Below are 90808 nucleotides of genomic sequence, written 5' to 3'. Positions count from 1 at the left end.
GCAAGCTGGACGACGTTCTGGCGCAGCGCGCCGTGAACATCATCCGGGAGCGCTACGCCGACTTTGGCCCGACCCTGGCCCGCGAGAAGCTCGTCGAGTGTCACGGCATTCGGCTGGCGAAGGAAACGGTGCGCCAGTTGATGATCGACGCGGCACTGTGGGTGCCCAGACGCCAGCGTCCGCCCAAGGTCCATCAGCCCGCACGCGCCGCTCGTGCCTGGGCGAGTTGATCCAGATTGACGGCTGCGAGCATCGCTGGTTCGAGGACCGTGCGCCACAGTGCACGCTGCTGGTGTATGTGGATGACGCCACGAGCCGCCTGATGCTGCTGCATTTCACGCGCAGCGAGTCGACTTTCAGCTACTTCGAGGCAACGCGCGCGTACATCGAGCGCCATGGCAAGCCGAGTGCGTTCTACAGCGACAAGTTCACGGTGTTTCGCAACGCGACGGCGGGCAAGACCGGCCACAGCACGACGCAGTTTGGCCGGGCGATGTACGAACTGAACATCGATACCTTCTGCGCCAACTCGAGCTCGGCCAAGGGTCGCGTGGAGCGCGCGCATCTGACCTTGCAGGATCGGCTCGTCAAGGAGTTGCGCCTGCGCGGCATCAATACGGTGGAGCAAGCCAACGCCTATGCGCCGGCCTTCATGGCTGACTACAACGCGCGCTTTGCCAAGCCCCCGAGAAGCGGCTATGACATGCATCGGCCGCTGCGCGCCGACGAGCGTCTGGAACGGGTGCTGACCTGGCGTGAGGCGCGTCGGGTCACCAAGGCGCTCACGGTGCAGTACGACCGCGTGCTGTATTTGCTGGAGGACACCGACGCGAACCGCGCGCTGATTCATCGGGATATCGAGGTGTGGGAGTACCCGGACGGACGCACGGAGTTGCGGGCCGGCGATCGCGTGCTGGTGTGCCGGCAGTACGACCGGCTCACCGAGATCGATCAGGGCGCGATCGTCGAGTGCAAGCGTCTGGCGCACGTTCTCGAGTTGGCGCAGGAGGTGCAGGCCGAGCGCGACAACCGCAGTATCGGCACGGCGCCCTCGCGCGCGCATCGGGGCGCGGCGGTACGCACGCCACGACGCGCATCCGGCACGAAGAAACAGCGCGAGCTCACGCAACAGGATCTGGAGGCAACGATGCTGGCGCTGCATGAACGCAAACGCGGCGCAAGATCCGTAAAGAGCAGTCCGGCGGTCAGCAAGCGGTGACGTTCATGCACCCGCGCCCTGCCCGTTCACGCCTCATGCTGCAACGCTGCGTGAGCGTGAAACCCGAGAACAGAGACGACATCTGTATTTAGCCCGAGGTGCGACATTTCTATCTGGCCATGACATCGTTACCTGCTTACATCGGATATCGCGCTTGTAATCAGCAGGTGCCTTTAGCCTGACGCGGCAGCTCTCGTGCGTGGTTGCAGGTCTGGCGTGTCCGCATCAGCCACTACAGACAGGGACGATGAGCTGGCAAAGATCGGCCGCACGGCGGCCGTCCCGCTGGCGGTCAAGACGGATTCGTCGGCGTCCGCGTGTTGCCGTCGTCGGCTTCAGTTAGCGGCAAGTCCTTGTTGGTCTCGTCGGCCTGCGTGGCTGGCTGCTTCGCCTTGTCGTTATCGACGACATCGGTGCCGGGTTCGTTCTGCGGAATTGTCATGTCAACTCCAGTTCAGGTGTTTGTGGAAGCGCGCCCGAGCGCGCGATACCGTTTCAGCACGAAAAATGCCCACGCGAGCGGACCACCGCTTGCTGCATAACCGGAACTGGAACGTCACGGAAACGGAGCCACTATGTCGACCGCATCTCCTGAAAACACCAATCCGCCCGAAAACCCCATCGACTCGGACGGCCTGACCGACCTCGGGCCGGCGCAGCCAAAAGATCCGCCGCACGCCCCGGGACAAGACGCCGAGTTACGTGATCCCCCGAGTCCCGCAGGCGTGCCGCCTGACGGCGAAAACGCGGATCGCTAAGAAGCCCGGCGCTCCCTCGGACCGCGCCTTGTTGCCGATTTCATACAAGCTGTCTGTACGGCACTGCCAGGGCTTTTCGAGACGTGAGCGACCATCCTTGCTTCATGCGATCGCTCGCGCATTGTTGATACCTCCCATCACACTCTTCCCTGTATGGCGAAGTCGATGAGCTGATTCGCACATTCCCACGCATCCTGCGCCGCCGCGCCTTTCCTGCCCGTCTGCGCAAAAAAGATTGCCCCGTAGAGCAGAAACACCATTTGGCGGCTCAACTGGTCCAGGACGGACGGATGAATCATGTCGAGCAAAGCGCGCCGGATCAGTTCACGAAGCCGCTCCCTTTGCGCCTCCGCCATGCTGACTACCTGCGGATGGGCGTGATATTCGTAAAGCGCGGCGACAAAGACACATCCTTGAAAATCGGGCTGATTGAACCAGCTTTCGTACCATCGGAAGATCGCCCTGAGCCGCTCCCTGCCCGACGGGTTGCGGGCGATGGCGCATGTCAGCGCCTCTTCTATCGCCTGCATCCGTTCCTTCAACACTTCCAGCAACAACGCTTCCTTGGACTGGAAGTATCGGTACATCGTCACCTTCGAGACGTTCGACTCCCTCGCGATCAGGTCGACGCCGATCTGGTGGCAGCTATGCTGAGAAAACAAACGCGCGGCGGTTCCGAGGATGCGCTCTCGTACATCATTCATACAAGCCTCTCAACTGTACAGCGTATGTAAGCGCGGAACTCGCGCTTCACTGTACGCACTTCTATCGTGGTTCGGGAACGAGATTATAGGCAGTCGACCGAATGAAATAAGTCGAAACACCAAGGGCGGGTTAGCTCAACTTGAATTCGTTTCGAATATCGAACGGGGGCAGTCGCGCTTCATTAACCGATGTTACGGAGTTAATGAACACGGACATTCCCATTGAACAGCGACGAAAGGGGGTTTCCCGGAATTTGGCATTAATTTGCACATATCGCGGCGACAAAAACTGACGTGCAATAGTGATTGTCGGACGGCTTTACAGGTTGTATAAGAGAATCGGCGAACGACAACGATCTACGTGTACCGCCCGTAAATCGAACAACGCTCTCGAACGCGCCGCCCCAAAAAGGCGCATGACTCCACGTCCTCGGCCGAGGTGGCAGCACGCCGCGCAGATCAATTCAGATACATCGTATTGCGCTCTCACCTCCTTGGTCACACTCTCTCGGCTGTAAAGACGGGGCTCGCAGCAACGCCAGCAAGACGAACTCTATCTGTTCAGCTCGCGCCACACTTTTTGAAGATTTCGTGCGTGACCTGTTCACTTGAACCGCTTCGACGATTACAGGCATTGATCACGGATTTATAGACACTAACTGCCGCGAATCCGTTAATTCATCTCAAAGGCACTTAATTTAACTCGGATATCCATAAGAATCACTCTTACTATCGAATTTAGAATGGACAGTCGAAAAATTTTAATAGTACGTGACCACTTACTCAGTTATTCTCGGTTTCTGAAACCGATTCACCCTTCAACACCTTACAGGGCATGAAAATGAAACAGGAGTTTGCTCGTCGTCAGATTCTCATCGCTGAAACCGCACCGGTCATTGTTCACGCCTTGCGATCGCTGCTCAGCGAAGGTCCGTTGGAGAGTACGGTTGATTCGGTGATTTTGCGTTTCGATTTGATTGACCGCCTGCAGGCCAACAGCGTCGACCTTCTCATACTCGATCCCGCGTGCGTGCAGCGAGACGTGGATATAGGCAATCTGGATTGTCTTCTCGATTTAAGACGCCGCTTTCCCTGCGTTCCTATTTTGTTTTGCACGACATTAAGAGACGTGATTATTCTGGACGAGATTTTCTGCATGAATAGGATCGGGATCTGCAGCAAGTCGGACGAAATGATCGACATCTTCCGTCTTTGCGAGCAGTTGTTGTCCGGCAATTTCGGCGGCGTATCCCCGAAGATAGATGCAATGTTCCGTGGCGCCCGTCAACTGGTATAAAGCGCTGATTACCAGAACGAACTTGTTCAATCATGGCGTCCGCCATAATCCAGAATCCGTACCGCTTGTGCGCGACTTTTGACGAGCGCCTGACTTGCAACCTTGCCCGCGGCTTATCTGGAATAACCGCGGAATTCTATTTCGGTCGCAGGTCGGGATCGTACTACAAAGAGGTAAGCAAGCGGGATCACACGATCGAGCGCAGCCGAACCTACTTCACGGACTCCAGCATGATCGAGCAATACCACGCCTCCATAAGCAACTCTACGCGGGCAATATCGCCGAGTGTTTCCGTTTCCTCGACGAACGGCGTGCTTCGGACGGCCACACGCCCGATTACTGGCACTGGCGAGCCGTCACCCTTCTTCGCGCTGGCCAATTCAACAAGGCGCTCGACATTTGCGTCGGGCTGACACGCAAATCCGAGAATTTCGCTTTCCACGTTCACTGTCTGTGTAACATCTGTGTTTACCTCGGGATAAAGGAAGTGGCGCTCACGGCCATTGAACACTTCGCGCAAAAGGCGGACACCTCGCCGGTTGCCGCCCGTCTATGGCGCGTCTACCGCTGGCATTATCTCGGTGACGACGACCGTCATCGGCATCACTCCCATAGGTCTCGACGAGCATGCGGCTTTCGTCCTCGGCCATCATCAGGCGCGCAGCACGATGCGGCGCGACGGCATCGCGCAGGGCCTCACCTCGATCTGGCTGGCTACTGGACCGGCGAGCGCACCCCGCCCGCCCGCCTCGAGGTTCGTCTGGTTGCGTCCGGCTATGGGGATATGGTCAATTGGTCGCGTACCTTTGCGCGCTGGAAGCGATGGGTGTACAGGTGTTTTACGACGACGCCCTGCTTCGCCTCGCGATGCCCGAGCCGGAGCGAGCCGAACTGGCCCGCGCGATGATGTACTCCACCGGCTTCGAAAGGCCCTCCGGCGACGCCGCGATGTGGACAGACCCGTTCAGTCTTTTCACGTCGCTCTTCCCGGTGCTGGGTTACGCACCGTCGCACCGGTGCATCGAGCCGGCCCATCCGTCGAGTGTCGACGGCATCATCGATGAAATTCGGACGCGTGCGCGCGGACGGCGCTGCGTCGGCCTGTTCTGGTCTTCGTGCGAATCGGCGAACAACTTTGCAAACCGCAACCTGTGTCTGCCTGACCTCGAGCTGCTGTTCGAAGACTCCCGCGATGTGTACTGGGGCATCATGCAACGCGGCTTCGAACGTCGCCGCTGGCTGAACGACCCGCGCTCGGCCGATCTCGACCGTTTCACCACGCTCAGTCTGATCTGACACTGACTCACTCGGCGGCAATCATCGACCAGCTCGATACCTTCATCCGCAACGATGGCGGCCTGAGTCATTACGCCGGCGCCCTCGGCAAGCGCTGCTATATGTTCCTGAATCAGGTCGCCGAGTGGCGGTACGACCGCGAGCCGACGTCCACGCCCTGGTATCCGAGCATGCGCCTCGTGCGGGCAAGCGAACTCGGCGGCTGGGACGAAGTCGTCGGCACGTTGCAGCAACTCCTGCACGCCGACGCCTGATCGTCCGGCAGTTCGGCAGTTCGGCAGTCCGGCGGGATGACCCGCCGGACTGCCCGTCCCGCTTAACGCGCGACCGTCTTGAAGCCGTACTCTTCGCGTGCGCCGTAGCGTCCCGGCGCGAATCCGTTGAACACGTGACCGCCGACCTTCGCGCCCACGTTCTCCAGGCGGCGCAAGGTTTCCTCCAGTTGCCGCGCACCCGTCCGATCGGCCCGCGACACCAGCAGCACCAAGTCGCAGTTCTGCGTCGCGATGGAAAGCGCGTCGCTAACCGGCAGGACCGGCGGCGAATCGATCACGACGTAATCGTAGATGTCGCGCAGCATGGCGAGCGTTTCCTGGAACGCCGGCCGGCCGAGCAGTTCCGCCGGGTTCTCCGGATAGAACGCACCCGCATCCATGATCGAGAGGCCACCGTTGCCGAGCGGGACGATTGCTTCGTCCGGGCGCGCGGTGCCTTCCAGCACTTCGGCCAGCCCCGGCCCGGTGCGGCCATCGACGAGATGACGCAGCCGCCCTTGACGCATGTCGGCGTCGATCAGCAGCACGGACGCACGCGTCTCGGCCAGCAGATACGCGAAGTTCGACGACACGAAGCTCTTGCCCACACCTTGCGTCGGACCGGTGAACAGGATGACCTTGCCGCCCGGTTGATTCGCATCGACGACGTAGCCGGGATTCATCACGCTCGTGGTGCCGGCGAACGACATCGCGTTGGCCGAATTGAACGGATTCATGCCGCCCAGGCCGAACTGGTTCATCGGAACCGGCGCGCCGCTCAGCATCGCACGCACACTGCTGCGCAGCGAACGAAGCGCTTCGATGCTTGGATCGGTCGGACTCGTCATCGCGAGCAGCTTGGCGGGCGCGGCGTTGTGCGTCAGTGCGCGGACGTCCTGCTTCAGTTGCGCGGTCGAACGAGCGATCACGGCAAGACGCGGCAGTTGCGAGAAGTGATCGATTTCTTCCGGACTACGAAGCTCCTTGCGATTCATCGCGATCAGATAGATCGACACGGTGCTGAGGAACAAGCCGCCGAAGATGGAGCCGAGCAGCACGATCCACGCACGCGGCCACGATTGCTTTTCGGGTGCGACCGCCCAGTCGACCACGGCCATGCCCGGCGGCGTGCTGGCTGCCGCGACTTCGAGCTGCTGCGCATTGGTCAGCACGCTCGTGTAGAGCTGAGTCGTGACGGCGACATCGCGTGCAAGCTCGACGTATTGCCGCTGCACGGTGGGCAGGTTGGCCGCAATCTTCGACGTCTCGGCAATCTCATGCTTCACCTGATTGAGCTGCGTGAGCGCGCTTTGATAGTTCTCGTTCTCCGGCCGATAGCGATGCTGCGCGGCGTCGAGCGCCAGTTGCAACGTGGTCTGCTGCTCTTCGAGGCGGCTCATGCGCGTGATGAGCGCAGTGTTCTGCTGCGCCATATCGACCGTGCCGGTCTGCGTGCGGAACGCGTTCAGACGGCTCTCCGCGGCTTCCAGATCGTGCTTCAGCGCGGGCAGGCGCTTCTTCAGGAAGTCGAGGCTCGTCTGCGCCTGTGCAGCGCGGCGTTCGGCATCGCGCTCCTGATACGTCTTGATGATCGCGTTGACCATGGCCTGCGCCACCAGCGGCGATTCGGCCTGATAGCTGAGACGGATCAACGACGGATCGCGCAGCGTCGATTCACGCGGCGGAATCGACGTGCGCAGCCGCGCGAGCACGTTGTCGAACGTCGTCTGTTGCGAATACTTGCGCAACTTGAAGCTCACGCCGGGACGCGCACGCAACGTGTCGATGCGCAACTCGCCGGGAGCACGCCCGTCCGGCGTATCGACCTGAAAGGACACAGTCTCGCCGACCCGCCCTTGCGCGAGCGCCTTGTCGTCTTTGTCGAAGAGCGTCCAGCGTCCGCCTTGCCCCGCGATCACGTGGAACTTCATTTTCAACGCGGATTCGGGCACCGTGAAAACGCCGGGCTTCAGTCGCTCGCCGCCCCATGCATACTGATCCAGTCCGAACGGCGCAGGCGCGAGTTCGCTGTCGCTTGCGTGACGCGAAGCCAGATAACTGCCGATCAGCGGAAAATGACTTTGCGTCTCGACGACGGTATCGGCGCTCGTCTGTGCAATCGCGGCGCTCACGACCGAGCGCGAAGTCAGTACATCGCTTTCATCACTGGCGGAAGCATCGGCGGCCATGGAACCGGATACGTCCGACAGTGCGCTGATCGACGTGCCCGCCTTGCTTTGCACGCGCAACAGCGCCTCGGCGCGGTATTGCGGCGTTGCGAGCAGAACGTAAAGCACGCCCGCTGCGCAACACGTGCCGGTCACAGCGCCGAGCAAGGTCTTGTGACGCACGACGCTGCGCCACAGATCGACCAGACCGTCGCCGCGTTGCGGAACTGGCGTCATGGCGGGGCGCATGTTATATGAAAGCATGTTATATCCCTAACAAATTAGATGAAAACCAGAGACGTCAGTCGCAACCGACGACGGCGCGTTCCCTCGTACACGCCGCTTGATGCTATGAACCGACCGTGATGAACACCGGTCCTTCCGCTTCGGTCACTGCCAGCACGTTGCGCCTGTCGCGCCGCGTGCCGTACAGATCGGCGATGACCGCGCTGGCCGGCAGACGCGATACATCGAGATTCATGACGTTGCCCGCGCCGTAACACCAGACAACGTATTTCGTGGCGCGCGCATCGTCGAGCTTGAGCACGACGGTTTGCTCCTTCTCGTCGATGAAGTAGCGCGCATTTTTTGCGTTGGCCGTGAACGCGAACAGATGCTTTACTGCGTGATACGCGGGCAGCTTCCTGTTTCCCGCATCCAGTAGTCCGAAGTTATGTTCCATTTCCTTCGGGTTGGTGCCGTCGTTGCGCATGTCGTAGTACGACGTCAGCCCGACCTGCGCGATCCAGTTCATCATCAGCAGCCGCACCGCATAGTTGGCCTGTCTAGCACGCGCCTCGCTTGAATGACCATTCGCGATATCAGCTACATAGTGATATCCGAAGCTCGGGTATGACCATTCGGTTGCCCACACTTGCGGACGTTTAACGTAGCCCGACAGGTCGTGGCGCAACTCGCGATAGTCGTCGAGCACCGTCTCCGGCTCCTGCTGCCGGTATGGATGCACACTCACTGCATCGGGGCCCGTCTGCGTCGCGCTGATATCGCCGACTGCGCGAATGAAGCCGCGATCCACCTGCTGGACGCCGCCCGTTGCGATCACCACGTTCGGATTGGCCGTCCGCGCCGCTTGCACCGCGTTCTGAAGCAGCGCGCGATAAGCCGCAGGCGATGGTTCCGCGAGCCAGTAATCCTTGTGGTCCTGCTCGTTCCATACTTCGAAGCGCACGGGCGCATCGCGATAGCGGAAGGCGGCCTGATAGACATACGTGCGGAACGCGGCGAGCTGCGGCGCTGATGTCGGCGGCTGATTCGGGCTATAGGCGTAATGCTTGTAGCCGAGAATCAGCAGCGCGCCGAGGCCGCGTGCGCGCAGATTGTTCACGAGACCGTCGAAGCCGGCGAAGTGCCAGCCATCGGGCGCTTGCACCGCTTCCCAGAAGAGGTCCGTACGCACGAACGAGAAGCCGACGTCCTTCACGGCGTCGAGCAGCTTTGTATCGCCGATCTGGTGTATCGCCACGCCCGTGTTCGCCCTTGCAGATGCAAACGACGGCAACGCGACGTACGCGCGTTCGAGCGACGACGACGAGCCATCGATGATGAGACTCGGCGTCGCCGATGCGGGCAGCATGGACGCGCACATCGCCAGTACAGCGGCCACCGCGAGCCGTCGCCGAATATTGCCGCTCTTCTGCATGATGTCAGAGCCCCCGCAAGCCGTCGTGCGACGCATCGATCACCGTTGCGCGCCCCCGCCAGTTGGCCGGCGTAAAGCGGGCCGGCATGCGCCAGATGACCGGTTGCATGAACGCTGCGTTCTCGCGCAGATAGCTCAACGTGACGCCGAAGAACAGCAGGCAGCCGATCGATTCGAAGGTATCGGTCGTCGCACACGAGAAGAGCAGGTAGAGCAGCATCGCCCACGTCGGCCGGTCGTCGGTCGGAGCGCGCATCATCAGCCGCACGAAAAACGCCACGAGCAGGAGCGCGCCGACGAGCCCGAAGTTCGCCATCGCATACAGCAGCGAGTTGTCCGCGTAGGCGACATTGAAGCCGAACGCGCTCTCGTAATACGTCGTTGCCGAGCCGAAGCCGCCTGGCCCGAGGCCGAGCCAGATGCGGTTGTTCTTCAGCAATCCTTCCATGATGACCGGCCATGTGTTGAACATGCGGTCCTGGAACGAAGCGAGCGTGGTGAAACCGGTGCCCGAAAGATTGAACATCAGCGTGGCGATGTACGACACGAACGGAAACGCGATCGCGATTCCCGCGGCCCACAGGCAGGCGCGCTTGATCGTCATCGTCGAGAAGAAGCAGTGCGCAACGACGACAATGGCCAGCGAGACCGGCGCCGTCTTGTTGGTCGTGGCGTGTATCGCCGCGCCTGCACACACGAGCAACACGCACTGCAACCAGCGCTTGTCCGTACGCATCAGCAGCCACGCTGTGAGCAGACCGGCCATCAGGCCCGTGGATGCGCTGTCGCGCCCGAAGCCCGAAAGCCGCGATGCGATGCCGACATACGAAGCCACAGCGGCCCGTACGTTATGCCCGCCGACGGAGACGCTGACGCCGACCCACGGCATCGTCATGAAGGTGTTGGCGAGGATGCCGATGCCGCAAAGCGCCGCCAGCACCGCGAGCCCCGTTGTCGCGACTCGGCCGTTCAAATACGCGAGTGCTTGCGGTGTCGCGGTGAGCGCGAAGAGCATCGGCGTGACCGTCCATAGCCAGAAGCCGACAGCTTCGGGCGCGACGCCATGCGATAGCGACACGCACGATTCCGCGAGCATGTACAACGCGATGAGCGCGTGACTCGCTCTGGGACGCCTGATCATCGTGTACATCACCCAGGCAAGCATCAGCAGCTTGGGAAGATACGCGGCCTGAGGCACGCCTGCCATCGAGGTGTAGTAGCGAATGACGCCCGAAAGCACGTCGCTGCCGACGGCTGCGATGAAACTCGCCACCCACAGCTTGTCTTCGAGCGATGCCCTGTCCAATACCCTGTTCATTGTTCTACCGTCGCATGTCGTTGGGTGTCGTCGTGTCGAAAGCAACCGGCGACCGCCTCTTGTTGTGTGCACGCGCGGGTGACTGCCGACGAACCTGGCCAGGCTCATCCCCGTTGCCGGAAATTTACCCGTGGGGTATACGCGGCTCAGTGCGAAGACGCACGCTTCGCCCAGGCGGCGAGCCGCGTTCACGTTTGCTATGTCGGCTTTCGCGCATAAGGGCGCGCTCGCAATCGTTGCTAAGAGCGGCAGCGCACATAGACGCCGCATCGGCTCGCCGGCCGCTGCGTTGCCGTCGATACGTCACGTCGTGAACATGCGTTCGTCGTCGTACATTGCGGCATGATCGTCAAGCATAGGATTGCCTATCAAATGCGCCGCAGGACATGCGACGCCCAAGCGAATCGCCGTCCATCCACGTCATCCCGAGAGCGCTATATGAACGCACAAGACCGTGCCGCACTGACGCAGGCATCGCGAGGGGGTATCGCGATCTTCGAATCGATGGTGGCGCCGCCGACGCTCGCCGCGATCAAAAGCAAGCTCGATGCAGCTTACGAAGCGACACCGGATCACGAGCAGTTCTTCGGCTGCGCGAAAGACATCGTGCACACGCTGCGGGACGATGCCGCGTTCAGGGAACTGGAAAGCGAGGCGGTGCGGGCCGCGTCGAACTGGCTCGCCTCGACGATGCATGTCGACGGAAAGGTAGGACCGTGGTTCGGGCTTCGCGTGGGAAGCAGCGCATCGACGTCAGGCAGCCATTGCCGCCATTTCGATTCGCAAGTGCTGACGCTCGTGATCGTGCTGCAAACCGCAAGCGATGACGACCGCAGCGGCGATCTCATCGTCTATCGGAAAGCGCGCGGCATTCCGCGACGCCGCGACAACGTCTTGCGCAAGAGCATGCAGTGGGGCGAGCGCGCGCTACCCTTCCCGCTTCGCGCGGCGCGCACGCAACGCCATCTGGACAAGGGGCTGTGCACGCGCATCCGGGGCACGGCTGGCAGCATCTACGTGTTCAACGGCTTTCTGATGCAGCACTGCAATCTCGATGTGCTCGAGGGAGAGCGCCGCAGCCTCGTCATTCATTATCTGGACCCAGGTCTGTCGCTGGGGCTGGCGCAGGTCAATCGCCTGCGCCGCAACGAGAGAGCCGTTCCTACAGAGGCGGCGTATCCCGCCGAGATCGACGCGACTTGACGAGGTGTGCAGAACTCACGCAAGCCGCGTCGCGAGTGTTTGCGGCAGCGGACTGCGGCGCGTGAGTGCGCAGGTCGGCGTATCGTGGTGCGGGCCGCGCACGTAGGTTTCGAGTTGATCGATCGCGAACTGCTGCTCGTCGATCACATAGCGGATCATGTCGCCGATCGACACCATGCCGACGAGCCGCACCCCATCGATCACCGGCAGATGACGGATGCGATGCCGCGTCATCAGCGCCATGCAATCGTCCGTGCGCGTGGCGAGACTGACCGACATCACCGGCGCGGACATGATCTCGCCGACAGTCGTCGTGCGCGATGCCTTGTCCAGGAGGATCACCTTGCGTGCGTAGTCGCGCTCGGTCACGATGCCGCGCACCGCGCCGTTCTGATCCCCGCCCGCGGTCACGACGAGCGCACCGACGCCGGCATGCGACATCAATGCAATCGCTTCGTAGACGTTCGCCTCGGCGCTGAGCGTATGGACGGCCGTATCGGACTTCGCTTTCAGGACTTGCTTCACCGTTGCCATGCCTTTCTCCGTTGCCTAAGAAGTTACGCTGCACCTGCTGCCAGCTTCAGTCGAAGTCGAACATTTCGCCGAGAAAGGATTTCTTGCGGCGCGGGTAACCGTGCCGTCCTTTCGAATCGCCGTAGCGATGATCGTGATCGCGACGGTCCCAGTCGCCATCGCGGGCGTATTGATGCGGCGGCTGCTGCATGCTCTGCGACGACACCTGCTCGTCGCGCTGAATGAGGTGATCGAGTTCGCCGCGATCGAGCCACACGCCGCGGCACTTCGGGCAATAGTCGATTTCGATGCCTTCGCGAGCCGTCATCAGCAGGTCTGTCGCGGGGCAGAAAGGGCATTTCATGTCGATTCCTTTCGGTTTGCTTTCGATGAAGACAATCTAGCGGAAGCATCGACGCCATGAAATGCACGAAATCGAGCGCATCGGTTCGGAAAAACCGAAGTGTTCATGCGTTTGACGCAGGCTCGACGCGATGTATCGAACCTTTCGCCCGGTGCGCGCGCCACCAGTACGGTTCTCCACGATGCGAAGTCCATCGCCAACGACTTGCGCATCATCTCAAAACCCCGCAAGCTCTCGGTTGGCGGCGGGCAGCCGCTCGCCAATCCGCACTTAAAGGGCCCCCAATGTCCGATAAATCCACGATGAGCGAACAACGCGAAGGCTCCGATCAGCCCGACCTGCTGTACCTCCTGCAAGGCGCCGAAGACTTCAGCCGCTTCGTCTTTCCCGACAGCGAAGCGCTTTTCAAAAGCCTCGCGCACCAGCAGGCGCCGCATACGCTGTTCATCACCTGCGCGGACTCGCGGGTGTCGCCGGAAATGATTACGCAGACGCGTCCCGGGGAACTGTTCGTGTGCCGCAACATCGGCAATATCGTGCCGGCGTATGGCGAGATGCTCGGCGGCGTGTCAGCCGTGGTCGAATTTGCGGTACTGGCGCTGAACGTGCGGCAGATCGTGATCTGCGGCCATTCGGATTGCGGCGCGATGAAAGGCCTTGCGTCGGGCGCGACGATCGCCGATGAAATGCCCACGGTTCACGCGTGGCTGCGCAACGCGGAAGCCGCGCGCAGCGTCGTGACGGCGAGAAAGCTGGAAGAAGAACGCGTCGTGCAGGCGATGGTCGAAGAAAACATCCGGCTGCAACTCACGCATTTGCGCACGCATCCGGCAGTGGCCGGGCGGCTCGCGCTCAAACAACTGCAGGTGCAGGGCTGGGTCTACGACATCGGACAGGGAGAGGTATCGGTTTTCGACGAAGGCGGCGGTGTCTTCGAGTCGATTCCGCAAGCGCGGGAGCGCTTGCTGCGCCAGGGCGCGCATTGATGGGCGCACGCTGAGACGGCGCGGCTCGCGCCGCGCCTGTCATGGAACTGCTTACTGCACGCCCTTCTTGGCCGCGAGATCCTGCGCCATCTTCAGATGCTGCTGGATGGTCGGCAGCGCCTTCTGAGCCGCCTTCTTCAGATCCGCGTTCTGCCCTTCCTGCGCTTCCTTCTGGAAAGCCTCGACGGCCTGTTTGTGGCCCTCGACGCCGACCTTCTGGATATAGGCGGTGTCGAACTCCTTACCCTTCAGGCCCTTCAGCGAATCGAGCACGGCGGTATCGGAGTTGTCTTTCGGCACGGTGACGCCGTGCGGAGCAGCCATCTTCAGTTGCAGCGTGAGCTTGGTGTGATCGACCATCATGTGATGCGCGAAATTCTTCACGTCCTTGTCCTGCGACTGTTTCGATGCGAGCTTGCTTGCATCGATTTCGGTAGAACTCGACATCGACGCTGCCTGCACGAATTCCTTGTCTGGCGATCCCAGTTCATTGGCTTGCGTGGTGCTGGCCGCCTGCGTCTGCGCAAGTGCGACTGCCGGCGCGGCGGATAGAAGCGCCGATGCCAGCGCGGTGAGCAGAACTGCATTGCGTTTCATTGAAGCCTCCTTGGGCGGTTGTTTGCCGCTTGTGCAGCAATACCGATGCCACGCCGTTTCACGCATGACATGATTCGGAACATGGCTTGCTGCAAGCCATGAGTTGCTACACTGTTCTTGTTCCCTTTCCCGACAGAGCACCATGCCCGTTTATGACTACGAGTGCGCGCGATGCGGCGCGTTCGAAGCAGTACGCCGCATCGCCGAGCGCGACGACCCCGCTTCCTGTCCCGGCTGCGGCGAGACCGCACCGCGTGTGACAATCGGCGCGCCATCGGTAGGAAGCAGCGGCGGAGAATCGAAGGAAAGCGTGGGCGGCTACGGCATGCGGCACGTCGGCGGCTGTTCATGCTGTTAGCGCAGTGCGGTCGCGGCGGGCATGAGCGTTGCAGACCGTGCAGCGTTTCTCTGACGAAAACAGGAGGTGAAGGATGGCGATAGAGTTCAGCGGGCGGCGTCACGTCGTGGCGGCAGCGCGGGTCGCATTTGAAGCGACGGTCGATGGACGCGAAGTATGGTGCAGCGTCTCTCTCGATGCGCTCAACGATCACTTCGGTAATGCTGGCACTTCGTCGCACGCGATGCTGAGTGCCTTCGAAGGCGGACGTGTCGAGATCGAGGAGGCAGCCCGGCGAACGCTCGAGCGCAATGGCGGACAGTCGGTCGAACTGGAAACGAACGACTTCAATCGCCGCTGAAGAGTTGCTTAGTTGCGTTGGCTGATGAGCGCGTCCGTCGGGATGCGTGATTCAGCCAAACTCGGAGTGCGACTTTCGCTATGCGTTCGAGCAAGGCACGTAGAGCGACGTGCTTCGTTCTTCTCGATAAACGGGCAGCCTTGGTGCTGCTCTTTTCATTAAATGAAATGGAGTTGGCGCATCTATATCGAACGGCCTACGCGTTCCATACATCGAGTCATTGCCGCAGGCTTGCGGTCAATAAACGCACCGCGCTCCGTCATCGCGCATAAAAGCGCGTTAGCACATCCACCAGCCACCAGAACGGACAAGGCTTGCGGCACACGCCATCGTAACCGGCGGTCTGCAGCGTATCGCGCATTTCATCGGATGCGAAAGCGATCACCAGTTGTTGCGGCGTGTCGGGCGTATCGGCGTGTCCGCGCAACTCGCGCACGAACCAGTGGTCCGGCATTGCCGCCCTCGCCTGTCCGCCCGCCGACCTGCCGAAGCGCGTATCGACGAACACCGCCTGCGGATGCCACGTCGACGACAACTGAACGGCGCGTTCCGGCTCGCCGATCTGCACGGCTTCGAAGCCGCGCATCGCAAGCAGCAGCGCGAAAGAGTCCCCAACATTCGGCTCCGAATGCGCGATAAGCACGCGTCGCGGCGCGGTGACGACCGCGATGCGAGGCGTCCACACTTCGCGGCGGCCCGTACCCGCTTTGTTCAGTTCTCCGTCCATGTCCGTTCGGCGCGGCGATGAGCGCCGCGCCGTAACGGCATCAAGCAAGGACGAGGCCCGCCGCCCGGGCCGGCGCGTTCAGCGCGAAATCAGCAAGCCGACAATCAGCCCTCCTATCGCGCCCATCGTGATCGCTTTCCACGGATTGTCGTGCACGAAGTCATCGGTGCCCTCCGTCACGCGGCGATATCGCGCGACCGCCACGTCCTGCGCGCCGGCGATCACGCGTTTCGCGCGTCCGCTCGTCGAAGCCGGATCGGGATGAAAGCGGCTGCCCTGTCCCTCCGACGATGCCGATGCCGGCTGTGCAAGCACCGCAGGACTGTCGCCGCCTTCGAGCGGGCTGCCATGCACATGCTCCGGGGAACGCGTCGGCACGTGCCGGGGCGGTTTGTGCGCCGCGCCGGCCGCGAGCGGCGTCACGTTGTCATCGCCACCCTGCTCCATGCCCGGCCCTAGCGCCGCTTCCATCGCGCTCGTCACCGCGCTGCGCGACAGCGGCGGCGCGGGCGGTTGCCCGCCCGGCGTTCCCGCACCGTTGCCCGACGCGTTATCCGATGTGATGCCTGCTGTGCTCCCCGATGCGTTGCCGTTTACGTTAGCCATGACGTCCTCTCCTTGTGCGTACCAGATGCATTGGCCAATCAATGCGCGCATCGATGACGCAAGAGTCGCACCGGATCGCCAGGCCCGCCAGTCGTCCGTTCGGCATAGGCCGGTTCGCCGGACGACCGCGCGAAGCATCGCAATTTCTTTCACATACCGGTGAGAATTGCTCGTTTGCCGCTCGCGATCCGCACGCCTACGATGACTCTCCTGTCAGGCGATGCATCTTTCGTTTCACGCCGCGCCGAAGCATCCGTCGCGCGCCCGCCGATACGATGGCTTCGCTCCCGACTCCTTTGCGAAGCCCGCCATGAATCCCGTCAATCTCGCTCAACTGCTTCTACTCGCCGCGCTCTGGGGCGGCTCCTTCCTGTTTATCCGTGTCGGCGTGACCGATCTCGGCGTCGCGCCGCTGATGGCGCTGCGCGTCGGCATCGGCGCGCTGTTTCTGCTGATCGTGCTGGCGCTGCGCGGCTCGCCGCGCGAAGCCATCGCGACGATGCGGCGGCGCGCGTGGCCGCTCATCGTCGTCGGCGTGTTCAACTCCGCCGCGCCCTTCTGTCTCTTCGCGTATGCCGAGCTGACGCTGTCGGCGGGCGTGACCTCCGTCATCAACGCGACGACGCCGCTCTGGGGCGCGCTCGTGGCGTTCGTGTGGCTCGGTGATCGCCTGAGCCGCCTGCGCGTAGCGGGACTCGCGATCGGCTTCGCCGGCGTGCTCGCGCTGGTATGGGACCAGACCTTGGCTCATCCGGGCGCGACGGCCTCCGCAGTCACGCCGATGAGCACCGCGCTCGCTGCCCTGGCCGGCCTCGCGGCGACGCTCTGCTACGGCATCGCGGCAAGCTATACGAAGCGCCATCTGATGGGTGTGGATTCGCTGACCGTCGCCGCCGGCACGATGACGGCCGCGACGCTCGTGCTCCTGCCGTTCGCGCTGGTGTCGTGGCCTGCGGGCCCGGTGTCGATGCACGCGTGGGGCGCGGTGATCGCATTGGGTGTCGCATGCACGGGTGTCGCGTACATGCTGTTCTTTCACCTGATCGCGGTGGCCGGCCCGGCGCGCGCCATCACCGTGACGTTCGTGATCCCGATCTTCGGCATTCTTTGGGGCGCGCTGTTCTTGTCGGAACGCGTGTCGATCGGCATGGCGGCGGCGTGCGGAATCGTGCTCGCGGGCACGGCGCTGGCGACAGGCGTAGTCAAACGCGTGCCGTCGTGGCGCACCCGCCGCCCGGAATGCGCGAAGCAGTGACGGGACTACGGACCGTGGCGCTCAGCGCCACAGCCGCGTGAGGGCGCCGTCCTCTCCGCCGACGGGATCGGTGGCGGGGAACGGCAAGGCTTGCATCGCGCGCAGTTCGTCGGCGCTGAGGGCGTCGCGCCGGATGTCCCATTGCTGATTCGGCGGATACGCGCCGATTACCTGAAACCGGCCGCCGCTTTTCAGCAGGCAATGACCGGTGCCGGCGGGCAGCAGGAGCGCATCGCCGGCGCGCACGGAGATCACGCGCCCTCCCGGACCGCCGATGATCAGCTCCGCCTCGCCCGACGCGACTCCGAGCACCTCGTGCGCCGTCGAGTGGAAATGGTGATAGTCGAAGACGCTGTCGCGCCATTGCGGCGGCCAGCCGTTCTGCGCGAAGAGCGCCTCGAAGCGGCTGCCGCAGTCGCGGCCGCCGGGCTCGATCGCGCCGCGCCACAACAGCACCGGCAGGCGCGAGTTGTTCGGCACCCAGCCATTGGCGGCGAGCTTGAAGTGCTCGCAGCGGGCGTCGGCTGCATGAAGGGTTTCGGATTGCTCGGCCATATCAGGTTCTCCGCGAGAGTTTGCGAAGGCCGAGCAACGGGTGTTCCAAGGATGCCGGCAAATCAGCCGAACGCGGCTTGCGTTAAACGCCGTCGAGCCGTGAGACCGGCACGGCAGCTATCACCGCCCGTGCCAGTGCCCATAACCCCCGCCAAATCCGACCCCCACCGACACCGACGGCGCGTAATAAGCCGGCCCGTACGCGTATCCATAAGCCGGCGCGTAGCCGTATGCCGGCGCGGGCGCATAGCCATAAGGCGGCGCATAGACGCACCCGCCCAGCCCTGCCGCGAGCCCGAGCGCGACGGGCAGGACGAGCGAGCGCGCCAGTCTTCGCCCGCCCGGCTTCGTTGTAGTTGATGCTTTCATGACGACAGCCTCCCCGCCAATTCCGGCTTACCAGTGACGATAACCATAACCGCCGTGATGCGCGTACCAGTCGCGACGCTCCCAGTAGCGCGCGCCGTCCCAGTACCGGTCGCCATGCCAGCCGATGACGATCGCCGGCGCGGGCGCCACGACCACGGGCGCAGGCTGATACACAACAGGCGGCGCAGCCCGGTACGCGACGGGCGGCGGTCCCGGCTGCCGCTCGACGTACACCGGCTGCTGCTCGACGTAAGCCGGTTGTTGCTCGACGTAAGCCGGCTGCGGCTGAACATAGACGGGTTGCTGCACGTACACGGGCGGCGGCGCGTAAACGGGCGCGACTGGCAGCCCGAGATTGACGCCGATGCTCACGCCCGCCGTCGCCGCCTCGCAGGCGAGACCCGCGCAGGCAACGATCCCCAGCCCTACGACTCTCTTGATCTTCATTTTTTTCTTCTCCTGCCCAAGGCCGCAATGAGAGTGCGGCCATGAATCCATGGTATTCGCGGCGTCGCGCGCTTGCGTTACAACACCTGTAACAGATGTGAACGCTGAAACGAACGGTCGGTTGAGAATGCAACGCCGCCGCCCGCCGTTGCGCCGGCGCGCGTGCTCGTGGGATAGTGCGGGCTTCGTCAAAACGGGATGGGCGAATGGACCTGTTGCGAAGCATGCGGATTTTCACGCGCGTCGCGGAAGCAGCGAGCTTCACTGCCGCGGCGCAACAGCTGGACATCACCACGGCGCAGGCGTCGCGTGCAGTCACGGATCTGGAGGCGCATCTGCGCACGCGCCTGTTGAACCGCACGACGCGCCGTGTCGCGCTCACCGATGCGGGCAACCGGTATCTCGCCCGCTGCAAGGAAGTGATCGCGCTCGTCGATGTCTCCGAAGCCGAAGCCAGCAACGCACAAGTGTCGCCGAGCGGCGTGTTGCGCATGCATGCGCCGATCACCTTCGGGCAGCACTATGTCGTGCCCGCGCTCACGCGCTATCTCGACGCGCATCCGCAAGTGCGCGTGGAGCTGACGCTGTCGCAGAACGTCCCGGACATGCTTGACGAAGGCTACGACGTGTTCTTGCAGATCACGACATCGACACTGCCGGATTCCGCGCTCATCTCCCACCGCATCTGCACGATGCCGAGCGTGCTCTGCGCGTCGCCGCGCTATCTCGAGCGTGCGGGCGTTCCTCGCTCCATCGACGAGTTGTCCGAACACGCGTGCCTGCAACTCGTCACGGCGTTCTTTCCGGTGGATCGCTGGATCTTCGAAGGCCCGCAAGGCAGCGTCGAAGTGGACTTGCCGCCGGGACGCCTGCGCGTGAACGCCGCCGACGCGCTCACCGTCGCGGTCACGGACGGGCTCGGCATTGCGCCGTTGCCAGCGCTGTCGGTTCAGCCGTTGCTGAAAAGCGGCGCGCTCGTGCGCGTGCTGCCGGAATGGGAACTCCAGACCATGACAATCTATGCGATGTACGCGTCGCGCCAGTATCTCGATGCGAAGATCAAGACGTGGGTCGCGTTCTTGCGGGATTTCGTCGTTGGGACGTTGGAGAGCGAGCTGGCGTGAAGCGCAGTCTTCCCGGATGCGAGCATCGGGCGTGGAGCGTTCGCTGAGACGGACCTGCCGGTCTGCGGTTCGCGGATTCGGGGTGGCGCTTTCGTGGAATCAAGACGTGGGTGGCGTCCTTGCGGAATTTTGTGACTGAGACACTGGAGAGCGAGTCGGCGTGAAGCGCCCATGCGTCTTGAATGCGAGCATTGAGCGGCAAGTTTGTTGAGACGGACTCGCCGCCCTGCGGTTCGCGGATTCCCCCTGCACGCGGAGAATCCGCCGCGAAACCGTCAAGCCCCCTTCGCCGCGATCGCCGGCGCGGGCAACAAGCGGCCAGCGATCATCGCCCGGAGCGTTCCGGCAACGAGCATCGCGATGACGATGTTCGCCGCGACGAACGCCACCGGCGCAATCCACTCGACCGGCCCTTGCGCGCCGCGTTCGAGCATACGGATGGCCATCGTCGGCAGCGCGGCCGCGCCGAAGCTGAACGCCCAGTACGACGGCGTGAAATTGCGCTGACGAATCCACGGGACGAGACGCGCGAGCATCAGCGCCTGATACAGCCCATAGCCGAGCAGCATGTACGCGAAGGTATCCGGCACGCCATGCGTGATGGCGAGATACGACACGCCACCCACGACCGGCGGCGCGAGCTGAATGCCGAGGCTCGGGCGCAGCGCATCGGGAAGCGGCTCATGCACCGCCGCGCGATGCAGCACGAGCGATTCGATCGCGATCCACGAAAACACGCCCGCTCCGAAAAACAGCATGCCGGCCTGCGTCCAGCCCAAGCCCGTTGCCGCCGTACCCGCGACAAAGCTGGGCGCGACCGTCGGCAGATACATGGCGGGCGTCGTCCATTCCGGCTTGCGGCCGCCTTGCCAGAATCGTCCGTGCAGATACGCGCCGAGCGCAAGCTGGCTCGCGACGCCCGCCGCGAACAGCGCGATCGCCAAGGCGCGCGATTCGCTCTGCACGGCCTGCGCGGCGAGCATCGTCGATACGGGCGCGAGCGCGGCAAACGACGATTGCACCGGATGCTGCATCTCCGCGATCGCATCGGCGCGCTGCGTGAGCCACTTGTGCGCGTAGGCGGCCATCAGCACCAGCCACACGGCGAGCGCGACCATCGTCATCACCGCCGGCACGCTGTCGGGAATCGGCCACACCTTCGCCGCCGCGCGCCACGCACCGGCAAGCGCGAGCGCACCGACCGCGATGCCGAGGAACGCCACGGGCATCGGCGCACGCCCGGATGGAAGATTCGTATTCATTGCTGCCTCTCCTTATCGAAGGACGCGGCGAGCGCGAATGCGTTCGTCTGTCGTTGGAGAGAGCTTAGGGGCGAGCGGCGGCCGTGCGAATGTCGCAGCGTCTCGTTCGGATGCGCGATCGTCTCAACTTGCGACGCCGCGCATCGCGCAAGCAGAGCTATTTGCGCCGCGCGATGCGCATCAATACGACGTACAGCACCGCGCCGGCCACCGCGCCGATCAGCCAGCCGAGATTGTTGGCGGGCAGAATCTTCAACAGTTGCGTCGAGAGTTCCCATCCCACCGAGATGACGCCCGACACGAGCAACGCGGTCAGCCCGACCTTGTTCCATCCGCCGTCGTAGTAGAAGCGACCGCCAGGCTGCATCGTATACAGCTCAGCGGCGTTCACCTGCTGGCGCTTGACGAGGTAATAATCGGCCATCATCACGCCGTACATCGGCGCGAGCACTGCGCCAAAAACCGACACGAAGATAGTGATGGCCTTCGGGCTGTCGACGAAGATCCACGGGCACACGAGGACCGCGAGTATCGATGCGATCAGCCCGCCCTTCTTGAAGTCGACGTGCTTCGGAAAGAGATTTGCAATGTCATAGGCCGGCGAAACGAAGTTGGCAACGATGTTGATGCCCATCGTCGCGATGACGAACGTGATGCTGCCGATCGCCACCGCGAGCTTGTTGTCGATACGCGAAACGATCTCGACCGGGTCCATGATCATCGTGCCGAACACCTTCTCGCTGCCCGCCGTGACGATCACCGTGATGATCGCGAATGCAAGGAAGTTGAACGGCAGCCCCAGAAAATTGCCGATCTTCATTTGCCGCTCGCTCTTTGCAAAGCGCGAGAAATCGCCGAAGTTGAGCAGCAGCGCCGCGAAATAGCTCACGACGAGCAAGGTCGCGTTCACCATCGCGTGCAACTGCTCGTCGCCGGGCAGCACCTTGCCGGAGAGCGTAACGTCCAGACTGCCGAGGCCCGCGCGATACAGAATCCAGCCCATCAGAACGAACATCACCACATACACCGCCGGCCCGCAGAAGTCGATGAACTTGCGGATGATCTCCATGCCGCGCTGAAAGATGATGAGTTGCAGCAGCCACATGAAGAGGAAGCTGACCCAGCCGAGCATGTCGAGCCTGAGAAAGCTCGAATCGCGCAGCGCCACCGCCGATGGCACGAAGAGCAGCAAGAGCGTCGCGACCGCCTTCGATGCGAAGTACGTCTGCACGCCATACCACACGATGCCCACGACGCCGCGAATCAGCGCGGCGAGATTCGCGCCCATGACGCCCATCGACACGCGTGCCATCACCGGGAACGGAACGCCATGCACGAGGCTCGGCTTGCCGACCCAGTTCATCAGCACATAGACGATCAGGATGCCGATGGTCATCGCGAGCAGCACTTGCCAGCCTGAAAGTCCGAGCAGAAAAAGGCTCGCCGCGAAGGTATACCCGCCGACGCTGTGAACATCCGACATCCACATCGCGAAGATGCTGTAGCCAGTCCATGTGCGGCGTGCGCGCGGAACCGGCGCGAGATCGTGGTTGTAGAGGCGTTCGTCGGCGTTGACGATTTCGACATCGGCGCCGGGGCCGGGTGTGGACGAATCGGCTACGTGAGAAGCAGGCATGACCGTCTCCCTGGCCGAGGCGTGCTTCAACCCGTGGTTGAACGCTCACGTTCGGCAGACTAAAGAAGCCGCGATGAACATGCGAATGGCCGGCGCTATCGAGAGGCACCGCGCCGCGACGGCTCGCCCATGCATGCGCGGACTCGCAGCGTCGGCCGTTGATGCAAGATTAATGCATGATGCCGAAAAGGTGAACGATGCAGGGCTGCCCGCTCAAGTAAAGCCGCATTCATGCCGATATGTGGGCCATGAGAAAAAAACGCCTCCCGTCCCGCGATCCGGGAATCGCACAGCAGGAAAGTCCCGTGGCTTGGGGCGATGCCTTCGCGGCCGCCGCCGAAGCGCTCGCGCTCTTTTGCCGCCTGCGCCGCATCGAAGCGGCGGATCTGCCCGCACGCGATGTCGATGCGCTGCTCGACATCGCCTTCGAAGAGGCCGCGCAGCAAGCCGCTGCCCAGCAACGACAACGCTAAAGCCGGCTAAACTCCGCAGCCGGGCGTGCAACTTGCTCCCCGACCTTCACATCCTCTTTTAGATCAGGCGGGCAGGACATCGCGCCCATCGCCGCACATGCGCGCGTCGCGGAGGTCCCATGTCGAAGATTCTCGGCCCTGTACTGGGGCCTCAGCTTCACAACGTCGCGCGCCATCCGTTCGGCTTTCTCAAGCGCACGATCAAGGCGTTTCGCGCCAACCAGGGCATGCTGCTCGCGGGCGCGGTTGCGTATTACGCGCTGCTGTCGATCGTGCCGCTGCTGATCCTCATCGTCATCGTGCTGTCGAAGTTCGTCGGCCAGCGCGAGTTGCTCGAAACGCTCGCGCATCTGCTCGAATGGCTCGTGCCGGGACAGGCGCGGGCGGTCGTGCGGGAACTCGCCAATTTCCTGACGCATCGCGCGGTCATCGGCTGGCTGCTGCTCGTCACGATGATCTTCTTCAGTTCGCTCGCCTTCACCGTGCTCGAAAACGCGATGTCGGTGATCTTCGTTCATCGCGTCGCGATCCGTCGACGGCATTTCCTGCTGTCCGCGCTGCTGCCTTATTGCTACATCCTTTTTCTCGGCGTCGGCATGCTGATCGTGACGCTCGTGTCGAACGGCTTGCAGGCGATGGGCGACAACAGCGTCATGCTGCTCGGCATCGAAGTGTCGCTCAAGGGTGCATCGCGCGTGCTGCTGTATCTGCTCGGCGTGGCCGGTGAGATTTTCGTGCTGACGTCGATCTATCTCGTGATGCCGGTCGGAAGGCCATCGTTTCGTCTCGCGCTGCTCGGCAGCGTGACGGCCGCCGTGCTCTGGGAGATCACGCGGCACGTCCTCGTCTGGTACTTCGCGACGCTGTCGCAAGTGAGCGTCGTCTATGGTTCGCTGACAACGTCCATCGTCGTGCTGTTCAGCCTCGAAGCACTCGCGACGCTTTTGCTTTTCGGGGCACAGGTGATATCGGAGTTCGAGCGTTTCGGCTTGCCCGAACGCGATGTCACGAAGCCGTTCACGACCGAGGACGCGCAACATTGAACACGATGCGCGCTACCATTAAGTCATGCGCCGTCTGTACGCGATGCCACCAAACGCGGCACCGCTGATCTGAGGAATGTCGAACGTGCCGTGCTGGCCTGCTCAATGCTACGGTACTATTCAGCTTTTGCACGGGCGGGCGACGCCGCTATTCCCCGCGCCTCGCAACAGACGAGCACTTTTGCCTTACTCAACGCGCCGCATCGGGTAGTTTTTCCGCATTGCGGCGATAGTTACGTCGTGCGAAGAGAGAGCCGTCCTCTTCGTTGAAATCTGCGTATTGCATTCGTTTTTTTATGATCGAATGGCACGCGCCGCGCAATGCTCGCATTCGCGATCTTTGTGTCCGGCGCTTCACACGGCTTGCGCGTCAGGCTGCCAGCGCACTCGATGCGCCGTGCGCCTGCCGCCGTCGACGAACATGATTCTGGAGCGCTGCCATGCCCCGACACGCTGAGCTACCTGAAGAGCCGTTCGCGGGCGGCCCGAGTCCCGCTAACGATCCGTCCGTGCCCGATGCGCCGTCCGGGTCCTTCGCCGACTTCGACGACGAAGAAGATATCGAGGCGGAGCCCGATCCCGTGCGCCCGCCGCGCCGCTTCGGCCGGCTCGCGCTGTGGATGGCGTCGGCGACTGCGCTCGGGGTCGGAGTGCTCGGCACCGTCGCATACAGCATGTGGTTCAATCAAGACCAGCGCGTGTATGCAGAAGCGATGACCAGCGCGCGGCAGACGCTCGGCATCGATCAACCGGTCTTGGCGGCCACGCAGTCGTCGGGCGTGGTGGAAGCGCCCTCGACGGTGACGCATCCCGAGAACATCAAGCTCGCGGGCAGTCCGCCTGCGCTGGACCGGCCCGGTCTGAGTCCCGTCGCGGCGGCGCCGGCCGCCATCGCCGAGGACGACACCACCGAGCGCCGCGCGACGCCATCAAGTCAATCCGGCAATCGCGCGAACCGTGCAGCGGAGAAACCGGCGCGCACGGCGCAAGCGAACCAGAACGTCAAGCGTCATGCGCCGCCAGCGAAGGCCGAGCCGGGACTCTTTGCCCGCGTGGGCGCCTTCTTTCATCGAGTGAGCTATCGACGCAATGCCACATCCGGTCAGCGAGAGGAATATTCCCGTCCGTGACGACGACGCCTACACGACGCGCGCACTTCGCTGGATCGACGGCGCGCGCGCCCATGCACAGCGCTTGCGCGTCCCCGGTCCCGCGCCGTTGGCGGGCGTCGCGCTGCTCTGCCTGCTGATCGGGCTGCTCTTTCTCGCCTATCAGGTCCGCGCGATCTTCTCCGCGCAACTTCAGCAGGAATACATCGGGCTGGTACTCGAAGCGGTCGAGCGGGCCGATACGGCGCGCGCATCCGCGCTTTCGCTCGAGGATGCATCGACCAACGATACCGCCCGTCGCGCGGCCTATCGCGACGCGCGCATCGAATTCGCCGCGCGGCTCGCGAGCCTGCATGCACTCATCATATCCAGTCCGGCTCCCGCTCCCGCGCTGCCTTCGAGCGTGCTCTTGCCGGCATCCGATCTGAAAGCGGCGAGCGCCGCGCTCGATTCCGCCTATCTGTACTGGCGCGCCGAACGCGATCGCGCGAGCGCCGATGTGCGCGAACGGATCGTCAGCGTGTCGCATACGCTGATCGCGCTGTCGTCGATCGTATTCGGCGTGCTGATTACCGCGCTTGGAATGTATGCAAAACGCAATCGGCAACTGGTTGGACTTTCGAGCGAATTCGAACACGCGTCCCTGCACGATGCGATGACCGGCCTTCCCAACCGCCGCAAGCTTTTCGCCGCGCTCGAAGAAACGGCGGAGCATCTCGGCGACGGCACGAATGCAAAACGCATCGCCGTGCTGTATATCGATCTCGATGGTTTCAAGCGCGTCAACGATACGCACGGCCACCGCATCGGCGATGAGTTTCTGATTGCGGTATCGCGGCGTTTTCGTCAGACGGTGCGCAACAGCGATGTGGTCGCACGCATCGGCGGCGACGAGTTCGCCGTGCTCGTGCGGGAATTTTCTAGCGATCTGGAACTGGCGGCGATCGCGCAGCGCATCATCACGTGCGTGGCGGAAACCGATGGCCGCATGGACTTGTCGCTCGTGCGCGCCAGCATCGGCATTGCCAGTTATCCGGATCGCGTGACCGATTACTGGCGGCTCGTCGCCGCCGCCGACGACACGATGTACGCCGTCAAGCGCAACGGCAAGAACGGCTACGCGTTCGCATCGCCGGCGGCGTGACCCGGCTTCCGAGGCGGCTTATGCCGCCGCGCGCAAGTCTTCTTCGCCGCCGAGTGCTTCGGTCAGCGCCGCGAACAGGCGAGCGAGTTCACCCGTCATCAGCAGGAAGTCGGATTCGAAACGCTCGTCGTCGTTGGCCGCGGTGGGATCGGCGGCTTCCTTGATGACGTCGAGCGGCGTCACACGCTTGAGCGTCAGCGACGGCGTCAGCACGAAGGACACGCGGTCGTCCCACGTCATCGCAAGACGCATGCACTGCTTCCCCGCTTCGATGTGGCGGCGCATGTCTTCGGCCTCCAGCGCATGGCCGACGTAGCGCACCGTGGCATTGCCTTCGCCGGTCGAGCGCAGTTCGGTGTCGCGATCGAGCGTGAAGCCTGCGGGACCGTCGCCGCTCAGCAGCCACTCGGTCATCGCGGATACCGGCGAGCGCGCGGGACGGACGCTTGCGAGCGGCAGATCCGTGACCGATTTCACCAGCAACCCGATGATGTCATCGGCAACTGTCGCGGATGCCGCGTCGATCGCGAGCCATCCATGCACCGGATCGATCCACACGCGCGTATCGCGGCGAATACTGAATGCACGCGGCAAAAGGTCGTCGGTCACCTGCTCCTTCAGTTCGCGCATCTGCTTGCGGCCGGGCTTGAAGCCCTGCTGCTCTTCGAGTTCGAGCGCGCGTTCCTTCGTGAACTGCGTGACGACGGACGCGGGCAGCAGTTTCTTTTCCGCGCGATACGTGATCAGCATCTGGCGGTTGATCGTGCAGACGAGCGAATCGTCGTTGCGCGGCGAGACCCAGCCGCGCCGCTCATTCTCGACGCTCGATGCCGCGCTGAAGCCAAGCGGCGCGAGCCATTGCTCTATTTGACCCGGCGTAACGGTCCAGTGAGCGGGAAGACGGTGAAGCTGAAGATTCTTGAACCACATGGCGGCGCTTTCGATGTTGTTCGGAAAAGCGGGCCATTCTATACGACGCGCATCGCATTCTGCATGCATCATTCATTCGCATGGCGGCGTGGCGGCACGATGCGCCATTGCAGATTGACGCCCGCCGCTGCGAGCAGAATCAGCGCGGCCCCCGCGACTTGCAGCCAGGCGAGATGCTGGCCGAACGCAAGCCAGTCGACGACGATCGCCACCACCGGATAGATGAACGACAGCGCGCCCGTCATGGCGACGGGCAGTTTCTGGATCGCGCCGTAAAGAAGCACGTACATGAGCCCCGTGTTCACGACGCCGAGCACGATCAGGTCGGTCCATCCGCCGATGCCTGCGGGCGCGGCATCGAACTGCGCGAACGGGCCGAGCATCGCGATGCCGAGCAGCACATGCAACATGGCAATGAGATGCGGCGGCGTGTCTTTGAGCCGCTTGGTGATGATCGACGATATCGCGTACAGAAAGGCCGCGCCGAGCGCATAGGCGATGCCTTCGAGATAGCGCCCGGGCATCGCGAGCACCGCCGGTTCGACGCGCACGACCATCACGAGCCCTACGAACGCGATGCCGAGCCATGCGAGCGTCGAAGCGGAGATTCGCTCGCGCAGCACGAACGCCCCGAGCGCGACGAGCATGAACGGCTGCGTGTTGTAGACGGTCGTAGCCATCGAGATCGACGCGCGCGAATATGCGGCGAACAGCAACAGCCAGTTGCCGACGATCGCGACGCTCCCAAGCGCGACCCATCCCAGCATGCCCCACGAAAAATAGCGCTTGCGGAGGAAGCCGAGCATCGCGCATATCGCGACGAGCGTCGCCCCGCCGAAGACGCAGCGGAAGAAAACGACGTTCCATGCCGACTGCCCCGACGACACGACGAGCCAGCCGATCGTGCCCGACATCAGCATCGCGAGCGTCATTTCGATGGCGCCGCGCCGATGCCCGGCGGCGTTGCGGGTATTGCTGATCGCGTGACTGTTCATGGCGGTGATTCGGATGCGGTTTCGATAACCTGAAGTCTATCGATGCGCGTCACGTAAAACCATGCCTAAAATAAGGCACATTTCGTTCTTCATCTTGCTATCAAAGGCCATCATGCCGAAGAACCTTAGCGCATCGCAGACGACCATCGACGCCATCGATCGCGAACTGATCAGCGTGCTTGCAAGCGACGGACGCATCGCGGTGAGCGAAGTGGCCAAGCGCATCGGCTTGTCGGCGCCGAGCACGGCCGAGCGCATCCGCCGTCTCGAATCGCAAGGCGTCATTCGCGGCTTCACGGTACAGATCGATCCGGCCGCGCTCGGTTATACGCTGCAAGCCATTGTGCGCGTTCAGCCGTTACCCGGTCAGTTGCATCTGGTCGAGGAAGCCATCCGGCGCATTCCCGAGTTCGTCGAATGCGTGAAGGTGACGGGCGATGACTGCTTCGTCTGCCGCCTGTATCTGCGTTCCATCGAACATCTCGACGATATTCTCGCCAAGGTCACCGACCGCGCCGCGACGAGCACGGCCATCGTGAAGACGACGCCCATCGAGCGCAGGCTGCCTCCGCTCTGAAGAATCGCGTTGCACGCATCGAACGGCGCTACACTAGGGACGCTTGTTGCTGCAAGCGAGGGAGCATCCGATGACCGACACCGACGCCAAGCGCACGTTTCGCGGCCTGCCGCTCACGCCCGAGCAGGATGCCGAAGTCAGGCATTACATCAAGAAAAAAAAGCAGCGCGGCGAACCGTGGGACACGCCCGAACTGACCGCCATGCTGCGCGACATGCTTCATCCACCCGACAGCGACGAAGCGTCGGATGAAGAGGCCGACGGAGAAACGCGCGCGTTCGCCGAACGCGCATCCGCGTCCGTCGACGAAGGGATCGATCCAATCGAGAACAGCGAGGAATGGCACGCTGCGATGGAAGCCGAAGCGATGAAAGGGCCAAGACGGTAGAACGAAAAAACGCCGGTAAAGACCGGCGTCATATCCGCTTGGTCCGACGCATTCAGTGCCTGTGATGCAGCCAGTCACGCGGCGGATGAGTATCCAGCCAGCGCGCTTTTGGTGGATGAATATGCGGGTGCCTGTGATGCATGACCAGAATCACGATGGCGCATAGCACCACGACGACTCCGACCATCAGGGTAATCATCGGCTCGGTCATCGGAACCTCCTTCAGGGCAAGAGGACGACGCTTTCATTGTAGATGCTCTCGCGCCGTCAAAGCGCACTACGCCGTAAATCGCTTTGTATTGCGTAATCCCTTATAAGCAGCCCGACGCATTCGACCGATGGGTGTCCTATAGTGCAGAAGGACCGCTCATTGGGAGAATCGGCATGGCGACGTGGAAACCTGATCCGAGCTTCTACCCTTCCCCACGACTCGCGGCGAAGGCGCCGCGCGAAACGCTCGCCTATGTCGCGACCTTCGATCCGGAACGCAAGACGCCAGACAAGCTGGCCGTCGTCGATGTCGATCCCGACTCGCCGAACTACGCGCAAATCGTGAGCGAACTGGCGATGCCCGATGTTGGCGACGAGCTGCATCACTTCGGCTGGAACGCGTGCTCGTCGTGTCTGTGTCCGAACGCGCCGCATCCGCATATGGAGCGGCGCTACCTCGTCGTGCCGGGGCTGCGTTCGTCGCGCATTCATATCGTCGATACGAAGCCCGATCCGAAGAAGCCGGTCATCGTGAAGACGATCGAGGCCGCCGAACTCGCGGAAAAGACCGGCTATACGCGGCCGCACACCGTTCATTGCGGCCCCGGCGGCATCTATGTCAGCGCGCTCGGCAATGCGGAAGGCAAGGCGCCTGGCGGCGTGCTGATGCTCGATCAGCAGAGCTTCGATCCGCTCGGCCGCTGGGAATTGGATCGCGGGCCGCAGCAGCTTGCATACGACGCCTGGTGGCATCTCGGTTACGACACGATGGTCACGAGCGAATGGGGCACGCCCGATACATTCGAAGAAGGACTCGTGCCCGAACTGCTGCTCGGCGCGAAGTACGGGCGCAAGCTGCATTTCTGGGACCTGACGAAGCGCAAGCACGTGCAGGAGATCGATTTCGGCGATGAGTATCAGCTCGTCTTCGAGCTGCGTCCCGCACACGATCCGACGAAGGCTTATGGCTTCGTCAACTGCGTGATCAGCCTGAAGGATCTGTCGTCATCGATCTGGACGTGGTATCGCGACAATGACAAGTGGGCCGTCAAGAAAGTGATCGACATTCCCGCCGAACCCGCCGACGCCTCAGTGCTGCCGCCGCTATTGCAGGGCTTTGGCGCGGTGCCGCCGCTGGTGTCGGACATCGACCTGTCGATGGACGATCGCTTCCTCTACGTGTCGTGCTGGGGCACCGGCGACATGCTGCAATACGACGTCTCCGATCCTTTTGCACCGAAGCTCGCGGGCAAGGTTCGCATCGGCGGCGTGGTGGCGCGCGCGACGCACGCAGGCGCAAGCAACGGCCACCTGAACGGCGGCCCGCAGATGGTCGAAGTCAGCCGCGACGGACGTCGCGTGTACTTCACGAATTCGCTATACGGTGCGGTGGATTCGCAGTTTTATCCCGAAGGCATCAATGGCTGGATGGTGAAGCTCGACGCCGGCGCGGACGGAGGCCTGAGCGTCGACGAACGCTTCTTCATCGACTGGCCGAAGGGGCATCGCCCGCATCAAATACGGCTGCAAGGCGGCGATTGCTCGTCGGATTCATATTGCTATCCGTGATGCCTTCGACGAGCGTGGACACATGAATACCGGCACGCCCGCGCTCTGGATTACCGCCGCGGGCCTTGGCGCGTTTCATGGCGTCAATCCCGCCATGGGATGGCTCTTCGCGCTCGCCCTCGGACTCTATGCGCATAGCAAGCGCGTGGTGCTGCTATCGCTCGTGCCGATCGCGCTGGGGCATGCACTATCCGTTGCGCTCGTCCTGGCGGGCGTGCTCACGCTGGGATCGTTCGTCAGTCACGAGACGCTTGCGCGCGGCTCCGGCGTGCTGCTGATCGGCTGGGGCGCATGGCGCGCATGGCGCGCGTGGCGCGGGCATCGCGGCCGTCCGGCGGTCGGCATGCGCACCGGGCTGGCCGGCCTCGCGCTGTGGTCGTTCGTGATGTCGAGCGCACACGGCGCGGGCTTCATGCTCGTGCCTGCGCTATTGCCGTTCTGCGGCAGTGCGACGAATAAACCATCTGCGGGGGCGTTCGAAGCAGGCGCGGTTGCTCTGTCGCTGCATACGGTGGCGATGCTCGCCGTCATCGCCGGCATCTCTCTCTTTGCGATGTCAGTGCACGAGCGCACAGGCCTCGCCTTCTTGCGAAGCGGCTGGATCAACCTCGATTGGCTATGGAGTGTGGCCCTCATCGCGTGCGGCGTGTGGCTCTTGCTATAACGTCGATATCCCCCTGAGACGAACGCCGTGATGGCGGACACCGGCAGAAGTTAGGCGGGCAACGCCTACCGACGGCGATTGCGCGGCACCGTGCGTCGCTGCAATATCGTCGAAAACGGCCAGAAAAAAGATCATTCGATCACGAGTCAATAAAAAACAGGGGACTTCGAATGCGCGAGATTTCATACGCAGAACAGACCGTCAATTCCGGCAACCCGCTCGCGCGTTTTGCGCATCGCACGCGAATGACGATGGCGACCGATCTCGTCACCGGCCTCTGCCCGATGCGCGGCACGGTCGTCGATTTCGGCGCGGGTCCGGGGCTCTTTCTGCATACGCTCGGCGAAGCGCGGCCCGACATCACGCTCATCGGTCACGACAAGTTCATGGCGCCGACGTTTCCTGAAGTCCGTTACGCGGAATCGCTCGATGGCGTGGCACCGCACAGTGTCGATGTGCTGACGTCGTTCGAAGTCTGCGAGCATCTGTACGAAAGCGAACTCGACGCGCTGCTCGACGACGCCGCGCGCATTCTCAAGCCGCATGGCGCGCTGCTGATCTCCGTGCCGATCATGTACGGCCTCGCGATCGCGCCGAAAGTATCCAACTGGATGATTCGCAGCCGCTCGCTGAAGTCCGAGTACTCGCCCGCTGAAGTGCTGAAGTCGATGGTCGGCATTCGGGTGCAACGCCCTGAGAATCCGCGCACCACGCATAAAGGCTTCGATTTCCGCGAGCTGCGCGCGATCGTCGGCGAACGCTTCGCCATCGAAGCCGTACACGTGAGCCCCGTCCCGCATGCGCCGTGGTGGATTAGTTCGCAATACTTCATGATTTGCCGGCCACGCAAACACGCCTGAACGCACCAAATTGCTTTACTCTCGCGCCGATACTTCATCGGCGCGGGGCAGGCTGTCCGCGCTCCATCCTCCGCCCAACGCCCTCACCAGCGCAACGCTCGCAGCCATTCTGCGCTGCTGGATACGCACCGCCGCGCGCTGATCCGACAGCACGGTGGCCTGTGTCACGACGACATTCAGATACGTGATCGCCCCGTTTTCGTAGCGATTGCCGATTTTGTCGAGCGCGCGCTTCGCGGCATCGACGGCTTGCGATTGTGCTTCGCCTTCGCGACGCAACACGTCCAGCGCATTCAGGTTGTCTTCGACCTGACCGAACGCGGTCAGCACCGTCTGCCGATAATCCGCGACGCTCTCGTCATACGCGGCACGCGCCGCATCGCGGGCTGCCGCGCGGCCGCCAAAGTCAAGCGCCGTGAACGCGAGCTGCGGCCCGAGCGACCAAAAGCGGCTCGGCGCCATCAGCCACGAACTGAAGCGCGTCGCTTCGAGACCGCCGGTTGCGGCCAGCAACAGGTTCGGAAAGAATGCAGCCGTCGCGACGCCGACGCGCGCGTTCGCCTGAGCGATGCGCCGTTCGGCCGCTGCCACATCGGGGCGGCGCTCCAGCAACGCCGATGGCACCGACAGCGGCAACGCGGCAAGCGCCGCGCTGGGATGCGGCACATGATCCGCATCGAGCGGCGCGACATCGAGTGCGAAGGTCGAAGGCGGCTCGCCGATGAGAATCGCGATCGCATTGACGAGACTCGCGTGCGTGGTTTCAAGCTCGATCGATTGCGCCTGCGTTGCGCGCAACTGCTCCTCCGCCTGCGCCACATCGGACTCTGCCGCCACACCGCCCGCGAAGCGATCACGCGTCAATGCAAGCGCCTTTTCGTAGGCTTGCAGGGTTTCCTTGAGCAGGCGCTCGTCTTCGACCGTGCCGCGCAGATCGAAGTAGTTCGTCGCAAGTTCCGCCTGCATCGAAAGGATGGCGTTCTGCAGATCCGCCGCGCTCGCCTGCGCTTCTGCTCGACCGCCTTCGACCGCGCGTGAAATTCGGCCCCACAGGTCCGGCTCCCATGAGATTTGCGCCTCGACGAGATAGTCCGGCACGGTCACGCCCGCGCTCGATCGATACGACACATTCGACGATACCCGCGACTGATTGAACGACGCATTGGCCGTGATGGTCGGAAAGAACGCCGAGCGCGCCTGACGCACCGCTGCACGCGCGCCGCGATAACGCGCGGCTGCGGCGGCCACCGTCTGATTCGAAGCGGCCACGCGATCTTCCAGTGCGTTCAGTTGCGAATCGCCATAGACCTCCCACCACGGTGCGCGCGGCATCGCGTCCGCAGGTTGCGCAGGCTTCCAGTCTTGCGTCGATACGGGTACGTCCGCCGGCATGGATGACTTGAACGAAGCCGGCGTCGTCACATCGGGCCGCCTGTAATCGGGACCGACGGTGCAAGCGGCCATTGTCATGGATAACAGCGACAGCGTGAAACCCGCATGCATGCGCTTCATGATGCCTGACCGCTCTTCTTTGCATGCGCCTGCCCGATGCGCACCGTTGCACCATCGACGATGGAGTCCGGCGGATTCACGATCACGCGCTCATCTCCCTTCAATCCCGATACGATCGACACGCGCGTGCCGTAGTCGGTGCCAAGCGTAATGGGCAGCAACTTGACGCGATTGTTCGCATCGACGCTCGCCGCATGCACGCCATCCGGCCTGAACAACAGCGCATTGCCGGGCAAGGTGTAAGACGCCGTCGCGCTCGTCAAATGAAAACGCACTTGCGCATAAGCGCCCGCGAGCAGTTCGCCGGTCGGCTTCTTCACGTCGACCTCGACGCGCATGGTGCGTGCTACCGGATCGACCGCACCGGCCGTGCGCACCGTCACGCCTTCGAACTTGCGGTTGCGATCTTCGTTCAGCAGCAATTCCGCCGGCATGCCGACCGTCACCATGCGCGCATACGTCTGAGGCACATCGACGAATACACGCAGCGTCGCCGCGTCCTGAACATGGAACAACTCGCGGCCCGCCGCACCGCTGCCCGCATCGATCAACTGGCCGACATCCGTGTTGCGCGCGGTGACGACGCCATCGAACGGCGCATAGATCTTCTGAAACGAGACGAGCTGTTCGAGCCGCGACACGTTCGCCTGCGCCGCATTCAGCGACGCCTCTTTCGCGAGCATGTCGCCGTTCTTCTCATCGGTTTCCTGACGCGATACCGAATTGTTCTTCGCCATCTGCGCCCAGCGGTCCGCCGTGCTTTTAGCGAGCAGATAGTTCGCCCGAGCGGTCTGCGCATCGGCGCGCGCCTGACGCAACTGATCGTTGATCTCGGGTGCATCGATCTCCGCAAGCAACTGACCTTTCTTCACCTTGCTGCCGATGTCCACGGTCCAGCGCTTCAGATAGCCACTGGTGCGCGCGAAGATCGGCGCATCGGAAAATGCGCGGATATCGCCGGCGAGCAACAGGTCCTGCGTCGGCTTCATCTGCGTGGGCTTGATGACTTCGACCGTCAGCATGCCGTGCTCGGCTGCATCGCGTTGAAGTTCCGCGTGCTCGGCATGGCGGGACCAGATGCCCTGTGCGACGATGCCCGCCACGATCAACAGCGCGATCACGAGCAACAGGCGTCCTCGCCTGCCGGTCGCCGAACGTTGCGTCAACTGCTCTTCCATTCATGCTCCGTCTGTTCAGGAATGTGCTTTCTGCATGCGTGCGTCGCGTTCCTTGCGTGCCTCGATGCGCTTGTAGACCATCGAAAACACGACGGGCACGAAGAACAGCGTCGCCACGGTGCCCACCATCAGCCCGCCGATCACCGCGCGCCCGAGCGGCGCATTCTGCTCGCCGCCTTCGCCGAGACCGATCGCCATCGGCACCATGCCGATCATCATCGCGAGTGCGGTCATCAGCACGGGACGGAACCGCGTATAACCCGCTTCGAGCGCGGAACGCAGGGCATCGCCATGCTCGTCGAGCGCGGAACGCGCGAAGCTCACGACGAGAATGCTGTTGGCGGTCGCAATGCCGATACACATGATGGCGCCGGTGAGCGCGGGAATCGACAGCGTCGTATGCGTGAGAAACAGCATCCACACGATGCCCGCGAGCGCGCCCGGCAACGCGGTGATGATGATGAACGGATCGAGCCACGACTGGAAGTTCACGACGATCAGCAGATACACGAGCACGACAGCGAGAATCAGCCCGAGCGCGAGACCCGAAAACGACGTGTTCATCGTTTCGACCTGGCCGCGTATATCGATGGACGAGCCCTTCGGCAATTGTCCGCGCGATTCATCGATGATGCGTTGCACGTCGTCGGATACCGCACCCAGATCGCGGCGTTCCGTGGTCGCATAGAGATTGATGGTGGTCTGCGCGTTGTAGTGATAGACGACTGCATCGCGCGAGCTGCGCGAAAGCGATGCCAGCGCACCGAGAATGTTCGTCTTGCCGCTCGCCGACGTCACCGGAATATTGGCCACCGATTGCAGTGAATTCATGTCGTATTGCGGCGCGGTCGTGATCACGTTGTAGCTCACGCCATTGACCGGATTGAGCCAGAACGTCGGCGTCGTTTGCTGGCTCCCCGACAGCGTGATGAGCAGATTATTCGCAACGTCGCGCTGTGTGAATCCCGCTTGCAACGCTTTCGTGCGATCGACTTCGACATTGATCGAGGGAAGATCGGAGGGCTGCTGAATGCGTGCATCGACGAGACCGGGGACGCGACGTATCTTCTCCAGCAAATGATTCGCGAAGTCGCGGTTGCCGCGCACGTCGCGCCCGGTGATCGCGATATCGATCGGCGCGGGCAAGCCGAAGTTGAGGATCTGACTCGTGATATCGGCGGGCAAGAATGAGAACGTCACGCCGGGGAACTCTTGCGGCAAGCGCTTTCTCAGCATGCGGATATAGTCGTCGGTCGGCGCATGATCTTCGTTGAGGCTGATGAGCACATCCGCATCGGCGGTGCTCACGGTGCCCGTGTTGTTATATGAGAGATTGATGCCCGATACCGGCAAGCCCATGTTGTCGATGATCGAGCGGATCTCGTTGCGAGGGATCAGCTCGCGTATGCGATTGTCGACACGATCGGTCAGCACGGCCGTCTCTTCGATGCGCGTGCCTGTCTTGGTTCGCATGTGCATCGCGATGACGCCCGAATCGACCGATGGAAAGAAGTCGCGTCCCAGGAACGGCGCGAGTGCAAGCGAGAGGAGACAGCAGGCGAGAAAGAGCGATGCAAAGCGGCCCGGATGCACAAGCCGCGCTTCGAGAAAAGCGCGATATCGGCCGCGCACCGCTTCGAAACGCCGCTCGAAACCCAGATGAATCCGCACGAAGAGATTGCGCGAACCCTTCATCGATTCGACATCGCCGCCCATGTGTTGGTGATGACGCAGCAGATACTTAGCCAGCGTCGGAATGAGCGTGCGCGAGAAGAAGTACGACGCGAGCATCGCGAACACGACGGCCTCGGCCATCGGCACGAACAGATAATGCGCGACGCCGGTGAGCAGGAACATCGGAATGAATACGATGCAGATGGAGAGCGTCGAGACGAGCGTCGGCACGGCAATCTGCTGTGCGCCATCGAGAATGGCTTGTTCGAGTTCCTTGCCCTGTTCCAGATTCTGACTGATATTCTCGATCGCGACCGTCGCATCGTCGACGAGAATGCCGACGGCCAGCGCAAGACCGCCCAGCGTCATGATGTTGATGGTTTGGCCGATTGCGGAGAGCGCGACGATCGACGTCAGCATCGATAGCGGAATGGAGATCGCGATGATGAGCGTCGCGCGCCAGCTACCGAGAAAGAGCAGCACCATCAGCGCGGTCAGTCCGGCTGCGATGACCGCTTCGCGCAACACGCCGGACACCGATGCGCGCACGAACAACGACTGGTCCGCGACCGGCTCGATCTTCAGCGATTCAGGCACCATGCCGCGCAAGGCCGGCAGAAGATTCTTCACGCGCGCGACGATATCGAGCGTCGATGCGTTGCCGCTCTTGTTGATCGTCAGAAGCGATGCGCGCGTGCCGTCGACGCGCACGATGTTGGTCTGCGGCTGGAAGCCGTCGCGGACATGCGCGACGTCCTTAATGTAGATCGTGCCGCCGGGACCGGTGCGGATCGGGATATCGTTGAGTCCTTCCAGCGTGCTCGGGCTTGCGTTTAGGCCGACTGAATATTCCATCGAGCCGATCTTCGTCGTGCCGGTCGGCAGGATGAGGTTCTGCGCACTGATCGCATTGACGACATCGGTCGGCGCGAGGTTCTTGGCCTGCAGCTTTTGTGAATCGATATCGACCATGATCTGCCGCTGCTTGCCGCCATACGGCAACGGCACGGATGCGCCTTGCACGGTCGCGAGCTGCGTCTTCAGAAAGCTATTGCCGAAGTCATAAAGTTGCTGTTCCGTGAGTTCGGCCGACGACAACGCGAGGCGCAGTATCGGCACCGTCGACGCATTGAAGCGCAGAATGTTCGGGGGCGTAATGCCGGGCGGAAGTGAGCGCAACTGCGTCTGCGAGAGCGCGGTGATCTCGGCGATAGCTTCATCGACGTTCGCGTTCGGCTGGAAATAAATGCGAATGACCGCGATGCCCGGCAACGATTCCGATTCGATGTGTTCGATGTCGTTGACCGCAACTGACAGACCGCGTTCGTAGTTCAGCGTGATGCGGCGTTCCATCTGATCCGGCGGCAGGCCGTTGTAACTCCAGATGACGCTGACGACCGGTATGTCGATGTTCGGAAAGATATCGGTAGGCGTGCGCAGGATGACGAGCGGGCCGATAATTAGCAACAGCAGCGACAGGACGATAAACGTGTACGGACGCCTGAGCGCGAGTCTTACGATCCACATCGAAATTCCGCCTGCCCCGTTGGGTTTGTTCTGCGCGCTGTGTTGTTTCGCCCTGCTCGATGGTCTCGATACGATGACACAGATGAAGCTTACAAAACAAATCGCGCAAACGGTTGCGAGGGTTTATGCGGAAGGTTTTCTTTAGATCAATGCGTTGCTTCGCGTCGAATGGCGTCAGTCGTGCCGCGTAGCGCGGCTTGGCGCGGCTTCACCCTTCGTTCCTGCTGAGCACAACTTGTCACCCGTGACATGAAACGGTCAGCCGGCTGTCAGCGAGGCGTTTTGCATGCGGCGTGCTGCATGCCGCATGCAAAACGCAATTTCAGTTCGCCGGGATCGTCACCACCGGCGCCTTCGACGTATCGGTCACTTCCGCGAGTGCCATCAGGTTCTGCACGACGGTGAACGCGTACTTCGAGTCGAAGTCGCCCCGATCGATCCAGTACTGCGATTTGTCATAGAGCACGCCTACGTACGCATCCTGTGGCGCTTTCTCGCCGACCTTCACGACGATGGTCGGCCGCGTTTCGCCGCCGATCAGCCCGATCGTCGGCTTTGTCGCGCCGGTTCCGACTTGCGCGTCGGGCACGGGAATCTGCGCACCGAGATCCGTCAGGATGCCGAATACCGAGCGCGTCACCATCGGAATGCGATCCTTGTCCGACGACTGGCCGTACACGATTTCATACGTCTTCATCTTCGGCGACAGGTGAAGCAGCTTGCGGACGAGCGCGAGATCGTCGACGGTGGCCTTGTTCGAGCCGCTGCGCGTCGCGGCGAGCGTGATGTACACGCGCCCCGCGTGGTCCTCGTTGCGCGATTCCACGTTCAGTTCGCCCGCCAGTTGCAAACGCCTCAACGCCTGAATCAACAGGAAGAACTCCGGCGCGCCCGACGCGTTCGGCCCGCCGAGCGCGTTGCCGTTCTGCAGGCCTGCGATCGATTGCGCGGTGATTCGCAGCAGCAAGTCGATCGGCATGCCACTCTCCGCAAGCGGCAGCACGAGCGTCGGCGACAGCGGCCGGATGTACGCGCTGGCGTAAGCGTCGCCGGTCGTCGGGGTGAAGGTGAACGTCGGGTGATTCGAATACGACACGCTGCCCGTGGCCTGTGCATAGTTCGGTTGCGCGCCCGATCCTGCATTCAAAATTGCACCGCCGCTTGCATCGAAGTTATAGGCCGCGATGATGCTGCTCACGGTCAGAAACGACGGCGCATCGGCAAAACGCAGACCGACGATCGCAGCAAGAATTTCCCGCTTCTGGGCATCGCCCAGTGCGCGGGCGTAGTCGACCTGATCGGCCTTCAGGCGTGAAGGGCCAAGGCTGGAACAGCCTGCCGCAAGAAAGGAGGCGGACAGAACGGCAATGGACAAGGCTTTCGTGGGGATCGTGCTGGCTAAGGTCCTGATCATGGGCTCGGAGTGGATTGTGCGAGGAGCATCGTCGGCACGGAGTCGGCGGAACGTCGCGGCAGCGCAGCAATTTGCATACCGAATGCAGAACAGTCGAATAGGAAACGCTCAGCTTGTTATGCTGCATCGACTGTCTCGCGCTGAGACCATCAACAGGAAACCGTCATGCTGGAGTTGAGACCTGGTTGTGAGTGTTGCGACAAAGACCTGCCGCCAGATTCCGCCGAGGCTCGAATCTGCTCTTTCGAATGCACTTATTGCGCGGACTGTACGACGCGCGTGCTGAACGGAAAATGCCCTAACTGCGGCGGCGAACTCGTGGCCCGCCCACGTCGCCCGGTCGGGAAGCTCGCCAACAACCCGGCATCGACGAAGCGGGTTTTCAATCCGGCTTGCGCGCAGCAGAACTCAAATTGATGTCACGAAGCGCCGTCCGTGCGCTTCGCCGCCGCGCTGGCTGGCGGCGCCTTATGCTTTGCGGGCGCGATATGCCGCTTCGCTTCCGCATGCTGCGCAACGAGCGCGTCGAGCCGGTCCTGAGCGAACCGAGGTCCGTCGTCGCGTGCATGGGCAACGACTGCGGCCGATGCAGCGGCAACCAGAAGAATTCGGGCGAAGTGCTTTTGCATGATTCGCTCCACGAAAAGACTGCTCTGTAAATCTTCAGCATCGCACTTCCACACGGCTCGCGCTCTGTCGTTTCCGACAAAATCCAGCGCGGTCACGCCGTTCGTGAACGGGCGCACATGAAGCGCTTGCATGCCTGGCGCCGATTTCCTATCTGTTAGGACACAAGGCCACGCCCCGGAGACCAACATGACGAAACTCGCCCTTTTCTTCGATGGCACTTGGAACGAGCCGAACGACCGCACCAACGCGTATCTTCTCTACAAGCTTGCGCCCGAGTCCGATGAACAGGAAACGCTTTACGTACCCGGCGTCGGCACGCAGGGCAATGGACTCTTCTCTCTCGCGAACAAATTTCTCGGCGGAGCCTTCGGCGACGGCCTCTCCGACAACATTAAACACGGCTATGCATGGTTGTGCGAGCGGTACAGGCCTGGCGCATCGATTTATATCTTCGGGTTTTCGCGCGGGGCGTACTCGGCCCGTAGTCTCGCCGGCCTGATCCGCAAATGCGGACTGGCAAACGACTGGAGCAACGATTCGATTCGTCAGGCTTACGGCATTTATCGCGATCAGGGCGTCAGTCCGGAAGACGCATCGGTACAGGCGTATCGGCAGCAATTCTCGCGTGAAGTCGATGTCGCGTTCATCGGCGTGTGGGATACCGTCGGTGAACTCGGCATTCCGATCGGCGGTCTCTCCGTACCCGGCTTTTCCAGCTACTACCGGTTTCACGACACCACGCTCTCGAACCGCACAAAAGCCGCATATCACGCGGTCGCCGCCAACGAATACCGCTCGCTTTACAAGCCGACCTTGTGGACGCCCGGCGCGCAAGATCGCGGCACACTGCCACTCGAACAACGCTGGTTCGCGGGCGCGCATGCAAATGTGGGCGGCGGCTACGTCAGCCCGCCCCGCGATCCGGCCGACCTTCTGCCGCTGATTCCTGCCGAATGGCTGCGGCAAAAAGCGGAATCGCACGGCCTTACGTTCGACAAACCGATCGCCATCCCCGATGCCGCGTACGCGTCGGCGCCGATCGATTCCTACACCGAGTTCACCAGCAAGAATCCGCTGCTTCGCGATGTCTGCCAGAAAGAGCCGCGCGCAGCGGGCGCGGCGCTGAACGAAACGATCGATCCGAGCCTCTTCGATCGGCTCGATGCGCCCGGATTCCTCGATGCGTATCCCGCCTTGCGCGAGCAACTGCGCGGTTTGCCGCTCGGTCAGTAAGGCAGGTGCCCTCGCATCAGAAAATGTGAGGCGGCGTGCGATCCACCATATCGCGTGGCAGGGTTTCGTCGAGCTCGAACTCGACGTTCGGGAAGTCCTGAAGACGCCCGCTCACTTCCGCTTCGCCCTCGCTCGTGAAAAGACCATCGAGGTAATCGAACGTCAGCTTGTCGACCAGCGCCTTGAGCGCAAGCTCCGGGCTGCGCTTCGGCTCGACGGCGATTTCGTCGACATCGAGACGCGCGCAGAACTGGCCGTTACTCGAATCCATTGCGCCGATGTCGATCACCTTGCCGTCGACGTTCTGCGCGAGTACACGCTGCTCCACCGCGAAAAGCCGAAAAGGACGCGCGAAGCCGGGGGCGTCACTGCCTTGCACTGAACTGCCCTGTTTCGAGTTGTCTTCTGAAGTCATGGCGATTTCTCCTTCGATGCGTTCATCGAAGCCATGCAGCAAGGTACGCGCCCGCGCACCATGCAGTGCAGCATCGCGCGGAGTTCCCTTGAGCGGCTGGCCGTTCTACAGTTCGTGCAGTGTTCAACGCAACGCAACGCAAAAGGAGCAGCCAGTGGACGGATACATGAGCTCAAAGGTCGCAGTCATCACAGGCGCCGGCCGCGGACTCGGACGCAGCACCGCGCTGAAGCTCGCGCAACAGGGTGTCGGCATCATCGGCACATGGAACAGCGACGCCGCGTCAGCCGAAGCGGTAGCCGGCGAGATCGAGGAACTGGGCTGCAAGTGCGCGATGCTGAAGCTCGACGTCAGCCGATCCGAAACCTTCAGCGATTTCGGCGATGAAGTGTGCAAGGCGCTGGAGCAGACGTTCGAGCGCACGAACTTCGATTTTCTGGTGAACAACGCGGGAATCGGCGTCCATGCGTCCTTCGTCGATACGACGCCTGAGCAGTTCGACAGGCTCGTCGACATTCACCTCAAGGGACCGTTCTTCTTGACGCAGACGTTGCTGCCGTACCTGCACGAGGAAGGAAGCATTGTGAACGTGTCCAGCGGACTGACGCGTTTCGCGCTGCCGGGCTTCGCTGCGTACGCCGCGATGAAAGGCGGCATCGAAGTACTCACCCGCTATCTCGCGAAGGAACTCGGTCCGCACGGCATCACGGTAAACACCATTGCGCCGGGAGCGATCGAAACGGATTTTGGCGGTGGAACAGTGCGCGACGATCAGGATGTGAACGACTTCGTCGCACAGAACACGGCGCTCGGGCGCGCGGGCGTGCCGGACGACATCGGCGGTGCGATTGCGGCGATGCTGTCCGAGGGCAATCGATGGATGACCGCGCAGCGCCTGGAGGTGTCGGGCGGCATGTTCATCTGACGCGCGAGGCGTCGGGGCAAAAAAAACCGGACGCCGAGGCGTCCGGTTTTCTCGTGAAGCGAGTACGGCTTAGAAGCGGTGGATGATGCCCACGCCTGCTGCGAACATGCTGCGCGATGCGGACGGCGCACCCTGGAAGCCGTCGCCGATCGATGCGTTTGCTGATGCCTGACGAAGGACGCCGCTCGACGGGTAGTACAGCGTGTTCCCGTTGGCGCGCTGGAACGCTTCCAGTGCATACAGGCCAGTACGCTTCGACAGCGAGTAGTACTGGGACAGATTGAACTGGTGGTAAGACGCTGCGTCGGAGATGCCGTTCGCCTTGCTGGCCCACGTGTAGCTATAGCCTGCTGCGAAGTCCCATGCCGACGAAGCCTTCCAGTGCAGAACGCCGCCCGCCGTGTTGAAGACAGCCTCGTCGGTGAACTGCGAGTTGATGCCCGGAATGTACTGAACGTTCGTGTACGTCAGCGAGATATCCCACGCACTGTTGAACGCATAGCCGCCGGCGACAGCGAAGCGCTGTTGGGCCTGCGCACGCTGATAACCCGACGTGATCGCGGAGACGCCCGGCTGGCCGGCACCCGTGGTGTTCGTGGTGTCGTTAATCGTCGTCGAGCTGCCGCTATAAATGCCGCCGCCAGCAGCCGCGTTGTTGATGCGCGAGAACGCCACCGTACCGCCGACCGGGCCTTGCTGATATTGCACCGCTGCCGACCACGTCGAACCCTGGTACGCGCTGCCCGGAACGCCGGCGAACGAGTACGAGCCACTTGCTGTAAAGCCGTAGAGCTTCGGAGTCGTGTACACGATCGAGTTATTCGCGCGGTAGATCGTGTCGAGGCCGTCCACGTCGCCCGGATGCGCGCCGAAGTAGCCCGTCAGCCAGTTCGTCGGGCTATACGGAGCGAGCAGCGTGTAGTAGGACGTGTACTGACGACCGAGAGTCAACGTACCGTAAGCCGGGTTCGTCAGACCGATCCAAGCCTGGCGGCCGAACATCGCGTTCGAGAATTGCTGCGAACCGCTGTTGATGTCGAAGCCCGATTCCAACTGGAAGATGGCCTTATTGCCGCCACCGAGGTCTTCAGCACCCTTCAGGCCGAAACGGCTTCCGGCCCAGATGCCCGAAGCCATCTTGACGTTCGACCGACCTGCATTCGTGCGCGCCAAATTCGTCTGGCTGCTCTGATAAACGATCGAGTCGTCGACGATACCGTACAGCGTCACGCTGCTTTGCGCGAAAGCCGGTGCAGCGGCTGCGAATGCGGTCGCGGCGATGAGCGCGGCCTGGGTCTTTTTGAAGCCTTTCATTTCTTCTCCTCTTGCATCGTGCGGTATGGGCGAACTGTGCATGGCCGACATCGAAACCGGGACCGGGCAACGCTCTCCCGTTACATCGACCGTAACTTTTATCGCTGGCAAGTGTATGGCTTACCGATGGAATCCGAAAGAATCGCGCGCGCTGGTGTCGTTTTTTTTCACCGCATGGTTAACCAGTATTTGCGAGTAGGCAAATATTCGGCATTCAGTCACGAACATGACAAAAGCCTGACGGCAACGAGGCATCGGGAGAGTTTTGGCGCGTGCAGGAGCGCCGTCGCAGAAGGCTCTGCAGAGAGTCAGTCAGGCGTTCCGGAGGTGCATCCGGTGGGGGACACGGCATCCACGCAAGCACAAGAGAACGTGGAATGCAAAAGCCGTTAGCGTCGCTTGCGATAAGCGAAGCGGATTTTCTTCGTAAGCACTCGGAAAGCAGCGGCGATACGACGCGAGCGACGCGTGATCGAACGCGCGTCGCCCGAAAGGGAATGACTACTCGATTTTGGCGCGTAGCTCCCGCGCGGTTTCCAGCAGTCCCTCATAGCCGGAACGCGCATGCGATGGCAGATCGGGATCGCCGACGAGCGTGCCGAGCGTCTCGATCAGGCTGTAGAGAATGCCCTTCGCCGCGCCGGCGGCCATCCTCCCGGCCGCGACGGATTCGTCGACGTGGGTGATCGCCGCATCGAAATGCTCGACGTCCGGATGCGGCTCCTGTAGATCGGGCTCGGTCGAGCGTGTGTCGCGCGGCTCGGTCGGGTCGCTGTTCATGATGGTCTGCCTCCGTGGCTAGTGCGAGCTTCATGTATAGCGCCGCGGCGCGACCGCCGCAATCCGTGCATGCCGCGCCGCAGTGTCGCGCGGCATAACGGCCGGTCAGGATGCAGGCAACTCCTCCACCGGCACGATACGATGCACGCGCCGGCCGTCGACCTCATGCACGCCTGCGGCACGATGCGGGACACCGTGGTCCATCAGCAAGGCGCGCAGCTCGTTGATGACCGGAAAGACCTCGTGATTGTGGTCCGCGCCCTGCCGATCATGCGCTTCCTGTTCACGTTCGACGATCCACCGATCCTCCTTGAAGATACGCTCGGTAAACCACACGAGCAGCGGCCACGCGGCATCGAGCAGAACGGGTATCTTCGGGCGGCGAATCGACAACAGGCCGAAGGTACGATTGGTACGCTGTTTCGCATCGAGCGGGACGTAGGCGATCCACAGGTCCATCACCATCGTCTCGTCCTTCGTGCGGATCTTGAGCGTCTGATACGGATACTCGGTGCGGATCGTCATCACGTCCTTGTGCGCCGGATCCGTTTTCTCGCCGCGCTTCTGGCCGAAGACGAGCGCCTCGCCGATCGGCTGCTTGCCCGCCTCGCGCGCGAAGGTGTAATCGACCTCGATCCAGTCCTCGCCCCGCCGGCGCCCGACCGACCGCGCCCGCATGCTGCCCATCTGCCGCCGGTGCAGGAACTGATGGTTCATGTCCATCAGGTTCTCGTGCATGAACGTGTAATGGCAGTTCACTTCCTGCCCGAAGCGCCGGGTCTTGTACGCTTTGTCGGCTGCGGATGAGAGGGACGGAAACCGGGCGGTATCGGCGAGTTGCGGATCGCCCGTGAAGACGAACACGAGGCCCGCCTCTTCGCGGCACGGATACGCGCGCACGCCATTGGGCAGGCGCTCGCGGCCGAGGTACGGAATGTCGGTACAGCGGCCAGTGCAGTCGTATGTCCAGCCGTGATAACAGCAGCGGATCGATTCGCCATCGACGACGCCCGCCGACAGCGGCACCTGGCGATGCGCGCAACGGTCCTCGAGCGCGAACACCTTGCCCGAGTCCGTGCGAACGAGCACGATGGGATCGCCCGCAAAGCGCACCGAGTGCGCACGCCCGCGCTTCACTTCGCGCGACCACGCGAGCGGATACCAGTGATCGGGATGAATGTCGATGCGGCGCAGATCGCGCGGCGGGCTTGCGGGTGCATCGATGGAACCGGCTTCCTGCTCGCCTTGCGGCAACGCTGCGTGCATGTAAAACGCTCCGGTGAAAGGAGATCGGATTACGCGCCGGTTCACATGCCGGCGCAATGGAACGATCCTTCGCAGTCTACACGGCGCCGCTCCTTTCGGCGCGAGCGGCGGCTATGTTTGCGCTTGTTTGATGAAGACGAGACTGAAGTTGTTCGCCGGCATCGCCACTATTTCCCCGAGCGCGAAACCGGCCTGGCTCGCCAGCGACTCGACCGCTTCCATGTCCCGAACGCCCCAGTATGGATTCGTTGCGCGCAGTTGGGCGTCGAACGCTTCGTTGCTCGGCGCGGTATGCGCGCCGTTGCGTCGATACGGTCCGTACAGGTACAGTACGCCGCCCGCACTCAGCCGTTCGGACGCGCCGCGCACGAGCGCCTCGGCCGCTTCCCACGGCGCGATGTGGATCATGTTGATGCACACGATGGCCGCGACGGAGCCGATGCCCCAGTCGGCGCTCGTCACGTCGATGGCAAGCGGCGCGTTCAGATTCGCGAGACCCGCATGCGTGCGCCACGCCGCGATGGCGTCGCGGGCGGCGGCGTCGGGATCGCTCGGCTGCCAGACGATGCCCGGCAACGCGGCGGCGCAGTGAACTGCATGTTGTCCTGTGCCGCTGGCGATCTCCAGCACGACGCCGCCGGCCGGCAGCACGCGTGCGAGGACGGCTAGAATCGCATCGCGATTGCGTTCGGCGGCGGGTGCGCGGCGGCGTACGCCGTCGCCGGGAGTCGCGGGGGCTTGCGTCATGGGAAGCGGTTTCGAAGGCGGAGAGTGTCACCGAGCCTAAGGGCGCGCATGCCGCGTCGTCAAGCGAGACAACGCCGTGATGAACCGTGGCGCAGAACGTGCTGTCGCGCCGCAAGTACGGTGCGCGTTCAAACCTGTGTATGCTGCCGATGATTCCGCGAGCGCTCAGTGAACTGCGGCAGCATCGTCGAAGGCATGACGACCAGCCGGCCGCGCACCGCCGCGTATCCAAATCGGAGCGAAACATGCAGCAAGACCCTAACGCCGATTCGCATCAAGCACCACGCGAAGGCCCCGACGAAGAGACCATCGCGTTTGCAGCCGAAGTCTTCAACGCTGCGCGCCGGGGCGACGCCCCGATGCTCGACGCCCTGCTCCACAAAGGATTGCCGCCTAACCTGCTCAACGACAAGGGCGACAGCCTCGTGATGCTCGCGAGCTACCACGGCCATGCCGACGCCGTGCGCGTGCTGCTGGAACACAAAGCCGATCCGAATCTGCGCAACGACAACGGCCAGACGCCGATCGCGGGCGCGGCGTTCAAGGGCTTCAAGGACGTGATCGAAACATTGCTCGCGCATGGCGCGGACGTCGAAGGCGCATCGCCCGACGGACGCACCGCCCTGATGATCGCGGCAATGTTCAATCGCGTCGAGATCGTCGAGCTGCTGATTGCGCGCGGTGCGAACCCTGATGCGCGCGATCAGGGCGGCCTGTCCGCCAGCGACTTCGCGCAGAAAATGGGCGCGGGCGATACGGCGGCGCAACTCGCGAGTCGTCCCGCATCGCCCGGCGCCTGATCGGCGAAGGACACGGGGCCGCGCGCTCGCCGCGTTGGTCGACAAAATGCAAACCAGGAAGATGGCACGGATAGATGGAGCTCTTGTGATGACAGGCGGTATCTCGACCGGCCATGCGGCGTTCGCTGCGCCCTTTTGGATACAGCGTGCATGGCGCGCCGCATCGCGCCTGATCGCCGGCTTGTCGCGGCTCTCGACCGGCTTCGTCGTGCTCGCCGCGTGCGCGCTGTCGGCGTGCGGCATCTTTCCGCAGCAGACGCCCGCGCCCATCGTCGAGCACTCGTACATCCCGGCTCCGAACGAAACCGAAATCGCCGATGCCGAGGAGCCCGCGTCCGCTGTCTCGGTGCCGGAGCCCGCGTCGGCCGTGAAGCCTCCGCCTGCGCCGAAGCCCAAGCGCCGGATCGTGAAGCCGAAGCCGCAGGAGCCGGTCATCGCGACGCCCGTCGAGCCGCCGGAACCACCGCCGCCTCCGCCGCAGATCATTTCGACGCGCATCATGCAGCACGACCAGTTGCACGGCCTTCTCGACGCCGAGGTGCAGCGCCCGGACGGCAAGATCGTGGGCCGCGCGGTGGACTTGTACGTGGACACCTCGGCGAAGCCGAAGCTGCTGATGGTGAACCTCTCGGGTTTTCTGGGCGTTGGCGATCGCAAGGTGAACTTCCCATGGACCGCCTTCCGCTTCACGCCGAACGCGAAGACCGCGCCGATCACCTTTCTGCCTCCGCCGCCGCCCGCGAAGGGCAAGCCTGCGGACCCGGCGCCGAAGCCGCAGCCCGTCAACGAGACCCCGCCGGGTTTCATGCAGCTCGTCGATTCAACGGTCACGCAAAAAAGCGGCGCGCGCATCGGACGCGTGGTCGACGTGCTGGTCGACTCGCAGGCCCAGCCGCAGGCGCTCGTCGTGGACCTGTCGAGTTCACTTGCAGCGGATAAACGTCACGTTGCGGTGAACTGGGGCGATCTGCACGTCGTCTCGCGCAACAAGCAACTCGCGCTGCAGATGGACTTCAACGACGCACAGCTCAAGGCGTCGCCGACCTACGGGCCCGAGCAGCCGATCAAGATCGTGTCGCCGGCCGCACCGGTGGCGGCTTCATCGGCGACGGCTGCGGCTTCGGCCCCGGCGGGCTCGACGCCTTCCGGCACGTCCGCCTCGGGCTCGGTGGCGGCACAGGCTTCTTCGTCGGGCGCGCGGCCCGCCCGATAAACGGATCACGACATGGATAACAGAATCACGACATGGTAATTGCACGAAGTCTGCGTGCGCTCGACTGGCTGAACTTCTTCGTCGCCAACGTGCAGACTGGCTTCGGCCCTTTCATTGCGTCGTATCTCGCCGCCCACAAGTGGACGCAGGGCGAGATCGGCCTGATGCTGTCCGTCGGCACGATCACCGCGATGGCGAGCCAGCTTCCCGCGGGCGCGCTCGTCGATGCCATGCGCAACAAGAAGTTCGCGGCGCTCTCGGCGATCATCGCGATCATCCTGAGTGCGCTGCTGCTCGCCGCCAGCCCGACCTTCGTCCCGGTGTTCGCCGCCGAAGTGCTGCACGGCTTCGCGAGTTGCATGCTCGTCCCGGCGATGGCCGCCATCTCGCTCGCCCTCGTCTCGCGCGCCGATCTCGGCGACCGGCTCGGCCGCAATGCGCGTTGGGCATCGATCGGCAGCGCGCTGACCGCGGCGCTGATGGGCGCGTTCGGCGAATATCTGTCGCTGCGCTCGGTGTTCTTTCTGACGGCGGCGCTCGCGCTGCCGGCGATCGTCGCATTGCGCATGATTCACTACGAGCCGCCGCCCGTCGTGCCGCGCACTTCGCCCGGCAAGCCGAAGCTCACGCCCGAGGGCGAAGAGCGCGAATCGCTGCGCGAGTTGCTCAAGGACAGGCGTCTGCTCATTTTTGCGGCGTGCGTGGTGCTGTTCCATCTGTCGAACGCGGCGATGCTCAATCTCGCCGCCGGCGAGGTCACGGCGCACATGGGCGACAACGTTCAACTCGTGATCGCGGCGTGCATCATCGTGCCGCAGTTCATCGTCGCGGTATTGTCGCCGTGGGTCGGACGGCAAGCGCAGAAGTGGGGGCGGCGTCCGATCCTGATCCTCGGTTTCTGCGCGCTGCCGGTCCGCGCGCTGTTGTTCGCGGGCGTAAGCAGCCCGTACCTGCTGGTGCCGGTGCAGATGCTCGACGGCATCAGCGCGGCCGTGTTCGGCGTGATGCTGCCGCTCATCGCTGCCGACGTCGCCGGCGGGCGCGGGCATTACAACCTCACGATCGGCTTCTTCGGCCTCGCGGCGGGCGTCGGGGCGACGCTGTCGACGGCGGCGGCGGGCTTTGCCGCCGATCGCTTCGGGACGGCGATGAGTTTCTTCGGTCTCGCAGGAGCGGGCGCGCTGGCGGTGGCGCTGGTCTGGCTGGCGATGCCCGAGACACGCACTGAGCATGCCGCGCCGGAAGTGGAAAAGCCGCCTGTGGAGGCCTGAACCGCGCTGGTCCGGTTCAGCGCAGCGGCTTCAAATCGCCCAGCAAAGTCGGCACCAGTTCACTCACCGTCGGATGCACGTGCATCGCGCGTTGCAGCGTGGTGTACGGCGCATCGGCGTTCATGATGTCGACGAACGTGTGGATCACCTCGTCGCCTTCGATGCCGTAGATCGCGGCTCCGAGAATACGCTTCGTGTTCGCATCGACGAGCGCCTTCATGAAACCATCGGTTTCGCCGCGTTCGCGCGCACGGCCGACGCGCGTCATCGGCATCGTCGCGATCAGCGCGTCTCTGCCGTCCTTCCGCACCTCTTCTTCGCTCATGCCGACGCGGGCGAACGGCGGATCGACGAACACCGCGTAGGTCATGATGCGCGTATCGACGCTGCGCGACTCTCCGTCGATCACATTGGCCGCGACGATCTCGTAATCGTTCCAGGATGTATGCGTGAACGCGCCGCGCCCGTTGACGTCGCCGATCGCCCAGACGCCTTCGACGTTCGTGCGCAGCTGGCCGTCCACGTCGATCAGTCCGTGTCTGTTCACTACGATGCCCGCTCTATCGAGACCGAGGTCATCGGTATTCGGTGTGCGTCCGGTCGCGAAAAGCAGATGCGACGCAACGATCGGTTCATCGCCAAGCGAAATGCGCAGCCCTTCGCCCGAACGCTCCACGCGCTCGGCTTGCGCGCCGAAGCGAAACTCGATGCCCTCGCGCACGAGCACGTCCTGCATCGCCCGGGCGATGTCGGCGTCCTCGCGCGTCAGGATGCGATCGCCGCGCACGAGCAGCGTGACGCGGCTGCCGAAGCGCCTGAACATCTGCCCGAATTCGAGCGCGATGTAACTCGCCCCGACGATCACGAGATGCTCGGGCACCTTCGTCAGTTCGAGAATCGTCGAGTTCGTGAGATACGGGACACTGTCCAGCCCATCGATGTGCGGAACGGTCGCACGCGTGCCCGTATTGATGAAGATCATGTCGGCGTCGATGTCCTGCGTCGAGCCGTCGTCGCTCGTGATCTCAAGCGCGTGCGGCCCGGTGAACCGGCCATGCCCTTTGAAGACGGTCATGTTCGGCGTGCCGCGCAGCCATTTCTCGATGCCATCGCGCGACGCACCGATGACCTCGTCCTTGCGCGCCTTGACGCGCGCCATGTCGATTGTGATCTCGCCGCCGATATCGACGCCATATCGGGACGCGGTGCGTGCGACATGCGCCGCCCGCGCGCTCGCCACATAGGTCTTGGTCGGCGTGCAACCGACGTTCACACAGGTCCCGCCGAACAGGTGCCGCTCGATCACCGCCGTGCGCTTGCCGCTTTGCGCGAGCTGCACGGCAAGCGGTGAACCGCCCTGTCCCGTACCGATGACGACTGCATCGAAATGCTGTGACATGCGTGAGCCTCCGGTGGCGTGCATCGACGTGATTCTTCGGAACGATGCGTTCATGATGGGGAGCGAAACGCCCGGCCATCTTACGCCGAACGACGCCGACGGGCACGGTGCGTGCTGCCCGGTTCATCTAGCGTTCATTCACCCGCTGCCTCCAAGGCGTTCAATGACAGAGACGATCTGGTTTCTCGTCGTCGGCGGCGTGCTCATCTTCATGGGGCTCGCCGGCTCGACATTCAAGCGCCTGCCGATCAGCACCGCCATGTGCTACCTCGCGATAGGCTTCGTGCTCGGCCCCGCTGGCTTCGATCTGCTGCACATCCAGCTCGACGGCGACGCGACCGTGTTGCGCCTCGTCACCGAAGTGGGGATGCTGGTATCGCTGTTCGCCGTCGGGCTGCGGTTGCGCGTGCCGCCCACCGATCGCCGCTGGCTACTGCCTGTGCGGCTCGGCTTCGTCGCGATGGTACTGACCATCGTTCCACTGACGTTCCTGTGTGTGTACGCATTCGGCATGAGTTGGGGATCGTCGTTGCTGCTCGCGGCGATGCTCGCCCCTACCGATCCTGTACTCGCCCATGACGTGCAGATCGAAAAACCCGGCGACACCGATCTGCTGCGGTTCTCTCTAACGGCCGAAGGCGGCGTCAACGACGGCATCGCGATGCCCTTCGCGCTGCTCGGTATCGCCGTATGCCGCTACGAAGCCTCACCGGACGATGCGCTGCACTGGAACTTCGTACTCCAGGCTGCGTGGGGCACCTTCGCCGCGCTGGCGAGCGGCTGGCTGCTCGGCGGCCTGACCGTGCGACTCGTCGCTTATTTGCGCACGCAGCATGGCGAGGCGCTCGGCTCCGAAGGCTTCTACGCGCTGGGACTTATCGCGCTTTCGTATGGCGTGGCCGAGTTGCTACATGCGTATGCGTTTCTGGCGGTGTTCGCGGCGGGCCTCGCGATGCGTCGCGTCGAACAGAAGAAAAGCGGCGACAAGTCTGCCCGCGAGGCGGTGGGCACGATCGACGCCGACGATGTCAGCGCCACCGCCGCCGATCCCGAGCGCGCGCACGCATTCGTGGCCGAGCGCGTGCACGGCTTCACCATCGAACTGGAACGCATCGCGGAAGTGACGATCATGCTGATGGTCGGCTCCGTCCTCGGCGCGATGTGGCGCGAGCTATTCACCTGGCATGCGGCGATCCTCATTGCCGGGCTCTTTCTCGTGGTTCGGCCGCTTGCGGTGGAAGCGTCGCTCATCGGCGCGTGTGCATCACGTCCGCAGCGCCTGCTGATGGGGTGGTTCGGCATACGCGGTGTCGGCTCGTTCTACTATCTGCTTTACGCGATCGAGCAAGCGCCGAAAGCCGTGGCTGCGCCGCTCGTGCCGTTCATCATCGCGGCGATCACGGCGTCGGTCATCGTGCATGGCATGACGTCGACGCCGCTGATGAACCGTTATCAGCGCATACAGAAAGAGGGCTGACTCCGAACCCATGAAACATCTGCTTTTCTTTTGCGGTCACGCGGGAACCGGCAAGACCACGCTCGCCAAGCGCCTGTTCGCCCCGCTGATGCATGCGACCGGCAAGCCCTTCTGCCTGCTCGACAAGGACACCCTGTACGGCGAGTACAGCGCCGCGGCGATCGGCGCGCTGACCGGCGATCCGCATGACCGCGACAGCCCGCTCTTCATCGAACATTTGCGTGACCCGGAGTATCGCGGTCTCGTCGATACGGCCGCCGAAAACCTTGCGCTCGGTGTCAGCGCGGTTGTGATCGCGCCGCTTTCCCGCGAGGTGCGCGAGCGGCGGCTGTTCGATCGCGCGTGGCTGGGCGTCGGTGACGATGTAATGATTCGCGTGGTCTGGGTCCACGTCAGCGAAGACGTGGCGCACGAGCGCATCATGGCGCGCGGCGTCCCCAACGATGCGTACAAGCTCGCAAACTGGCAGGCGTATCGCCAGCGTTTGTTCTTCCCCGACGACGCCCTCGCCGCCGATCTGCTGATGTTCGACAACACGTCGGCGTCGGCGGAAGACGAGGCGCGTTTGCTCGCGCGCCTCGTGGCTTGATTACGCGGCTGCGAGTTGCCGCGCGGTCGCCAGCGCGTTCGCGCCTTCATAGAGCTTGCCAAAGCGATTGTTCAGGAAGGCTTCGAGCGGCACCTGCTCCTGGCGCACGAAGCCGCTCTGCGGCAGCACGCCTTCACGGAACAGATCGAGTTCGGCGCACACCGCGCCGGCCGTCGTGATCTGAATCGCACTCATCGGCGCGCCGCAAACTTCCTTCGCGAAAATTTTGCGCGTGAACACGTTCTGCACGAGTTGGCCGCCGGGACCGCCTCGCATGCCTGTCACCGTAACGAAGATCAGCACGACGTCCTGCGTGGTCGACGGCACCGCGCGTTTCAACATGGCCTTCAAACCGTCGCGGTCGGTGGACATGCGCAGATCATCGAGCAGGAATTTCATCAGGTCGCGGTGGCCCGGATAGCGCACCGATTTGTAATCGAGCGTCTCAACCTTGCCTGCGAGCGTTTCGCATAACGTGCCGAGCCCGCCCGATGTGTTGAACGCCTCGTACTCAATGCCGTCGAGCGAGAAATGTTCGACGCCTTCGAGCGGTTGCACCCATTGCGTGCGGCCTTCGCGTACGGCTTCACAGGGCTGGCAATACTCGTTGATGAGACCGTCGATGCTCCACGTCAGGTTGTATTTCAGCGCGTTAGTTGGAAATTCGGGCAACGCGCCGACGCGCATCTTCACGTCACGCAGGTTGTCGAGCCGCTTGGCCAGATCGTGCGCGACGATGCCGATGAAACCCGGCGCGAGCCCGCATTGCGGCATGAATGCGGTATGCGCATCGTCGGCGATGGCGCGAATGGCATGCGTCGCGCGCACGTCTTCGGTGAGATCGAAGTAATGCACGCCCGCCGCTTTCGCCGCCGACGCGACGCTGATCGCAAGGTAATACGGCAGCGCATTGACGAGCGCATCGAAGCCGGTGAGCGCATGACGCAGCGCGGGCGTATCGGCGGAATCGACGCGCCGCGTCGCGACGCCGAGCGCGTCGAGTTGGGCGAGCGCGGGTTCATCGCGATCGAATGCAACGATGTCGAAATCGCCGGTTTCACGCAGCAAGCGGGCGATGCTCTGGCCAATCAGACCGGCGCCTATGAGAGCCACTTTCATTTTTTCGTCTCCTCTCGTGGATGCGGATGTCACCAGTCTAGGAGGACGCGAATATTGATCCTAGGCGCAAAACGATGCGGATCGACGACGTTTATCGTCATTTTGACGAGTGCAACTTGAATTTTGTCGACCAACTACCCGGCGCGGTCGATTTTTCGCGCCAGGATGATCGAAGTCGTCGTCCGCTCGACGCCCTCCAGCGCGCCGATCTCATCGAGCAGATCGTTCAGGCGATCCGGCGAATCGGCGCGCAGCCATGCGACGTAATCGAACTCGCCGCTCACTGCGCATAGCAGTTGAATTTCAGGCATACGTGCGAAACGCTTCTGCACATCGCGGCCGTACTTAGGCGCGATCTTGATGCCCACATAAGCCTGGATGCTGGCATCGAGCACGTCCTGCCCGAGCCGCACGCCATAGCCCGCGATTACGTTGTTTTTCTCGAGACGTGCAATGCGTGCGATCACCGTGGTGCGCGCGATGCCGAGTTGCCGCGCGAGATTCGCGACGCTTTCACGCGCGTTCATCTGCAGCAGCGCAACGAGATTGCGGTCGATGTCGTCCAGTTGATCGAGGCGCGGCGGTCTCATTTCGTCCCTTTGTTTTGCGTTGTCGTTGTGCGTCGATTATCGCTTTCTGCATTTTGCGTGCGGCATGCAGCATGCGGCACGCAAAACGCCGCCGCAACCTTCGATTTTTCCAGAGACGTATCGAATGTAAGCAGTTGTGGCAATGCAGGCGCTTCGTTATCCAATCGTGATACTAATATCGGGCGACGGCGACACAGCTCGTCCGCGCTGTCGACAGCCTTTCAGCGCACTCATCGGCAGGACGTGGCTCGCCTCTCTTTTCCATCGATCGAAGGACATCCCGAATGAAAAAAACACTCGTCGCCATCGTGACGTCATGCGTCGTTACCGCAGCGTTTGCTCAGGCGTCCGCTCCTTCCGCACCCGCGCCTGTGTCGGCACCCGCCGTGCAAAAGGCTGCATCCGCGCCGGCCGGATCGAAGCGAGAAGCGCGCGTCGAAGAGCGCATTGCGAAACTGCATGCGGAGCTCAAGATCACGTCGGCACAGGAAGCGCAATGGGCGCCCTTCGCGGACGCCATGCGCGACAACGCCCGCGCGATGTCCGATCTGTACCGTCAGCGCATCGCGCAGCGCGACAGCATGTCCGCGCTGGACGACATGAAGCAGTACCAGCAGATCACGCAAGCAAACGCGGACGGCACGAAGCGTCTGGTCGATGCGTTCGAGCCGCTGTACACGAGCCTCTCGCCCGAGCAGAAGAAGCTGGCCGACACGAGTTTCCGTCAGGAAGGCCGCGATCACGCACGACGCGAACACGCACACCGGACGCCTCATACATCGGGCGCAGATGCGGCATCGGCGACGAAGCCGTAAGCGCGCCCATCGACGTTAAGCGAAGTCAAGCGACGTCAAGCGACGTCAAGCGAAGTCAGGCCCGCATCGTCCGCGATGCGGGTTTTTTGCAGTTTGCAGCGATTGCCGTTAGGATCGCGCACCTCAATCGCCTATCATCTTTTCATGCTCAAGCTCTCGCAACCCGACCTCGCATCCGATCCCGCAGCACGCCGTGTCGTCAAGGACGAAGCGGTGTCCGTCGAATTCGCTGCCGCCGCGGGCGAACTGATGAGTCTCGAAGGGCCGAACCGTTACGCGCCCGGCGATGCGATCGTGACCGGCGCATCGGGCGAGCGCTGGGTCGTGTCGCGCGACCGGTTCGACGCGAAGTACCTTCCCGAAGGCGGCATCGCGCATGGTGAGCCGGGCACGTACCGGAACCGGCCGAGCATCGTGCTCGCAAAACAGATGGACGCGCCCTTCACCATTGCGCGTTCAGCGCACGGCGATATGCTCACGGGCGATGCCGGCGACTGGGTCATGCAGTACGCGCCGGGCGACTATGGCGTCGTCAAGGCGGCGCGCTTCGCGAAGGTCTATCACGACGCGTGAGCGTTTCAGCGCCTCGACGTTTCAGCTTTTTCGATCAAGCGAAATCCTCGCCCATCTCGATCTCCACTTCGCGCGGCACCGTTTCGCCGTTCGCGTACGTCTCCTCTAAAGAGCCGAGCGTCGCTTCCACATAAGCGCGCAGCACCGCATAGCTGCGCGCGTGCATGCGTGGCGACATCGCGCGATAACGGGCGAGCGCGGCGGGAGCGAAGCGCACGTCGATGGTGATGCGCCGCGCCGTCGAGCCAAAGCGCATCGCCACGTAATTAATCATCAGCGAAGTGCGGCTCGTATCGTCGATACGCTCGGCAAACTGCGTCTGTTCGGGGAATAGATCACTGATGACGTGCGCGAGCATGTTAATGTCCGCGCTCGGACAGTCGTATTGATAGTCGTCCATGATGTCGGTCGTTCAGGGTTGGCGCGCGTCGATTCGAATGTCGTCGGCGGCGCGGCGATAGTACCGCACCAGAGCCGCTGCAACGATCACGCCCAGCACGAGATAAACCGCATCGGCGGCGATCAGCGGAATTAGGCGCGCCTGAAACAGCGCAGCCGGCAAGCCGACGAGCGCATGCGCCGCGATCAGCACGGCAAGCGCATGACGTGATCGCTCGCGCAGCATTTGCCACATCAGCGCCGAGAAGCCGAGCTGAAAGACGAACGCGGTCACACGCTCGACCAGAAAGATTCCCGCCGATACAGGCGACAGGCTCATCAGAATCACATGAATGCGGGCGATGGCATCGAGCGGCGCGCTTTCGAAGTGCGAATCGAGCGTGCCGTTGTTCGCGAGCACCGCATAGACGATCCATTGCGCCTGCACGAGCACGCCGACAATCCACGCTTCCGCCCCGCCATGCCCGATGCCATAGCCGAGTCCCGGCCCGCGCCGCTGCAACGCCGCCGGCTCGCGCCGGATCAGCCATTTCATGCCGAGAAAGCGCCCCACTTCCTCGCAGACGCCGGCGGCCAGCGCGCCATACACCACGAAGGCGACAGGATTCGCGAGCCACTTCGACGTGACCGCGTTGCCGAGCATGAAGCCGTGGAGCGCGCGCTCGATGACCATCGCGAACAGCGCGAAGACGGCGATGCCGAGTATCGCCTCGCGCGGCACGAGGCCGAAACGCGGGCGCATCCGCCGATACAACACGATCGGCATGGCGGCGACGGCGAGCGTCACGAGCACGAGACTCGCGAGCGTCGAGACACTGATCATTCGATGTCCTTCATAAACCTTGAGACGGGAGTTGCGCTTGTTCAGGCACCGCGCAGTGTGTCGATCCGCGCACGATGAGTTCGCCCGGTAATAGGCACTCGCGCGCCGGCATGGCCGCTCCGCCGAGCCGCTCGTGCAGGAATTCGACTGCACGCCGGCCGATTTCATAAGTAGGCTGCCGCACCGCCGTCATGCCGGCGAGTTGCGCCCATTCGGAATCGTCGATGGCAAGCAGCGCGACGCTCGCCTGCCAGTTTGTGCCGAACCGCTCCTTCAGATGCACGGCGACACGTAGCGCCACCGGTCCGTTCGCTGCAAAAAGCGCAACGCGTTTGCCGGCCGCACGCGCCGCACCGATACGCTCATCGAGCTCGGCGAGCGCAGACGCCGCGCTGGTCAGATCGATGACGAGCGTGGAGCCGCTTGCGCGAAGCGACGCGACGGTCTCACGAAACGCCGCTTCGCGCAAGCGCCGTGAACTGACGTGCGTCACCGGCTGCACGATGAAAAGCAGTTCGTCGAAGCCTTCGTCGACGAGATGACGCGTTGCGAGTGCGACGGCGGCGGGGTTATCGAGGCCGACCATGTCGGTCACGATGCCTTCGACCGTGCGATCCACGAGCACGACGGGGATGCCGCCATGCGTGAAGCCTTGCAGCAGTTCTTCCTTCACGCCCAGCGCATTGACGATGACCCCTTCGACGCGATACGTCGTCAGCAATTGCAGGTAGCGCCGCTCCATGTCGACTTCATTCGCGGCATGGCAAATGAGCGGCATGTAGCCGAGCGCATGGCATGCGGCCTCGACGCCTTGCAGCACTTCGACGGAGTAAGGATTGGTCAGGTCGGCGAGGAGCATGCCGATCAGGCGATTGCGACCGCGTTTGAGGCCGCGCGCCATTTGATTGGGACGATAGTCGAGCTTCGCGATGGCTGCTTCGATTCGTCCAAGCAGATCGCGTGAGAGCACGCCGGTTTCGCCGTTGAGATAGCGCGAGATGCTTGTTTTGCCGGTGCCGGCTTCGCGGGCGACATCGGTGATCGTGGCGGGCCGGCCGGCGAAGGATCGCGGACGATGCGCCTCGGTGCCTGGGTGATCGGGGTCGTTGGACTTGTTCGTCATTGCGGCCTGTCTCCTGCTGTTGGGGCGGCGAAGCCATCCCCTGCGGATGGCGTGCGCACGCCCTAAGCATGTTAGCGCATGCACCATGGCCATCCCATCGCTGTCAGCGCATGCGGACTTCGCGGTTGACGATGTTTTGCGTGAGCGTCCCGTCGAGCGCGCCGAGCAGGTTTTCCGCAGCGTTGCGATTCATTGCGTGTCGAGTTTCGTAGGTGGCCGAACCAATATGCGGCAGCGCGACGACGTTCTTCATGGCGAGCAGCGGCGAATCCGCGGGCAGCGGTTCGTGCTCGAAGACATCTAGTCCCGCGGCGCGGATCACGCCATCCCTGAGCGCTTCAATGAGCGCGGCTTCATCGACGGTCGGCCCGCGCGATGCGTTGATGAGGATCGCGCTTGGCTTCATCTTCTTCAGCTCGTCGGCGCCGATGAGACCGCGTGTTTCGGGCGTGAGCGGCACCTGCAGGCAGACGAAATCGGATTGCGCGAGCAGTTCGTCGAGCGTGACCCGTTTTGCGCCGTACTGCTTCTCTGCTTCCTCGTTAGCGTGGCGATTCGTGTAGAGCACGTTCATGCGAAAGCCTAGCGCCGCGCGTCTTGCCACTGCTCCGCCGATACGGCCGAGCCCGACGATGCCGAGCGTCTTTCCCTGCACGTCGACGCCGAAGCATGCTTCACCGATGCTTGCTTTCCAGTTGCCTTCCTTGACCCATTCGGCCAGTTCGACGACCCGTCTCGCGCTCGCGAGGATAAGGGCGAAGACGGTATCAGCGGTGGATTCAGTGAGCACATCGGGCGTGTGCGTGAGGATGATGCCGCGGCGCGTGAGGTCGTCGACATCGAATTGATCGTAGCCTACCGAGACGGTCGAGAACGCTTTCAGGCGCGTGGCGCCTTCGATCATGTCGGGCGATATCTTCACGCTTGCGCCGATGGCACCGTCGGCGTCGTTTAGCGCCGCTATGAACGCGGCTTTGTCCTTCGGGTCGACGTTGATTACGTCTGCGTGGTCTCGCAGGTAGGCTTCCACGTCGGACGGTAAGGGTTTGTAGGCTACGATTTTTTTGCGATTCATAGGGGTTGGGGTGCCCTTGACTCGGGCGAAGAGTTTTTGGTTGGTGGTTTGCTTCTGGCTTCTGGTTGCCTGTCGATGATATGCCTGTTTTCGAATTGCTTGCTCTTGATGTTTTTTATTTCGCGTCGGTCTATTAGCTCGCCCCTCCCCGGGGCGGGGAATAGCAGCTTTTTTCGAACCGCCCGCAGCATGAACTCGTGTGCTCACTTCGTGGGACATCGGTGGCACTCAAATTAATTAGCATCCTTGAATAACCTTCCACGCCCGCTGAGCGCCACGTCCTCTTGGCTCGTCAACACCGAACATACGCCAGTCATCACGCTTGCAACGCGGCACTCATCATTCAACGCAAACAGGCCTCGCTCTGTGGAGCGAGCGATGCTTGAATTTTCAATCGCTTCGCGCTACTTCTCCGCTTGGCAATTGTTGTTGGATCGGATGCTCGCCGTTCAAGATGTGCGTTACGCATCGTGCTCCACTGGTGTTGCCGAGCCAAGGGGCTCGGAGGACGTTGGTTGTCAGCGGGCGTGGAAGGTGATTCAAGGCTCTTTCAAGCTGAGTGCCACCGCTGTTCTACGAAGTGGACAACAGGTCAGTGCTTCGGGCCAGAAAAGCCGCTTGCTTTGCTTACTTTCTTTGCAGCGGCAAAGAAAGTGACCCCCGCCCCAGGAAGGGGCGAGCCAATAGACCGACACGAACACAAGTTCAACGCACAAAGAATGCCCTAGATAGAGCGCACATCAAGACCGAACCACCGCCGCCCCGCGAACACCACCTTGAGGCTTAACAGCCAACGTAAGCCACACAGCCCCGAGCAGCGCAGCGCTCATGAAGACGTACGAAGCGGCCGGCGACCCGGTCGCCCCATTGAGATAACCCACCACATAGGACCCAACGAACGACCCAAGCGCACCCATGCTATTGATAAGCGCCATCGCCCCACCCGCGACGTTCTTCGGCAGAAGCTCCGGCACGATCGCAAAGAACGGCCCATAAGGCGCATACATCGCCGCTCCAGCAATCACGAGCAACGCATACGAACCCCAAAAGTTAGTCGAACCGAGCAAATACGAACCCGCGAACGCGATAGCACCGACGAGCAAGAACGGCCATACGAAAGCCTTGCGCGCCTGCAACTTGTCGGAGGCCCACGAGGCCAGCAACATCGCAATGGTCGCAGCGAGATACGGCACCGCAGACAGCCAGCCCGTCTCGACCATGCCGAGCGTCGAACCGTTCTTTAAAATCGACGGCAACCACAGCACAAAGCCATAAACACCGATGCTCCAGCAGAAATACTGCGCACACAGCTTGATGACCGCCGGCGACTTGAACGCCTCACCATAATTCTTTACCGGCTTGATAGCAGCCTGCTCGGCACGCAGCGTCGCATCGAGGTCACGCTTTTCCTGCTCCGACAGCCAGCTCACCTGCGCAGGCTTGTCCTTCACGATGAACCACCAGATCACCGCCCATACGACAGCCGGCAAGCCTTCCGCAATGAACATGTGACGCCATCCGAACGAGTTCACGAGATAGCCCGATACGACCGACATCCACAGCACCGTCACCGGGTTGCCCAGAATGAGGAAGGTGTTCGCACGCGAGCGCTCGGACTTGGTGAACCAGTTCGCGATGAACACGAGCATCGCGGGCATCACCGCCGCCTCGACCACGCCCAGCACGAAACGAATTGCCATCAGCGATGGAATGTTGCTAACCATGCCCGTCGCCGCAGCACAACCGCCCCACAGCACGAGGCTCCAGAACACGAGCTTCTTCACACTGCGCCGCTCGGCATAGATCGCGCCCGGAATCTGGAAGAAGAAGTAGCCCAGGAAGAACAGCGCGCCAATCAGCGACGACAAACCCTTGCTAATGCCGAGATCCTGATTAATGCCCGCAGCCGCCGCGAAACCATAATTCGCGCGGTCCAGATAAGCGAGGCTGTAGGTAATGAAGACGATCGGCATGATCGTCCACCAGCGGCGGACCGCCAGCTTGGGTGTCGAGGAAGAATGCATGGTTGTCTCCGAACGTAAGTCGGTTGAGTCTCTCTGGTAGTCCGCGTCGGTCTTGCCGACGCGTTACTCGCGGTTCACTGATCAGGCGATGACTGCGGCTCGGGCCGTCTTGTCGTTGAAATCCTGCGCTTCGAGTGCATCGAGCGCGGCGCGCGTCGGCAGGCCTTCGCTATCGCCAATAACCTGAATCGCCAGTGCACCGATGCGGTTGCCGCGAACGATTGCATCGCGCATGTCGCGTCCTTCGAGGAGCGCGCTGACGACGCCGACCGCGAAGCCATCGCCCGCGCCGACCGTATCGACGACATTCGCGACCGGCGCCGCCGGCACTATGCCCTCGTCGTCCGCAGTGCGAAAATACGCGCCATGCGCGCCCAGTTTCACGATTACGCCCTTTGCGCCACGATCCAGATAGAACGCCGCGATGTCTTCGGGCTTCGCGTAGCCGGTAAGCGTCAAGCCCTCGTTCACGCCCGGGAGCACCCAATCGGCCAGTTCAGCCAGCGCGTTTAAAGCATCGGCCATTGCTTCACGCGACGGCCACAGCGTCGGGCGCAAGTTCGGATCGAAGGAGATCGACTTGCCGGCAGCACGCATTTCGCGCGCCATGTGGAAAGCGAGTTCGCGCGAAGTCGCCGATATCGCCGGGGCCACCCCAGTCAGATGCAAGTGACGCGCGCCGAGCACGTAGTCGGCGGCATAGTCGTCGAGAGACAGATGGCTCGCGGCGGAATTCTTGCGGAAATATTCGACGGCCGGATCGCTGCCGTCGTCACACTTGCCCTTGAGCTGAAAGCCGGTCGGATAGCGCTCGTCGACCGTCACGCGGCGCGCGTCGATACCCTCGGCGGCGAGCACGTCGAGCACATAGCGGCCGAACGAATCGTTGCCGACACGGCTCATCCAGCCCACCTTGAAACCGAGCCGCGACAGGCCGATCGCCACGTTCAGGTCCGCACCGGCCACGCGCTTGGTGAACTGGCCGACCGTCGCGAGATCGCCCGTGGCGGCCGCGACGAACATCGCCATCGCTTCGCCGTAGGTGACCACATCGAGGGCTTCGTGTTGTACTTGCATGTCGGGTCCTTGTGTTCTGTGCTGGGTGCTACGCGTTTGCATGCTTAATGCGGCATGCAACGCGCTGAATTCAAAATGCCGCGATGCGCGCAACCTGGACGGCGGCGTCGGCTTCGCTCTGGAGCGGATATTCGATCGCACGCGGCACGGTCGGCGGCAAGCGTTCGAGAATCGCGGCGAAGCGGGCGTCGTCATGCGCCGGCGCCACGGCGAAGCGCCGTGCGCCCTCGCCCTGCGTCGTCTTGCAATGCACGTACGCGACATGCGGCGCGAGCCGTTGCGCCGCATCGAGCGGATCGGCGCCCGTCCAGTGCCAGTTGCCCGTGTCGAACGTCATACCGAGAGCGCTCTCTGCGGGGAGCGCGGCGAACAGCATCTCGAATGCACCAGGCAGGCCGCCTTCTACCGACTGCCCGTTTTCGACGACAACCCGCGCCCGCGAGCCAGCGATTGCATGCGTAATGCAATCGATCGTCGCGGCATCGGTAGCGACGCTGCCCTCTTTGCCGCCCAACTGCAGCTTCACGATGCGCGCGCCTAGCGCGTGGGCTTCATCGATGGCGAGAGTCAGCGCGTCGGCATCCAGCGAACCATCGCCACGAAACAGCGTCGCGGGCGTCGAGTGCACGGACCACAAACCCGCGCCTCGAATACGTTCGCCGAGACGAGCCAGCGCATCGAGTTGCGTGCCGGCATCGTCGGCGATCAACTCGCGCCGCACTTCGAAACCGTCGGCGCCCGCAAGCGCCGCCTTCTCCGCGCAAACGGCGTGTCCATCGCGACGCGCTGCTTCGGCGCCAAATGCGCTCGCGACGATGACGACTTCAATGCTGTTCGAGTTTTCCACCACGCTCTCGCTCGCTTGGAACCGGTTCCAATCACCGACCAGAAAAAAGACGCCCGGGCGTCTTGCTGAGAACAGATAGTGCGCCGGGCGAGCCAAGTCGCGCCATAGTGGAATTCCCTAGCCGAAGCAATCAGATTGTTCGCAAAGTTCAAGGAACCGCAATGCGACGCGCGACGGCGCCGCTGCATGCGGCATCACGATGGAAAAGCGGCGCGTGAGCGGCGTCGGCAATACATGCATGCAGCGCAGCAGCGTCGACTCGTGACGGATCGACATCGCCGATACGAACCCGATGCCCATCCCCGCCCGCACTGCTTCCTTCACGCCCTCGACGCCCGCAATCTCCAGCGCGACGCGCATCTGGGCGCCGCAATCCGCAAAGGCACGCTCGACGATCTGCCGCACGCCCGAGCCGCGTTCGCGCAACACCAGCGGATGCTCGCTCAACGCAGCAAGCGTGGCAGCATCGCGACCATCGGCGAGTGGATGGCCACTCGGCACGATGGCGACGATCTCGTCCTCGCGCCACGGCGTGACGCTCGCGGTGACAGGCAGTTCGAGCCCCGCTGGCCCTTCGATGATGGCGATATCGAGCGAACCGAGCGCCGCAAGAATCTCGGTGGTATTGCCATCGATGGTCGTCACAGCGACGTCCGGATATCGCTTATGGAAAGCGGCGATCAGGTAGGGCAACAGGTAGCTGGCGGGTGTCGTGCTCGCGCCGACGCGCAGCGTGCCGCGCTCGAAACCGCGCATCGCGTCGCGCAGGCCGTGTGCGTCCCGGAAAGTTTCGCGTAGCCGTGCGGCATGCACGAGCACTTGTTCGCCCGCGGGCGTGAGGCGAACGCCGCGTCCATCGCGCTGATACAGCGGTTCGCCAAATTCTTCCTGCAATAGCCGGAGTTGCCCCGACACGGCAGGCTGCGATAAATGCAATGCGATTGCTGCCCGGCTGATGTTGCCGTGGTCTGCCACCGTGGCGAAAGTTATCAGTTGGTCCGGGGTCATTTCGTCAAAATATCATCTCAGCCGATATATTGCATTCTAAATCACGATTTTTCATATGCATATATCAAGAATAGGATAACGACATCGCCCTAACGCTCGCAGGAAGGACGCCATGTCCACGCTCCAATCGCACGCTCCCGGTACTTCGCATTCCACCGCACGCGGACAACTGAACGGTATCTTGTTCGTCGCGCTGTTCGCGGCGGCGGTCACGCGGCTCGCGGCGCTGCCCGCCATCGCCGGGCTTGGAATCAGCCCGCTAATCGTCGGCATCATCGCGGGGGCGATCTACGGCAACGCACTCAAGGATGGCATGCCGCAAAGCTGGGCGGCCGGCGTGAACTTCTCGGCGCGCAAACTCCTGCGGATCGCGGTCGCGTTCTTCGGGCTACGCGTGAGTCTGCAGGAAATCGCGCAGGTCGGTCTCGCTGGCATCACCGTGTCGGTGCTTGTCGTGGTCAGCACGCTCGTCATCGGCACATGGGCCGGCATGAAGCTAATGAAGCTCGATCGCGATACCGCCCTCCTCACCGCTGCCGGCAGCGCGATTTGCGGCGCGGCGGCCGTGCTCGCGTTCGAATCCACGCTGCAGTCGAAGCCGCACAAGAGCGCAATGGCCGTCGGCAGCGTCGTGTTGTTCGGCACGCTTTCGATGTTCCTCTATCCGCTCGCGATGCACGCCGGCTGGCTCCATCTCGATACGCTCGGCGCGGGCCTTTTCTTCGGCGGCACGATCCACGAAGTGGCGCAGGTCGTGGGCGCAGCGAGCAACGTCAGCCCGGAAGCGACGCACATTGCGACCATCGTGAAAATGACGCGCGTAATGCTGCTCGTGCCCGTGCTTCTCGTCGTGGGATTCTGGGTCAGCCGCTCACGCGGCGCCAGTCACGCGTCGGACGGTACGCCTCAAGCGGGCAAAGGCAAGCTCGCGGTGCCCTGGTTCGCGCTCGGTTTTCTGGCGCTCGTCGTCGTGAACTCGCTGCATGTGCTGCCCGATGCCGCGACCAGCACGCTCAACACGCTCGACACTTTCGCGCTCACCATGGCAATGACCGCGCTCGGCATGGAAACGCGCATCTCGCAGATCCGCGAAGCGGGCCCGCGTGCGCTTGCCACCGGCGCGATCCTTTATGCATGGCTGATCGGCGGCGGACTGGCGATCACCCTCGGCGTCGAGCGCCTGTTCAGTTGATCGACCGCATTCAAAATGCAAAGGCCGCCTTCATGCGAAGGCGGCCTTTTTGTTTGCATTCAGAAAACCACTTACGCGAGCTTCAAGGCTTGCTCAAAATCGCTGATCAGGTCGTCGATTTCCTCGATGCCTGCCGACAGCCGGACCATCCCGTCCGATATGCCCATCGCCTTGCGCGTTTGCTCGCCGGCCTCGAAGAAGATCGTCGGCGCAACGGGAATAATGAGCGTGCGCGTGTCGCCGAGGCCGGTGGCTTTGACGGGTAGTTGCAAAGCGTTGATGACATCGACCATTCGATCCGGATTACGCAACTCGAATGACAGCAGCCACGAGCCGCTCTTGAACAGCGCCTTCGCGATGCCATGCTGCTGATGACTTTCGAGCCCCGGATAAAACACGTTGCCAATCGCGTCGTGTCGCTCCAGATAATTCGCGAGCGCGAGCGCATTGTCGCTGCACTTCGCGACGCGTAACGCAAGCGTCTCAGCGCCCAACGCAATCTGATGCGCCTGTTCCGATGACAAGGCCGCGCCCATATCGCGCAGACCTTTCTTGCGAATCTGCAGAAGGCCTTGTTCTTTCGATGCGGAACGGCGGTAATCCTCCGCGATGTTCGGATATTGACTCCAGTCGAACAGCCCGGTATCGGTGACTGCCCCGCCGAGCGCCGCGCCATGACCCGCAATGGTCTTCGTCAGCGAATTGATGACGAGGCTCGCGCCGACGTGCTTCGGCCGAAACAGCGCAGGCGACGTGATCGTGTTGTCGACGACATACGCAAGCCCACGTTCGCCGCACAGTTCGCCGATACCCCGAAGGTCCGGAATCTGCGTGCCCGGATTAGCGATCGTTTCGACGAACACCATGCGCGTGTTCGACTTGATGGCATCGGCCACGTTATCGCGCACGCCGGCATCGACGGTCGTCACTTCGACGCCGAGGGTGCGCAACGTATTGAACAGGCTGTTCGTATTGCCGAAGACGTAGCGGCTCGCGACGAGATGATCGCCCGCACGCAAAAGCGTGAGGAACACCGCCGTGATCGCCGCCATGCCCGTGCTGAAACATATCGAGCCGACGCCTTCCTCGAGGTTCGTAATCTTGCGTTCCAGCGCGGCGGTAGTCGGCGTGCCTTGCCGCGCGTAATTGAATCCGCCTTTCTTCGTGCCCTGGAATACGCCGATCAGATCTTCCACGCGCTCGAATCCAAACTGGACCGATGTGTGAATCGGTTGGCGCAGGCCGCCGTGTTCGACACCCGTGTTTCTGTCGCCGTGAACGATGCCCGTGGTGAAGCCTTGCTTGTCCATCCCTTCTCCGCTTCGATGTCGATGTCTTTCGCTGCCGCTATGCGTCCGGTACTTCGTGCATGCCGAATGCAAAAAACCATTCTACACCGGGGCTTTTTGATCGCTGGCCGCTCACCAGCACAGGAATAGCCGTTGCTCGCAGCCGTGCTTCAATGGACGATGACAGACAACGCCGCGCTTGCGGCACGACTGACGAGGAGCTCACGCATGGCTTACGAACTCTACTACTGGGACGGTCTGCAGGGCCGCGGTGAATTCGTGCGGCTCGCGCTGGAGGATGCGGGCGCTGAGTACATCGACGTGGCGCGCGAATCGAAGAAAGACGGCTATGGCACGGACGCCATGATGAAGCTGATGAACAGCAGGACCGAGCCGCACATTCCCTTCGCACCGCCGTTTCTGAAAGACGGTGAACTCATCGTGCCGCATGTGGCGAACATTCTGTTGTATCTCGGTCCGAAGCTGAATCTTGCGCCGAAGGATGAAGGCTCGCGTTACGTCGCGCATGGACTGCAACTGACGATCACCGATTTCGTCGCGGAAGTGCATGACACGCATCATCCGCTCGCCACGGACTTGTATTTTGAAGACCAAAAAGACGCCGCCAAGATTCGCGCGCAGAATTTTCTCGACAAGCGCGTGCCGAAGTTCTTCGGATACTTCGAACGCGTGCTCAAGCAGAACCCGCACGGCGATACGCAGATGATCGGCGACACGATCACTTACGTCGATCTGTCGATGTTTCAGCTCGTCGAAGGTTTGCATTACGCATTCCCTCGCGCGATGAAGACATTCGCGGAGCACTATCCGCGCGTGTCTGCGCTGCACGACGCGGTGCTCGCGCGGCCCAACATCGCTGCGTACGTGGATTCGGAGCGACGCATCCCGTTCAACGAATCCGGCATTTTCCGTCACTATCCCGAACTCGATCAGGACGCGAAGTGACTCACGCGCCCGGTCGATGCAAACTCACTCGTCACAAGGAGCCAGAATGGTCGCAACGATTCCATCCTTCGGTCTCGGCACGTTTCGCGTCGATGCCGACAAAACGGTGAACGCAGTCAAGAGCGCCTTGCAGATTGGCTATCGTCACATCGATACCGCTCAGTTCTACAACAACGAAGCCGCCGTTGGTCAGGGCGTCCGGGATTCAGGCATTCCTCGGGACGACGTCTGGGTGACGACGAAGGTCTGGTGGGAGCGGCTCGCGCGCGACAAGCTGATCGCGAGTCTGAAGGAGAGTCACGCGCTGCTCGACATCGGGACGATCGATCTTGCGCTCGTGCACTGGCCATCGCCGAACGGCGCGGTGCCGATTGCCGAGACGCTCGCCGCGATGCAGGAAGCAAGGCAACTCGGCCTGATTGGCCACTACGGCGTGTCGAACTTTACGGCGCCGCTACTCGAAGAGGCGCTGAACGCGCCGGGCGGCCGCGAGATCGTGACGAATCAGATCGAAGTAAGCCCGTTCCTCGCGAACCGGGCGCTCGTCGAAGCCACGCAGCGGCTCGGCGTCAAGGTCACGGCCTACATGCCACTCGGCGAAGGCCGCGCGCATAACGATCCGACGATCAAAGCGATCGCCGCCAAACACGGCGCAACACCCGCGCAAGTGACCTTTGCGTGGCTGCTGTCGCGGGACATCGTGGTGCTGTCGGCATCGACGAATGCGGAGCATCAGAAGATCAACTGGGACGCGCAAAAGCTCAAGCTCGAAGCCGACGACATCGCCAAAATCGACGCGCTCGACGAAGGGAAGCGCAATGCGAATCCGCCGTTCGCGCCGAAGTGGTAGCGCGCTGAGAGCGCGGCATCGGCCTGCGCAATGAAGCCCGGCTGGCATCACGAGCCGGGCTTTTTTGTGCGCGCGCCCAGGCTCCACGCGCGCTCCGCAATGCTATCCTTGCGGGCGCTCCATATTCCATTTCCTTCTAAGCTTTTCACGAAAACAGCAAACGTGCTTTCGTTCCTGCTCAAGCTGCGCACGCGCGCCCAACGGCTTTTTCGCCTGTCCGATTCGCACACGATGCTCATCTGGGCCGTCGTGGTCGGGGTGGCCGGCGCGCTTGCAACGACCGTCTTTCGCGAAGGCATCGCGTTCACGCAACGGCTGCTCGGCAATCACTCGGAAGGACTCGTTGCGCTCGCGAACATCCTGCCGTGGCCTGTCCGGGTCGCGCTTCCCGCTGCGGGCGGGCTCGTCGCGGGCTTCTGTCTGATCGCTGCGCGACGCCACACGAAGAAGAACGCGAACACCGACTACATGGAAGCGGTCACCATCGGCGATGGAGCGGTGCCCGTGAGGCAAAGCATCTGGCGCAGCCTGTCGTCCCTGTTCACGATCACGAGCGGCGGCTCGATCGGCCGCGAAGGATCGATGGTGCAGCTTGCCGCGCTGGCGTCGTCGCTGATCGGGCGATGGGTTCATTTCGATCCGCCGCGGTTGCGCCTGCTCGTGGCGTGCGGCGCGGCAGCGGGCATCACGTCGGCCTATAACGCGCCAATCGCGGGAGCGTTCTTCGTCACGGAGATCGTCCTCGGTTCGATGGCGATGGAGAGCTTCGGGCCGGTCGTCGTATCGTCGGTCGTCGCGAATATCACGATGCGCGAGTTCGCCGGGTATCGCCCGCCCTACGAGATGCCGGTGTTTCCGACGATCGCCGGTGTCGAAGTGCTGCTGTTCGTCGTGCTGGGCGTGTTGTGCGGCACGCTCGCGCCGCACTTCTTGCGGCTGCTGGCGGCGTCGAAGAAGCGCTTCTCGCTGCTGCCGCTGGCTTTACCGCTGCGTCTTGCGCTGGGCGGTCTGATCGTCGGCGTCATCTCGATCTGGTGGCCCGAAGTCTGGGGCAACGGCTATGAAGTGGTGAACTCGCTGTTGCATCAGCCGTGGACGTGGACGGCGCTTCTGACCGTGCTGGTGTTCAAGATCATCGCGACAGCCGCGACGACGGGCTCGGGCGCGGTCGGCGGCATCTTCACGCCGACGCTATTCGTCGGCGCGGTGCTGGGCTGCCTGTACGGCATCGCGGTTCATGCGATCTGGCCGAATGCGACCTCCGCGCCCTTCGCCTATGCGATGGTCGGCATGGGCGCGTTTCTCGCCGCCGCAACGCACGCGCCGCTCATGGCGATCCTGATGATCTTCGAGATGACGCTCTCGTATCAGGTCGTGCTGCCGCTGATGCTCTCTTGCGTGGTCGCGTATTTCATTGCGCGTACGTCTGAACAGACGTCGATGTACGAAGTCACGCTGCGCCGCACACGCGATGAAAAAGAGCGCCTGCGCCTCGCCGCGACGCAGATGCGCGAGCTCGTCAAGCCGCCCGATACCGTCGTGCCGCTCACCGCGAACGTGAAGGACATGACGCGCGTGTTCCTCGAGTATCCGGTGAAGTATCTGTACGTGATCGACGAAGCCGGGCACTTTCGCGGCGTCGTCGCGCTGAAGGACATTACGTCCGATCTGCTCGACGAGCACGATACTGCGAAGAAAACCGCCGCCGATTATCTCCAGCCGCATTTCGATGTGCTGACGCCCGACATGTCGCTCGGCGAGGCGTTGCAGCACTTTCTGGCGTTTCAGGGCGAGCGGCTGCCGGTCGTCGAACGGCAGAGTGAACCGCTCTTGCTCGGCGTCGTGTACAAGACTTCGCTTCTCGACGCATACTTCCGTCTGAACCCGACGACGCGCTGAAACTGCGCAGCCGTGCAATTTCGTGCCGCCTTACCGGTGCGTACGGCAAGTCGCATCGCGCGAATGTCGTTGTGCGCGAGTTCACACGTTACTCGAAGAATGGTCGCGCGACGCCCGCTCGTCGCGCCCGTGCGCCAGGGGTTGCTGAGCCTGCACACGCGAAACGCAAGCGAGCGTGGCATCGGCATAGGCTTTGCTTCGTGCTACTCGCTGCTTACGTGAGGAGGGGTTGCCCGATGAAGACCTCAACGTTGTTGTCGATGGCTCTCGTTTCGGCGTCGTGCTACGCCGCGCCGCTGCATACGAGTTCGTCGGACGGAGCGGTGGCCGTCGCATCGGCGACGCGCGCCGCGTTGCGCCTCAATGCCGCGCCGGTCGCACCGCCTGCGCCCGACATTTCGGCGCAAAATCTCGACCACGCTCGTTGGCGTCATGTGCCTCTGCCGAAGTCGCGCGCACCGACCCGTGGCATGGCGAGCCAGACGATCCAGGTGCAGACCTGAGCGCCTCGCGTGCAGCTCCGTATCTTAATAACATCAACAGGACGCCACGATGACGGATCAGCCATCCCAGGAGCACGGTTTGAACGATGAACCGATCGACGACGAAATCGCGCAGGTATTGCGCCGGGTGACGTACCCCGCCAACAAGGATGCGCTCGTCGATGCGGCGCGCGAAGCAGGCGTCAGCAACGATGTCATTACCGTATTCGACGGTCTGCCCGAACAGGATTATAAGGACGCCGATGCAGTCGAGCAGTTGCTTGGCAGCAATGGCGGACCGGGAATCTCGATTTGAGCGGCTGGACTGGCCTTTAGACGCTTCTTGCTAGACACCCCGCTGAACGGACGGTCCTGGCACAGATCGTCAAAAGCGCAGGCAGGACCGCCTCAGCCCTTCTCAGCATCCGACAGCCTCAACTCCCCCGATACTGCGCCGCACTCGCCCCCACTGGCGCCGCGGGCTTCTTCGTTGACTTTCCCGCTCCCTGCGCGGCGGCGCCGCTCGCCGCCGCATCCGATGACATATACGCCGGCGCTGCCTTCGCCTTCTGCTTCTGGCCCGCCGGCGGCGCGGTCGGCGCCTTGCGGATGTCCGCAAGCATCTGGTTGCAGGGCAGCGGCTTGTTGTTGCTCGGCGCGATAAGCGGAATCAGCGCGGCGAACGGATTGATGAGCCCGAGCCCGACCGCCGCACCGCCTCGGACCGCCAGCGCCCCGACGTTCACGCCGACCTTCGGATCCTTGAACGTGCCCTTGACGTAGAGCGGCGAACGCAGCGAAAACACGCGGAAGCCCTTCGTATGAGGATGGATGTTCAAATCCATGTCCTCGCTCTTCAGGTTGATGTGGCCGTCGACATTGATGACCGCATCGTCGGTATCGAGTGCGAACACGCGGGAATCCAGTACGCCATCCGTCACGACGAAGTCCGCCGCCGCGCAATTGATGTTCACGTCGCGCTTGCCGAAAAGCTTCTCATAGACGACGTTCGCCACGTTCAGGCCCGCCGCTTCCATATACAGCCGGCTCACCGTGCCCTGCGTGACGAGCGCCTTCACTTCGCCATTCGATGTAGCCGCAAGTGTTGCGGGCGAATTGCCGGTCGCGGAAAGCGCCGCATCGCCGTTGATCTCGCCGAGCGCGGACTGCATCGTCTTGTTCGTCGGGAAAAGCTGCTTCAGCTTCAGATGCCGCGCTTCAGCCGAGAACTTGCCCTTCAGCGGCGCAGTGCTGCCGTCCAGATGAATATTGGATGCAAACGTCCCGCCCGCGACGCCGAACTTCAGCGGTTCCAGCGACAGCACGCCGTTCTTCATGATGACGTGGGTGTGGAGATCGGTGATCGGCAGCTTCGGATCCTTGATGAGGCGCTGGCCGGTGAACTTCACATCGGCGTCGATGGCCTTCCAGCGATCGGTCTTGAACTCCTCGGTCGGCAACGCCTTCGCGGACGGCTGCTTCTCGGTCTCTCCGCGCTTCGCCTTGCTCGCGTTCGAATCCGCGCCGATGATCGGTGCGAGATCGGAGAACTGCAGCAGATGCGAAACCAGTTCGCCCTGCAGCAGCGGGCGCGGCTTCCTCGCCGCATAGACGAGCGAGCCGTTGATATCGCTGCCGCCTACGCGTCCGGTGAAGTTCTCATAATGGAAGACATTGCCCTCTTCGCGGAACTGCCCGGTCAGGCGGCCCTCCGTCGCGAATGGCGGCGTTTCGGGCAGCGTGACGCCCGTGAACGGATAGAGATGCGCCATGCTGACGGCCTGCACCCAAAGACGCAGATCGAGCGCGGCGAGATGCGCGGGATCGGTGACGGTGCCGACGAATGCAATATGCGTATCGCCCAGACGCACGTCGGCCTGCACGGGGAACGGGCGCTTCGCATCCTGCACGGCGAGCACGCCACCGAGCTTGCCCTCGCCCGACACCTTGCCGCCGTTGTACGTGCCCTTCGCGGTCCAGCCGAACGCGTATGGCGGAACGGGCGGCTTCTCCGCGTTCTTCGTCGTGATGCTTTGCTGCGCCGACGTGCTCGCCGGATTCGGCGCCGAGGCATTCGCCGCCGCGGCCGCCGACGCAGCCGATGCCGCCGACGCTTCGGACGCCGCGGCCGCATCGGCCTGCTTCTCGAGCTTCGCGGCTCCGCCCTTGCCGACCATTTCCGCCGACGACTTCGCCGATGCCGCTTCCTGTTGCTTCATCACTTCGCCGATCGGCACGGCTTGCCCGAGCGTATCGACGACGATGTTCATATCCGCCTTCGTCACCTCGTCGCGCACGGCGATCATGCCTTTGGAAAGCGAGATGTCGCCGAGCTTCAAATTCCACGTCGACGGCTCCGTCGACTGCTTGAACTTGAACGTCCAGTTGTTCCGATTGTCCTTGAGCCGCTCGATATCGACCGACGGGTTCACCAGGTTGATCGCAGGAATGACGATATCGTGCGCAAGCAAGGGCAGCACTGCCACCTGGAAGTCGATTTCATCGAGCGTCGCGAAATGCTGTTGGCGCGCCCAGTCGGGATTGGCGATGGTGATCTTCTCGGCCGAGAAGCGCGGCCACGGCACCCAGCGTTTCCAGCCCGTTTCGTTCGGCGGCCGCCGCCAGCCGACCTTCAGATCGCCGGTGATATGGAACTGCCGGCCGATGGCCTGCGTGACCTTGTCATCGACCCAGGGACGCAGACGGTTCCAGTCGAACGTCAGAAAAATGACCACGAGGATCGCAATCAGAATCGCGAGGATGGCGAAGATCCATGCAACGATCTTGCCGACCTTCTTGCCATTTCTCCCGGCGGTTGGGGCTTGCGCCATATCGGCTCCATCCTTTTTTGCTGATTGACGTTGCGCGAGCACAAGCCATGCCCGCTTTATGCGCAACCATCGCGCGTAAGATGACGCCACACTAAAAATTCCCCCATCGAACGAATGCCAAATTCCTCCGTGGCGCTCGTCGCGGCGAACGGGATCGTGCGCCGTGACGCGGCGCGCGGAACGTTGCTGTTGCATCCCACCGACTTCACGCTCGACGCGGGACAGCGCGTGTCGATCACCGGGCCGTCGGGTTCCGGCAAGAGCGTCTTCCTGCGCGCGCTCGCGCTGCTCGATCCATGCGACGAGGGCTTCATCACATGGCGAGGCGAACGCATCGCGCGGACGGGCATTCCGGCGTATCGGCGGCATGTCGCGTATATCGCGCAGCGGCCCGCGATGCTCGATGGCAGCGTCGAGGACAACCTGCGTTACCCGTTCACGCTTAAGGCCTACCGCGATGTTCGCTTCGATCGCGACGCCGCCGCGCGGCTCGCTCATGCGGCCGGGCGCGACGCTGATTTTCTCGACAAGCCCGCGAGCGAGCTATCGGGCGGCGAGGCGCAGATCGCCGCGTTCGTGCGCGTGCTGCAACTTGCACCCGACGTGCTCTTGCTCGATGAACCGACCGCCTCGCTCGATCCGGCTTCGGCGCGCGCAATCGAGGCGCTCGTCCGCGACTGGTTCGATGGCGGCGCGCGGGCGTGCGTCTGGGTATCGCACGATATGGAGCAGGCCCGCCGCGTGGCGACGCGGCACCTCACGATGACCGCGGGCCTGCTGACCGATCCGGAGCGCGCGCAATGACGGGCTATCAAAACCTGAGTCTCTTTGATATCGGCCTCGCGGCGGCATTGATCGTCGTGAACGGCGCGCTCTCGGTGGCGCTCAGGCTAGGACTGGAGCGGCGGCTCCTTATTGCAGCGATCCGCACTGTCGTGCAGTTGCTTCTGATCGGCTATGTGCTCGGCTGGGTGTTCGCGTTCAGCCGCTGGACCGTGGTGCTGCCGCTGATGGCCCTCATGACGGTGATCGCCGGCCTCGCGGCGTCGAATCGCGGGCGGCGCACGTATGCGGGCCAGCGCGTGGACAGCCTTGTCTCGATTTGGGGTAGTTCATGGCTGATCGGCGCGTTCGGGCTGTTCGCGGTGATTCGCATCCATCCGTGGTACGAGCCGCAATACGCGATTCCGATACTCGGCATGATCCTCGGCAATACGCTGACGGGCGTATCGCTCGGCATCGAACGCATGACAGAGGAGCTGACGGCGGGACGCGCAGCCGTCGAGATGTCGCTTGCGCTCGGCGCGACGCGCTGGGAAGCGGCGCAAGGGCCCGCGCGCCAGGCGGTGCGCGCGGGCATGATTCCGACGCTCAACCAGATGGCCGTCGTCGGCCTCGTGAGCCTGCCGGGGATGATGACCGGCCAGGTGCTCGCCGGGCAATCGCCGTTGCAGGCGGTGCGGTATCAGATCGTCATCATGTTTCTGATCGCGGCGGCATCGGGGCTGGGCGTGGTCGCGGCCATCGTGCTGACTTACCGGCGGCTGTTCTCGCCGGACCACCGGTTCATGTCCAGCAAGCTGATCGAGCGGCAGCGCAAGAACCGGCGCAACTGATCACTCTCCGCGATACGCCCGCTCCAGCGCCGCGATATCCAGCTTGATCATCTCCCGCATCTTCGCCATCGTGCGATTGGCCTTTGCCAGGTCCGGATCCCGAAGCATGCCGATCAACCGGCGAGGCGCGATCTGCCACGTCACGCCGAAGCGATCCGTCAGCCAGCCGCACGCCATCGCCTGACCGCCGTCGAGCAGTTTGTCCCAGTAGTGGTCGATCTCCGCCTGATCATCGCACTGGATGAACATCGAAATGGCCGGCGTGAACTGGAACTCCGGCCCGCCGTTGAGCGCGAGGAAGGCTTCGCCGTCGAGTTCGAACTCTACGGCAAGCAGGGAGCCGACCGGCCCCGGACTCGCTTCGTTGTGCAGCAAGGTGTTGGTGATGCGCGCGTTCTTGAACACGCTGACATAGAAGTCCACGGCCTCCTGCGCATTGCCGTCGAACCAGAGACAGGGCGATATCTTGTTCATGCGCTCCTCCTTCGTGATGTTCATCGACAAGCTGTGCGCGTCATTCGCGATGACCGCACGTCGCCTTCTGCATCTCGGCGGGACTGACATCGCGCACATGCGTCGCGACCGACCATTGATGCCCGAACGGATCTTCGAGACGCCCGTAACGATCGCCCCAGAACATTTCGGCAACCGGCATGATCACGCGCGCCCCGGCCGCTTCGGCCTGCTTCACGGTGGCGTCGGCGTCCTCGACATACAGATGGATGATGACCGGCGAGCCCTTGAGCGCTGTCGCGCCGAGCAGGCCAAAGTCGGGATTCTCGTCGACGAGCATCAGCACCGAATCGCCGATCCGGATCATCGCGTGCATCAGCTTGCCGTCGGGACCGGGCAGACGTCCCAGTTCGATCGCGTCGAACGCGCGCTTGTAGAACTCGATGGCCTCGGCCGCGCCCGCGCACACGATGTGCGGGGTCAGCGAGTGCATGTCTTCGGGAATGGCTTTGACGGGGGATTGCGGCATATCGGCTCCGTGACGGGTTGAAGAAACGGTCAAACTACGACGAGCAAGCATGCCGCCAATCGACATCGTTCCGTGCACGGAGCGCAATTTTTCACATAGGTCTATCGCGTGAGTTCATCCGCGAGCGATTGAATCAGTGCCTCGAGCCGCGCAAAGTTGACGGGCTTCGTCAGATGATCGCGAAATCCTGCTTCGCGGCAGCGACGAATGTCCTCGTCCATGCCGTATCCGGTGATCGCCACTGACGGCCGCCCCGGCTGGAGCGTCGTCCATGCCCGCGCGATATCGAGGCCGCTGCCGTCCGGCAAGCCGATATCGCTCACGAGCAGGTCAAAGGTACCGCGCTTCGCGCACGCGAGCGCATCGGCGACCGTCGTCGCGACGGTGATGTCGTGGCCCAGCATGTCGAGCACCTCGGCCATCGCCGACGACGTTTGCTCGTTGTCCTCCACGAGCAGCACTCTGAGCGCGCTGCCCGGCTCCTGCTGCGCGGCCTGCGGCAGCGGCGCGGCCTCGTGCGCCGGCTGCACGCGGGCAAGCGGCAGTGTGAGCGTGAAGCGCGCGCCCTGATCGCGGCCATCGCTGTAGGCGGACAACGTGCCGCCGTGCTTCTGTGCGAGCGTGCTCGCGATGGCGAGTCCGAGGCCCAGGCCGCCGAACGAGCGGGTGATCGAATCGTCGGCTTGTTCGAATGCCGAAAAGATGCGCGGCAACGCTTCGGCGCTGATGCCGATACCGCTGTCCGTCACCGACACCGCAATGGTCGCATCGTCCGGATTCCACGCCCGCACCTGGATGCGCCCGCCCGCAGGCGTGAACTTCACCGCGTTCTTCATCAGATTCCACGCGATCTGCTGCAGCCGCGCGGCATCGCCCGAGACGACGAAGCGCGTCGCGTCGAATTTCGTTTCGAGCGTTAGATTCTTTGCGCGCAGGTCGGCTTCGGACATGTCGAGCGCGCTCGTCAGCAGCGTGTCCAGCGCGACGCTCGCGAAATTCAGACTGAGCTTGCCCCGCGCGATGCTCGTGAGGTCGAGCAGATCGTCGATCAGGCGCGCTTCCAGTTCGACGTTGCGGCGGATCAGGTCGAGCGTCGGATGCGCCTCGCGCGGCAGCGGGTGTTTCATCTCCAGCAGACGCACGGCGGCGAGAATCGGCGTGAGCGGCGTGCGCAATTCGTGCGACAACACCGCAAGGAAGTGATCCTTCGCGCGATTCGCGGATTCCGCCTGATCCTTCGCGAGCCGCAGCGCGTCGGCGGCCATGTGGGCGTCGGTCGCGTCCCGCACGATCTTCGAGAAGCCGATGAGTTCGTTCTGCTCGGTGCGGATGGCGGTCGTCACGCCCGACGCGAAGAACGAATGGCCGTCCTTGCGCCATAGCCAGCGATCATCGGAAGCGCTGCCTTCGCGCCGCGCCGTTTCCAGTTCGTTGTCGAACACGCCGGCTTCGCGGTCGTCGTGGCTATAGAAGATGCTCGCCGATTGCCCAAGCACGTCCTGCGGCGGAAAACCGAGAATGCGCTCGGACGCCGCGTTCCAGGTGCGGATACGCCCTTCCGGGTCGAGCGTGATGACGGCGTAGTCCTTGAGCGCGTCGATCAGCAAACGGAAATGCGTTTCCGTTTCGCGCAGCGCCCGTTCCACCGCGATGCGCTGCGCACGCTCGGCGGATTCGCGCATCGCGCGGCGCACGACGGCGGGCAGCCGCTGCAGGCGCTGCTTGAGCACGTAGTCGGTCGCGCCGCGTTTCAGCATGTCGACCGCGTGCTCTTCGCCGAGCAGACCCGACACGAAGATGAACGGCGTATCCGGCGCGCGCTCGCTCGCAATGGAAAGCGCCTCGATGCCGGAGAACGTCGGCATCACGAAATCGGCGAGGATCACGTCGAAGCGCCGGGCTTCGAGTTCGGCGATGAAACTGGCGGAGTCGTAGACGATCGACGCCTCGACGACGTAATCGGCGCGTTCGAGCTGGGCAATGGTCAGCTCCGCATCGAGCGCGTTGTCTTCGACGAGAAGCAGTTGCAGGGGCTGCATGATTAGGCGGCCTCGCGATTGAGCGGGCGCACGGATGGCACGGATGGCGTCGGGATGGCGGGCATGAGCACAGCGTTCATTGTCCTGCCAGCGGGCGGCGAAAGCGCGTGGAGCCCGGCGGCGGCTCGTTGAGCACGGCCCAGAACACGCCGAGATCGCTGATGGCCTCGACGAATTCCCCGAATTCCACGGGCTTCACCACGTAAGCGTTCACGCCGAGTTCATAGCTGCGGATCAGGTCCTGTTCTTCACGCGACGAAGTCAGCATCACGACCGGGACGCTTTTCAACGCCGCGTTTGTGCGAATCATGTCGAGCACTTCGAGACCGTCGATCTTCGGCAGCTTCAGATCGAGCAGAATCACTGCCGGATTGCCGGGCGTGCGGTCCTTCCAGTCGCCGGCGCTCGTCAGGTAGTCGATGGCTTCCTGACCGTCGCGCGCGACGATCACTTCATTGGCGAGCTGGCTCTTGCCGAGCGCAACGAGGGTCAGCTCGAGGTCGTTCGGATTGTCTTCAACGAGCAGTATGGGTTTGAGCATGGTCTGGTGTTGACTTCGTTACTGACGCTGCGGCGGCGCGGCGGAATACGGACGGGCGGCCTCGCGGCCGGTCAGGCTGCGGAACTCGACCGGGAGGGAGAAGTAGAACACCGCTCCCTCGCCCAGCCGTCCCTCGGCCCACGTGCGCCCTTCGTGCCGCTCGATGATCCGCCGCACGTTGGCGAGTCCGATCCCCGTTCCCTCGAATTCCTCCGCGCGATGCAGCCGCTGGAACACGCCGAACAGCTTGGCCCCGTATTTCATGTCGAAGCCAACGCCGTTATCCCGCACGCCGATGATGTGCTCATCGCCGCTGCGGGCCGCGAATATCTCAATTTTCGCCGATTCTCGCGTTCTCGTATATTTCACCGCGTTCGAAATGAGGTTGCGCAGCGCGAGTTGCAGGAACGCGGCGTCGCCAATGACGCGCGGCAGGTCATGAATGACCCATTCGATGCGCCGCTCGGGCGTGTCGGCCTCGAATTCCTGCACGATCGAACGCACGAGTTGCCCGAGTTCGACCGGCGCGGGGCGCAGCGCCGCACGGCCCATTTGCGAAAAGGTCAGAAGGTCGTCGACGAGCGTGCCCGCGAAACGTGCCGACTCCAGCATGTTGTTCAGAAAACGCCGGCTCTTCTCGGACATGCGCTCGCCTTCCTGCTCGCGCAGCAAGTCTCCGTAGCCGGCGATGTGACGCAGCGGCGCGCGCAAGTCATGCGACACCGAATACGAAAACGCTTCCAGTTCCTTGTTTGCACGCGCCAGTTCGGTTGCCAGCTCCGCGCGTTCTTCCGCACGGCGCAGCACGATGTTGAGGAGCGCGCCGCGCAACTCGCTCGCGATTTCCAGTTCGCCCTGGCGCCACGACGCGGAATGCCCGCGTACCGTTTCGAGCCACGGGCTGAAGTCAGTGCGCGGCGCGCTCGCGCCGTGCGCACCCCGCAGCTTGACGGGCTCGCCGGCCCACTTGATGGTCTGCATCAGCTCGGGCCGGAACCACAGCAAGTAGTTCCGGAAAATCTGCGACACGGGCACCGCGAGGACGCCGCACGCCTTGTCTTGATGCGTCTTCGCCGGCGGCCATTCGCGCGCGAGCGAATCCGTCGCCCAGACGCCCGACGTGTTTTCCGCGAGCCAGTCGGTGAGCGCACGCACGGTGTCTTCGTCGGGCGTCGCACCCATCAGCGTGATCTGATCGTTCATGACGATGGCCGCGCCCGCCGAACGCGCGAAACTCAGCACGTCTTTCGGCACGCCGCGCAGCCCGGCGACGAAACTTTCCTGCTCGCCCATCGCGGCGATCATGCGCGCCATCGTGCGACGCAGCTCGGCGAGATATTCGGCCTCGGCGCGTTCTTCTTTCGCTTCGATCTGCAGCGACAGCATGTTGCCGAGATGCTCGATCGCGAGCCGCGTGCTGAAGGGAACCTCGCGCGGGTCGTGATGGTGACAGGAAATGAGCCCCCACAACTTGCCGCGCACGACGATCGACACCGACATCGACGCGTGCGTGCCCATGTTGCGCATGTATTCCAGATGCACCGGCGAGAAGCTGCGCAGCGCCGCGTAGGTCAGATCGGTGGCGCGGCCCGTGACGGGATTGCGCTCCGGCACGAGGCGCGCGGGGACGTAGCCGACGTCCGAGACGAGGCGGATTCGGTTGCGCAGATACAAGGCCCGAGCCTGCGGCGGAATGTCGGACGCCGGAAAAAACTGATGCAGGAACGACGCGTAACTCGCGTCGCGGTCTTCCGCGAGCACGTGACTGCGCCCTTGTGCGTCGAAACTGTAGAGCATCACGCGGCCGAAGCCACTGATCGCCCGCACTTCGCGCACGGCAAGCTCGGCGAGTTCCTGCACCGTCTGCGCGTTCTGTAGGCCGCGCGCAAACGTTCGCACCAGCGGATACATCGGCAAGAAGGCGGAATCTCCGGACTGCGTCGCCGCTTCCATCTCGACGATCAGCGCGCCGTCGTGCCGATGGATGGTGACGTCGAGACGAACGGCGCCGCTACGCTGCATGTGGATCGAGCCGACGTAAAGCGGCGAGTCCTCCACTTCCATCGTCGTTGCCGCCTGCATGATGCGCTGTGCGCCCTGCGCATCGACGAGCGCATCGAGCGGCTTGCCGAGCAGCGCGTCGACACTGTCGCCCGTGAGCGCCGCGATGTTTTCGCTCGCCTGCACGATGCGCGGGCCGGCCGCATCGGCGCTGCGTTCGTCGATGACGAGCAGGTAGCCGTGCGGCTGGATGCCGCCGGGAATATGGATCGGTTCAGCGGCGCAATCCTCGCCGGCGATGCCCGAATCGAGCGTGCGGCGGCGCGCTTCGGCGTCGGGCGGGCCTGCGCTTTTCGCCTCGCCCTCGTTCGGAGCGCGTCGCGCGCCGGGGTTATCGCTCATGCGGCGGCTCCGGATGACGCCCGCGCTTCCAGCGGCTCCCCGCACAGCCAGGACTGCAGGCTTTCGAAGGTAGCGATGGCCGCGCTCACGGCCGCGTCGTACTGCACTTCGGGGACCGTGGACACGACGGTTTCGCGGAAAGCGTTCCACATGCTGCCGGTGCGCGCGCCGTAGCCGTCGAAGTAGCGGTTGCCGATGCCCGGCTGCAGTTGCAGCAAGCGCGCGACGTGCGGCGCGATGAAACGTCCGCCGAGCGTCGAGCCTTCCATCACGTACATCGAGCCGAACGCTGCACCGATACCGTCGACGCGCGGCAGGTCGTTGCTGGCATCGGCGAGGAGAAGCGCATCGTGAGCGACGCGCTCGCCCGTCAACGCGGCGAGATCGGCAGCGAGCAGCGGCGTCTTGCGGCGCTCGTCGAAGAACGCGTGCAACGCTGCAGGCATGTGCGCGCCGATCGCATCCTCCCACGGCGCGACATAGCCATAGAAGCGTTGCAGAAGGGCGACGTATTCGTCGCGCTGCAGATCGTCGCGCATCAGATCGAGCGAGTTCTCCAGCCGTGTGTGGCACGCGGCAGTTTCGTTCTTCAGGCGGGACAGAAGGTCATGTTGCATTGTTTGATCGTATCGGCTGCGGCGCCGGCGATACCGCGAAAGGCGTACTGATAGGAAGGGCTTACCGGTCGGACGCGTGTGAGCGTCGCTTGAATCGGTAAAAGCGTGCGGCGTGGCGCGCTTTTCGTGAATAGCGAATCATTCTACGCAACCGGCCGCCGCCATGTCATGCGCAACGCTCGCATCCGGTCCCTCCTCGTGTCGAAAAAATTCACTAGTTGGTTCATTGCTTCGGCTGGCCGTCGCCATCGAGATTGCCGCGCCGGTCGGTGTCGACGAGTCCGCGCTCGATGTCTTCATGCGCCTGCTTGCCGATGTCGCGCGGCTCCGCTTCCTCCTGCGACTGCGCGCTTTGATCCGTTTCGTGCGGCAGCGGCGGCTTGGCGGCATCTTCGTCGGGTTCGTCCTTGGGCGATTCGTTCGTCGTTTTCATGTCGATGTCCAGAGTTTGCGTTGATGTGTTCAGGTTGACCGACGCCCTCACCCGCCGATACCCAGCCGCTTCTTCATCTGCGCGGTGAGCCGCTGACGCGCCTTCGCATAGCCTTCCCACGGATCGGCGGCGAGCGCGTCCATGCGTGCGCGCGCGTTGCCGATGTTCCATTGATCGCCGCTCGTGGTCTCGTCGAGTTCGTCCCAGCGGATGGGCATCGACACGCCCATGCCTGGCCGGGCGCGCAACGAAAACGCGCAGACCGTGCTGGAGCCGCGATTGTTGCGCAGATAGTCGATGAAGATTTTGTCGCGCCGGTTCTGCATGCCCATCTTGGCCGAGAAGAGCTTCGGCAGCGTCTTCGCCATATGCTGCGCGACCGCCTGTGAGAACGCCTTCATTTCGTCCCAGCCGGCCTGTTTTGCGAGCGGCACGACCACGTGCACGCCCTTGCCGCCGCTCGTCTTGCAGAACGACGTGAGCCCGAGTTCTTGCAGCAAATCGCGCGTGAGTTTCGCGGCTTCGAGCATGCGATCCCAGCCGACGCCCTCGCCCGGATCGAGATCGAACACCATGCGATCCGGCTTCTCGATGTTCGACACCAGCGAGTTCCACGTATGCAATTCGATCGTGCCCATCTGCGCGGTGCCGACGAGCGCTTGCGCCGATTCGACGGTCAACAACGGCGGATGCTCGGGGTCGGCATCCGGATGCTGCGTGATATGCGGAATCGCCAGTCTCGCGCTGTGCTTCTGAAAGAACAGCTCGCCGCTGATATCGTCCGGCGCGCGCACCAGCGACACGGCCCGGTCGTGAAGATGCGGCAACATCCATTCGGCGATCGACGCGTAATACTCGACGACATCGAGCTTCGTGAGGCCAGTGGATTTGTCGATCACCCGATCCGGGTGACTGATCTTCACGCCTTCGACTTCGCTCGTGTTCGCTTTGGAACGCGTCTTCGCCGCGGGTTTTGCCGGCGCTTCCGTCGCAGCGGATTTGCGCGCCGCCGTCTTGCGAGCTTTAGGCTTTTTAGCCGTGTCTTCCTCGACTTCCGCTTCTACTTTTTTCGCCGATGCCGGCTCTTCCTTCACGATCTGCCGCGCCGGTTTGTCGTCACGCAGACTGACGAACGATGCTTGTCGCACGATGCGCTCCTTGGTCCATTCCGCGAAATTGCATTCAGCCACGAGTTCCGGCTTCACCCAGTGCACGGGCGTCCGGCTACGCTCCTGCGGCTCGCGCTCGAAAGGCATGCGATCGGTCTCGCGCTTGTCGAGTTCCTTCTTCACCGCGACGAGCGTCGCATGATCGAAGCCGCTGCCGACGCGCCCCGCATAATGCAGCTTGCCCTTGCCGTCATAGACGCCGAGCAGCAGCGCACCGAACTGCCCGCGGCTTCCCGAAGGCTCCGAATAGCCGCACACGACGAACTCCTGCCGCCGCCGGCACTTCAGCTTGATCCACGAATTGCTGCGCCCCGATACATACGTGCTGTCGATGCGCTTGCCGATGATCCCTTCCAGCGACATGTCGCAGGCGCTCTTCAACAGATCGTCGGCGCTGAAGGCGAAGTCCTCGGAATAGCGCAGCGCGGCATCGCCGACGGGTTCGACGATCGCCTTCAATAACGCGCGGCGCTGCACGAGCGGCACGTTGCGCAAGTCATAGCCGTTGAGGAAAGGCAGATCGAAGAAGTACACGACGATGCCTTGCGGACGGCCGACATCGAACGCATTCTGCAGCGCCTGAAAATCCGGCAGTCCGCGATCGTCGAGCACGACGGCTTCGCCATCGAGCCAGCCGCTTTCGATATCCAGCTTTTCGAGCGCCTTCACCTGCTTTGGAAACTTGGCGGTCCAGTCGTTGCCGTTGCGCGTGAAGATGCGGATATCGCGCTTGCCGTTCGATTGCTCGATGCGCGCAAGCACGCGATAGCCATCGAACTTGATTTCATAGGTCCATTCGTCGCTGGGCGGCGCGGCGTCGACGAGTGTGGCGAGTTGCGGCTTGAGGAGCGCGGGCAGCTTCGCTTTAGTCGCGCCTTCGATGGCCGGATCATGCGAGAGCGCGCGCAACGATTCTGCATTACGTGTCGCGACGATATCCGGATGCGCGTGACCATCGGCCTTGTCGCTCGCGGCCTTCGCGGCACGCGCAACCGTTCGCCGCGATGCCGGCTGCGCCTTGCGCTCGGTGCGATCGCGCAGCTCGCCGTTCTCCAGCCGCGCGCCGAGCGAATCGGACAACACGCTGCCCGGCTTCTTCAGGAGTACGTCGTATTCGGCTTCGGGACGCGCTTCATCGTCGCGTTCCTTGATGAGAAACCATTGCTCCTTGTCGCCGCTGCCGCGCATGTGACTCCGCACGAGCGTCCAGCCGCCTTGCAGCTTCTCGCCGTCGAGGATGAACTTGAGCTTGCCCTTTTCGTACTCGCGCGCAGCGTCCTCGGGGCCGCCCGTCTGCGGCGCCCACGTCCCGCGATCCCACACGATGACGCTGCCCGCGCCGTAATTGCCCTCGGGAATATCGCCTTCGAACGAGCCGTAATCGATCGGATGATCTTCGACATGCACCGCTAGCCGTTTCACCGATGGATCGAGGCTCGGTCCTTTCGGCACCGCCCACGATTTCAGCGTGCCGTCGAGTTCGAGACGAAAGTCGTAGTGCAGGCGACGGGCGTCGTGTTCCTGGATGACGAAGGAAAGTGCCTGTTTTACGGGCTTTTTCGTGCGCGACGCCCGGCGCGCGACGGACTTCTGTCCCGATGGCTCCGGCGTCTCATTGAAGCGCCGCATGCGTTGATAGGTTTCGAGCTTGGCCGTCATCGTCGTGAAGGCTCCTTTACCGGTGCTTTCATGGATTGCGGATCATCGCTGTCAGGCTCGCTTGCGACGCGCCGTCTTGCGGGCCGGCCGCGCCGGTTCCTCGCTGGCGTCATCGCCCGAATCGTCTTTCGCTCGCGACGCCTTGCCGCCCTTCGCCGCGCCGCCGCTCTTGAGGCTGCGCTTGAGCAGTTCCGACAGATCGAGGATGTCCGCGCTCGCCTTCTCTTCGCCGCCTTCCTCGAACTTCATCACTTCGGCGATCTTGCCTTCCTTCACCTTCTGATCGACGAGCTTCATGATGTCGTCGCGGAACGTGTCGTGATACTTCGTCGGGTCCCAGGAATCGCTCATGTCGTCGATGAGGCGCTTGGCCATATCCAGTTCCTTCGGCGTAACGCCCGCTTTCTTCGTGTCCTCGTCGGGAAACGTGAACTGGCTGAAATCGCGAACTTCGTCGCCCCAGCGCAAGGTGTTGAGCGCGAGCGCGGGACCGACCGGGATCAGCGCCGCCAGATGCTGCTTGTTATGCAGGACGACGCTCGCAATGCCGACCTTGCCGGTGTCCTTCAATGCGTCGCGCAGCAGCGCATAGACCTTCTCGCCTTTGCGATCGGGCGCGAGGTAGTACGGCGTATCGAGCGACAGGAACGAGATTTCGGGCGCATCGACGAACGAGAGGATATCGACCGTCTGCGTCGACTCGGGATTGGCCGCGCGGATTTCCGCATCGGTCATCACCACATACTTGCCCTTCTCGTATTCGAATCCGCGCACGATGTTGTCGCGCGTGACGTCCTTGCCGGTGTTCTTGTTGATCTGCTTGTAGCCGATGGGATCCATCGAGCGCTTGTCGAGCAGATTGAAGCCGACTTTCTCCGACTGCGTGGCCGGATAAAGTTGCACGGGGACGTGGACCAGCCCGAAGCTGATCGCGCCTTTCCAGATCATGTGCGGCATCGCGGGCACCTCGCTGTCGGAACGGTCGATGATTGCGCCGAACATGGGGATGCGGCGCATTGCGCATCGTGTTGAGTCGCAGGAAGTGTGCCAAGCGTGGCTGTGCTGGTCCAGCCGGGTCGTCGCGTTAGCAGACCGTTAGTTGCATGCTAATGCTGCATGCAAAATGCACCTCGGTTGTCGTTAACTCACTTCCGGCTGGCGGTGACGGTCAACTGTGTACCGTCGTCGAGCGTGACCGTCTTCTTCGAGCCAGTGGACGTGGGCATCGAGAAACGGACGATCTGGCTGAGGTGGTTATCGCCGGGACATTGCAGCGTCTTGCCGCCCACGGTCACCTTGCTCGTCCCCTTCGGCGCGTAAGCGCGGAAACTGAGCTGCACGTTGGCGACGCCGTTATCCGCGATGACCGGCGCAAAGCGAATCTGCACCTGCTTCACGGCCAGGCCTTCCGCGCTGCGCGGCACCGATGCGACCTGCAGACACGCATCCGGTACAGGTTGTGCGCCGTTTGGCGCCGTGCCCTGCCACGTGAAGTCGTCCGTCTGACCGGAGCGAATCGTGCGCGTCTCCTGCTCGTTGCCGAAGTTCTTCGACGCCATCTTGATCGTGTACTTGATCGGCCCGTCGTTGGGCGCTTCGGACAGGACCTTGATGCCGGGCGTCGCGTGAGCCGTCGCGAGCGCGGTCATCGCCAGCATGGCTGCGATAGCGCGGCGGCCTTCGTTCGAACGTCGATTCATCCGGCACCTCCGTGACAAGCACTTGATGATGATCCGGCGCGATCGACGCCGAATCGGCTTATAGCGGAGTCAGTCTAGCGCCGCGCGTGTCCGGGCTTTCTCATGGAAAACCCGAGGCAGCCGCGCGGCAAAACGAAGCGCCGGACCGTTTCAAACGCGGCTTCAGAAACCCGTCAAGACCAGCTTGCCGATTGCCCGCCCTTCTTCCAGAAGGCGATGCGCTTCGCGCAAATTGGCCGCATCGATCTTGCCGATGTTCTTGCCGAGCGTCGTGCGGATCGTGCCTGCGTCGATCAGCCGCGCCACTTCGGACAGCAGCTTGTGTTGTTCGATCATGTCAGGCGTCTTGAACATCGCGCGCGTGAACATGAACTCCCAATGAAACGCGGCGCTCTTTGCCTTCAGCAAATCGATGGCAAGCGGCCCCGCGTTTTCGACGATCGTGCAGATGCCGCCTTGCGGCTTCACGACTTCGGCGGCTGCCGGGAAATGCTTGTCGGTGTCGTTGAAGATCAGCACGTAATCGACCTGGCCGATCCCCGCATCTTTCAGTTGCTTCGGAATGTCCTCGAAGTGATTGACGATGCGGTCCGCGCCCAGCTCCGTTGCCCATTTCGCGGATTCCGGCCGCGACGCCGTCGCGATCACATGCAGCTTGGCGACCTGCTTCGCGAGCTGAATGCCGATCGAACCGACCCCGCCCGCGCCGCCGATGATGAGCACGGTCCTGCCCGCGTCCTTGCCTTCGGCGGACACCTTGAGCCGGTCGAACAGCGCTTCCCACGCGGTGATGGTCGTGAGCGGGAGCGCCGCCGCATGCGTGAAATCCAGCGATTTCGGCTTCGCGCCGACAATTCGCTCGTCCACCAGATGGAACTCGCTATTGGCGCCCTGACGCGTGATGTCCCCGGCGTAGTAGACAGGGTCGCCGGCCTTGAAGAGCGTGACCTCGGGGCCGACCGCTTCGACCACGCCCGCCGCGTCCCAACCGAGGACGCGCGGCGTTTCCTCCACCTTGTCTTTCGGCGCACGCACTTTCGTGTCGACCGGATTCACTGCGATGGCTTCGACTTTCACGAGCAAGTCGCGGCCTGTGGGTGTGGGTTTGTCCAGCTCGATATCGACGAGCGATTCCGGATTGGAAATCGGCAGATAACGCGTCAGGCCGATGGCTTTCATGATGGCTCCTTGTGTTGAATTCAAACGATGGAGTCATGGTAGCTTGCATGCGGCATGCAAAAAACCGCGATAATCCTTGAAACATTTTTCGGGAAATCCATCGAATGGGCGAGTTCCTGTCCGAAGGCACGCGCGACCGGCTCGATCTGCTGGACGTTGCGCTCTTCGTGCGAGCCGCGGCACTCGCCAACCTGTCGGCGGCGGCGCGGGAATTCGGCTTGTCGCCTGCGGTGGCGAGCGCGCGCATCGCGGGACTGGAGCGGATGCTCGGTGCGCGGCTTCTGCACCGGACGACGCGGCGCGTGAGCGTCACGCAGGAAGGCGAAATCTTCGCGACGCATGCGCGCAGTCTGCTCGATGCGGCGGAAGCGGCGCGGGCGTCGGTCGGCCGGGCGCTCGAGCAGCCGCACGGAAGACTGCGCGTGACGATGCCTTCGTCGCTCGGCCGGCAGCATATTTCGCCGCTCATCCCCGACTTCTTGCGGCAGTATCCGGCCGTCACCGTCGATCTGCGCATGACTGATCAGATCGTCGATGTGGTCGATGAAGGGATCGATCTCGCGGTGCGTATCGGCGCGCTGAAGGATTCGACGCTGGTTGCGCGCAAGCTCGCGAGCAATCGGCGCGTGCTGTGCGCGTCGCCGGCCTATTTGGCGCAACACGGCACGCCGCGCCATCCAGCCGATCTCGCGCAGCACGAATGCGTGATCCTCGCGAACCAGCGCGACTGGAGCTTCGTCACGCCGACTGGCGTCATCGATGTGCGCGTATCCGGCCGGCTTGTGACGGACAACGGCGAAGTAATCCGCGATGCGCTCGCCGCGGGCATCGGCATCGGACTGAAGTCGACATGGAGCGTCGCGCCGCTTCTGGCGAGCGGCGAACTCGTGACCGTGCTCGATGACTATCCGCTCGCGCAGACCGTCGCGATCTGGGCGGTGTATCCAAGCCGCGCGTTCGTGCCGCCGAAGACGCTGGCGTTCATCGAGTTTCTGGCGGGACGGTTTGGGGAGCCGCCTTATTGGGACAGGGAGCCGGGGCGGGTGCAGAGGTAGGGCTGTGAATCGTGCGTTTGCATTCTGCGTGCTGTGTATTGCGTCTGGCGTGCTGCATGCAATTGCTGCCCGGCCGCCGCAACAGCAACCC

At 62.9% G+C, this 90808-nt stretch carries 92 protein-coding genes and 1 pseudogene; 40 read left to right on the top strand and 53 right to left on the bottom strand.

Annotation, left to right across the window (positions count from 1 at the left end; all coding sequences use genetic code 11):
* Window positions 1-1219: pseudogene (locus AB6804_RS15905) on the top strand (ISNCY family transposase); the annotation flags it as partial.
* Between the two features lie 292 nt (window positions 1220-1511).
* On the opposite strand, the gene AB6804_RS15900 reads toward AB6804_RS15905, so the two are convergent.
* Window positions 1512-1661: a hypothetical protein gene (locus AB6804_RS15900; RefSeq protein WP_160174737.1), complete on the bottom strand. Its 150-nt coding sequence runs from the start codon at window positions 1659-1661 to the stop codon at window positions 1512-1514.
* 133 nt (window positions 1662-1794) lie between these two features.
* Here AB6804_RS15900 and AB6804_RS15895 point away from each other — a divergent pair, with 133 nt between their 5' ends.
* The gene (locus tag AB6804_RS15895) at window positions 1795-1977 is read left to right on the top strand and encodes a hypothetical protein (protein ID WP_370887231.1); all 183 of its coding nucleotides are present in this window, start codon (window positions 1795-1797) and stop codon (window positions 1975-1977) included.
* A gap of 137 nt (window positions 1978-2114) precedes the next feature.
* Here the strand turns inward: AB6804_RS15895 and AB6804_RS15890 are convergent, their stop codons facing one another.
* Window positions 2115-2681 (bottom strand): TetR/AcrR family transcriptional regulator, encoded by a 567-nt coding sequence (locus tag AB6804_RS15890; RefSeq protein WP_370887230.1) that lies wholly within the window; start codon window positions 2679-2681, stop codon window positions 2115-2117.
* Window positions 2682-3522: 841 nt separating this feature from the next.
* On the opposite strand from AB6804_RS15890, the gene AB6804_RS15885 reads away from it, so the two are divergent.
* Window positions 3523-3978 (top strand): hypothetical protein, encoded by a 456-nt coding sequence (locus AB6804_RS15885; protein WP_370887229.1) that lies wholly within the window; start codon window positions 3523-3525, stop codon window positions 3976-3978.
* Between the two features lie 211 nt (window positions 3979-4189).
* Here AB6804_RS15885 and AB6804_RS15880 read toward each other — a convergent pair whose 3' ends face one another.
* Window positions 4190-4498 carry a hypothetical protein gene (locus AB6804_RS15880; protein ID WP_370887228.1) on the bottom strand — a complete coding sequence of 103 codons (309 nt, stop codon included), beginning with the start codon at window positions 4496-4498 and terminating at the stop codon, window positions 4190-4192.
* A gap of 272 nt (window positions 4499-4770) precedes the next feature.
* On the opposite strand from AB6804_RS15880, the gene AB6804_RS15875 reads away from it, so the two are divergent.
* Together AB6804_RS15875 and AB6804_RS15870 are read left to right on the top strand one after the other, a co-directional pair.
* Complete coding sequence (locus AB6804_RS15875) at window positions 4771-5274, top strand: hypothetical protein (RefSeq protein ID WP_370887227.1); 504 nt, start codon at window positions 4771-4773, stop codon at window positions 5272-5274.
* Between the two features lie 101 nt (window positions 5275-5375).
* Entirely contained in the window at window positions 5376-5528 is a 153-nt protein-coding gene (locus AB6804_RS15870) for a hypothetical protein (RefSeq protein ID WP_370887226.1), read from the top strand.
* 62 nt (window positions 5529-5590) lie between these two features.
* On the opposite strand, the gene AB6804_RS15865 is transcribed toward AB6804_RS15870, so the two are convergent.
* The 3 genes from AB6804_RS15865 to AB6804_RS15855 form a co-directional block, all read right to left on the bottom strand.
* Window positions 5591-7960, bottom strand: coding sequence for a GNVR domain-containing protein (locus tag AB6804_RS15865; RefSeq protein WP_370887225.1), 2370 nt, complete (start codon window positions 7958-7960; stop codon window positions 5591-5593).
* Between the two features lie 85 nt (window positions 7961-8045).
* A complete protein-coding gene (locus tag AB6804_RS15860) occupies window positions 8046-9359 on the bottom strand; it encodes a cellulase family glycosylhydrolase (protein WP_370887243.1) in 1314 nt (437 codons plus the stop codon).
* 1 nt (window position 9360) lies between these two features.
* Window positions 9361-10674: a hypothetical protein gene (locus AB6804_RS15855; protein WP_370887224.1), complete on the bottom strand. Its 1314-nt coding sequence runs from the start codon at window positions 10672-10674 to the stop codon at window positions 9361-9363.
* A 438-nt stretch (window positions 10675-11112) separates the two neighbouring features.
* Between AB6804_RS15855 and AB6804_RS15850 the strand changes: the two genes are divergently transcribed.
* Window positions 11113-11877 carry a hypothetical protein gene (locus AB6804_RS15850; protein ID WP_370887223.1) on the top strand — a complete coding sequence of 255 codons (765 nt, stop codon included), beginning with the start codon at window positions 11113-11115 and terminating at the stop codon, window positions 11875-11877.
* 15 nt (window positions 11878-11892) lie between these two features.
* Here the strand turns inward: AB6804_RS15850 and AB6804_RS15845 are convergent, their stop codons facing one another.
* On the bottom strand, window positions 11893-12411 hold the full coding sequence (locus tag AB6804_RS15845; RefSeq protein ID WP_370887222.1) for a CBS domain-containing protein: 519 nt from the start codon (window positions 12409-12411) through the stop codon (window positions 11893-11895).
* Window positions 12412-12457: 46 nt separating this feature from the next.
* On the bottom strand, window positions 12458-12754 hold the full coding sequence (locus tag AB6804_RS15840) for a zf-TFIIB domain-containing protein (protein WP_370887221.1): 297 nt from the start codon (window positions 12752-12754) through the stop codon (window positions 12458-12460).
* Between the two features lie 284 nt (window positions 12755-13038).
* On the opposite strand from AB6804_RS15840, the gene AB6804_RS15835 reads away from it, so the two are divergent.
* The gene (locus AB6804_RS15835; RefSeq protein ID WP_370887220.1) at window positions 13039-13740 is read left to right on the top strand and encodes a carbonic anhydrase; all 702 of its coding nucleotides are present in this window, start codon (window positions 13039-13041) and stop codon (window positions 13738-13740) included.
* Window positions 13741-13791: 51 nt separating this feature from the next.
* On the opposite strand, the gene AB6804_RS15830 is transcribed toward AB6804_RS15835, so the two are convergent.
* Window positions 13792-14337, bottom strand: a complete 546-nt coding sequence (locus AB6804_RS15830; protein WP_370887219.1) for a DUF4142 domain-containing protein — start codon at window positions 14335-14337, stop codon at window positions 13792-13794.
* Window positions 14338-14479: 142 nt separating this feature from the next.
* Here AB6804_RS15830 and AB6804_RS15825 point away from each other — a divergent pair, with 142 nt between their 5' ends.
* Window positions 14480-14695, top strand: coding sequence for a zinc ribbon domain-containing protein (locus AB6804_RS15825; RefSeq protein WP_370887218.1), 216 nt, complete (start codon window positions 14480-14482; stop codon window positions 14693-14695).
* Between the two features lie 73 nt (window positions 14696-14768).
* Entirely contained in the window at window positions 14769-15035 is a 267-nt protein-coding gene (locus tag AB6804_RS15820; RefSeq protein WP_035966215.1) for a DUF1488 domain-containing protein, read from the top strand.
* A 259-nt stretch (window positions 15036-15294) separates the two neighbouring features.
* On the opposite strand, the gene AB6804_RS15815 is transcribed toward AB6804_RS15820, so the two are convergent.
* Together AB6804_RS15815 and AB6804_RS15810 are read right to left on the bottom strand one after the other, a co-directional pair.
* Window positions 15295-15762: a response regulator gene (locus tag AB6804_RS15815; RefSeq protein WP_370887217.1), complete on the bottom strand. Its 468-nt coding sequence runs from the start codon at window positions 15760-15762 to the stop codon at window positions 15295-15297.
* 78 nt (window positions 15763-15840) lie between these two features.
* On the bottom strand, window positions 15841-16368 hold the full coding sequence (locus AB6804_RS15810; protein ID WP_370887216.1) for a YqjD family protein: 528 nt from the start codon (window positions 16366-16368) through the stop codon (window positions 15841-15843).
* A 310-nt stretch (window positions 16369-16678) separates the two neighbouring features.
* Between AB6804_RS15810 and AB6804_RS15805 the strand changes: the two genes are divergently transcribed.
* A complete protein-coding gene (locus AB6804_RS15805) occupies window positions 16679-17623 on the top strand; it encodes a DMT family transporter (RefSeq protein WP_370887215.1) in 945 nt (314 codons plus the stop codon).
* Between the two features lie 21 nt (window positions 17624-17644).
* Here the strand turns inward: AB6804_RS15805 and AB6804_RS15800 are convergent, their stop codons facing one another.
* The 3 genes from AB6804_RS15800 to AB6804_RS15790 all read right to left on the bottom strand — a co-directional run bounded on the left by AB6804_RS15800 (window position 17645) and on the right by AB6804_RS15790 (window position 18994).
* Window positions 17645-18178 (bottom strand): cupin domain-containing protein, encoded by a 534-nt coding sequence (locus tag AB6804_RS15800; protein WP_370887214.1) that lies wholly within the window; start codon window positions 18176-18178, stop codon window positions 17645-17647.
* Between the two features lie 120 nt (window positions 18179-18298).
* Window positions 18299-18547, bottom strand: coding sequence for a hypothetical protein (locus AB6804_RS15795; RefSeq protein WP_370887213.1), 249 nt, complete (start codon window positions 18545-18547; stop codon window positions 18299-18301).
* Window positions 18548-18574: 27 nt separating this feature from the next.
* On the bottom strand, window positions 18575-18994 hold the full coding sequence (locus AB6804_RS15790; RefSeq protein ID WP_370887212.1) for a hypothetical protein: 420 nt from the start codon (window positions 18992-18994) through the stop codon (window positions 18575-18577).
* A gap of 206 nt (window positions 18995-19200) precedes the next feature.
* Here AB6804_RS15790 and AB6804_RS15785 point away from each other — a divergent pair, with 206 nt between their 5' ends.
* The gene (locus AB6804_RS15785) at window positions 19201-20118 is read left to right on the top strand and encodes a LysR family transcriptional regulator (protein ID WP_370887211.1); all 918 of its coding nucleotides are present in this window, start codon (window positions 19201-19203) and stop codon (window positions 20116-20118) included.
* Window positions 20119-20393: 275 nt separating this feature from the next.
* Here the strand turns inward: AB6804_RS15785 and tehA are convergent, their stop codons facing one another.
* Window positions 20394-21380, bottom strand: a complete 987-nt coding sequence (tehA, locus tag AB6804_RS15780; RefSeq protein ID WP_370887210.1) for a dicarboxylate transporter/tellurite-resistance protein TehA — start codon at window positions 21378-21380, stop codon at window positions 20394-20396.
* Window positions 21381-21537: 157 nt separating this feature from the next.
* Complete coding sequence (locus AB6804_RS15775) at window positions 21538-23016, bottom strand: NCS1 family nucleobase:cation symporter-1 (RefSeq protein ID WP_370887209.1); 1479 nt, start codon at window positions 23014-23016, stop codon at window positions 21538-21540.
* Between the two features lie 305 nt (window positions 23017-23321).
* Here AB6804_RS15775 and AB6804_RS15770 point away from each other — a divergent pair, with 305 nt between their 5' ends.
* The 4 genes from AB6804_RS15770 to AB6804_RS15755 all read left to right on the top strand — a co-directional run bounded on the left by AB6804_RS15770 (window position 23322) and on the right by AB6804_RS15755 (window position 26785).
* Window positions 23322-23489: a hypothetical protein gene (locus AB6804_RS15770; protein WP_370887208.1), complete on the top strand. Its 168-nt coding sequence runs from the start codon at window positions 23322-23324 to the stop codon at window positions 23487-23489.
* Window positions 23490-23608: 119 nt separating this feature from the next.
* The gene (locus AB6804_RS15765) at window positions 23609-24532 is read left to right on the top strand and encodes a YihY/virulence factor BrkB family protein (protein ID WP_370887207.1); all 924 of its coding nucleotides are present in this window, start codon (window positions 23609-23611) and stop codon (window positions 24530-24532) included.
* Between the two features lie 440 nt (window positions 24533-24972).
* The gene (locus AB6804_RS15760) at window positions 24973-25662 is read left to right on the top strand and encodes a hypothetical protein (protein WP_370887206.1); all 690 of its coding nucleotides are present in this window, start codon (window positions 24973-24975) and stop codon (window positions 25660-25662) included.
* A gap of 64 nt (window positions 25663-25726) precedes the next feature.
* Window positions 25727-26785 carry a diguanylate cyclase domain-containing protein gene (locus AB6804_RS15755; RefSeq protein WP_370887242.1) on the top strand — a complete coding sequence of 353 codons (1059 nt, stop codon included), beginning with the start codon at window positions 25727-25729 and terminating at the stop codon, window positions 26783-26785.
* Between the two features lie 18 nt (window positions 26786-26803).
* Here the strand turns inward: AB6804_RS15755 and AB6804_RS15750 are convergent, their stop codons facing one another.
* Window positions 26804-27715, bottom strand: coding sequence for a recombination-associated protein RdgC (locus tag AB6804_RS15750; RefSeq protein WP_370887205.1), 912 nt, complete (start codon window positions 27713-27715; stop codon window positions 26804-26806).
* 68 nt (window positions 27716-27783) lie between these two features.
* The gene (locus tag AB6804_RS15745) at window positions 27784-28710 is read right to left on the bottom strand and encodes a DMT family transporter (protein ID WP_370887204.1); all 927 of its coding nucleotides are present in this window, start codon (window positions 28708-28710) and stop codon (window positions 27784-27786) included.
* 112 nt (window positions 28711-28822) lie between these two features.
* Between AB6804_RS15745 and AB6804_RS15740 the strand changes: the two genes are divergently transcribed.
* Together AB6804_RS15740 and AB6804_RS15735 are read left to right on the top strand one after the other, a co-directional pair.
* Window positions 28823-29287: an Lrp/AsnC family transcriptional regulator gene (locus AB6804_RS15740; RefSeq protein ID WP_370887203.1), complete on the top strand. Its 465-nt coding sequence runs from the start codon at window positions 28823-28825 to the stop codon at window positions 29285-29287.
* 70 nt (window positions 29288-29357) lie between these two features.
* Window positions 29358-29675 carry a hypothetical protein gene (locus AB6804_RS15735; protein ID WP_370887202.1) on the top strand — a complete coding sequence of 106 codons (318 nt, stop codon included), beginning with the start codon at window positions 29358-29360 and terminating at the stop codon, window positions 29673-29675.
* Window positions 29676-29727: 52 nt separating this feature from the next.
* Here the strand turns inward: AB6804_RS15735 and AB6804_RS15730 are convergent, their stop codons facing one another.
* Window positions 29728-29886: a hypothetical protein gene (locus AB6804_RS15730; RefSeq protein WP_244794688.1), complete on the bottom strand. Its 159-nt coding sequence runs from the start codon at window positions 29884-29886 to the stop codon at window positions 29728-29730.
* Window positions 29887-30059: 173 nt separating this feature from the next.
* On the opposite strand from AB6804_RS15730, the gene AB6804_RS15725 reads away from it, so the two are divergent.
* The 3 genes from AB6804_RS15725 (at window position 30060) to AB6804_RS15715 (ending at window position 32978) form a co-directional block, all read left to right on the top strand.
* Window positions 30060-31454 (top strand): selenium-binding family protein, encoded by a 1395-nt coding sequence (locus AB6804_RS15725; protein ID WP_370887201.1) that lies wholly within the window; start codon window positions 30060-30062, stop codon window positions 31452-31454.
* Window positions 31455-31476: 22 nt separating this feature from the next.
* Window positions 31477-32118 carry a hypothetical protein gene (locus AB6804_RS15720; RefSeq protein WP_370887200.1) on the top strand — a complete coding sequence of 214 codons (642 nt, stop codon included), beginning with the start codon at window positions 31477-31479 and terminating at the stop codon, window positions 32116-32118.
* Window positions 32119-32288: 170 nt separating this feature from the next.
* Window positions 32289-32978 carry a class I SAM-dependent methyltransferase gene (locus AB6804_RS15715; protein WP_370887199.1) on the top strand — a complete coding sequence of 230 codons (690 nt, stop codon included), beginning with the start codon at window positions 32289-32291 and terminating at the stop codon, window positions 32976-32978.
* Window positions 32979-32993: 15 nt separating this feature from the next.
* Here the strand turns inward: AB6804_RS15715 and AB6804_RS15710 are convergent, their stop codons facing one another.
* From AB6804_RS15710 to AB6804_RS15695, 4 genes are all read right to left on the bottom strand, one after another.
* Window positions 32994-34490 carry an efflux transporter outer membrane subunit gene (locus AB6804_RS15710; RefSeq protein ID WP_370887198.1) on the bottom strand — a complete coding sequence of 499 codons (1497 nt, stop codon included), beginning with the start codon at window positions 34488-34490 and terminating at the stop codon, window positions 32994-32996.
* The gene (locus tag AB6804_RS15705; RefSeq protein ID WP_370887197.1) at window positions 34487-35668 is read right to left on the bottom strand and encodes an efflux RND transporter periplasmic adaptor subunit; all 1182 of its coding nucleotides are present in this window, start codon (window positions 35666-35668) and stop codon (window positions 34487-34489) included. The genes AB6804_RS15710 and AB6804_RS15705 overlap by 4 nt, the downstream gene beginning before the upstream one ends.
* Window positions 35669-35683: 15 nt before the next feature.
* On the bottom strand, window positions 35684-38869 hold the full coding sequence (locus tag AB6804_RS15700) for an efflux RND transporter permease subunit (protein WP_370887196.1): 3186 nt from the start codon (window positions 38867-38869) through the stop codon (window positions 35684-35686).
* 322 nt (window positions 38870-39191) lie between these two features.
* A complete protein-coding gene (locus tag AB6804_RS15695) occupies window positions 39192-40283 on the bottom strand; it encodes a hypothetical protein (protein WP_370887195.1) in 1092 nt (363 codons plus the stop codon).
* A 165-nt stretch (window positions 40284-40448) separates the two neighbouring features.
* Between AB6804_RS15695 and AB6804_RS15690 the strand changes: the two genes are divergently transcribed.
* Complete coding sequence (locus AB6804_RS15690; RefSeq protein WP_370887194.1) at window positions 40449-40700, top strand: DUF1272 domain-containing protein; 252 nt, start codon at window positions 40449-40451, stop codon at window positions 40698-40700.
* 2 nt (window positions 40701-40702) lie between these two features.
* Here AB6804_RS15690 and AB6804_RS15685 read toward each other — a convergent pair whose 3' ends face one another.
* Complete coding sequence (locus tag AB6804_RS15685) at window positions 40703-40912, bottom strand: hypothetical protein (protein WP_370887193.1); 210 nt, start codon at window positions 40910-40912, stop codon at window positions 40703-40705.
* 187 nt (window positions 40913-41099) lie between these two features.
* Between AB6804_RS15685 and AB6804_RS15680 the strand changes: the two genes are divergently transcribed.
* A complete protein-coding gene (locus AB6804_RS15680) occupies window positions 41100-42146 on the top strand; it encodes a DUF2235 domain-containing protein (RefSeq protein ID WP_370887192.1) in 1047 nt (348 codons plus the stop codon).
* A 16-nt stretch (window positions 42147-42162) separates the two neighbouring features.
* Here AB6804_RS15680 and AB6804_RS15675 read toward each other — a convergent pair whose 3' ends face one another.
* A complete protein-coding gene (locus AB6804_RS15675; RefSeq protein ID WP_244794679.1) occupies window positions 42163-42561 on the bottom strand; it encodes a hypothetical protein in 399 nt (132 codons plus the stop codon).
* A gap of 166 nt (window positions 42562-42727) precedes the next feature.
* Here AB6804_RS15675 and AB6804_RS15670 point away from each other — a divergent pair, with 166 nt between their 5' ends.
* On the top strand, window positions 42728-43486 hold the full coding sequence (locus tag AB6804_RS15670; protein WP_370887191.1) for an SDR family NAD(P)-dependent oxidoreductase: 759 nt from the start codon (window positions 42728-42730) through the stop codon (window positions 43484-43486).
* A 69-nt stretch (window positions 43487-43555) separates the two neighbouring features.
* Here the strand turns inward: AB6804_RS15670 and AB6804_RS15665 are convergent, their stop codons facing one another.
* From AB6804_RS15665 to AB6804_RS15650, 4 genes are all read right to left on the bottom strand, one after another.
* Window positions 43556-44800, bottom strand: a complete 1245-nt coding sequence (locus tag AB6804_RS15665; RefSeq protein WP_370887190.1) for a porin — start codon at window positions 44798-44800, stop codon at window positions 43556-43558.
* A gap of 501 nt (window positions 44801-45301) precedes the next feature.
* A complete protein-coding gene (locus AB6804_RS15660; RefSeq protein ID WP_370887189.1) occupies window positions 45302-45580 on the bottom strand; it encodes a hypothetical protein in 279 nt (92 codons plus the stop codon).
* A 105-nt stretch (window positions 45581-45685) separates the two neighbouring features.
* Window positions 45686-46846 carry a Rieske 2Fe-2S domain-containing protein gene (locus AB6804_RS15655; protein WP_370887188.1) on the bottom strand — a complete coding sequence of 387 codons (1161 nt, stop codon included), beginning with the start codon at window positions 46844-46846 and terminating at the stop codon, window positions 45686-45688.
* Window positions 46847-46957: 111 nt separating this feature from the next.
* Complete coding sequence (locus AB6804_RS15650) at window positions 46958-47593, bottom strand: DUF938 domain-containing protein (protein ID WP_370887187.1); 636 nt, start codon at window positions 47591-47593, stop codon at window positions 46958-46960.
* 245 nt (window positions 47594-47838) lie between these two features.
* On the opposite strand from AB6804_RS15650, the gene AB6804_RS15645 reads away from it, so the two are divergent.
* The 3 genes from AB6804_RS15645 (at window position 47839) to AB6804_RS15635 (ending at window position 50877) form a co-directional block, all read left to right on the top strand.
* Window positions 47839-48393 carry an ankyrin repeat domain-containing protein gene (locus AB6804_RS15645; RefSeq protein WP_370887186.1) on the top strand — a complete coding sequence of 185 codons (555 nt, stop codon included), beginning with the start codon at window positions 47839-47841 and terminating at the stop codon, window positions 48391-48393.
* Window positions 48394-48481: 88 nt separating this feature from the next.
* Window positions 48482-49606, top strand: a complete 1125-nt coding sequence (locus AB6804_RS15640; RefSeq protein WP_370887185.1) for a hypothetical protein — start codon at window positions 48482-48484, stop codon at window positions 49604-49606.
* A gap of 32 nt (window positions 49607-49638) precedes the next feature.
* Window positions 49639-50877 carry an MFS transporter gene (locus AB6804_RS15635; protein WP_370887184.1) on the top strand — a complete coding sequence of 413 codons (1239 nt, stop codon included), beginning with the start codon at window positions 49639-49641 and terminating at the stop codon, window positions 50875-50877.
* 16 nt (window positions 50878-50893) lie between these two features.
* Here AB6804_RS15635 and AB6804_RS15630 read toward each other — a convergent pair whose 3' ends face one another.
* Entirely contained in the window at window positions 50894-52276 is a 1383-nt protein-coding gene (locus tag AB6804_RS15630; protein ID WP_370887183.1) for an FAD-containing oxidoreductase, read from the bottom strand.
* A 163-nt stretch (window positions 52277-52439) separates the two neighbouring features.
* Between AB6804_RS15630 and AB6804_RS15625 the strand changes: the two genes are divergently transcribed.
* Both AB6804_RS15625 and AB6804_RS15620 read left to right on the top strand, forming a co-directional pair.
* A complete protein-coding gene (locus AB6804_RS15625; protein WP_370887182.1) occupies window positions 52440-53753 on the top strand; it encodes a cation:proton antiporter in 1314 nt (437 codons plus the stop codon).
* A gap of 10 nt (window positions 53754-53763) precedes the next feature.
* A complete protein-coding gene (locus tag AB6804_RS15620; protein WP_370887181.1) occupies window positions 53764-54342 on the top strand; it encodes an AAA family ATPase in 579 nt (192 codons plus the stop codon).
* On the opposite strand, the gene AB6804_RS15615 is transcribed toward AB6804_RS15620, so the two are convergent.
* Window positions 54343-55461: a saccharopine dehydrogenase NADP-binding domain-containing protein gene (locus tag AB6804_RS15615; RefSeq protein ID WP_370887180.1), complete on the bottom strand. Its 1119-nt coding sequence runs from the start codon at window positions 55459-55461 to the stop codon at window positions 54343-54345.
* 134 nt (window positions 55462-55595) lie between these two features.
* Window positions 55596-56051: an Lrp/AsnC family transcriptional regulator gene (locus AB6804_RS15610; protein WP_370887179.1), complete on the bottom strand. Its 456-nt coding sequence runs from the start codon at window positions 56049-56051 to the stop codon at window positions 55596-55598.
* A gap of 284 nt (window positions 56052-56335) precedes the next feature.
* Here AB6804_RS15610 and AB6804_RS15605 point away from each other — a divergent pair, with 284 nt between their 5' ends.
* Window positions 56336-56866: a Spy/CpxP family protein refolding chaperone gene (locus AB6804_RS15605; RefSeq protein ID WP_370887178.1), complete on the top strand. Its 531-nt coding sequence runs from the start codon at window positions 56336-56338 to the stop codon at window positions 56864-56866.
* Window positions 56867-57010: 144 nt separating this feature from the next.
* On the top strand, window positions 57011-57439 hold the full coding sequence (locus tag AB6804_RS15600) for a PGDYG domain-containing protein (protein ID WP_370887177.1): 429 nt from the start codon (window positions 57011-57013) through the stop codon (window positions 57437-57439).
* 34 nt (window positions 57440-57473) lie between these two features.
* Here the strand turns inward: AB6804_RS15600 and AB6804_RS15595 are convergent, their stop codons facing one another.
* The 4 genes from AB6804_RS15595 to AB6804_RS15580 all read right to left on the bottom strand — a co-directional run bounded on the left by AB6804_RS15595 (window position 57474) and on the right by AB6804_RS15580 (window position 60859).
* Window positions 57474-57839 (bottom strand): DUF3022 domain-containing protein, encoded by a 366-nt coding sequence (locus AB6804_RS15595; protein ID WP_370887176.1) that lies wholly within the window; start codon window positions 57837-57839, stop codon window positions 57474-57476.
* Between the two features lie 12 nt (window positions 57840-57851).
* The gene (locus tag AB6804_RS15590; RefSeq protein WP_370887175.1) at window positions 57852-58661 is read right to left on the bottom strand and encodes a YhfC family glutamic-type intramembrane protease; all 810 of its coding nucleotides are present in this window, start codon (window positions 58659-58661) and stop codon (window positions 57852-57854) included.
* Between the two features lie 10 nt (window positions 58662-58671).
* A complete protein-coding gene (locus AB6804_RS15585; protein WP_370887174.1) occupies window positions 58672-59784 on the bottom strand; it encodes a LacI family DNA-binding transcriptional regulator in 1113 nt (370 codons plus the stop codon).
* Between the two features lie 103 nt (window positions 59785-59887).
* Window positions 59888-60859 carry a 2-hydroxyacid dehydrogenase gene (locus AB6804_RS15580; protein ID WP_370887241.1) on the bottom strand — a complete coding sequence of 324 codons (972 nt, stop codon included), beginning with the start codon at window positions 60857-60859 and terminating at the stop codon, window positions 59888-59890.
* A 378-nt stretch (window positions 60860-61237) separates the two neighbouring features.
* On the opposite strand from AB6804_RS15580, the gene AB6804_RS15575 reads away from it, so the two are divergent.
* On the top strand, window positions 61238-61516 hold the full coding sequence (locus AB6804_RS15575) for a hypothetical protein (protein ID WP_370887173.1): 279 nt from the start codon (window positions 61238-61240) through the stop codon (window positions 61514-61516).
* An 83-nt stretch (window positions 61517-61599) separates the two neighbouring features.
* Here AB6804_RS15575 and AB6804_RS15570 read toward each other — a convergent pair whose 3' ends face one another.
* From AB6804_RS15570 to AB6804_RS15555, 4 genes are all read right to left on the bottom strand, one after another.
* Window positions 61600-62883, bottom strand: coding sequence for an MFS transporter (locus AB6804_RS15570; protein WP_370887172.1), 1284 nt, complete (start codon window positions 62881-62883; stop codon window positions 61600-61602).
* Window positions 62884-62964: 81 nt separating this feature from the next.
* On the bottom strand, window positions 62965-63960 hold the full coding sequence (locus tag AB6804_RS15565; RefSeq protein ID WP_370887171.1) for a sugar kinase: 996 nt from the start codon (window positions 63958-63960) through the stop codon (window positions 62965-62967).
* A gap of 70 nt (window positions 63961-64030) precedes the next feature.
* The gene (locus AB6804_RS15560; protein WP_370887170.1) at window positions 64031-64807 is read right to left on the bottom strand and encodes a sugar phosphate isomerase/epimerase family protein; all 777 of its coding nucleotides are present in this window, start codon (window positions 64805-64807) and stop codon (window positions 64031-64033) included.
* 117 nt (window positions 64808-64924) lie between these two features.
* Window positions 64925-65815, bottom strand: coding sequence for a LysR family transcriptional regulator (locus AB6804_RS15555; RefSeq protein WP_370887169.1), 891 nt, complete (start codon window positions 65813-65815; stop codon window positions 64925-64927).
* Between the two features lie 112 nt (window positions 65816-65927).
* Between AB6804_RS15555 and AB6804_RS15550 the strand changes: the two genes are divergently transcribed.
* On the top strand, window positions 65928-67007 hold the full coding sequence (locus AB6804_RS15550; protein ID WP_370887168.1) for a YeiH family protein: 1080 nt from the start codon (window positions 65928-65930) through the stop codon (window positions 67005-67007).
* A gap of 71 nt (window positions 67008-67078) precedes the next feature.
* Here the strand turns inward: AB6804_RS15550 and AB6804_RS15545 are convergent, their stop codons facing one another.
* Window positions 67079-68317 (bottom strand): cystathionine gamma-synthase family protein, encoded by a 1239-nt coding sequence (locus tag AB6804_RS15545; protein ID WP_370887167.1) that lies wholly within the window; start codon window positions 68315-68317, stop codon window positions 67079-67081.
* 207 nt (window positions 68318-68524) lie between these two features.
* On the opposite strand from AB6804_RS15545, the gene AB6804_RS15540 reads away from it, so the two are divergent.
* From AB6804_RS15540 to AB6804_RS15520, 5 genes are all read left to right on the top strand, one after another.
* Window positions 68525-69262: a glutathione S-transferase gene (locus tag AB6804_RS15540; RefSeq protein ID WP_370887166.1), complete on the top strand. Its 738-nt coding sequence runs from the start codon at window positions 68525-68527 to the stop codon at window positions 69260-69262.
* 46 nt (window positions 69263-69308) lie between these two features.
* A complete protein-coding gene (locus AB6804_RS15535; RefSeq protein ID WP_370887165.1) occupies window positions 69309-70112 on the top strand; it encodes an aldo/keto reductase in 804 nt (267 codons plus the stop codon).
* Between the two features lie 162 nt (window positions 70113-70274).
* A complete protein-coding gene (locus AB6804_RS15530; protein ID WP_370887164.1) occupies window positions 70275-72011 on the top strand; it encodes a ClcB-like voltage-gated chloride channel protein in 1737 nt (578 codons plus the stop codon).
* A 236-nt stretch (window positions 72012-72247) separates the two neighbouring features.
* Window positions 72248-72514 (top strand): hypothetical protein, encoded by a 267-nt coding sequence (locus AB6804_RS15525; RefSeq protein ID WP_370887163.1) that lies wholly within the window; start codon window positions 72248-72250, stop codon window positions 72512-72514.
* Between the two features lie 49 nt (window positions 72515-72563).
* A complete protein-coding gene (locus tag AB6804_RS15520; protein WP_370887162.1) occupies window positions 72564-72809 on the top strand; it encodes a DUF2795 domain-containing protein in 246 nt (81 codons plus the stop codon).
* A gap of 118 nt (window positions 72810-72927) precedes the next feature.
* On the opposite strand, the gene AB6804_RS15515 is transcribed toward AB6804_RS15520, so the two are convergent.
* On the bottom strand, window positions 72928-75324 hold the full coding sequence (locus tag AB6804_RS15515) for an AsmA family protein (protein ID WP_370887161.1): 2397 nt from the start codon (window positions 75322-75324) through the stop codon (window positions 72928-72930).
* A gap of 114 nt (window positions 75325-75438) precedes the next feature.
* Between AB6804_RS15515 and AB6804_RS15510 the strand changes: the two genes are divergently transcribed.
* Both AB6804_RS15510 and fetB read left to right on the top strand, forming a co-directional pair.
* Window positions 75439-76128, top strand: coding sequence for an ATP-binding cassette domain-containing protein (locus tag AB6804_RS15510; protein ID WP_244794648.1), 690 nt, complete (start codon window positions 75439-75441; stop codon window positions 76126-76128).
* A complete protein-coding gene (fetB, locus tag AB6804_RS15505) occupies window positions 76125-76940 on the top strand; it encodes an iron export ABC transporter permease subunit FetB (protein WP_370887160.1) in 816 nt (271 codons plus the stop codon). Before AB6804_RS15510 ends, fetB begins: the two co-directional genes overlap by 4 nt.
* Here the strand turns inward: fetB and AB6804_RS15500 are convergent, their stop codons facing one another.
* The 11 genes from AB6804_RS15500 to AB6804_RS15450 form a co-directional block, all read right to left on the bottom strand.
* Window positions 76941-77414, bottom strand: coding sequence for a VOC family protein (locus AB6804_RS15500; RefSeq protein ID WP_370887159.1), 474 nt, complete (start codon window positions 77412-77414; stop codon window positions 76941-76943).
* Window positions 77415-77454: 40 nt separating this feature from the next.
* Window positions 77455-77922, bottom strand: a complete 468-nt coding sequence (locus AB6804_RS15495) for a VOC family protein (protein ID WP_244794645.1) — start codon at window positions 77920-77922, stop codon at window positions 77455-77457.
* 101 nt (window positions 77923-78023) lie between these two features.
* Window positions 78024-79961, bottom strand: coding sequence for a response regulator (locus tag AB6804_RS15490; RefSeq protein ID WP_370887158.1), 1938 nt, complete (start codon window positions 79959-79961; stop codon window positions 78024-78026).
* 76 nt (window positions 79962-80037) lie between these two features.
* Window positions 80038-80502 carry a response regulator gene (locus tag AB6804_RS15485; protein ID WP_035966139.1) on the bottom strand — a complete coding sequence of 155 codons (465 nt, stop codon included), beginning with the start codon at window positions 80500-80502 and terminating at the stop codon, window positions 80038-80040.
* Window positions 80503-80520: 18 nt separating this feature from the next.
* Complete coding sequence (locus tag AB6804_RS15480) at window positions 80521-82905, bottom strand: ATP-binding protein (protein ID WP_244794643.1); 2385 nt, start codon at window positions 82903-82905, stop codon at window positions 80521-80523.
* Complete coding sequence (locus AB6804_RS15475; protein WP_370887157.1) at window positions 82902-83522, bottom strand: biliverdin-producing heme oxygenase; 621 nt, start codon at window positions 83520-83522, stop codon at window positions 82902-82904. Before AB6804_RS15475 ends, AB6804_RS15480 begins: the two co-directional genes overlap by 4 nt.
* 223 nt (window positions 83523-83745) lie before the next feature.
* Window positions 83746-83955, bottom strand: coding sequence for a hypothetical protein (locus AB6804_RS15470; protein ID WP_370887156.1), 210 nt, complete (start codon window positions 83953-83955; stop codon window positions 83746-83748).
* A gap of 47 nt (window positions 83956-84002) precedes the next feature.
* Window positions 84003-86783 carry a DNA ligase D gene (ligD, locus tag AB6804_RS15465; RefSeq protein WP_370887155.1) on the bottom strand — a complete coding sequence of 927 codons (2781 nt, stop codon included), beginning with the start codon at window positions 86781-86783 and terminating at the stop codon, window positions 84003-84005.
* Window positions 86784-86834: 51 nt separating this feature from the next.
* Window positions 86835-87740, bottom strand: coding sequence for a Ku protein (locus tag AB6804_RS15460; protein WP_244794779.1), 906 nt, complete (start codon window positions 87738-87740; stop codon window positions 86835-86837).
* A gap of 188 nt (window positions 87741-87928) precedes the next feature.
* Window positions 87929-88483, bottom strand: coding sequence for a DUF6013 family protein (locus AB6804_RS15455; protein WP_370887154.1), 555 nt, complete (start codon window positions 88481-88483; stop codon window positions 87929-87931).
* 162 nt (window positions 88484-88645) lie between these two features.
* Window positions 88646-89662, bottom strand: coding sequence for a zinc-binding alcohol dehydrogenase family protein (locus AB6804_RS15450; protein ID WP_370887153.1), 1017 nt, complete (start codon window positions 89660-89662; stop codon window positions 88646-88648).
* A gap of 104 nt (window positions 89663-89766) precedes the next feature.
* Here AB6804_RS15450 and AB6804_RS15445 point away from each other — a divergent pair, with 104 nt between their 5' ends.
* The gene (locus tag AB6804_RS15445; RefSeq protein WP_370887152.1) at window positions 89767-90717 is read left to right on the top strand and encodes a LysR substrate-binding domain-containing protein; all 951 of its coding nucleotides are present in this window, start codon (window positions 89767-89769) and stop codon (window positions 90715-90717) included.
* Window positions 90718-90808: the final 91 nt, after the last annotated feature.

Source organism: Caballeronia sp. RCC_10, from assembly GCF_041360715.1.
GTDB classification, from domain to species: domain Bacteria; phylum Pseudomonadota; class Gammaproteobacteria; order Burkholderiales; family Burkholderiaceae; genus Caballeronia; species Caballeronia grimmiae.
This window is presented reverse-complemented; position numbering and strand designations above follow the sequence as displayed.

Coding starts and splice junctions, on each gene's coding strand:
- AB6804_RS15765 (WP_370887207.1), top strand. CDS start 23,609: ATGTCGAAGATTCTCGGCCCTGTACTGGGGCCTCAGCTTCACAACGTC.
- AB6804_RS15810 (WP_370887216.1), bottom strand. CDS start 16,368: ATGGCTAACGTAAACGGCAACGCATCGGGGAGCACAGCAGGCATCACA.
- AB6804_RS15865 (WP_370887225.1), bottom strand. CDS start 7,960: ATGCTTTCATATAACATGCGCCCCGCCATGACGCCAGTTCCGCAACGC.
- AB6804_RS15785 (WP_370887211.1), top strand. CDS start 19,201: ATGGACCTGTTGCGAAGCATGCGGATTTTCACGCGCGTCGCGGAAGCA.
- AB6804_RS15670 (WP_370887191.1), top strand. CDS start 42,728: ATGAGCTCAAAGGTCGCAGTCATCACAGGCGCCGGCCGCGGACTCGGA.
- AB6804_RS15585 (WP_370887174.1), bottom strand. CDS start 59,784: ATGACGAACAAGTCCAACGACCCCGATCACCCAGGCACCGAGGCGCAT.
- AB6804_RS15565 (WP_370887171.1), bottom strand. CDS start 63,960: ATGCAAGTACAACACGAAGCCCTCGATGTGGTCACCTACGGCGAAGCG.
- AB6804_RS15660 (WP_370887189.1), bottom strand. CDS start 45,580: ATGAACAGCGACCCGACCGAGCCGCGCGACACACGCTCGACCGAGCCC.
- AB6804_RS15815 (WP_370887217.1), bottom strand. CDS start 15,762: ATGGACGGAGAACTGAACAAAGCGGGTACGGGCCGCCGCGAAGTGTGG.
- AB6804_RS15645 (WP_370887186.1), top strand. CDS start 47,839: ATGCAGCAAGACCCTAACGCCGATTCGCATCAAGCACCACGCGAAGGC.
- AB6804_RS15745 (WP_370887204.1), bottom strand. CDS start 28,710: ATGAACAGTCACGCGATCAGCAATACCCGCAACGCCGCCGGGCATCGG.
- AB6804_RS15525 (WP_370887163.1), top strand. CDS start 72,248: ATGAAGACCTCAACGTTGTTGTCGATGGCTCTCGTTTCGGCGTCGTGC.
- AB6804_RS15850 (WP_370887223.1), top strand. CDS start 11,113: ATGAACGCACAAGACCGTGCCGCACTGACGCAGGCATCGCGAGGGGGT.
- AB6804_RS15575 (WP_370887173.1), top strand. CDS start 61,238: ATGCTTGAATTTTCAATCGCTTCGCGCTACTTCTCCGCTTGGCAATTG.
- AB6804_RS15725 (WP_370887201.1), top strand. CDS start 30,060: ATGGCGACGTGGAAACCTGATCCGAGCTTCTACCCTTCCCCACGACTC.
- AB6804_RS15490 (WP_370887158.1), bottom strand. CDS start 79,961: ATGCAGCCCCTGCAACTGCTTCTCGTCGAAGACAACGCGCTCGATGCG.
- AB6804_RS15750 (WP_370887205.1), bottom strand. CDS start 27,715: ATGTGGTTCAAGAATCTTCAGCTTCACCGTCTTCCCGCTCACTGGACC.
- AB6804_RS15685 (WP_370887193.1), bottom strand. CDS start 40,912: ATGCAAAAGCACTTCGCCCGAATTCTTCTGGTTGCCGCTGCATCGGCC.
- AB6804_RS15795 (WP_370887213.1), bottom strand. CDS start 18,547: ATGAAAGCATCAACTACAACGAAGCCGGGCGGGCGAAGACTGGCGCGC.
- AB6804_RS15450 (WP_370887153.1), bottom strand. CDS start 89,662: ATGAAAGCCATCGGCCTGACGCGTTATCTGCCGATTTCCAATCCGGAA.
- AB6804_RS15700 (WP_370887196.1), bottom strand. CDS start 38,869: ATGTGGATCGTAAGACTCGCGCTCAGGCGTCCGTACACGTTTATCGTC.
- AB6804_RS15630 (WP_370887183.1), bottom strand. CDS start 52,276: ATGTCACAGCATTTCGATGCAGTCGTCATCGGTACGGGACAGGGCGGT.
- tehA (WP_370887210.1), bottom strand. CDS start 21,380: ATGAATACGAATCTTCCATCCGGGCGTGCGCCGATGCCCGTGGCGTTC.
- AB6804_RS15600 (WP_370887177.1), top strand. CDS start 57,011: ATGCTCAAGCTCTCGCAACCCGACCTCGCATCCGATCCCGCAGCACGC.
- AB6804_RS15890 (WP_370887230.1), bottom strand. CDS start 2,681: ATGAATGATGTACGAGAGCGCATCCTCGGAACCGCCGCGCGTTTGTTT.
- AB6804_RS15470 (WP_370887156.1), bottom strand. CDS start 83,955: ATGAAAACGACGAACGAATCGCCCAAGGACGAACCCGACGAAGATGCC.
- AB6804_RS15840 (WP_370887221.1), bottom strand. CDS start 12,754: ATGAAATGCCCTTTCTGCCCCGCGACAGACCTGCTGATGACGGCTCGC.
- AB6804_RS15675 (WP_244794679.1), bottom strand. CDS start 42,561: ATGACTTCAGAAGACAACTCGAAACAGGGCAGTTCAGTGCAAGGCAGT.
- AB6804_RS15740 (WP_370887203.1), top strand. CDS start 28,823: ATGCCGAAGAACCTTAGCGCATCGCAGACGACCATCGACGCCATCGAT.
- AB6804_RS15775 (WP_370887209.1), bottom strand. CDS start 23,016: ATGCCTGCTTCTCACGTAGCCGATTCGTCCACACCCGGCCCCGGCGCC.
- AB6804_RS15895 (WP_370887231.1), top strand. CDS start 1,795: ATGTCGACCGCATCTCCTGAAAACACCAATCCGCCCGAAAACCCCATC.
- AB6804_RS15480 (WP_244794643.1), bottom strand. CDS start 82,905: ATGAGCGATAACCCCGGCGCGCGACGCGCTCCGAACGAGGGCGAGGCG.
- AB6804_RS15825 (WP_370887218.1), top strand. CDS start 14,480: ATGCCCGTTTATGACTACGAGTGCGCGCGATGCGGCGCGTTCGAAGCA.
- AB6804_RS15455 (WP_370887154.1), bottom strand. CDS start 88,483: ATGAATCGACGTTCGAACGAAGGCCGCCGCGCTATCGCAGCCATGCTG.
- AB6804_RS15570 (WP_370887172.1), bottom strand. CDS start 62,883: ATGCATTCTTCCTCGACACCCAAGCTGGCGGTCCGCCGCTGGTGGACG.
- AB6804_RS15735 (WP_370887202.1), top strand. CDS start 29,358: ATGACCGACACCGACGCCAAGCGCACGTTTCGCGGCCTGCCGCTCACG.
- AB6804_RS15625 (WP_370887182.1), top strand. CDS start 52,440: ATGACAGAGACGATCTGGTTTCTCGTCGTCGGCGGCGTGCTCATCTTC.
- AB6804_RS15535 (WP_370887165.1), top strand. CDS start 69,309: ATGGTCGCAACGATTCCATCCTTCGGTCTCGGCACGTTTCGCGTCGAT.
- AB6804_RS15550 (WP_370887168.1), top strand. CDS start 65,928: ATGTCCACGCTCCAATCGCACGCTCCCGGTACTTCGCATTCCACCGCA.
- AB6804_RS15540 (WP_370887166.1), top strand. CDS start 68,525: ATGGCTTACGAACTCTACTACTGGGACGGTCTGCAGGGCCGCGGTGAA.
- AB6804_RS15800 (WP_370887214.1), bottom strand. CDS start 18,178: ATGGCCGAGCAATCCGAAACCCTTCATGCAGCCGACGCCCGCTGCGAG.
- AB6804_RS15710 (WP_370887198.1), bottom strand. CDS start 34,490: ATGAAGCGCATGCATGCGGGTTTCACGCTGTCGCTGTTATCCATGACA.
- AB6804_RS15695 (WP_370887195.1), bottom strand. CDS start 40,283: ATGATCAGGACCTTAGCCAGCACGATCCCCACGAAAGCCTTGTCCATT.
- AB6804_RS15460 (WP_244794779.1), bottom strand. CDS start 87,740: ATGCCGCACATGATCTGGAAAGGCGCGATCAGCTTCGGGCTGGTCCAC.
- AB6804_RS15510 (WP_244794648.1), top strand. CDS start 75,439: ATGCCAAATTCCTCCGTGGCGCTCGTCGCGGCGAACGGGATCGTGCGC.
- AB6804_RS15520 (WP_370887162.1), top strand. CDS start 72,564: ATGACGGATCAGCCATCCCAGGAGCACGGTTTGAACGATGAACCGATC.
- AB6804_RS15760 (WP_370887206.1), top strand. CDS start 24,973: ATGCCCCGACACGCTGAGCTACCTGAAGAGCCGTTCGCGGGCGGCCCG.
- AB6804_RS15820 (WP_035966215.1), top strand. CDS start 14,769: ATGGCGATAGAGTTCAGCGGGCGGCGTCACGTCGTGGCGGCAGCGCGG.
- AB6804_RS15610 (WP_370887179.1), bottom strand. CDS start 56,051: ATGAGACCGCCGCGCCTCGATCAACTGGACGACATCGACCGCAATCTC.
- fetB (WP_370887160.1), top strand. CDS start 76,125: ATGACGGGCTATCAAAACCTGAGTCTCTTTGATATCGGCCTCGCGGCG.
- AB6804_RS15705 (WP_370887197.1), bottom strand. CDS start 35,668: ATGGAAGAGCAGTTGACGCAACGTTCGGCGACCGGCAGGCGAGGACGC.
- AB6804_RS15720 (WP_370887200.1), top strand. CDS start 31,477: ATGAATACCGGCACGCCCGCGCTCTGGATTACCGCCGCGGGCCTTGGC.
- AB6804_RS15635 (WP_370887184.1), top strand. CDS start 49,639: ATGGTAATTGCACGAAGTCTGCGTGCGCTCGACTGGCTGAACTTCTTC.
- AB6804_RS15615 (WP_370887180.1), bottom strand. CDS start 55,461: ATGAAAGTGGCTCTCATAGGCGCCGGTCTGATTGGCCAGAGCATCGCC.
- AB6804_RS15855 (WP_370887224.1), bottom strand. CDS start 10,674: ATGAACAGGGTATTGGACAGGGCATCGCTCGAAGACAAGCTGTGGGTG.
- AB6804_RS15640 (WP_370887185.1), top strand. CDS start 48,482: ATGACAGGCGGTATCTCGACCGGCCATGCGGCGTTCGCTGCGCCCTTT.
- AB6804_RS15515 (WP_370887161.1), bottom strand. CDS start 75,324: ATGGCGCAAGCCCCAACCGCCGGGAGAAATGGCAAGAAGGTCGGCAAG.
- AB6804_RS15835 (WP_370887220.1), top strand. CDS start 13,039: ATGTCCGATAAATCCACGATGAGCGAACAACGCGAAGGCTCCGATCAG.
- AB6804_RS15715 (WP_370887199.1), top strand. CDS start 32,289: ATGCGCGAGATTTCATACGCAGAACAGACCGTCAATTCCGGCAACCCG.
- AB6804_RS15495 (WP_244794645.1), bottom strand. CDS start 77,922: ATGCCGCAATCCCCCGTCAAAGCCATTCCCGAAGACATGCACTCGCTG.
- AB6804_RS15620 (WP_370887181.1), top strand. CDS start 53,764: ATGAAACATCTGCTTTTCTTTTGCGGTCACGCGGGAACCGGCAAGACC.
- AB6804_RS15680 (WP_370887192.1), top strand. CDS start 41,100: ATGACGAAACTCGCCCTTTTCTTCGATGGCACTTGGAACGAGCCGAAC.
- AB6804_RS15790 (WP_370887212.1), bottom strand. CDS start 18,994: ATGAAGATCAAGAGAGTCGTAGGGCTGGGGATCGTTGCCTGCGCGGGT.
- AB6804_RS15555 (WP_370887169.1), bottom strand. CDS start 65,815: ATGACCCCGGACCAACTGATAACTTTCGCCACGGTGGCAGACCACGGC.
- AB6804_RS15655 (WP_370887188.1), bottom strand. CDS start 46,846: ATGCACGCAGCGTTGCCGCAAGGCGAGCAGGAAGCCGGTTCCATCGAT.
- AB6804_RS15590 (WP_370887175.1), bottom strand. CDS start 58,661: ATGATCAGTGTCTCGACGCTCGCGAGTCTCGTGCTCGTGACGCTCGCC.
- AB6804_RS15690 (WP_370887194.1), top strand. CDS start 40,449: ATGCTGGAGTTGAGACCTGGTTGTGAGTGTTGCGACAAAGACCTGCCG.
- AB6804_RS15805 (WP_370887215.1), top strand. CDS start 16,679: ATGAATCCCGTCAATCTCGCTCAACTGCTTCTACTCGCCGCGCTCTGG.
- AB6804_RS15445 (WP_370887152.1), top strand. CDS start 89,767: ATGGGCGAGTTCCTGTCCGAAGGCACGCGCGACCGGCTCGATCTGCTG.
- AB6804_RS15885 (WP_370887229.1), top strand. CDS start 3,523: ATGAAACAGGAGTTTGCTCGTCGTCAGATTCTCATCGCTGAAACCGCA.
- AB6804_RS15870 (WP_370887226.1), top strand. CDS start 5,376: ATGTTCCTGAATCAGGTCGCCGAGTGGCGGTACGACCGCGAGCCGACG.
- AB6804_RS15475 (WP_370887157.1), bottom strand. CDS start 83,522: ATGCAACATGACCTTCTGTCCCGCCTGAAGAACGAAACTGCCGCGTGC.
- AB6804_RS15665 (WP_370887190.1), bottom strand. CDS start 44,800: ATGAAAGGCTTCAAAAAGACCCAGGCCGCGCTCATCGCCGCGACCGCA.
- ligD (WP_370887155.1), bottom strand. CDS start 86,783: ATGACGGCCAAGCTCGAAACCTATCAACGCATGCGGCGCTTCAATGAG.
- AB6804_RS15595 (WP_370887176.1), bottom strand. CDS start 57,839: ATGGACGACTATCAATACGACTGTCCGAGCGCGGACATTAACATGCTC.
- AB6804_RS15730 (WP_244794688.1), bottom strand. CDS start 29,886: ATGACCGAGCCGATGATTACCCTGATGGTCGGAGTCGTCGTGGTGCTA.
- AB6804_RS15485 (WP_035966139.1), bottom strand. CDS start 80,502: ATGCTCAAACCCATACTGCTCGTTGAAGACAATCCGAACGACCTCGAG.
- AB6804_RS15845 (WP_370887222.1), bottom strand. CDS start 12,411: ATGGCAACGGTGAAGCAAGTCCTGAAAGCGAAGTCCGATACGGCCGTC.
- AB6804_RS15500 (WP_370887159.1), bottom strand. CDS start 77,414: ATGAACAAGATATCGCCCTGTCTCTGGTTCGACGGCAATGCGCAGGAG.
- AB6804_RS15605 (WP_370887178.1), top strand. CDS start 56,336: ATGAAAAAAACACTCGTCGCCATCGTGACGTCATGCGTCGTTACCGCA.
- AB6804_RS15545 (WP_370887167.1), bottom strand. CDS start 68,317: ATGGACAAGCAAGGCTTCACCACGGGCATCGTTCACGGCGACAGAAAC.
- AB6804_RS15830 (WP_370887219.1), bottom strand. CDS start 14,337: ATGAAACGCAATGCAGTTCTGCTCACCGCGCTGGCATCGGCGCTTCTA.
- AB6804_RS15650 (WP_370887187.1), bottom strand. CDS start 47,593: ATGACGCAAGCCCCCGCGACTCCCGGCGACGGCGTACGCCGCCGCGCA.
- AB6804_RS15580 (WP_370887241.1), bottom strand. CDS start 60,859: ATGAATCGCAAAAAAATCGTAGCCTACAAACCCTTACCGTCCGACGTG.
- AB6804_RS15900 (WP_160174737.1), bottom strand. CDS start 1,661: ATGACAATTCCGCAGAACGAACCCGGCACCGATGTCGTCGATAACGAC.